Annotated in this window: 98 protein-coding genes, 1 tRNA gene and 1 pseudogene (1 of these 100 running past the window's edge); 48 read left to right on the forward strand and 52 right to left on the reverse strand. The window is 64.3% G+C overall.

Features of this window, described 5'->3' with window-relative positions:
* The 5 genes from ACP7BZ_RS07130 to ACP7BZ_RS07150 form a co-directional block, all read left to right on the forward strand.
* Window positions 1–757: the 3' portion of an OmpA family protein gene (locus tag ACP7BZ_RS07130; protein ID WP_426111470.1), read on the forward strand. It extends 161 nt beyond the left edge of the window; 757 of the gene's 918 nt are visible here — the last part of the coding sequence; the start codon falls outside the window, past its left edge; the stop codon is at window positions 755–757.
* Between the two features lie 87 nt (window positions 758–844).
* Window positions 845–1408 (forward strand): ferritin-like domain-containing protein, encoded by a 564-nt coding sequence (locus ACP7BZ_RS07135; protein WP_426111472.1) that lies wholly within the window; start codon window positions 845–847, stop codon window positions 1406–1408.
* Between the two features lie 102 nt (window positions 1409–1510).
* On the forward strand, window positions 1511–1840 hold the full coding sequence (locus tag ACP7BZ_RS07140; RefSeq protein WP_426111474.1) for a DUF883 family protein: 330 nt from the start codon (window positions 1511–1513) through the stop codon (window positions 1838–1840).
* Between the two features lie 18 nt (window positions 1841–1858).
* On the forward strand, window positions 1859–2245 hold the full coding sequence (locus tag ACP7BZ_RS07145; protein ID WP_426111476.1) for a phage holin family protein: 387 nt from the start codon (window positions 1859–1861) through the stop codon (window positions 2243–2245).
* A gap of 23 nt (window positions 2246–2268) precedes the next feature.
* Complete coding sequence (locus ACP7BZ_RS07150) at window positions 2269–2667, forward strand: hypothetical protein (protein WP_426111478.1); 399 nt, start codon at window positions 2269–2271, stop codon at window positions 2665–2667.
* Window positions 2668–2767: 100 nt separating this feature from the next.
* Here ACP7BZ_RS07150 and ACP7BZ_RS07155 read toward each other — a convergent pair whose 3' ends face one another.
* The 3 genes from ACP7BZ_RS07155 to ACP7BZ_RS07165 all read right to left on the reverse strand — a co-directional run bounded on the left by ACP7BZ_RS07155 (window position 2768) and on the right by ACP7BZ_RS07165 (window position 3958).
* Window positions 2768–3124, reverse strand: a complete 357-nt coding sequence (locus ACP7BZ_RS07155; protein ID WP_426111480.1) for a hypothetical protein — start codon at window positions 3122–3124, stop codon at window positions 2768–2770.
* Between the two features lie 103 nt (window positions 3125–3227).
* Entirely contained in the window at window positions 3228–3380 is a 153-nt protein-coding gene (locus ACP7BZ_RS07160) for a DUF3309 family protein (RefSeq protein WP_426111482.1), read from the reverse strand.
* A 107-nt stretch (window positions 3381–3487) separates the two neighbouring features.
* Window positions 3488–3958 (reverse strand): glycine zipper 2TM domain-containing protein, encoded by a 471-nt coding sequence (locus tag ACP7BZ_RS07165; RefSeq protein ID WP_426111484.1) that lies wholly within the window; start codon window positions 3956–3958, stop codon window positions 3488–3490.
* Window positions 3959–4208: 250 nt separating this feature from the next.
* Between ACP7BZ_RS07165 and ACP7BZ_RS07170 the strand changes: the two genes are divergently transcribed.
* The 3 genes from ACP7BZ_RS07170 (at window position 4209) to ACP7BZ_RS07180 (ending at window position 6484) form a co-directional block, all read left to right on the forward strand.
* The gene (locus ACP7BZ_RS07170; protein WP_426111486.1) at window positions 4209–4754 is read left to right on the forward strand and encodes a hypothetical protein; all 546 of its coding nucleotides are present in this window, start codon (window positions 4209–4211) and stop codon (window positions 4752–4754) included.
* Between the two features lie 48 nt (window positions 4755–4802).
* Window positions 4803–5117 (forward strand): BON domain-containing protein, encoded by a 315-nt coding sequence (locus ACP7BZ_RS07175; RefSeq protein WP_426111488.1) that lies wholly within the window; start codon window positions 4803–4805, stop codon window positions 5115–5117.
* A gap of 110 nt (window positions 5118–5227) precedes the next feature.
* Window positions 5228–6484, forward strand: a complete 1257-nt coding sequence (locus tag ACP7BZ_RS07180; protein WP_426111490.1) for an AI-2E family transporter — start codon at window positions 5228–5230, stop codon at window positions 6482–6484.
* 8 nt (window positions 6485–6492) lie between these two features.
* Here the strand turns inward: ACP7BZ_RS07180 and ACP7BZ_RS07185 are convergent, their stop codons facing one another.
* The 3 genes from ACP7BZ_RS07185 to ACP7BZ_RS07195 all read right to left on the reverse strand — a co-directional run bounded on the left by ACP7BZ_RS07185 (window position 6493) and on the right by ACP7BZ_RS07195 (window position 9067).
* The gene (locus ACP7BZ_RS07185; protein WP_426111492.1) at window positions 6493–7407 is read right to left on the reverse strand and encodes a YihY/virulence factor BrkB family protein; all 915 of its coding nucleotides are present in this window, start codon (window positions 7405–7407) and stop codon (window positions 6493–6495) included.
* Window positions 7408–7475: 68 nt separating this feature from the next.
* Window positions 7476–8510, reverse strand: a complete 1035-nt coding sequence (locus ACP7BZ_RS07190) for an OmpA family protein (protein ID WP_426111494.1) — start codon at window positions 8508–8510, stop codon at window positions 7476–7478.
* A gap of 311 nt (window positions 8511–8821) precedes the next feature.
* Entirely contained in the window at window positions 8822–9067 is a 246-nt protein-coding gene (locus ACP7BZ_RS07195) for a hypothetical protein (RefSeq protein ID WP_426111496.1), read from the reverse strand.
* 365 nt (window positions 9068–9432) lie between these two features.
* Here ACP7BZ_RS07195 and ACP7BZ_RS07200 point away from each other — a divergent pair, with 365 nt between their 5' ends.
* From ACP7BZ_RS07200 to ACP7BZ_RS07215, 4 genes are all read left to right on the forward strand, one after another.
* Window positions 9433–10005, forward strand: a complete 573-nt coding sequence (locus ACP7BZ_RS07200; RefSeq protein ID WP_426111498.1) for an ArsR family transcriptional regulator — start codon at window positions 9433–9435, stop codon at window positions 10003–10005.
* Window positions 10006–10251: 246 nt separating this feature from the next.
* Window positions 10252–11148: a zinc-dependent peptidase gene (locus ACP7BZ_RS07205; RefSeq protein ID WP_426111500.1), complete on the forward strand. Its 897-nt coding sequence runs from the start codon at window positions 10252–10254 to the stop codon at window positions 11146–11148.
* A gap of 158 nt (window positions 11149–11306) precedes the next feature.
* Window positions 11307–11888 carry a hypothetical protein gene (locus ACP7BZ_RS07210; RefSeq protein WP_426111502.1) on the forward strand — a complete coding sequence of 194 codons (582 nt, stop codon included), beginning with the start codon at window positions 11307–11309 and terminating at the stop codon, window positions 11886–11888.
* A gap of 134 nt (window positions 11889–12022) precedes the next feature.
* Window positions 12023–12763: a 3-oxoacyl-ACP reductase family protein gene (locus ACP7BZ_RS07215; protein ID WP_426111504.1), complete on the forward strand. Its 741-nt coding sequence runs from the start codon at window positions 12023–12025 to the stop codon at window positions 12761–12763.
* A gap of 49 nt (window positions 12764–12812) precedes the next feature.
* On the opposite strand, the gene ACP7BZ_RS07220 is transcribed toward ACP7BZ_RS07215, so the two are convergent.
* The 8 genes from ACP7BZ_RS07220 to ACP7BZ_RS07255 all read right to left on the reverse strand — a co-directional run bounded on the left by ACP7BZ_RS07220 (window position 12813) and on the right by ACP7BZ_RS07255 (window position 19043).
* On the reverse strand, window positions 12813–13169 hold the full coding sequence (locus ACP7BZ_RS07220; RefSeq protein WP_426111505.1) for a TraR/DksA family transcriptional regulator: 357 nt from the start codon (window positions 13167–13169) through the stop codon (window positions 12813–12815).
* A 112-nt stretch (window positions 13170–13281) separates the two neighbouring features.
* A complete protein-coding gene (locus ACP7BZ_RS07225; RefSeq protein ID WP_426111506.1) occupies window positions 13282–13764 on the reverse strand; it encodes a hypothetical protein in 483 nt (160 codons plus the stop codon).
* Between the two features lie 10 nt (window positions 13765–13774).
* Entirely contained in the window at window positions 13775–14644 is an 870-nt protein-coding gene (locus tag ACP7BZ_RS07230; protein ID WP_426111508.1) for a hypothetical protein, read from the reverse strand.
* 131 nt (window positions 14645–14775) lie between these two features.
* Window positions 14776–15141 (reverse strand): VOC family protein, encoded by a 366-nt coding sequence (locus tag ACP7BZ_RS07235; protein ID WP_426111509.1) that lies wholly within the window; start codon window positions 15139–15141, stop codon window positions 14776–14778.
* Window positions 15142–15163: 22 nt separating this feature from the next.
* Entirely contained in the window at window positions 15164–15937 is a 774-nt protein-coding gene (gene hyi / locus ACP7BZ_RS07240; RefSeq protein WP_426111511.1) for a hydroxypyruvate isomerase, read from the reverse strand.
* Window positions 15938–15983: 46 nt separating this feature from the next.
* Window positions 15984–16439, reverse strand: a complete 456-nt coding sequence (locus tag ACP7BZ_RS07245; RefSeq protein ID WP_426111513.1) for a MarR family winged helix-turn-helix transcriptional regulator — start codon at window positions 16437–16439, stop codon at window positions 15984–15986.
* A gap of 159 nt (window positions 16440–16598) precedes the next feature.
* The gene (locus ACP7BZ_RS07250; RefSeq protein ID WP_426111515.1) at window positions 16599–18026 is read right to left on the reverse strand and encodes a DEAD/DEAH box helicase; all 1428 of its coding nucleotides are present in this window, start codon (window positions 18024–18026) and stop codon (window positions 16599–16601) included.
* Between the two features lie 237 nt (window positions 18027–18263).
* A complete protein-coding gene (locus tag ACP7BZ_RS07255) occupies window positions 18264–19043 on the reverse strand; it encodes an inositol monophosphatase family protein (RefSeq protein WP_426111688.1) in 780 nt (259 codons plus the stop codon).
* A gap of 227 nt (window positions 19044–19270) precedes the next feature.
* On the opposite strand from ACP7BZ_RS07255, the gene ACP7BZ_RS07260 reads away from it, so the two are divergent.
* The 9 genes and pseudogenes from ACP7BZ_RS07260 to ACP7BZ_RS07300 all read left to right on the forward strand — a co-directional run.
* Window positions 19271–20029, forward strand: a complete 759-nt coding sequence (locus tag ACP7BZ_RS07260) for an RNA methyltransferase (RefSeq protein WP_426111517.1) — start codon at window positions 19271–19273, stop codon at window positions 20027–20029.
* A 56-nt stretch (window positions 20030–20085) separates the two neighbouring features.
* On the forward strand, window positions 20086–20613 hold the full coding sequence (locus tag ACP7BZ_RS07265; RefSeq protein ID WP_426111519.1) for a twin-arginine translocation signal domain-containing protein: 528 nt from the start codon (window positions 20086–20088) through the stop codon (window positions 20611–20613).
* Window positions 20610–22220 (forward strand): GMC family oxidoreductase N-terminal domain-containing protein, encoded by a 1611-nt coding sequence (locus ACP7BZ_RS07270; protein ID WP_426111521.1) that lies wholly within the window; start codon window positions 20610–20612, stop codon window positions 22218–22220. The genes ACP7BZ_RS07265 and ACP7BZ_RS07270 overlap by 4 nt, the downstream gene beginning before the upstream one ends.
* 11 nt (window positions 22221–22231) lie before the next feature.
* Window positions 22232–23338, forward strand: coding sequence for an esterase/lipase family protein (locus tag ACP7BZ_RS07275; RefSeq protein WP_426111523.1), 1107 nt, complete (start codon window positions 22232–22234; stop codon window positions 23336–23338).
* 62 nt (window positions 23339–23400) lie between these two features.
* Window positions 23401–23889: a response regulator gene (locus tag ACP7BZ_RS07280; protein ID WP_426111525.1), complete on the forward strand. Its 489-nt coding sequence runs from the start codon at window positions 23401–23403 to the stop codon at window positions 23887–23889.
* Window positions 23874–24392, forward strand: a complete 519-nt coding sequence (locus ACP7BZ_RS07285; RefSeq protein WP_426111529.1) for a phasin family protein — start codon at window positions 23874–23876, stop codon at window positions 24390–24392. Before ACP7BZ_RS07280 ends, ACP7BZ_RS07285 begins: the two co-directional genes overlap by 16 nt.
* A 64-nt stretch (window positions 24393–24456) precedes the next feature.
* Window positions 24457–25140 carry a TetR/AcrR family transcriptional regulator gene (locus ACP7BZ_RS07290; RefSeq protein ID WP_426111531.1) on the forward strand — a complete coding sequence of 228 codons (684 nt, stop codon included), beginning with the start codon at window positions 24457–24459 and terminating at the stop codon, window positions 25138–25140.
* Complete coding sequence (locus ACP7BZ_RS07295) at window positions 25137–25937, forward strand: hypothetical protein (protein WP_426111533.1); 801 nt, start codon at window positions 25137–25139, stop codon at window positions 25935–25937. Before ACP7BZ_RS07290 ends, ACP7BZ_RS07295 begins: the two co-directional genes overlap by 4 nt.
* A pseudogene (locus ACP7BZ_RS07300) lies at window positions 25934–26461 on the forward strand (TIGR00730 family Rossman fold protein); the annotation flags it as partial. The gene ACP7BZ_RS07295 and the pseudogene ACP7BZ_RS07300, both read left to right, overlap by 4 nt.
* Before the next feature lie 153 nt (window positions 26462–26614).
* On the opposite strand, the gene ACP7BZ_RS07305 reads toward ACP7BZ_RS07300, so the two are convergent.
* The 6 genes from ACP7BZ_RS07305 to ACP7BZ_RS07330 form a co-directional block, all read right to left on the reverse strand.
* Entirely contained in the window at window positions 26615–27751 is a 1137-nt protein-coding gene (locus ACP7BZ_RS07305) for a diguanylate cyclase (protein WP_426111535.1), read from the reverse strand.
* Complete coding sequence (locus tag ACP7BZ_RS07310) at window positions 27735–30563, reverse strand: bifunctional diguanylate cyclase/phosphodiesterase (protein ID WP_426111537.1); 2829 nt, start codon at window positions 30561–30563, stop codon at window positions 27735–27737. Before ACP7BZ_RS07310 ends, ACP7BZ_RS07305 begins: the two co-directional genes overlap by 17 nt.
* Window positions 30564–30788: 225 nt before the next feature.
* Complete coding sequence (locus tag ACP7BZ_RS07315; RefSeq protein ID WP_426111539.1) at window positions 30789–31304, reverse strand: YgjP-like metallopeptidase domain-containing protein; 516 nt, start codon at window positions 31302–31304, stop codon at window positions 30789–30791.
* A gap of 285 nt (window positions 31305–31589) precedes the next feature.
* Window positions 31590–32009 (reverse strand): KGG domain-containing protein, encoded by a 420-nt coding sequence (locus ACP7BZ_RS07320; RefSeq protein ID WP_426111541.1) that lies wholly within the window; start codon window positions 32007–32009, stop codon window positions 31590–31592.
* Window positions 32010–32162: 153 nt separating this feature from the next.
* Window positions 32163–32528 carry a hypothetical protein gene (locus ACP7BZ_RS07325; protein ID WP_426111543.1) on the reverse strand — a complete coding sequence of 122 codons (366 nt, stop codon included), beginning with the start codon at window positions 32526–32528 and terminating at the stop codon, window positions 32163–32165.
* A gap of 66 nt (window positions 32529–32594) precedes the next feature.
* Window positions 32595–33623, reverse strand: a complete 1029-nt coding sequence (locus ACP7BZ_RS07330) for an NADP-dependent oxidoreductase (RefSeq protein WP_426111545.1) — start codon at window positions 33621–33623, stop codon at window positions 32595–32597.
* Between the two features lie 185 nt (window positions 33624–33808).
* Between ACP7BZ_RS07330 and ACP7BZ_RS07335 the strand changes: the two genes are divergently transcribed.
* The 4 genes from ACP7BZ_RS07335 (at window position 33809) to ACP7BZ_RS07350 (ending at window position 36827) form a co-directional block, all read left to right on the forward strand.
* Complete coding sequence (locus tag ACP7BZ_RS07335) at window positions 33809–34351, forward strand: YaeQ family protein (RefSeq protein ID WP_426111546.1); 543 nt, start codon at window positions 33809–33811, stop codon at window positions 34349–34351.
* Between the two features lie 41 nt (window positions 34352–34392).
* Window positions 34393–34842, forward strand: a complete 450-nt coding sequence (locus ACP7BZ_RS07340; RefSeq protein WP_426111547.1) for a copper chaperone PCu(A)C — start codon at window positions 34393–34395, stop codon at window positions 34840–34842.
* Window positions 34843–34961: 119 nt separating this feature from the next.
* Window positions 34962–35600, forward strand: a complete 639-nt coding sequence (locus tag ACP7BZ_RS07345; RefSeq protein WP_426111548.1) for an SAM-dependent methyltransferase — start codon at window positions 34962–34964, stop codon at window positions 35598–35600.
* A 105-nt stretch (window positions 35601–35705) separates the two neighbouring features.
* Complete coding sequence (locus ACP7BZ_RS07350; RefSeq protein ID WP_426111549.1) at window positions 35706–36827, forward strand: type IV pilus twitching motility protein PilT; 1122 nt, start codon at window positions 35706–35708, stop codon at window positions 36825–36827.
* Between the two features lie 11 nt (window positions 36828–36838).
* Here ACP7BZ_RS07350 and ACP7BZ_RS07355 read toward each other — a convergent pair whose 3' ends face one another.
* On the reverse strand, window positions 36839–38137 hold the full coding sequence (locus ACP7BZ_RS07355; RefSeq protein ID WP_426111551.1) for a cytochrome c: 1299 nt from the start codon (window positions 38135–38137) through the stop codon (window positions 36839–36841).
* 4 nt (window positions 38138–38141) lie between these two features.
* Window positions 38142–38840 (reverse strand): c-type cytochrome, encoded by a 699-nt coding sequence (locus ACP7BZ_RS07360; RefSeq protein WP_426111553.1) that lies wholly within the window; start codon window positions 38838–38840, stop codon window positions 38142–38144.
* 84 nt (window positions 38841–38924) lie between these two features.
* Here ACP7BZ_RS07360 and ACP7BZ_RS07365 point away from each other — a divergent pair, with 84 nt between their 5' ends.
* A complete protein-coding gene (locus tag ACP7BZ_RS07365; RefSeq protein WP_426111555.1) occupies window positions 38925–39308 on the forward strand; it encodes a nuclear transport factor 2 family protein in 384 nt (127 codons plus the stop codon).
* A gap of 30 nt (window positions 39309–39338) precedes the next feature.
* Here ACP7BZ_RS07365 and ACP7BZ_RS07370 read toward each other — a convergent pair whose 3' ends face one another.
* Both ACP7BZ_RS07370 and ACP7BZ_RS07375 read right to left on the reverse strand, forming a co-directional pair.
* Entirely contained in the window at window positions 39339–39959 is a 621-nt protein-coding gene (locus ACP7BZ_RS07370) for a 3'-5' exonuclease (RefSeq protein WP_426111557.1), read from the reverse strand.
* Window positions 39960–39994: 35 nt separating this feature from the next.
* Window positions 39995–40495: a ProQ/FINO family protein gene (locus tag ACP7BZ_RS07375; protein WP_426111690.1), complete on the reverse strand. Its 501-nt coding sequence runs from the start codon at window positions 40493–40495 to the stop codon at window positions 39995–39997.
* 649 nt (window positions 40496–41144) lie between these two features.
* Here ACP7BZ_RS07375 and rpoD point away from each other — a divergent pair.
* Both rpoD and ACP7BZ_RS07385 read left to right on the forward strand, forming a co-directional pair.
* Window positions 41145–43745, forward strand: coding sequence for an RNA polymerase sigma factor RpoD (gene rpoD / locus ACP7BZ_RS07380; RefSeq protein ID WP_426111559.1), 2601 nt, complete (start codon window positions 41145–41147; stop codon window positions 43743–43745).
* Window positions 43746–43945: 200 nt separating this feature from the next.
* On the forward strand, window positions 43946–44854 hold the full coding sequence (locus ACP7BZ_RS07385; protein WP_426111561.1) for an alpha/beta fold hydrolase: 909 nt from the start codon (window positions 43946–43948) through the stop codon (window positions 44852–44854).
* Window positions 44855–44922: 68 nt separating this feature from the next.
* On the opposite strand, the gene ACP7BZ_RS07390 is transcribed toward ACP7BZ_RS07385, so the two are convergent.
* The 3 genes from ACP7BZ_RS07390 to ppc all read right to left on the reverse strand — a co-directional run bounded on the left by ACP7BZ_RS07390 (window position 44923) and on the right by ppc (window position 49993).
* Window positions 44923–45399, reverse strand: a complete 477-nt coding sequence (locus tag ACP7BZ_RS07390; RefSeq protein WP_426111563.1) for an RcnB family protein — start codon at window positions 45397–45399, stop codon at window positions 44923–44925.
* A gap of 208 nt (window positions 45400–45607) precedes the next feature.
* The gene (locus tag ACP7BZ_RS07395) at window positions 45608–47005 is read right to left on the reverse strand and encodes a diguanylate cyclase domain-containing protein (protein ID WP_426111565.1); all 1398 of its coding nucleotides are present in this window, start codon (window positions 47003–47005) and stop codon (window positions 45608–45610) included.
* A gap of 147 nt (window positions 47006–47152) precedes the next feature.
* Window positions 47153–49993 carry a phosphoenolpyruvate carboxylase gene (gene ppc, locus ACP7BZ_RS07400; protein WP_426111567.1) on the reverse strand — a complete coding sequence of 947 codons (2841 nt, stop codon included), beginning with the start codon at window positions 49991–49993 and terminating at the stop codon, window positions 47153–47155.
* Window positions 49994–50125: 132 nt separating this feature from the next.
* On the opposite strand from ppc, the gene hemC reads away from it, so the two are divergent.
* The 5 genes from hemC (at window position 50126) to ppa (ending at window position 54877) form a co-directional block, all read left to right on the forward strand.
* Window positions 50126–51166 carry a hydroxymethylbilane synthase gene (hemC, locus tag ACP7BZ_RS07405; RefSeq protein WP_426111569.1) on the forward strand — a complete coding sequence of 347 codons (1041 nt, stop codon included), beginning with the start codon at window positions 50126–50128 and terminating at the stop codon, window positions 51164–51166.
* Window positions 51141–51962, forward strand: coding sequence for a uroporphyrinogen-III synthase (locus tag ACP7BZ_RS07410; protein WP_426111571.1), 822 nt, complete (start codon window positions 51141–51143; stop codon window positions 51960–51962). The genes hemC and ACP7BZ_RS07410 overlap by 26 nt, the downstream gene beginning before the upstream one ends.
* On the forward strand, window positions 51959–53071 hold the full coding sequence (locus ACP7BZ_RS07415) for a uroporphyrinogen-III C-methyltransferase (RefSeq protein ID WP_426111573.1): 1113 nt from the start codon (window positions 51959–51961) through the stop codon (window positions 53069–53071). Before ACP7BZ_RS07410 ends, ACP7BZ_RS07415 begins: the two co-directional genes overlap by 4 nt.
* A 33-nt stretch (window positions 53072–53104) precedes the next feature.
* Window positions 53105–54271, forward strand: coding sequence for a heme biosynthesis protein HemY (locus ACP7BZ_RS07420; protein ID WP_426111692.1), 1167 nt, complete (start codon window positions 53105–53107; stop codon window positions 54269–54271).
* Window positions 54272–54343: 72 nt separating this feature from the next.
* Window positions 54344–54877, forward strand: a complete 534-nt coding sequence (ppa, locus tag ACP7BZ_RS07425; protein ID WP_426111575.1) for an inorganic diphosphatase — start codon at window positions 54344–54346, stop codon at window positions 54875–54877.
* A gap of 81 nt (window positions 54878–54958) precedes the next feature.
* On the opposite strand, the gene ACP7BZ_RS07430 is transcribed toward ppa, so the two are convergent.
* The 8 genes from ACP7BZ_RS07430 to ACP7BZ_RS07465 form a co-directional block, all read right to left on the reverse strand.
* Window positions 54959–56380, reverse strand: coding sequence for a PA domain-containing protein (locus tag ACP7BZ_RS07430; protein ID WP_426111577.1), 1422 nt, complete (start codon window positions 56378–56380; stop codon window positions 54959–54961).
* On the reverse strand, window positions 56367–56765 hold the full coding sequence (locus ACP7BZ_RS07435) for a post-PEP-CTERM-1 domain-containing protein (RefSeq protein ID WP_426111579.1): 399 nt from the start codon (window positions 56763–56765) through the stop codon (window positions 56367–56369). Before ACP7BZ_RS07435 ends, ACP7BZ_RS07430 begins: the two co-directional genes overlap by 14 nt.
* A gap of 95 nt (window positions 56766–56860) precedes the next feature.
* Window positions 56861–57937: a branched-chain amino acid ABC transporter permease gene (locus ACP7BZ_RS07440; RefSeq protein ID WP_426111581.1), complete on the reverse strand. Its 1077-nt coding sequence runs from the start codon at window positions 57935–57937 to the stop codon at window positions 56861–56863.
* Window positions 57938–57941: 4 nt separating this feature from the next.
* The gene (locus ACP7BZ_RS07445) at window positions 57942–58982 is read right to left on the reverse strand and encodes a branched-chain amino acid ABC transporter permease (RefSeq protein WP_426111583.1); all 1041 of its coding nucleotides are present in this window, start codon (window positions 58980–58982) and stop codon (window positions 57942–57944) included.
* A complete protein-coding gene (locus ACP7BZ_RS07450; protein WP_426111586.1) occupies window positions 58979–59707 on the reverse strand; it encodes an ABC transporter ATP-binding protein in 729 nt (242 codons plus the stop codon). The genes ACP7BZ_RS07445 and ACP7BZ_RS07450 overlap by 4 nt, the downstream gene beginning before the upstream one ends.
* On the reverse strand, window positions 59700–60542 hold the full coding sequence (locus ACP7BZ_RS07455) for an ABC transporter ATP-binding protein (protein WP_426111588.1): 843 nt from the start codon (window positions 60540–60542) through the stop codon (window positions 59700–59702). The genes ACP7BZ_RS07450 and ACP7BZ_RS07455 overlap by 8 nt, the downstream gene beginning before the upstream one ends.
* Window positions 60542–61732 (reverse strand): substrate-binding domain-containing protein, encoded by a 1191-nt coding sequence (locus tag ACP7BZ_RS07460; RefSeq protein WP_426111590.1) that lies wholly within the window; start codon window positions 61730–61732, stop codon window positions 60542–60544. The genes ACP7BZ_RS07455 and ACP7BZ_RS07460 overlap by 1 nt, the downstream gene beginning before the upstream one ends.
* A gap of 167 nt (window positions 61733–61899) precedes the next feature.
* Window positions 61900–62823 (reverse strand): alpha/beta fold hydrolase, encoded by a 924-nt coding sequence (locus ACP7BZ_RS07465; protein ID WP_426111592.1) that lies wholly within the window; start codon window positions 62821–62823, stop codon window positions 61900–61902.
* Between the two features lie 200 nt (window positions 62824–63023).
* Between ACP7BZ_RS07465 and ACP7BZ_RS07470 the strand changes: the two genes are divergently transcribed.
* On the forward strand, window positions 63024–63941 hold the full coding sequence (locus tag ACP7BZ_RS07470; RefSeq protein WP_426111594.1) for a LysR family transcriptional regulator: 918 nt from the start codon (window positions 63024–63026) through the stop codon (window positions 63939–63941).
* A 119-nt stretch (window positions 63942–64060) separates the two neighbouring features.
* Here ACP7BZ_RS07470 and ACP7BZ_RS07475 read toward each other — a convergent pair whose 3' ends face one another.
* The 7 genes from ACP7BZ_RS07475 to ACP7BZ_RS07505 all read right to left on the reverse strand — a co-directional run bounded on the left by ACP7BZ_RS07475 (window position 64061) and on the right by ACP7BZ_RS07505 (window position 78361).
* The gene (locus ACP7BZ_RS07475) at window positions 64061–66391 is read right to left on the reverse strand and encodes a TonB-dependent receptor (protein ID WP_426111596.1); all 2331 of its coding nucleotides are present in this window, start codon (window positions 66389–66391) and stop codon (window positions 64061–64063) included.
* Between the two features lie 279 nt (window positions 66392–66670).
* Window positions 66671–67720 carry an HD domain-containing phosphohydrolase gene (locus tag ACP7BZ_RS07480; protein WP_426111598.1) on the reverse strand — a complete coding sequence of 350 codons (1050 nt, stop codon included), beginning with the start codon at window positions 67718–67720 and terminating at the stop codon, window positions 66671–66673.
* A gap of 162 nt (window positions 67721–67882) precedes the next feature.
* Window positions 67883–71371 (reverse strand): PAS domain S-box protein, encoded by a 3489-nt coding sequence (locus ACP7BZ_RS07485; RefSeq protein WP_426111600.1) that lies wholly within the window; start codon window positions 71369–71371, stop codon window positions 67883–67885.
* Between the two features lies 1 nt (window position 71372).
* Complete coding sequence (locus tag ACP7BZ_RS07490; RefSeq protein ID WP_426111601.1) at window positions 71373–72509, reverse strand: FIST signal transduction protein; 1137 nt, start codon at window positions 72507–72509, stop codon at window positions 71373–71375.
* An 82-nt stretch (window positions 72510–72591) separates the two neighbouring features.
* Window positions 72592–73644, reverse strand: a complete 1053-nt coding sequence (locus ACP7BZ_RS07495; protein ID WP_426111603.1) for an HD domain-containing phosphohydrolase — start codon at window positions 73642–73644, stop codon at window positions 72592–72594.
* Window positions 73645–73859: 215 nt separating this feature from the next.
* On the reverse strand, window positions 73860–74876 hold the full coding sequence (locus ACP7BZ_RS07500) for an HD domain-containing phosphohydrolase (RefSeq protein WP_426111605.1): 1017 nt from the start codon (window positions 74874–74876) through the stop codon (window positions 73860–73862).
* The gene (locus tag ACP7BZ_RS07505) at window positions 74873–78361 is read right to left on the reverse strand and encodes a response regulator (protein ID WP_426111607.1); all 3489 of its coding nucleotides are present in this window, start codon (window positions 78359–78361) and stop codon (window positions 74873–74875) included. The genes ACP7BZ_RS07500 and ACP7BZ_RS07505 overlap by 4 nt, the downstream gene beginning before the upstream one ends.
* Before the next feature lie 423 nt (window positions 78362–78784).
* Between ACP7BZ_RS07505 and ACP7BZ_RS07510 the strand changes: the two genes are divergently transcribed.
* Genes ACP7BZ_RS07510 through ACP7BZ_RS07520 form a run of 3 tightly spaced genes read left to right on the forward strand, consistent with a single transcriptional unit; the run spans window position 78785 to window position 82300 of the window.
* Window positions 78785–81256: an ATP-binding protein gene (locus ACP7BZ_RS07510; protein ID WP_426111609.1), complete on the forward strand. Its 2472-nt coding sequence runs from the start codon at window positions 78785–78787 to the stop codon at window positions 81254–81256.
* Window position 81257: 1 nt separating this feature from the next.
* Window positions 81258–81650, forward strand: coding sequence for a response regulator (locus ACP7BZ_RS07515; protein WP_426111611.1), 393 nt, complete (start codon window positions 81258–81260; stop codon window positions 81648–81650).
* Complete coding sequence (locus ACP7BZ_RS07520; RefSeq protein ID WP_426111613.1) at window positions 81650–82300, forward strand: ANTAR domain-containing response regulator; 651 nt, start codon at window positions 81650–81652, stop codon at window positions 82298–82300. Before ACP7BZ_RS07515 ends, ACP7BZ_RS07520 begins: the two co-directional genes overlap by 1 nt.
* Here ACP7BZ_RS07520 and ACP7BZ_RS07525 read toward each other — a convergent pair.
* Window positions 82290–83423: a GNAT family N-acetyltransferase gene (locus ACP7BZ_RS07525; RefSeq protein ID WP_426111615.1), complete on the reverse strand. Its 1134-nt coding sequence runs from the start codon at window positions 83421–83423 to the stop codon at window positions 82290–82292. The genes ACP7BZ_RS07520 and ACP7BZ_RS07525 overlap by 11 nt on opposite strands.
* Window positions 83424–83650: 227 nt before the next feature.
* On the opposite strand from ACP7BZ_RS07525, the gene ACP7BZ_RS07530 reads away from it, so the two are divergent.
* Both ACP7BZ_RS07530 and ACP7BZ_RS07535 read left to right on the forward strand, forming a co-directional pair.
* Complete coding sequence (locus tag ACP7BZ_RS07530; protein WP_426111617.1) at window positions 83651–85729, forward strand: NAD(+) synthase; 2079 nt, start codon at window positions 83651–83653, stop codon at window positions 85727–85729.
* A 94-nt stretch (window positions 85730–85823) separates the two neighbouring features.
* Window positions 85824–86162: a P-II family nitrogen regulator gene (locus ACP7BZ_RS07535; protein WP_426111619.1), complete on the forward strand. Its 339-nt coding sequence runs from the start codon at window positions 85824–85826 to the stop codon at window positions 86160–86162.
* Between the two features lies 1 nt (window position 86163).
* Here ACP7BZ_RS07535 and ACP7BZ_RS07540 read toward each other — a convergent pair whose 3' ends face one another.
* The 3 genes from ACP7BZ_RS07540 to trxB all read right to left on the reverse strand — a co-directional run bounded on the left by ACP7BZ_RS07540 (window position 86164) and on the right by trxB (window position 88519).
* Complete coding sequence (locus tag ACP7BZ_RS07540; protein WP_426111621.1) at window positions 86164–86769, reverse strand: trimeric intracellular cation channel family protein; 606 nt, start codon at window positions 86767–86769, stop codon at window positions 86164–86166.
* A 114-nt stretch (window positions 86770–86883) separates the two neighbouring features.
* Window positions 86884–87555: a Smr/MutS family protein gene (locus ACP7BZ_RS07545; RefSeq protein WP_426111623.1), complete on the reverse strand. Its 672-nt coding sequence runs from the start codon at window positions 87553–87555 to the stop codon at window positions 86884–86886.
* Window positions 87556–87562: 7 nt separating this feature from the next.
* Window positions 87563–88519, reverse strand: a complete 957-nt coding sequence (gene trxB / locus ACP7BZ_RS07550; RefSeq protein ID WP_426111625.1) for a thioredoxin-disulfide reductase — start codon at window positions 88517–88519, stop codon at window positions 87563–87565.
* A gap of 231 nt (window positions 88520–88750) precedes the next feature.
* On the opposite strand from trxB, the gene ACP7BZ_RS07555 reads away from it, so the two are divergent.
* The 6 genes from ACP7BZ_RS07555 (at window position 88751) to ACP7BZ_RS07580 (ending at window position 95247) form a co-directional block, all read left to right on the forward strand.
* Window positions 88751–91126 (forward strand): DNA translocase FtsK, encoded by a 2376-nt coding sequence (locus tag ACP7BZ_RS07555; RefSeq protein WP_426111627.1) that lies wholly within the window; start codon window positions 88751–88753, stop codon window positions 91124–91126.
* A 51-nt stretch (window positions 91127–91177) separates the two neighbouring features.
* Window positions 91178–91801 carry an outer membrane lipoprotein chaperone LolA gene (gene lolA, locus ACP7BZ_RS07560; protein WP_426111629.1) on the forward strand — a complete coding sequence of 208 codons (624 nt, stop codon included), beginning with the start codon at window positions 91178–91180 and terminating at the stop codon, window positions 91799–91801.
* Window positions 91802–91926: 125 nt separating this feature from the next.
* Window positions 91927–93234 carry a replication-associated recombination protein A gene (locus tag ACP7BZ_RS07565; protein WP_426111631.1) on the forward strand — a complete coding sequence of 436 codons (1308 nt, stop codon included), beginning with the start codon at window positions 91927–91929 and terminating at the stop codon, window positions 93232–93234.
* A gap of 177 nt (window positions 93235–93411) precedes the next feature.
* Window positions 93412–93612: a hypothetical protein gene (locus tag ACP7BZ_RS07570; protein ID WP_426111633.1), complete on the forward strand. Its 201-nt coding sequence runs from the start codon at window positions 93412–93414 to the stop codon at window positions 93610–93612.
* Between the two features lie 89 nt (window positions 93613–93701).
* Entirely contained in the window at window positions 93702–94991 is a 1290-nt protein-coding gene (gene serS / locus ACP7BZ_RS07575; protein ID WP_426111635.1) for a serine--tRNA ligase, read from the forward strand.
* A 166-nt stretch (window positions 94992–95157) separates the two neighbouring features.
* Window positions 95158–95247 (forward strand) — tRNA-Ser (locus ACP7BZ_RS07580).
* Window positions 95248–95262: 15 nt separating this feature from the next.
* Here ACP7BZ_RS07580 and ACP7BZ_RS07585 read toward each other — a convergent pair.
* On the reverse strand, window positions 95263–96342 hold the full coding sequence (locus ACP7BZ_RS07585) for a tyrosine-type recombinase/integrase (protein ID WP_426111637.1): 1080 nt from the start codon (window positions 96340–96342) through the stop codon (window positions 95263–95265).
* A gap of 24 nt (window positions 96343–96366) precedes the next feature.
* Window positions 96367–96597 (reverse strand): helix-turn-helix domain-containing protein, encoded by a 231-nt coding sequence (locus ACP7BZ_RS07590; RefSeq protein WP_426111639.1) that lies wholly within the window; start codon window positions 96595–96597, stop codon window positions 96367–96369.
* A gap of 53 nt (window positions 96598–96650) precedes the next feature.
* On the opposite strand from ACP7BZ_RS07590, the gene ACP7BZ_RS07595 reads away from it, so the two are divergent.
* Window positions 96651–97394 (forward strand): LPD38 domain-containing protein, encoded by a 744-nt coding sequence (locus tag ACP7BZ_RS07595; RefSeq protein WP_426111640.1) that lies wholly within the window; start codon window positions 96651–96653, stop codon window positions 97392–97394.
* Here ACP7BZ_RS07595 and ACP7BZ_RS07600 read toward each other — a convergent pair.
* From ACP7BZ_RS07600 to ACP7BZ_RS07610, 3 genes are all read right to left on the reverse strand, one after another.
* The gene (locus ACP7BZ_RS07600; RefSeq protein WP_426111642.1) at window positions 97391–97876 is read right to left on the reverse strand and encodes a lipoprotein; all 486 of its coding nucleotides are present in this window, start codon (window positions 97874–97876) and stop codon (window positions 97391–97393) included. The genes ACP7BZ_RS07595 and ACP7BZ_RS07600 overlap by 4 nt on opposite strands.
* Window positions 97877–97989: 113 nt before the next feature.
* Complete coding sequence (locus ACP7BZ_RS07605) at window positions 97990–98169, reverse strand: hypothetical protein (RefSeq protein WP_426111644.1); 180 nt, start codon at window positions 98167–98169, stop codon at window positions 97990–97992.
* Window positions 98162–98302 (reverse strand): hypothetical protein, encoded by a 141-nt coding sequence (locus tag ACP7BZ_RS07610; RefSeq protein WP_426111646.1) that lies wholly within the window; start codon window positions 98300–98302, stop codon window positions 98162–98164. Before ACP7BZ_RS07610 ends, ACP7BZ_RS07605 begins: the two co-directional genes overlap by 8 nt.
* 121 nt (window positions 98303–98423) lie before the next feature.
* Between ACP7BZ_RS07610 and ACP7BZ_RS07615 the strand changes: the two genes are divergently transcribed.
* Together ACP7BZ_RS07615 and ACP7BZ_RS07620 are read left to right on the forward strand one after the other, a co-directional pair.
* The gene (locus ACP7BZ_RS07615) at window positions 98424–99026 is read left to right on the forward strand and encodes an RHS repeat-associated core domain-containing protein (protein ID WP_426111648.1); all 603 of its coding nucleotides are present in this window, start codon (window positions 98424–98426) and stop codon (window positions 99024–99026) included.
* Window positions 99023–99298 carry a hypothetical protein gene (locus ACP7BZ_RS07620; protein ID WP_426111650.1) on the forward strand — a complete coding sequence of 92 codons (276 nt, stop codon included), beginning with the start codon at window positions 99023–99025 and terminating at the stop codon, window positions 99296–99298. The genes ACP7BZ_RS07615 and ACP7BZ_RS07620 overlap by 4 nt, the downstream gene beginning before the upstream one ends.
* A 115-nt stretch (window positions 99299–99413) precedes the next feature.
* On the opposite strand, the gene ACP7BZ_RS07625 is transcribed toward ACP7BZ_RS07620, so the two are convergent.
* The coding region (locus ACP7BZ_RS07625) for an IS30 family transposase (RefSeq protein WP_426111652.1) at window positions 99414–99791 on the reverse strand (378 nt) is incomplete at its 5' end.

The following is a 99791-nucleotide window of genomic DNA, read 5'->3' on the forward strand; positions in this document are numbered from 1 at the left end:
ATTCAAGCAGGCCAGCGACGCCCTCGACGTCGCCAATGCCGCCGCCGTCAAGCGCGAGAGCCTGGAAACCATCGACCGCCTGGCCTATATCGCCAAGCAAAAAATTGCCACCGCACGCCAGGTGGCCAGCCAGAAGGCCGCCGAAGCCGATATAGCCAACGCCGGCCGCCAGCGTGACCAGCTGCAGCTGCAGGCGCGTACCGCCGAAGCCGATCGTGCCAAGTCGGACGCCGACCGTGCCCGCATGGATGCTAACGCCGCCCAGCTGAGCGCCGAAGATGCCCAGCGCAAGGCCATGAATGCCGAGGCGCAAACCCGCGAAGCGCAGGCCCGCGCGGCCCAGCTTGAAGCGCAGATGGCTGACCTGCAGGCGAAAAAATCGGAACGTGGCATGGTCATCACCATTGGCGACGTGCTGTTCGATACCGACCAGGCGCGCCTGAAGCCCGCCGGTATTGCCAGTGCGCAAAAGCTGGCTGACGTGCTGGCGCAAAACCCGAATCGCACCGTGCTGATCGAAGGCTTTACGGACAGCACCGGCAGCGCCGCCCATAACCAGGAATTGTCGGAGCGCCGTGCCAATGCGGTCGCCGCCGCCCTGACCGGCATGGGCGTGGCGGCCAACCGTGTCGCCATGCGCGGCTACGGCCAGGCCTTCCCGGTCGCTGGCAACGATAGCGCCGCCAGCCGCCAGCTCAATCGTCGCGTCGAAATCGTCCTCTCCAATGAGGGGCAGACGATCCCGCCGCGCCGCTAATGTGCCAGTGCCTGGTCTGATGCGACGGCGACACGCCGTGGCCTGGACCAGGCAATCAATTACCCGACCAATTCACAAGGAATCATCATGGACCAGCAAGAAAAACAGCCAAAGCAAGACGCCCAGCGCAGCATGCAACACGGCTTCGATGTCGCCGCCATCCGCAAGGCCGCCGCCAATCTCGATGACGGCGCCGTCACCGACGGTTATGCGGCCGACCGCGTTGCCGTCATCAAGATGCTCAACGATGCGCTGGCTACCGAGCTGCTGTGCGTGTTGCGTTATAAGCGACACTATTACACCGTCACTGGCCGCGCCAATGCCGGTGTCAAGGCGGAATTTCTGCAGCACGCACTGGAAGAACAGGGGCATGCCGATTCGCTCGCCGAGCGCATCGTGCAACTGAACGGCGAGCCAGACTTTAATCCGGCCACTTTGACCGAACGTAGTCATGCCCAGTATGATGACTCACTGGACGTCAATGCGATGGTGCGCGCCAACCTGATCGCCGAGCGCGTGGCAATCGAATCGTATCGCCAGATGATCGATGCGATTGGCCATACCGACCCGACCACGCGCGCGCTGCTCATTTCGATCATGGCAGTGGAAGAAGAGCACGCCGACGATATGGCTGATTTGCTTAGCAAGTAATCGCTTGCAGCAAGGGCAGCACGCGGGTAACCGGTTTTTGCAGTATCGATATCAGCGGCCAGGGTCGCTGTGACTCATCCAACCTTAATTAGGAGAACCATTATGTTAGAAAATATCCGCACGAACGGTAGCGTCAACGATGCCATCAACAGCACCTCGACCGATGTCAAAACGCTGGTCAAGGATGCCCAGGCACTGCTGACCGCCGCTGCCGCACTGACCGGCGAGAAAGCCGAAGAGCTGCGCGGGCGCGGTATGGCCATGCTCGATGTTGCCATGAGCAAAGCCAGCCAGGTGCAGGAAAAAGCCACCGTCAAAGGCAAGGAACTGGCCGCCACCGCTGATGTCTATGTCAAGGACAACCCATGGCGCACCATTGCCGCCGCCGCTGGCGTCGGACTGCTGGTCGGTGTCATCCTGGGCCGCAAATAACGAACGCCGGGAGTTGCCATGGAAAAAGTTGAAGCGATTGTTCATGGCCCCGGCCTCATGGGCGGGCTGAGCGGGTTGCTGAAAAACCTGTTTGGCCTGCTGATGTCGCGTGTCGAGCTCGCTGCTGTGGAGCTCGCCGAGGTGCGCAACCATCTGATCGAGCTGCTCACCCTGTTCGCCTGTGCTGTGCTGGCAGCGTGGTTCACGATCGCCTTCGGCACCGCGACCATCGTCGCTGCTGCCTGGGAAGCGATGGGCTGGAAAATTCTGTTAATCATGTTCCTGGTGTTCGCCGTGCTCACCGCCGCGCTGGTACTGAAGGGCCTGTCCCTGCTCAAGCAAGGCAAGCTGGCCTTCCCCGCGACGATGAACGAACTCAAGAACGATCGCGACATGCTGTTGTAACAGCGTCGCCTCCAGGAGAAAGCATGGAAAGCCAGATCATCGAAGTAAGTGGCAAGGGCAGCGCCGCCGCCGACTCGCTCAGCGTGGCCGAACGCAAGGCGCTGCTGGTCCAGCGCGGTGAAATCTACCGCATCGGCCTGGTGCGCGCCAAGGCCCAGGTCTTGTATGAGACGCAGCCGCAGGCGCTGTTGCACACGGCGGTCGATCATGCCGCATTTGCCATCCGCTCGCGCATCGACAGCTTGCTCACGCCCACCGGCTTGAGCATTGGCGCCGTGCTGCCGTACGCACTGCCGCTGCTGCGCTTGCTGCGCAAGCACCAGTTCGGTACCAAGAGCAAGATCGCGCTCGGTGCGGTCGCCGTACTCGCCGGTGTTGGGGTGTATTTCCAGCGCAAGCACCGACGCGACGGCGCCTATTAAAACGGCACACCCACCGTCAAACGAAAACGGCGCGACAGCCAAGAGCTGCGCGCCGTTTTTTATTCTGGACTACAACGGCGCCAGTGCGCCGCTGCCCCCTTTAATTGCGTTCGGCCATGACGCGCGCCTGTGCGCCCGCCATATCCTGCTGGTAGATCGCGCGCGCGTCCTTCAGGCAACCGGGGCGCTCTGCCGCGGCGACCTTGCGGCAGGCGCCCTCCGCTTCCTGCAGGGCGGCGCCGATTTCTTTTTGCAAGCGGCGCAGACTGGCAGCGGCACCGGGATCTTCGCGGAACCAGCGCGCCGGATCACCCTGGGCAATTTCACGCGCCTGCTTTTGGGCGGTAGCCGCTGGCACGTTGGCGTCGGTGGAGATGGTTTGTGCGTGGACGCTGCTCACAAACACAATGGTGAGCACGGCGAGCGCGCGTGAGGCGAAGAGGCGGGGCGGGATCATGGCAGCTCCTGTGGTGGTCGATGGGGGGATAGAGGCGTTGAATGGGTGTTGAAAATGCGTTTAAAATGCGGCCGAAAAAAAACCGGCTGACGCCGGCACGGTGTTACAGGCGTCCTGTGACAAGCAGCAAGATCAGCACCACCACCAGCAGGCCAGTCAGGCTCACAGGGGCCATACCCCAGTTGCGGCTGTGGTTCCAGGTAGGCAAAACGCCGATCAAAACGAGGATCAGTACGACTAACAGTATGGTTCCCATGGGGAGCTCCTAAGATGGTGGGGGATGGTGCGGGAACCTGCCGGAACGGCGGCGGCGGCGGCGGCGCCGGCAGGCCGGCGCGCGCCGTCATTGGCGATCAACAGCGGTTAATAACGGTAGACGCGGCCATCCACCAGGCGCACACGGTTGCCCACGCGCAAGTCATAGACGCTGTCCTGGGTGACCGAACGGATTTCGCCGTTGTCCATACGGATGTTCAGCTGGTACATGTCCTGGCCGTTGGCGTTGCGGTTGGCCTCGACATTGTTGCCGACAGCGGCGCCGCCGACAGCGCCGGCGACGGTGGCGAGCGTCCGTCCGCTGCCACTGCCTACCTGGTTACCGACCAGGGCGCCAACCAGGCCGCCGACCACAGCGCCGGTGCCATTGGTGCCGCCCTGGCCGCGCACGACCTGGATCGAGTCGATGGTGCCGTAGCCCGACGACACATTGTTGTTGTAGCCATTGTTGTTATAGCCGGCGTTGTTGTAAGGCGTCGAGGTCGAGGTCGACGCGCAGCCGGTCAGCAAGGCGGTGCTGGCAACGAGGATGGCGGCAAGTGCGTGTGTGGTTTTCATGGTGGATCTCCTGGGGAATGTGTGAGTGCAGAATAGTTCCTGCCAAAAACATGGTCTGTGCGCTGCCGCACCGTTTGATGCTGTTTTGATATTCGCGCGCCATGTGCTTTCTTAGGTAACCGGGTGCCGCCGCCGATGGGAATACAACACTTTGTGCGCACAAGTGGCTCTGTGTTCGCCAGCGTACAGAAGGCGGCGTCCAACTGCCGTACAACGTTAATGTCGTTTAAATAATTCTGGAGCCCACCGCATGCACTATCGCCTGACCACCATTGCTGCCCTGACGCTGGCGTTTTGCTGCGCTGGCGCCAGCGCCGCCGTCGATGAAGCCAAGCTCGTCTACAAGCAGGCGCAGGACAACGCCGCCGCCAATTACAAAGTGGCGCGGGCCCGCTGCGACGCCATTGCCGGCAATCCCAAGGACGTCTGCGTCGCCGAAGCAAAAGCACAGCGGGTACGCGCCGAGGAAGAGGCGGGGGCCTATTACAAGAACACCCTCAAGGCGTATACCCGGTCACGCATGAAGATCGCCGAAGCCAAGTTCGACCTCGACAAGGCGCGCTGCGGCGCCTTTGCCGGTAACGAGAAAGATGTCTGCGTCAGTCAGGCCAAGGCCACCCTGGTGGCCACCGAAGCCGATGCCAAGGCCGACAAAAAAGCCATGGAAGCGCGGGCCGATGCCCGCGAAGACAAGCGTGACGCCGAGTACAAGGTGGCACGCGAAAAATGTGACGGATTCGCCGGCGCGACCAAGGACAGTTGCATGTCGGCCGCTAAGGCACAGTACGGCAAATAAGCCGGGAAGTTGTTTTCATTTTTTTACCATCCACCAAGGAGATTTACCATGACCATCGCACGCCGTTTTGCCACCATGCTGTTTGCCGCTTCCCTCGTTGCCACCGTGGCAGGTTGCGCTTCGACCTCGACCAAGGAAGGTACCGGCGAGTACGTCGATGACGCCGTCATCACTGCCAAAGTGAAAGCATCGATTTTCAATGAACCAACGCTGAAATCGACCGAAATCAATGTCGAGACCTTCAAGGGCGCCGTTCAACTGTCGGGCTTCGTGGCGCAGCCACAAGATGCCGTCAAGGCTGGCGAACTGGCGCGCGGCGTCAAGGGTGTCATGACCGTCAAGAACGACGTTCGCGTAAAGTAAGTACGGGAGGCCGGCCCTGCACGGGGCTGGTTGCCGTATGAGAATGCCGTCTGCCGGTCGCGCTTGTCGCGGCCGGTATGCGTTTGACGCTGCCAACCGCGAAGTCTCCCATGAAGCCCGATTCCCCTGCGGCACAGCCGCCTCAAGCGCCCCCTGCTGGCGCTACCTCAGCGACGGCATCGATCCCGGCAACCCTGCCAGTGCCGGATAGCGAAGTGGCTGTGCCCGGTCACTCCTTCAAATTTCCCCTCCATGTCAATGCGCGCGGCACCGCCATTGGCATCATCGCTGTCGTCGTCTTTATCTGGGCCCTGCAATGGGCAGAGAAATTCCTCGTGCCTTTGCTGCTGGGTATTTTCACGGCCTATACCTTGAGCCCCCTGGTGGCCTGGCTGGAGCGGCGCCGCCTGCCGCGCCCGGTTGCCGCCACCCTGGTCACCGTCGCCATCCTGGGCGTGCTGGGTGGGGTCGCTTACCGGCTGCAAGATGAGATCATCAACATTGTCGACGAGTTGCCGACCATTACGCACAAGCTGACCAGGGTGCTCAGCGCGGGAAAATCAGGTCAGCCGGGTACGTTCGCACAAATGCAGGCCGCTGCCCGTGAACTCGAGCGCGCAACAGCCGCCGTCGCCGATCCGGCGCAAGGGTCGACAAAAGGGGCAGGGGGGGCACCGCGGTCCGCGCTGGCCGTCGCTCCCGGGACGGCCGCGCCGAATATCAAGATCATCGACTGGGTGCTGGTCGGATCGGTCGGGGTCGCCACCTTCATCAGCCAGGCCACCATGGTGGTGTTCCTGGTGTTCTTTCTGCTGCTGGCGGGCGACACCTTCAAGCGCAAGCTGGTGAAACTGACCGGTCCGTCGTTGACGCGCAAGAAGGTCACCATCCACATTCTCGACGACATCAACAGTTCGATCCAGGCCTATATGTTCATGCTGCTGGTGACCAATGTACTGCTGGCCCTGCTGATGTGGGCGGCGCTCTCGGCCATTGGTCTGGACAATGCAGGGGCCTGGGCCATCTTCGCCGGGCTGATGCATATCATGCCGTATTTCGGCCCGCTCCTGATCACCGCCTCGACCGGGGTGGTGGCCTTCATGCAATTTGAATCCTTGCAAATGGTCATGCTGGTGGGCGGCGCTTCGCTGGCCATTGCCACCCTGGTGGGCACCGTGGTGGCGACCTGGATGACCGGCCGCATCGCCCGCATGAATGCCGCCGCCGTCTTCGTCAGCCTGCTGTTCTGGGGCTGGTTATGGGGCGTGTGGGGATTGCTGCTGGGCGTGCCGGTGGTGGTGGTGCTCAAGGTGGTCGCCGAGCGGGTCGAGGGGATGGAAGTGGTGGCCGAGTTGCTGGGCGAGTAAGCCGAACGCTACTGTTGTTGCGGCATCGGATCGAGGGCCGCCGCCGCCACCTGCGTATGGCGCAGGCTGCCCAGTTGAAGCGCGTACTGGCGGGCAAACTCGGCGCCCAGAAAGAAGATCTGGGCCGAGTAATACACCCACAACAGGATGGCAATGGTGGAACCGGCAGCACCGAAGCTGTCGGCGACGCCGCTGTTACCAATGTAAAGACCGATCACGTATTTGCCCAGTTCAAACATGGCGGCCGTTCCCAGCGCGCCGATCACGACGTCGCGCCAGTCGAGTTTTAATCGGGGCAACAGCTTGTAGATAGCGCCGAACAGCACGGCAATGACGAGGAAACTGATCAGCCAGGCGATCCAGCCCAGCAGGACGGTGGCGTCTTTCCACAGCCCCCCCACATAGTTTTCCATCACCGTCAGCGCCGCGCTGACCACCAGCGACACCATCAGCAGGAAGGCCAGCACCAGGATAATGCCAAACGACAGCAGCCGGGTGCGAACCAGGTCCCACCAGGTCGAGCCGGTCGGTTTGGGTACATCCCAAATGTCGTCGAGGCTGTCTTTCAATTCGGCGAACACCGTGGTCGCGCCCAGCAGCAGCAGGGCACCGGCAATCAGGGTGGCCTTCAAGCCGCTGCCGTGGTTTTGTGCGCCTGCCAGCACCAGTTGCAGGGCGGCGGCGCCTTTTTCCCCCATCAAGCCTTTGAGCTGACCGAACAGCTGGCCCTGGGCAGCGTCGGCGCCATAGAAAAAGCCAGCCACCGCCAGCACCAGCACCATGATGGGCGCCATCGAAAACAGGGTGTAGAAGGCCAGCGCCGCCCCTTTGCTGCCGCAGCGATCGTCAAACCATTCGCTGATTGCACAGCGCATGATGCGGATCAGCTGGACGGCGTTTGATTGCCAATGTGTGACTTGCATGCGTGATTTCTCCAAGGCGCTAGCGGCCAATTGTTTGATCGCTAGCATAATGCCTTAAAACCAACAAATCACTGCACACGCCTTTCAACCGTAATCTGCTCCACCTCGACCCGCCGGTTCGGTTCGAGGCACTTGATGAGGGCGGCACGATTGCGTTCATTGCAGGTCACCACGGGCACGGTTTCGCCTTTGCCATAGGCTTTTAGGCGCTGCGCCGCCACGCCCCTGGCGACCAGATAGTCGCGCACGGCGTTGGCGCGCTGCTCGGACAGTTTCAGGTTGTATTTGGCCGATCCGAGCCGGTCTGCATGGCCGGTGATGTCCACGTCGGTGATGCTGGGATCAGCCGTGAGGGCCGCTGCAATGTCGTCCAGACGCGGCTGCGGCGAACTGAGGCGCGCGCTGTCGAACGCGAACAGCTCGGTGGCCGCCAGCGTTACTTTTTCAAAGCGCGGCGGCGGCGGTGGTGGTGGTGGTGCCGGTGGCTCCGCTACCACGGGTGGCGCTGGCGGCGGTGCTGGCGGCGTTGGCGGTGGCGGTGGCAGCGGTTTGCTGAAGGCGTAATTGAGGCCCAGCGAAATATACCGGTTGTTACTGCGGCGCAGACCCAGGCCATCCTGGTCGCTACCGTTGATATAGCCGCGTACCGAGCGGATATCGGCCTGTAGCGACCATTGCGGATCCCAGGCCCACTGCAGGCCGATACCGGCGCTGATGTAGGGCGAGGTGGCGCTGTCGCGCCGCAGGGGATTTTCCACCCGGTCGTGCTGGGCACCGACACCAAACAGCACGAAAGGCCGCACGCTTTTGCGCGACAGCATCCACAGCACATCGGCACCGAGCAGGGTCTGGCGATAGTGGTAGGCCCCCGCCTCGGGACGCACATAGCTGCCGCCCACCTGCAGATCCCAATAAGGGCTGAGGGCTTTGCCGAGGCGGAAGGCACCACCGTACTCGCGGTCGGTGAGGCCGAATTCGCGGTCGGGCCGCACATTGATCACGCTCGGCTGCATGTACCACGACGGATTGATGTCCTGCGCCAGTAGCGGCGCCGTACAACCCAAGGCAGTTGCCGCAAACGCGATGGTTTTTAGTTGGTTCACAAATGACTCCCCGTTCGAGATGGATCGCGATGAATGGATGGATGGCTGGCTGCTTGCTGCTGGTTCGCCGCATCGGTTGAGGATATTTGGACGAGGTGCGGGCGCCGGAGTTCCCGCGCAGGGAGAGGCCAGACGCACTTGTTGCGCGCCATTCGATGTGTCGCAAAGGTGCGTCGGTTTGGCCGCTATCGGCTGCGCTGGCGTGGTGTTCTGCCAACAGCTGCTGCTGGTACCGGCGCCACAAATAAAAAGCGCCGGGGCGGAGGGCTTCCGCGACGGCGCTTTTTGGTGCTGGCCTGGCGGCCGGGCGTTTATTTGTTTTCTGGTTTTGCTTCTGGCACCACGATCACGGTGTCACCCGTCTTGCCGGCTTCGCCTTTTTCTCCTGGCGCACCGGCCGGGCCGGCCGGACCTGGCACGGCAACTGGTACCTCAACTTGCTTTTCGACCGTGGTGGTCGGCTGCACGATGGTGGTGGCCGGCGGCGTCACGGTGGTTTTTTCGCAAGCGGTCAAACCGGCAATGGCGAGCATGGCAACGAGGACGGTGGTTTTCATATTAATTCCTTCAGTAAAGTGATCGGTGGGATAAAAAGACGTGCGGCACGCAGTCTCAAGCGAACGTCACGATGGTAGTGAAGTATTGACAGTTGCTCTGTACGTCAACGCACCAATGGACCGACTCTGTGCCCTGCGCAAGTGCAGGCCATGGTTTGATTGATCGACCTTTGTTAAATGTTCGATGGCGCACAGACCATGCCAGCTGCGACGGGCAATCTATACACAAGCCTAAGGGAACCGTCGGGCCGCAACGCTGTCAAACACGCGACGACGCCATCCTGATCCACTGACTATCTCATTTGGAGTACACGACCATGCATGCACCGACCAATCACAACGCATCGCACAGCGAAATGGGCGCAATGCACTCTTGCGGAAACGGTAATTCCACCCTGATCGAACGCATTGCGCCGCAGCCGGCCGAGCGCGCCCCCATTTCCATGGCGCCCATCGAACGCGTGCGTTCCACCTCTGCCACTCAGCGGCGTATCGAAAACATGCAAAAGCTGATCGGCGAACTGTCGACCCACGAAATGCTGGCCGACGAAATTGCCTGGTTTCTCAAGTTTTCGCCATCGGGCGCGCGCAAGTACATCCGCGACCTGCGCGAAGCGGGGGTGATCGAACTGGCCCGTTACATCGAAGGCACTGCCACTTACCTGGGCAAAGCGGTTTACCAGATCTCGCCCGATCCCGACCGCGTCAAGGCGTTCCTGGCCGCCATCGTGCAGCCCAAGCGTGAAGGTGTCGCGCCCCGCAAGGAGCGTCCTGGCCTGCGCGAGCAGGCCATGGCTGGCAGCGGTCGCCATTTCCACATTCTGGCCGACGACACCCATTATGCGATCCGCGTCAATCGCAGCCCGGTCGCCCGCGATCCGCTGGTGGCCGCCCTGTTTGGCGCCGCACCATCGGCCAACAAGGAGCAGGGCGCCTGAGGGCGCGGCGCCTGCCGCAGCACGATGGCCTGGTGCCGTTCGCGCCAGCCCGATTGAACCCCGATTGAACCCTCACACACTGGCCCCGCAGCGATGCGGGGCCAGTGTCGTATGGACTTTGTTTTATTATTTTCCTTTTAATTATTTCCATCAAGCATATGTGTTGAAATAGCGGCGAGCAGCCCCACGTTGGCGGAGGTGGTGCGCGCCGTCGGGCGACACAATGTCGACAACAAGGGAACTTTGATGGAAACATTAATCTGGATGACCGTGGCGCTGCTGTCGATCGGCGCTGCGCTGGGCTGGCCGCGCTGGCGCCGTCGGCGCGCGCTGGCCGCGCCACTGGCGCCCGCGCGCGCTGCCATCCTGGCGCGGGTGATCCCCATTTACGCCAGGCTCGATGTCCCCTTGCAGGGGCAGTTGCAGCGGCTGGTTCAGCAATTTTTATACGAGAAAAAATTCGTCGGCTGCGACGGTCTGGTGGTCGATGATGAGATGCGGGTCACCATCGCCGGCCAAGCCTGCCTGTTGCTGCTCAATCGCTACACCAAGGTATTTCCCGCTTTGCACACCATTTTGGTCTACCCGGGCGCTTTCCTGGTGCCGCGCAACGAGGTCGATGTTGCCGGGGTCGTCACTTCCACGCGCCAGGATCTGCTCGGTGAATCATGGGGCGATGGCCGCGTGGTACTGGCCTGGGATCACGTCCAGCGGGGCGCCGCTGACTGGCACGATGGCCAGAACGTGGTCCTGCACGAGTTCGCCCACCAGCTCGACAGCGAGTCCGGCAGCACCAATGGCGCGCCCTACCTGGGCAGCCAGGCCAGCTACCGCAGCTGGTCGCAGGTGTTGTCGCGCGATTTTGCCGCGCTGCGCGCCGATGCCATGCTGCGCCATCACAGCGTAATCGACCATTACGGTGCCACCAGCCCCGCCGAATTTTTTGCCGTCGCTACCGAAACGTTTTACGAAAAGCCGTGGCAAATGGCCGAGCGGCATCCGGCGCTGTTCGAAGAGTTCGCCAAATATTACCGGGTCGATCCGCGTGACTGGCAGGAGCCGCCCGTCGAGCACGACATTGCGGCTCCTGCCAGTCACGCCGACTTCAGCGATCCGGCGAGTGTGTACGGCAACTGGCGCTGACCGCCGCTGATTTTCGCTGATTTTTGCGATCTTTCGTCAATCGTTGTTGATCCTTGCTGATGTGCGCTGTTCCAAGGCGACAGCCTTACGTACGCTGGCGTACGGTGGTTCGGCGCCCGCGCGCGCATGATGGTGTTTCAATCCAGCGGGAGCATCCCATGTCCACCATCATTGCAGGCCATTTTCAACTCCAGGAGGAAGTCGAGCGTGCCCGCCAGCAGCTGCTGGGCGCCGGCTTCGCCGAAGAGCGCATCAGCGCATTTTTTGTCAATCAGCCCGGCCAGCACGACAGGACGCCGATTGGCGGCGATCACCAGCTCTCGCCGGGGGCGTCCGACACGCCGGCAGGCGTGGCCGAGGGCGCGGCAGCCGGCGGGGTGGTGGGCGCCGCCGTGGGGGCGACCAGCGCCCCGCTCACCGGACCGTTCGGCGCAATTGTCGGCGGCCTGGTCGGCGCCCACATCGGTTCACTGTTCAGCTTTTCCAAGATGAAAAACAAGGGCGAGGCTGAAACCGACGGTGACAATGCCGACCGCGTGCGCAAGAGCGGCATGCTGGTGGCGGTGGCGGTGGCGCTGGCCGACGGCACTGCGGCCGCTGCAACGGACGAGGGCGGCGCCATCGACGCCCTGCGTCGGGTTGGCGCCCACCACATCGAGCGGGCAGCCGGCACCATCGTCGGTGGCGACTGGGTCGATTTCGATCCCCTCAGCGAACCGCAGCTGGTCGCCAGTGAGTAGCGCTGGCATGCACGAAACGCCGCTTTTGCCAAGCCAGCAAGATTGATCTTTATCAATAAGCTGGTGGACTGCTGCTTCTAGACTTGATTTTTCGCAGCGCGCCGCGCTGTCGCTCAACATGGTCAGGAGGCAGCATGGAAGCAACCCGGGTAGCGCTGGTTACGTGTGGCATGAGTGAGTTGGGCACGGCGATCTGTCGCCGGCTCGATAGCGCCGGTTTCATCGTGGCGGTCAGCTTCGCGCCCGGACAGCGCGATCCCCAGGCCTGGCTGGCCATGCAGCGTGACGACGGTTACCGTTTCCATGCCTACCAGGTCGACACCGGTGACTACGCCGATACTGAATGGATGGTGCAAAAGGTCCTGGCCGAACTGGGGCGGGTCGATGTGCTGGTCAATCACGTCGAGCGCTTCTGCGAGCACAGCCTGCGCAGCATGTCGCCCGACGACTGGCACAGCGTGCTGCGCGATAATCTCGACAGTATCTTCAACCTGAGCAAACAGGTACTCGACGGCATGCTCGAGCGGCAGTGGGGCCGTATCATCAATCTCTCATCGGTTAGCGCGCAGAGCGGCGCCGGCGGCCAGTCTGCGTATGCCGCTGCGCTGGCGGGCATGCACGGCTTGAGCAAATCGCTGGCGCTGGAAGTGGCGCGCCACGGCATTACCGTCAACACCGTCTCGCCGGGCGCCCTGCGCAGCAGCGATAACGCAGCGCCGGCCCAGCCGCGCAGCGGCAATGTGGCGGCCATTCCAGTGGGCCGGCTCGGCGAGGTGGCCGAGGTGGCCGCGCTGATCGACTATCTGGCGTCGGACATTGCCGGCTTTGTTACGGGCGCGAATATCGCCATCAATGGCGGGCAGCATATGTGTTGACATGCTGGTGGGCTGGCGTGCTGCCGTGCCGACGCTGGAAGCGGTCGTCTCAGCGTCGTTCGGCCTTGGTCTGGCAGGCGATGCACAGGCGCGCTTCCGGTCGTGCCTGCAGTCGGGAAAATCCGATCGGCTGGCCGCATTCTTCGCACAAGCCATAGCTGTCGTCGTCGAACTTGGCCAGCGCGTGGCGGATGATGGCCATTTGCGCCACGGTGTGGCCGGCCGCCTCCAGCGCCAGGTCGTTGAGCAGGCGCACGGTCGCCTTGTCGGCCGGCGATGTTTCGACTTCGTCGACGGCCAGTTCGTGGCCCGGGCCCGCCTGCTCGGCCTGGATGGCAATGGCGGCACGACTGCTCTCGAGCATCGCGTGCAGCTGGTCCAGCTGGTCCTGTTTCAAGCCATTCATGGAAATTGTCCTCGCTGCTGACGGTGAAACGACAGGTTCAGTGTAGCGCGATCGGGCGGCGCTGACCACGGATGCACGTGCGGCCGGCGCGGCGCGCGCGCCAGGGCCGGTGCTACGGCTTGGGCGGCGGTGTGGGCCGGTGGGCGATGACGCCGGCGAGGTGCGTGCGGATTACTTCGACCGCATCGACGATGCCGGCCGCGTTGCCCTTGAGCGCGCTGCCAGCGAGTGCCAGCAGGCCACCGCTGAGGCCGATCAGCTCGGCCAGTTCGTCGATCCGGCGTATTTTTTCAATGGCCGCATTGGTGAGCGCCATGAGGTGTTGCTGCGGCACCCGCAACGATGGCGCCACCGCTGCGGCGGCGTCGGCGTAGAGGGCATCGGCGTGCTGGCGTAGCACTTGCTCGTCGTCGCCGAGCGCGCGCAGGACCGCTTGCTGCTGGTCGCTGAACGGTCCGCGCTGCGCCTTGATTTCTTTCATGATGCGCTTGTGCAAGGCGTTGGCGCTGGCGCTGATCTGGTCGGCCAGCGCTTCGACGTCGCTGATACTGGCCAGGCCAGCGGGAGATTGCGGCTCGCGCACGGGAGGTTCCACGGTGTTGCCCTCAATGGATGGGTTGCAGGCCAAGTCCGATGGCCTGCAAATCGTTGGCATACCCGACCAGCAAGACCTTGAGGTCGGCTGCGTGCAAATCGTCGACGTGTTCACGCAGACGCCGGTGGCCGATCGACACCTTGGTCAAGCCTTGCACGGCGAGGTCATAGCGCTTGTCGAGCAATTTGTATTCGGCCGATTTGCTGACCATGTGGACGCGCGCAAGGGTGGCCAGCATGCGGTCCTGGGGCCGGTTGGCCATTGGAATTTCGACGTCGAACAGCCCCTGCACGGTCTTTTTTTCATTTTCGTAGGTCTTGGTGTAGAGCCGTGTCAGGGTCAGCATGGCGTCCAGTAGCGTCTGCAGGTCGCCATCGCCATCACGCACCATGCTCTGCACGCTGCTGCTCTGGTAGCGGGAGGCGATGATGCGCGTGAGCAGCCGCGTCATGCCCGTGTAGGCTTGCACGTGGCGCTGCTCGAGGCCGCTCTCGACATTCGCCTTGATGCCCTTGCCCAGCGCGTCGAGGCGCCCGCCAAGGTCGTAGCGTTCGTCGCCGGCCAGCATGGCCAGGGTCTGCATGTACAGCACGACGGCCTTTTGCGCGCTGATGAAGTCGTCGTAGACGGCGCGGCGGCGGGCGTCGGCGACCTTTGCCAGTTGGTCGGCACTGGGCGCCAGGTAAATCTGTTCGCGGCTATAGGTGTCGCGGTAGCGCGTGGCCAGCTCATTGTAGGCGCCCAGTTTGGCCGACTGGTCGGCAAAATCGCGTACTTCATGGAGGCTGGCGCTGCCAGCGCAGCCGCCCAGTAGAAGGCCGACGCCAATGCCGACGCAGCGGCGGACGGCAGATCGGGCGCGGTGAGAAACGTGGCGCATGGCTCCTTTCAGGACGCGCGTAGGGGCGCGCCGGAATGGCCATCTTGCGCCTGTGCGCTGGCGCGAATTTGCTCAATATCAATGAACCGCGGCGCCGGGCATGCGCGCAGCGCCGCTTCTTGCGGCGGACGCTAGCGCACTTTGGCGGGATCGAAGTGGGGATTGTCGATCAGACCAAACTGGTTGCCGTATGGGTCGCGCAGCGCAACCACGCGGATGCCGCCGCCGACGTCGCGCAAGGGCTCATGGACGCTGGCGCCGAGCGCCAGCAGGCGCGTAATTTCGCCGTCGATCGCGCTGCTGTTCCAGTAGGCGGTGGCGCCATCGAGGCCGGGCATGCCATCGGGCACCAGGCCGAGCTCGAAACCACCCACTTCAAAGCCGACATAGTAGGCTTCATCGAAATACGGCGGCCGCTCCAGCGCCGCCTGGTACCAGGCCTTGGCGGCCGCCAGGTCGGTGACAGGGTAACTGACGGTGCGCAAGCCGGTAATCATGGCGCTCTCCTCGGATAAAGAATTACAGACCCTGTCGCCAGACCAGGCCATCGACAGTATTGGTCGCTGGAAAATATTCGCAGCCCACGTGGCCATCGTAGCCCAGCCGGTCGAGCAAATCGAACAGAAATTTGTAATGGATTTCACCGCTGCCCGGCTCGTGCCGGCCGGGATTGTCCGCAATCTGGATATGGCCGATGCGCGCTAAATGGGCGCTGATGGTGGCCGCCAGTTCGCCCTCCATGCGCTGCATGTGATAGACGTCATATTGCAGCAGCAGGTTGTCGGCACCGACCTCATCGAGGATGCCCAGGGCCTGCTTGCTGCCGCTGAGGAAATAGCCGGGAATATCAAACGTGTTGATCGGTTCGATCAGCAGGCGCACGCCGCGGGCGCGGGCGGCGGCAGCGGCAAAGCGCAGGTTGTCGACGAATACCTGGTGGGCCCGGCCAATGCTGACCTTGGGCGGCAGCTTGCCGGCCATGCAGTGCAACTGGCTGACCTGCAACTGGTCGGCGAAGTCGAGTGCCTCGCCCACGCTGTCCTGGAACTGGCCAATGCGACGCGGGTCGCAGGCAAAGCCGCGCTCGCCGGCGTTCCAGTCGCCGGCGGGCAGGTTGAACAACACCAGCTGCTGGTCCTGGCGGGCCAGGCGGTTGCTGATGTCGTCGGCATCGAAGGCATACGGGAACAGGAATTCGACGGCATCGAAGCCGGCCAGACGGGCGGCGGCGAAGCGGTCGAGGAAGGCGGTTTCGCCAAACATCGTGCTGAGGTTGGCGGCAAATTTCGGCATGGAAGATTCAGTCAGCAAGGTCAATGTCGCCATGCTAGCCGATTTTTCAGCCGGCCGGCGGCACCGCTGGCGCGCCGAAGCGGGCCATCAGCGTGCGCATGCCATCGAGCTCGGTGCCCGCCACGCCGCGCAGCAAGTCGCGGCTGACCAGGTCGGCAGTGACGGTGGCATTGACCAGCATTTCCTCGCCCACCGCCGTGACGGCGGCAAAACCGACGCGGGCGTCGAGCGGATCGGGCTGGCGGCTGATCAGGCCGATTTTTTCCAGCGGCAGCAGGGTGCGGGTGACGCCCGAGGCGGACAGGCCCAGCTTGTCCGCCAGATCGACCCGGCGCAGGCGGCCGCCGTCGGCGCGCGCCAGGTGGTTCAAGACCTGGAAGTCGCCAAAACTGATGCCGTGGTGGTTGCCGAGGGCGATGTCGAAGCGGCGCACGAAGGCCGCGTGGGCGCGCGCCAGCCGCAAACAAAAATCGGTGCTGGGGAGGGGGACGCTATCGATCATGGCAGTGCTCCTGAAATATGCTTGAGTTCTCAAGTATATCGCAGATGCTTGCGTAGTCAAGTAAACGACTGAAGTGGCGGCGGAATAGAAAAGGGCTGGCACCTGTGCCAGCCCTGTCGTCTGGATCGCCGCCTGTGACAGGCGGCGATGCAGAATGATTTAGCGACCGCGGCCGCCCGAACGATGCGGTGAAGCAGGCCGGGCGCCGCCGCCGGCGCCACCGCCGGTGGCGCTGCGTGGCTTGGCCGGGCCACGGCCGCCGCCCACCTTGATGACCTGGCCGCCGCCGCCGCCGTTACCACCGCCACCGCCACCGCCACCGCCACCGCCACCGCCGGAACGACCACCGCCGCCACCGGAGCGGCCACCACCGCCACCATTGCGGTGACCCGGATTGCCGCTACGCAGCTGAATGGCTTGTGGACGCGCGGTCGGGTCCGGTTCAAAACCGGCGATGATTTCGCGCGGCAGGGTCTGCTTGATCAGCTTTTCGATGTCTTTCAACATGTCGTGTTCATCGACGCAGACCAGCGACACCGCTTCGCCAGTGGCGCCAGCGCGGCCGGTGCGGCCGATCCGGTGCACATAATCTTCCGGAATGTTCGGCAGATCGTAGTTGACCACGTGCGGCAACTGGTCGATATCGATCCCGCGCGCAGCGATGTCGGTGGCCACCAGCACTTGCAGGGCGCCATCCTTGAATTCCGACAGCGCCTTGGTGCGCGCCGACTGGCTCTTGTTGCCGTGGATCGCCATGGCGCCGATGCTGTCGGCATTCAATTGCTCGACCAGCTTGTTGGCGCCATGCTTGGTGCGGGTAAATACCAGCACTTGGTTCCAGCCGTTTTTCTTGATCAGGTGGGCCAGCATCAATTGCTTCTTGTCGCGGTCGACCGGGTGGATCTTTTGTGAGATCACTTCAACGGTCGAATTGCGGCGCGCCACTTCGATCATGGCTGGCTTGTTGAGCAGGCCATCGGCCAGCGCCTTGATTTCTTCCGAAAAGGTGGCCGAGAACAGCAGGTTCTGGCGCTTCGGTGGCAGCACGGCCAGCACTTTCTTGATATCGCGAATAAAACCCATGTCGAGCATGCGGTCGGCTTCGTCGAGGATCAGGATTTCCACTTTCGACAGGTCGACCGTGCGCTGTTCCATGTGATCGAGCAGGCGGCCGGGGGTGGCTACCAGGATGTCGACGCCGTGTTTCAATTGCTTGATCTGCGGATTGATGCCGACACCACCGAAAATCACGGCCGAGTTCAGCTGGGTGTACTTGCCGTACACGCGCACACTCTCTTCGACCTGGGCGGCCAGTTCGCGGGTCGGCGTGAGGATCAGCGCGCGGATGGCACGGGTGGAACTTTTCGAGGTCAGGGTCAGTCCAACCTTGTCAGTCGACAGGCGGTTGAGGACGGGCAGGGTGAAGCCGGCCGTTTTGCCGGTGCCGGTCTGGGCGCCAGCGAGCAAATCGCCGCCGGCCAGCACGGCAGGAATGGCCTGGCTCTGGATCGGGGTAGGCACGGTGTAGCCGTGTTCGGTAACTGCGCGCACGATGGCGTCGGATAAACCGAGTTGGGAAAAGGACATGGTAACTTTATGGTGTCGATCGGGCCGTCGCCGCAATAGTTCAAAGAGGGCGCCAGTGGCAGGCAATCGGATTGGAAAACCAGGCGGCAGCACACTGGATCGGTGCCGCCTGGTGATGCTGTGTCAGCAAATGCTCAGGTACGTTTAAAAGTGCGTTTAAAAGTGCCCGTGAAAGCGTCGGGGCGGGAAGGCGTGTTCGGCGTTTCGCCCGCTGCTGAACCGGTATTCTACGTCAGATCAGGCAAATGCGGCCAGCAGCGGCACCATCTGGCCAAATACCTTGGGGCTGGCGGCGATGATGTCGCCCTTGTGCAGGTAAGCCGATTCGCCGCTGAACTCGCCGCAAATGCCGCCCGCTTCCGTCACCAACAGCGAGCCGGCGGCGATATCCCACGGCTTCAAGCCCTTTTCATAAAAGCCGTCGAGGCGGCCGGCGGCCACATTGGCCAGGTCCAGCGCGGCCGAGCCACCATTGCGGATTGCCTGGCATTTTTCGCCGACGACGGCGTACATGCGCATGTATTCGTCGAGCGCGCGCGGGCCGGCGCCGTGGCCGGAAGCGAGCAGGGTGTTGGTCAGGCGGTCATGCTTGGTGACGCGGATGCGCTTGTCATTCAGAAAAGCGCCGCCGCCTTTGCTGGCGGTGAACAGATCGTTGCGCACGGGATCGTAGATGACGGCCTGGGTGATGATGCCGCGCTGCTGCAGGGCGATCGACACGCAATAGTTGGGATAGCCGTGCATGAAATTGGTGGTGCCGTCGATCGGATCGATGATCCAGGCGAATTCACTCTCGTCGTTCAAATTCTTGGACGCACCCGATTCTTCCGCCAGAATGGCGTGATCGGGGTAAGCTTTCAGCAGCGTTTCGATAATGCTTTGCTCGGCGGCCTGGTCGATATCGGTGACGAAATCGTTGTGTTGTTTTTCAGTGATCACGACTTGTCCGATATCGAACGAGGCGCGGTTGATCACGGTGGCGGCGCGGCGGGCGGCCTTGATGGCCGTGTTGAGCATTGGGTGCATGAATAGCTTTCCGTAAGAAAAAACGTCAACGACCGGCGTCCACGATCGGCGTAAACGCCAGCACGACGCACGCTGCGCCTCGCGGTGCAGTGAACGTTGTACATAAAAATGAGCAAACGAGAATGATTTAAAGAGCGGTGCGGCGGCGAAATCGTTATGATCGCGGCGTGCAACGCCTTGACATCCCAACCCCGAACTGCGCGGTTGCGCTATTTTAAATGAACCTGCCTGAAAAAAATACGTCTGTTTTCAATCGCTTACGTTTCGTTCTGGTCGAAACTAGCCGCGCCGGCAATATTGGCGCCGTCGCCCGTGCCATCAAAACCATGGGTTTTAGCGACCTGGTGCTGGTGCGCCCGCGCTTTGCCGATGCCTGCCAGGACCCTGAAGCGGTGGCCTTCGCCAGCGGCGCCCAGGATGTGCTGGAAGGGGCCCGCATCGTCGACGACATCGGGCAAGCCCTCGACGGCTGCAATTTTGCCGCCGCTGTTTCGGCCCGCCTGCGCGAGTTTTCGCCGCCCGTGTGGACGCCGCGCAGTTTTGCCGGCCACATCCACGGCCATGGCGAGCTGCGCGCCGCCGTGGTGTTCGGCAACGAGCGCTTCGGCTTGCCCAACCAAATTGTCGAGCAGTGCAATGTGCTGATCAACATCCCCGCCAATCCCGATTATTCCTCGCTCAACCTGGCGCAGGCGGCCCAGGTGCTGGCCTACGAGAGCCGCATGGCGGCCGAGCCCGATGCCGCGCCGGCCGGTCCGATCGGCTTTCACGGTGACAGCGCCAGCCTGGCACAAATCGATGGCATGTATGCCCACCTCGAGCAGGCGCTGGTGGCGATCGATTTTCTCGACGCCGACAACCCGAAAAAATTGATGCCGCGTTTAAAACGGCTGTTTGCCCGCACCCAGCTGGAAACCGAAGAAGTCAATATTTTACGGGGCATTGCCCATCACATTTTGAAGGCCAGCACGAAATAGAGGGCGGCCGCGGCAGCGGTTACACTGGCGTTTATCGCCCCCGACACGGAACCTGTATGTCCATCTCGCGCAGAGCTTTTCTTACCACGGGCGGCCTGGCCGCCGTGGCGCTGGCCATCGGCGGCGCCGGCTACCGTTATCGCTATCGCTATCGTGACGGGCGGGCGGCGCCGGCGGCCGCCTTTGTGTTGAACGGCGACGCCGGCGTCATCCTCGACGCCATCATTGCCGCCATGCTCGCTGGCGCCATGCCGGCGGGCGCGGCCACCGGCAGCACCGTCGCCGCCGTCCTCAAGGCCATCGGCGGACTGCCGCTGTCGGCGCAGCAGGAAATCCAGGGCCTGTTCAGCTTGCTCGCACTGGCGCCCGTGCGCCGCCTGCTCGCTGGCGTGACCGTCGACTGGGCCGAGGCCACCCCGGCGCAGGTCAGCGCCTTCCTGCAGCGCTGGCGCCTGCACTTCTTATCCGACCTGCGGGTGGCCTACGCGGCCCTGCACGATATGATCCTGGGTGCCTGGTATGCCGAGCCGGCCCACTGGGCGGCGCTCGATTATCCGGGACCAATGGCGGCATTGAGCATATGAATAGTCCAACCCGTAGTCCCATCGCCGACCCGATTGCCGCTGGCCTGGCGCGCGGCTGGCAGGTTGTCGATGGCAGCAGCCTGCGCGCCGATGGCGCCTTCGCTGCCGATGTCGTCATCATCGGCAGCGGCGCCGGCGGCGGCGTCAGTGCCGAGATCTTGACCCGTGCCGGCTTGCGCGTGCTGATCGTCGAGGAGGGCGCCTTAAAATCGTCGAGCGACTTCAAGATGCGCGAAGCCGATGCCTATCCGCAGCTATACCAGGAATCGGCCGCCCGCAAGACGCGCGACAAGGCGATCAACATTCTGCAGGGCAGAACGGTGGGCGGCTCCACCACCGTCAACTGGACCTCGAGCTTTCGCACGCCGCCGGCCACGCTGGCCGTGTGGCAGAAAAAATTTGGCTTGAGCGACTATTCGACAGCCACGCTGGCGCCGTGGTTTGCGCTGATGGAGGCGCGCCTGGGGATCGCCCCGTGGTCGACGCCGCCGAATGAAAACAACGCCTTGCTGGCACGCGGCGCGGCCGCGCTGGGCATCCCCACCGGCCTGATCGCCCGCAACGTGCGCGCCTGCTGGAATCTCGGTTACTGCGGAATGGGGTGCCCCACCAATGCCAAGCAATCGATGCTGGTGACCACCATCCCGGCCGCCCTCGACGGCGGCGCCAGCCTGCTCACGCGGGTGCGCGCCGAGCGCCTGGTGGTCCAGGGCGGCGCCGTCGATCACCTGGTCGCCAGCGCCCTGCGCGCCGATGGCCTGGCCGCCAGCGGGCCGCAGCTGACCATCCGTGCGCGCCACTTCATCGTCGCCGGCGGCGCCATCAACAGCCCGGCGCTGCTGCTGCGCTCGAGCATGCCCGATCCGCATGGGCTGCTCGGGCGGCGTACCTTTTTGCATCCGACCGTGATCTCGGCGGCGCTGTTCGACCAGCGCGTCGATGCGTACGCGCGCGCCCCGCAAACGGTGTATTCCGACCATTTTATCGATACCACCACGGCCGACGGTCCGATCGGCTACAAGCTCGAAGCGCCGCCCCTGCACCCGGTGCTGATGGCCACCACCTTTGCCGGTTTTGGTGCCGACCATGCCGCCGCCGCCCGCCAGTTCGCCCACCAGCACGCCTTGCTGGCGCTGCTGCGCGACGGCTTTCATGACGACGCTGCCGGTGGCACCGTCAGCCTGCAGGCCGATGGCTCGCCAGTGCTCGACTATCCGCTCACCGCCCACATCTGGGACGGCGTCAAACGGGCTTACCTGACGATGGCCGAGATCCAGTTCGCCGCCGGCGCCCGCCAGGTCAAGCCGATCCACGAGCAGGCCGCCCTCTACACCAGTTGGGCGCAGGCCAAGGCGGCCATCGGCCGGCTCGACTACCAGCCGCTTCTCACGCGGGTGGTGTCGGCGCACGTGATGGGCGGCTGCGGCATGGCTGGCGACGCCGCGCTGGGGGTGGTGACACCGGCGGGGCGTTACCGTGGTGTGGCCCGTCTGTCAGTGCACGATGGCTCGCTGTTTCCGACCTCTGCCGGGGCCAACCCGCAGCTGTCGATCTATGGGATCACGGCGATGCTGGCCACTGAACTGGCGCGCGAGCTGAAGGCGTGAAGGTGGCGAAGGTGAACAAGGTGAAGAACCTGATGCACAGGATGAGCAGGATGGGCACGATGGGCAGGATGGGCACGATGAGCGCGCGCCAGCTGCTGCGTGGGCTGCTGGCGCTGCAAGCGGCTGCGGTGGCGCTGGTCGCCACCGCCTTGCGCGTGGGGCCGGGCTGGCATTGGGGGACGGCGCTGGCGGCGGCAGTGGCGACGCTGTTGCTGGTGCGACTGGCCATCTCGACGAATAACTTTGTGCTCAGCGCCAGCAGCGCCGGCGCCAGCGCCACGCCGGCGCCGGCTCGGCTCACGCTGGCCGGCTGGCTGCGCCTGTGCGGCGCCGAGTTTGTCGCCAGCATGCTGCAAACCTCGTGGTACGGCCCGCGCGGGCTGCCGTGCCAGCGCGTGTTCGACGCCGCCGCTGCGACGCGGTTGCCAGTGTCCCTGCCAGTGCTCTTGCCAGCGCCGGTACCCGTACTGCTGCTGCACGGCTACGGCGGCAACAGCGGCTTCTGGACGCCGCTGATGGCGCGACTGCGGACGGCGCGCATCAGTCACGCCAGCGTCGATCTCGAACCGCTGACGGCTTCGATCGACGATTACGCCGACCACATCGAGCACGCCGTCGACGCCCTGTGCGCCGCCACCGGCGCGGCCGGCGTCGTCATCGTCGCCCACAGCATGGGCGGGCTGGCGGCGCGCGCCTGGCTGCGGCGCTACGGCAGCAGTCGTTTGCTGCGCCTGATCACCCTCGGCACGCCCCATCACGGCACCACCCTGGCCAATCTTGGCGTCGGCCTCAACGCCGCTCAGATGCGCCGTTCGCGCGCGGGCTTGCAGAGCGCCTGGCTGGCGCAGCTCGACGCCGATGAAGCCGCATCCGGTGCCGGCACGCGCGCGCTGATCACTTCGATCTACTCGTACCAGGACAATATCGTCTCGCCGCAAAATTCGAGCTGCCTGGCCGGCGCCCGCCTGCTGCCGCTGGCTGGTGTGGGCCACGTGGCGCTGGGCAGCGACGCGCGCGCGCTCGACGGCGTGCTCGCTGAACTGGCTGCGGTGCAGGCGGCGGCCAGCGCGCATCAGCATGGACAGGGGCGAGCGCTTGCGGGTAAACTGATGTCGTGACCGGCGCGCTCTGCATGCGCCACGGCGCCCGCTTTTTATTTTATTTAGTCAGGACGGCCGCCGTGGGAACACCTATCCTCCTCACCGAAGACCCGGCCAGCGCCCCGGCCCCGCAGGCGCATGGTCTTACACTGCTGATCGTCGACGATGACCCGTTCATGCGCGCGCTGCTGTGCGACATCCTCGAACCGGAAGGCTACCCCATCGCCAGCGCCGCCAGCGCGAGCGACGCCATCGCCATCATCGCTGCCGGCGGCGTCGGCGTGATCGTCTGCGACCAGTGCATGCCGTTGACGCCGGGCACGGCGTTTTTCGAGCGCGCGCGCCAGCTGGCGCCGGCGTGCTACCGTATCATGCTCACGGCGATGGACGACGATGCCGTCCTGCGCCGCGCCGAACAGCGCGGCGATATCGAGCGGCGTCTCGGCAAGCCGTTCGACGGCGCCGTGTTGCGCGCGGCAGTGGCTGACGGTTTTCGCATCGCCACGCGCCGTATGCGAGCCCTGGCCGCACCCACATTCAAGGAGGAGCCGAGATGGCCAAAAAATTGACCGATACCGTGAACGAGCATGAGCAGCAACTGGCGCAGGCTGTGCGCACCTCCGCCCAGCAGATCTGGCAGGCGGGCCTGGGCGCTTTCGTCAAGGCGCAGCAGGAGGAGCAGGGTGCCGGCGGCGGCGAGCAAGCGTTTGCACGGCTGGTCGCCGCCGGCAGCGTGCTGCAGCAGCGGGTGCGCGCCAGCGGCGAGGCGCAGCAGGGCGCAGGCAGTACACCGGAGGCCGACGCTGAGGTCGACAATGACAGCGACAGCGGCGGCGCCCGCTCGTGGGACAGCCTCGAGCAAGTGTTCGAAGACCGCGTGGTGCGCGCGCTGGGGGCCATCGGTGTGCCCAGCAAACGTGATCTGGACCTGCTGGCCGGGCAGATCGGCCGCCTCGGCGAGCAGGTAGCGCAGTTGCAGACCCAGTTGCAGACCCAGCTGCAGACCCAGCTTCAGACCCAGCTGCAGACCCAGCGCGACGGTCAAGCTGACGATCGCAGCGGCCGCACCTGATGGCGCCCGCCGCCAGCGTAACCATGGTGTATGCTTGAGGCAGATTTCACCCACCGCGCCCGCCATGCTCCAGAAAGCCCCCCGCAGAACCCGCGAACGCATCCTCGAATTGTCGCTGCGGCTGTTCAACGAGTTTGGCGAACCGAACATTACCACCACCGTCATCGCCGACGAGATGAACATTTCGCCCGGCAATCTGTACTACCATTTTCGTAACAAGGACGACATCGTCAATTCGATTTTCGTCCAGTTTGAAGCGGAGATCGAGCGCATCCTGACGGTGCCCGATTCGCGTCGCTCCAATCTCGAAGACGTCTGGCTGTACCTGCACCTGATGTTTGAACTGATCTGGCGCTACCGCTTTTTTTACCGCGATCTCAATGATCTGCTCTCGCGCAACCGCACGCTCGAACTGCACTTCAAGGCCATCCTCGCCCACAAGATCAAGGTGGCGCGCCAGCTGTGTCTCGACCTGCGCAGCGAGCGCTCGCTGGAAGCGGGCGACGCCCAGATCGACGCCATGGCAACCAATATGGTGGTGGTGGCGACCTACTGGCTGTCCTATGAATACGTGCGCAATCCGCGCAATTACACCGAACAAAAAGCCATGTCGGATGCGCTCGCGCGCGGCTGCTACCAGGTGCTGTCGATGATTGGCCCGTATCTGCGCGGCGACACCAAGCTGCTGTTCGAAAAGCTGGCGCACGAATACCTGAAAAAAATCGAATTGAACGAGGAGGCGACATGAGCTGGCTGCCCTGTCCTGGTGCTGGTCCGACTTCCGCTCCGGCTGCCGCAGCCGCTTTCGTCTACGACGCTGCCAGCCTGCGCGTCAACTGGGAGCGGCTGCATCGCGGTGATTGCGAGGCGTTTCCCGCGCGCGCCGCGCTGGTCGAGGCCTGGATCGCTTTTCATGCGGGCGATTTTCACCGCGCCATGAAGCTGGGACTGGCGCAGGGCGTGTGCGGCTACGCGGTGGCGCACAAGGCCACCTGCGCCTATGCCGGTGAAGTTGAAACCAGTCCGGCTACCCGGCTGGCGCTGTTCGAACTGGTCGCCGAGCGCTGCGAACGGCACCAGCTCGAACAGCCCGACAATCCCGCCGCCTGGTACTGGCAGGCGTACGCGCTGGGTCGCTGCGCCCAGACCATTTCGATCGTCAAGGCGCTCGCCAAGGGGCTGGCGCCGAAGGTGCGGCATGGCTTTCGCCACGCCGTCACCCTGGCGCCGGCCCATGCCGACGCCTGGATCGGTCTCGGTGTGTACCAGTCCGAAATCGTCGGCGCCGCCGGTCCGCTGATCGCGGGTATCACTTATGGCGCCCGCAAGGAAGACAGCCATGCGGCGTTCCGCCGCGCCATCGCCCTCAACCCCGATTCGCCCAGCGCCTACATGGAATACGCCAACGCCCAGCTGCGCTTCGACGGCCGCAAATACCTCGATGCCGCCCGCCTGCTGTACCGCCAGGCCGCCGCCCTGCAAGCGATGGACGTTGCCGAGCGGCTGGCAATTGGCCGCGCCCAGCGCCAGCTGGACGCCGCATGAAAGCCATCGCCGTCTATTGTGGCGCTGCTGCCGGCGCCAATCCCGCCTATGCCGACGCCGCGCGGCTGCTGGCACGCGCGCTGGTCTCGCGCAATATCGGCCTGGTGTACGGTGGTGGCAAGGTCGGCCTGATGGGCGTGATCGCCGATGCAGTGCTGCGCGCCGGTGGCGAAGCGACCGGCGTGATTCCCCGCGCGCTGCTGGAAAAAGAAGTGGGCCACAACGGTTTGACGCGCCAGTTCGTGGTGCGCGACATGCACGAACGCAAAGCCATGATGGCCGCACTGGCCGATGGTTTCATCGCCATGCCGGGCGGGCTCGGTACGCTGGAAGAACTGTTCGAAATGCTCACCTGGGCCCAGCTGGGCATCCATGCGAAAGCGGTGGGCCTGCTCAATGTGAACGGCTTTTATGACCGCCTGATCGCCTTCGTCGCCCACCAGCAGGAAGAAGGCTTCGTGCGGCCGGCGCATGCGGCGCTGATGCTGGCCGATGCGTCGGCCGAGGTTTTGTTGGACAAGTTGATGGGCACGCCACTGGCCGATGCATTGGGCAACCCGATCGGCAACTCAGCGGGCAACCCAGTGGGCAACCCAGTGGGCAACCCGGTCGGCAACTCAGTGGGCAACTCAGTGGACAAGCTGCACCGCCGCACGCCGTAAAGCGCCGGCCGTGGCTCAGGCGGCTGCCGCGGCAGCGCCGATCGCCACCGCCACCACGCGGTTGCGGCCGCCTGTTTTCGCCAGATACATGGCGTGGTCGGCGCGCGAAATGGTGTCGGTGAACGCTTCGGTGCCGCAGCGCTCGACCACCCCGGCGGAAAAGGTAACGGTCAGGTCGGGCGAGCGCTGCGTCTGGCGGATGTGCACCGCGCTGACCTGCTCGGCCATCCGCTGCAGCAGCTGCGTGGCGTCGGTGAGACTGGTCGCCGGCAGCATCAGCAGAAATTCTTCGCCACCCCAGCGCGCCAGCACATCGTGCTCGCGCAGCGCACTGCGGGCGGCGGCGGCGAAGCTGCGCAGCACGGCGTCGCCTGCCGCATGGCCGTAGCGGTCATTGATCGTCTTGAAAAAATCCAGGTCGAGCAAGGCAATGCACACGCGCCGCTGGGCGCCGCTGCCCTTGCACTCTTCATCGTGCAGCAGGGCGTTCATGTGGCGGCGGTTGGCCAGTGCCGTCAGTTCGTCCACCGTCGCCATGGTGCGGATGGTGTCGACCGCGACCAGCAATTCGCCCTTCTGGCGCTGCAGGCGCGTACGCAGCTTGTTCATTTCGCCCGTCAGCAGCGATACCGCCAGCAGTGACGCCACCGTCATGCCGAAATGGACTGCTTCGATCGGCGCCGGGTAGCGTTGCGGGTGGGCCGCCACCATCCACAGCATGGTGGCGCCCAGTTCGACGGCGGCGACCAGGCACAGGGTCAGGGTGGCGCGCGTGCGCAGCGAAAAGGTACTAAATACGATGATCACCAGCAGCACCATCAGCGAGGCCCCGCGCACCGGACCGAGCAGCGCGTAGGCGCCCACATTGCAGGTCAGCGCCAGCAGCGATTGCAGCACCGCCAGCTGGTCGGGCCGCAGCGACAGCAGATCGGCGCCGCGGATCAGCAGGTAGCAGCCAAACATGCTGGTGACGCCGAAGCGGATCAGCGGGGTGGCGGCAGCGGCATCGACGATGCCGCTGCCGATCAGGCTGAAAATGAGCAGCATGGCCATGGCGTACAGCAGCCAGGTGGCGGCCCAGTAACCGAGCATGCGGCGCATGCGCGGCTCGCTGCCGAGCAGCAGTCTGAGAAGCTTAGAGCGTAGGGACACAGGGCACCTCCTGGCGGTCGATGCGCTCGGCCGCGTGGCCCTGAGAACGCAGCAGTTCGGCGATCGCTTCCGGTTTGACGGCAGGGCTGAACAGGTAACCCTGCATCTCGTCGCAGTCATTATCGCGCAGGAAGCGCAGCTGCTGTTCGGTTTCGACGCCTTCAGCGATCACCCGCAGGTTCAGCTTGTGGCCCAGCGAGATAACAGCCATGGCGATGGCCTGGTCGTCGGCATTCTCGGCCAGCTCGCTGACAAAGCTTTTGTCGATCTTCAGGCTGCTGATCGGGAACGATTTGAGCGCCGACAGGCTTGAGTATCCGGTGCCGAAGTCGTCGATCGACAGCGCCACCCCCATCGCCTTGAGTTGGCGCATCTTGCCGACCGACTGTTCAAGGTCGCGCATGATCAAGCCTTCCGTCACCTCCAGTTCAAGGGCACCTGCGTCGAGCCCGCTCTCGCGCAGCGCCTGGGCGACGCGTTCGACCAGCCGGGTGTCTTCGAACTGGCGCGGCGAGACGTTGACCGACACCGACAGTGGCGCCAGGCCGGCCGGGCGCCAGGCCATGTTCTGCTGGCAGGCGCTGCGCAGCACCCAGTCGCCTATGGCGACGATCAGGCCGGACTGCTCGGCCAGGCCAATAAAGCGCAGCGGCGAGACCATGCCATGGTCGGGGTGATGCCAGCGGATCAGCGCTTCGACGCCGAAGATGCGGCCGCTGCGCAGATCGACCTTCGGCTGGTACAGGATGCTGAACTGGTTCAGTTCGAGCGCCGTGCGCAGCCCTTCGAGCAGCACCAGCTTGTGCTCGACGCTGGCGTTCATCGCGCGCGTATAAAACTGCAGGCTGTTGCTGCCCAGTTCCTTGGCGCGGTACATGGCGGCGTCGGCATTGATCAGCAAGCTGTCGGCATCGGCGCCATCGCGCGGGTACATCACCACACCCATGCTGCAGCTGACCTGTACCTGCTGGCCGGCCACCAGTACCGGTTCGCGCACCGCCTGGCGCATTTTTTCCAGCACCGGCGTCACCGTGCGCGCATCCTCGGCCGGGTCGGGCAGGATGACGACGAATTCGTCGCCGCCGAAGCGGCCCAGGGTGTCACCGCGGCGCAGGCAGGCCTGCATCCGTTCGCTGACCACCTTGAGCAGGGTGTCGCCAGCGGTATGACCGAGACCGTCGTTGACCAGCTTGAAGCCATCGAGGTCAATGAAGGCGACCGCGACGCAGCCCCGTTTGCGCCGGGCGCGGCGGATCGCCTGGTCGAGGCGGTCGCCAATCAGGCTGCGGTTCGGCAGACCGGTGAGGGCGTCATGGTGGGCCATGTGGGCGATGCGCGCTTCGGCCCGTTTGCGTTCGGTGATATCGCGCACGATGGCCACCACGCCCCCTTCGACTGCCACCACCTGGCGGTGCATCCAGGTCTCGCGCGTGCGCTCGGTGTCGCCACGCCATTCGGCTTCGCGCATGCCGCCCAGTTGGGCCACCTTGACCATGTCGTCGAAGATGCCGTTGTTGCGGTAGCTGGGGATCAGATCCAGCAGGTGGCCCCCTTCGAGTATCTGGCGGCGCAGGCCGGTGAGTTTTTCGGCGCGCTCGTTGGTCGCTTCGATGACAAAATCGGCGATCGCGCCGTGCTCGTCGTAGACGTTGCGCATGACGAAAAAGGCATCCATGCTCGCTTCGGCGGCAGCGGCGAAGGTCTCCTGGGCGCGCCTGGTGCGGCGCTCTGTGCGGCTCAACTGCCACGACCACGCGCACACCAGGGCGACGATCAGCACCAGCAGCACGCTGCCGGCGGCAGCCGCCCACAGCCAGTTGCGGCGGTGCCGTTCGAACACGCGCAACTGTTCGTCCTGGTCGAGGGCGACCACGGCGCTCAAGGGGAAACCGGCCAGCGCGCGCATTGCCGTGTAGCGCAGCGTGCCATCCCACGGCGTGGCGCTGGCCGCCGCTGGCCGCGCCAGCTGCGCGTGCATGCTGCCGGCCTGCTGGCCCCAGCTGACGGTGTCGCCGATCCGCACGGCGCGAAAGACACCGTCGTCGCCCAGCATGCCCAGCAGACCATAGGCGCCGTGGCGCGAATGCTCATAGCTGCTGGTGAAGTAGGCCGGATTGACGGCGATGATGGCGACGCCATCGAAGCTGCCATCGTCGTCGTCGATGCGGCGGGTGAAGTACAGGCGCTCCGCAGGGGCGCTGGTAGCGCTCGGCACGGGCGCCTGTGGCAGTGGTTGGCTTACCGTTTGGCTCACCGCTTGACTTGCCATTTGGCTGACAAACGGCCGCCCGCTGCGGTAGCGCCGGTGATCATCGATATAGGGCCGGTCGGCCACGCTGGTGGTCGTCGCCAGCGGATTGCTGGCGACGATGCGGCCGTCGCGGTCGGCGATGCTGACCACGAACACCTTTCCCGACGGCAATAGGCCATTGCTGGCCAGACTGCCGAGGGCGCCATCGGTGCCACTGATCTGCTCGGCAAACTTGAGCACCTTTAAGGTCTGGTCGATGCCACCGAGGTTGCGCGATAGCTGTGCCTCGTAGGTATTGACCATGTCCTCGACCGCCTCGCGCGCGGCGTCCTCGGCCCGCTCGCGTTCGTGCCCGATCGCGTGCAGGGTCAGGGTCCAGATGGCCAGCAGCAGCAGCACGGCGAACAGCGGCAGCGAAATATGGGTTTCCAGCCCGCGCCGCAGGTAATGAGGTTGCAGCGCGGCGAGCAGCGGGGATAGCAGCGAAGCGAGCCGCGGGCGGCGGCTGGCGCGGCCCTCGCGGCGTTCACGGGCGGTGGCACGGGGCGAAATGAGCGGCATTGGATGGTGATAAGAGGGCCGCAGGACGCCAGCGACCGACCTGCTGCTGCGTGGGCCGCTGCTGGCGCCATGACTGGCCTCGTGTTTTTATTAATATTGCCTAAAAGCATTAACTGTAAACAAGCCAGTGACACTTGTCGATAAGTTTATTTGGGGAAATAGTTGGATGCGGGCTTTGTGTGCAGGCAGGCGCCGGGCAACTCGCTTGCCGGTGCTGACGTGCGCTCATGCCCAGAGGGGCGTGGCGGCGGTATCGAGGTGGGTGAGGACGAGGCGCAGGTCGAACTCGTACTGGTGGTATTGCGGTTCCATATAGCAGCACAGCTTGTAGAAGGCCTTGTCATGCTCTTTTTCTTTGACGTGCGCCAGTTCATGCACGGTGATCATGCGCAGCATTTCAAGGGGCACCTGCTTGAATACGGTGGCGATGCGAATCTCGCGCTTGGCCTTAAGCTTGCCGCCCTGTACCCGCGAAATGGCGGTGTGCAGTCCGAGCGCGTGCTGGATCACCTGGATTTTGCTGTCATAGGCGACCTTGTTGATGGGGTCGGCGTTGCGCAGGTACTGGCTGCGCAACTCTTGCACATAATCGAACAGGGCGCGGTCGGTGCGAATCTCGTGGGCGCGCGCATAGCGTTGCTGCAGCACGCTGGCGAGCTGGCCCTGTTCGATCAGCTTGGCCACCTGGGCGCGGGTCTGGTCGGAATAGGCAGCGAGATATTTGAGGGGAACAGGGGACATGGAGGCGGCAATGTAGCACAGCGAGCGCGCCGGTGCAGCGCGCTGTGCCGATGGGGTCACTGCGGCATGCCTGCGCGAGGACGCGCGCACTCCGGCGATGGGGCAGGGCCGGCACGAATGGAGGCAGGCAGGAGTCTCGGCAGACGGGCAGGCAGACGGGCGGACGGGCGGACGGGCGGACGGGCAGACGGGCAGACGGGCAGACGGGCAGACGGGCAGGCGGGCAGACGGGCAGGCAAGCGGGCAGGCAGGCAGAACCTGCCCGCCTGCCTGCAGCGGCGGGCGTCACTCTTCCTTGCCACCCTGGCGATTGCCCTTGCTGGCCGCCGCCGCGGCCGCGCGGCTGGCGGACTGCCGGCTTTCGCCGCCCTTGCGACCGATTTCCGCCATGTGGTTGCGGTCGCGGCTGACCGCTTCGCCCCCTTTTTGGCCGGCCCGGCGTGCTTCTTCGGAATCGAACTCGTGGGCTGTGCCTTTCTGGTGGGCGGCCTGGCCCCCCTTGCTGGCGATTTCGCGCTGCTGGTTCTGGTCCATGGCGGCAAAGCCCCGCTTGGCCGGGGTGCCGCTGCTGCTGCCACTGCTGGTGCTCCCACTGCTGCTGCCGCTGGTGCTGCTACTGCCGCTGGTGCTGCCACTGCGGCTCTTTTGGGCATTGCCAGCCGTTGTCGCGCTCTTGCGCGTGCCGCTTTCCTTGCTCGTTGCCATGTCAATCTCCTAGTCTGCTTGAGGAACCGAGACGGTGATTCGCTACCGGATACGCATGAACGCGCTCTTGAATTTAGAGAGAGGCCGACAACATAAGTTCCGTGATTGGGCCGCAGCGCCGCAATTTGTTCGCGGCGCTGACACAAATTGACGCTAATCGGCCAGGGGCGCGGCGGCGTAACGGGCCGCCGGCACGTAGGCTTCGGCGCTGGCCGCCATTGCGGCCTGGGCGCCGCCCAGCAGATCGAGCACCCGTTCCTGCCAGTCGGTCCAGCGGGCGATGGTGGGATGGAGTTCGCTGGCCAGGATCACGGCCGGCTGCAGCGGGTCGCGGCAGTCCAGCAGTGCCCGCAGCGTGCTGCTGCTGGCATCAAGGTGCTGGCGCGCCAGCCGCCACGATACCGCGCTGATTTCACGCCAGGCGTCGAGCGCCCGCACGCTGGCGTCGCCGGCGAACGCAGTGAACGCAGTGTGCGCTTGCAGATAGGCCTGGAAAGCCGGGGCGCCGTTCATTTGCATGGGACCTCCAATAGAGTGGTCCCTGTCAGACGCTGGAAATGGCCAGGAGTTCCCGGCCCGTTGCGCTCAGGCGTCGGCCACCTTGAGCACCAGCTTGCCGAAGTTTTTACCTTCAAACAGCATCAAGAGGGCGTCGGGGAAGCGCTCGAGGCCATCGACGACGTCTTCGCGGCTTTTCATGCTGCCCGCCTGCAGCCAGTTGGCCAGCGCCGCAACCGCTTCCTGGTAACGCGCGGCGTAGTCGAAGACCACCATGCCTTCCATGCGCGCGCGGTTGACCAGCAGCGAGAGGTAATTGGCGGGGCCCTTGACGGCGCTGGTGTTGTTGTATTGCGAGATGGCGCCGCAGATGACGATGCGCGCTTTCATGTTGATGCGGGTGAGGACGGTGTCGAGGATGTCGCCGCCGACGTTGTCGAAATAAACGTCGACACCGTTCGGGCAGTGCTGCTTGAGGCCGTCGCGCACGTTGCCATTCTTGTAATCGATGCAGGCGTCGAAGCCCAGTTCATTGACGACGAAATCGCATTTGTCCTTGCCGCCGGCGATGCCGACCACGCGGCAGCCCAGCAGGCGGGCGACCTGGCCAACCGTCTGCCCCACCGCGCCGGCCGCGCCCGACACCACCACCGTCTCGCCCGCTTTGGGCTGACCGACATCGAGCAGGCCAAAGTAGGCCGTCATGCCCGGCATGCCGAGGGTGTTGAGCCAGGTGGTCAGCGGCGCCATGCGGGTGTCAATCTGGACGAAGGCGGCGCTCTTGTCGTCGGCCGCGCCGACCCAGTAGCGCTGCACGCCGATGCCGCCGGCCAGCTGCGCGCCCACCGCAAAGCGGGGCGAGCGCGACGCCACCACCACGCCAACACCGCCGGCGCGCATGACTTCGCCGATAGCAACCGGGCGAATGTACGATTTGCCTTCGTTCATCCAGCCGCGCATGGCCGGATCGAGCGACAGGTAGAGCGTCTTGACGACGATCTCGCCATCGGCGATCTCGCGCAGCGGCGCGCTGGTCAGCTGCCAGTCGCCGGGCTTGGGCAAGCCGACGGGACGGGCGGCGAGGCGGAACTGCTCGTTGTGGAGGGGGGCGGTCATGGCGGTCCTTTGCAAGGGGGGGGAAGGAGCTTGACTATAACGCAATATGCACGGTCGTACTATTTTTTTGCGGGGCCGCTTGCAGGCGCGGGTGAGGCGCATGCGACAATGGCGGCAGGTGACTTTTTTTTTGCGCGCAGCGTTGCCCGCATTCGCCTCCAACTTCCCTTTTACTGATTGATTCAATGGCACTCAAAGCAACCATCTACAAGGCCGAATTGCAAATCGCCGACATGGACCGCAATTATTATCAGCAGCACCTGCTGACCCTGGCGCGCCACCCGTCGGAAACCGATGAAAGGATGATGATCCGCGTGCTCGCCTTCGCCATCCACGCTAGCGAGTCGCTGATGTTTACCAAGGGCCTGTTCGACACCGACGAGCCCGACCTGTGGCAAAAGGACTTGACCGGCGCCATCGAGCTGTGGGTCGAAGTGGGCCAGCCGGACGACAAGCGGCTGATGAAAGCGTGCGGCCGCGCCGCCGAGGTGGTGGTGTACAGTTACAGCGCTACCAGCCACATCTGGTACAAGCAGATCGCCAACAAGCTCGAGCGCGCGAAAAATCTCAGCGTGATCAATATTCCGGCCGAAGCCAGCGCCCAGCTCGAGAAAATGGTCAACCGCAACATGCAGCTGCAGTGCACCATCCAGGATGGCCAGATCTGGCTGACCAATAGCGTCGATACCGTGCTGGTCGAGCGCGAAACCTTCAAGCCGCCGCGCTGAGCGCCCGCTTTCACTTTGCCTCACCTTTGCCAGGATATGCCATGAAAACCACGCTGATCAAGTCCCTGTTTGCCCTGCTTGCCCTGACTGCCGCCGCCGTATCGGGCAGCGCCTCGGCCCAGACCGTCGTTAGCGATGCCTGGGTGCGCGCCACCGTGCCGGCCCAAAAAACCGGCGGCGCTTACCTGACGCTGCGCTCAAGCGATGCCGCCCGCGTCGTCGGCGGCAGCTCGCCGGCGGCGGCCAGTGTCGAAATGCATGTCATGCAAATGAATGGCAGCGTGATGTCGATGCGCGAAGTGGCGGCCATTGAGTTGCCGGCCGGCGTGCCCGTCAACAGTTTTCACCTGATGCTGATCGGCCTGAAGCAGCCCCTGAAAGAAGGCGCGCTGGTGCCGCTGACGCTGCAGGTCGAGCACGCGGGCGGCAAGCGCGAAGCGCTGCAGGTCGAGGTGGTGGTCAAGCCGCTGACATTCCGTTCTGGCCATTAAACGTTCCGGCCATTGAGCGTTCCAGCCAGAAGCACGCTGGCCATTGATGTTGCCATCGCCTGTATGATGGCGCCTTTGGCGTTGCGCTGTGCGCGCCGCGCCGGCCTCACGGGACAATTATGTTATTCATTACCATCAAACAGGGCAAGGAAAAAGCCATTCTCGCCGGCGATCCCCTGATCTACGCCTCCGCCATCGACAAGGTCGAAGGTAAACCCAACGAAAAGATGAAACCGGGCGCCACCGCCGTGGTGCAATCGTCATCAAAACAGTTTATTGGCCGCGCGGCCTACAATTCGCGCTCGCAAATCCGCGCCCGTATCTGGAGCTTCGATGAAGCCGAACCGGTCGATCACGCCCTGATCAAAGGACGCGTGCAGGCGGCGCTGGCGCGCACGGCGGCCGCAGCGGCGAAAGCCAAACCCGATCAACTGCTGCGCCGGGTTGATGGCGACCTCGATCGCCTGTCGGGCCTGATCGTCGAATCGTTCGGCGGCGCCGATGGTTACCTGATCTGCCAGTTCCAGTCGGGCGGCGTGGAAGCGTGGAAAGTGGCGATCGTGCAGGCGCTGATGGCCGGCACCGGCTGCCGCAATGTCTACGAGCGCTGCGACGACTTGCTGCGCAAGGGCGAAGGCTTGCCACTGGTGGCTGGCGCGCTGGCAGGCGAGGAGCCGCCCGATGACGTCATGTACACGGACGGCGGCGTGAAGTTCTCGCTGGACCTGAAAACCGGCCACCGCAACCGCTTGCGCTAACATCGGGCGCACAAATTATTTCGATATTGCAATCTTTTGCGCCGCTGTGGTTTTATAATTGGCAGGCAGATTTCCTGTCATGCCAGTTTCAAGCGAGAGCCACCGATGGACCACCACCAGACCTCCCAGATCCGCACCCTGACCTACGTAGAAAACGAGGACCACCCCGTATTCGGCACCCTGGTCGAGCAGATTTTGCACCTGCTGAACTCGCGCCTGGTCTTTTCCGACATCATCATTCACCAAAATAGCCCCTTGATGCTGCGCCAGCCAAAGGGACTGGTGGCGGTTACCGATTCGCCCATCACGCGGGAAGAGTTGGAAGAGTTTTTTGAGGTCATCGAACCGAACTGGAGCGAGCGCATCATCGAGCGCGCCTTCGACCGCTCGATCGACCTGCACACGGCGCGCATCCGCGCCAACTGTTTTACGTTTCAGGGTAAAAAGCGCCTCGGCTGCGTGATCCGCCGCTTCCCGAAAGAGCCGCTGGCGCTGGCGGCGCTGGGCCTGCACGCCGACGAGCGCGCCTTTGCCAGCCTGACCAGCGGGTTGGTGTTGATCATCGGCGACACCTGCCAGGGCAAGTCGACCACGATTGCCTCGATGATCGATGACATCAATATGCACCGCTCGGGCCACATCATCACCATCGAAGACCCGGTCGAAACCCTGATCCCGCAGCGCAAATGCATCATCACCCAGCGCGAAGTGGGCATCGATGGCGACGTCGACAGTTATTACCTGGGCGCGCTCGACGCCCTGCGTGAGCGTCCCGATGTGATCGTCATCGGCGAAATCCGCGATGCCCAGACGGCGCAGGAAGCGCTGGCGCTGGCCGAATCGGGACCGCTGGTGCTGGCCACCCTGCATGCGCGCTCGACCGAGATGGGTCTGCAAAAAATGATCCGCCTGCTGGGCAATTCGGAAGCGCAGTCGCAGGCGCTGGCCCATGCACTGCGTGGCGTGCTGTGCCAGGCGCTGCTGCCGTCGAGCGAAGGCAACCGGTATCACCTGGCCACCGAATGCCTGACCAACGGCCCGGCGCTGTTGCCGCTGCTGGAAGCGGGCGATATCGCCGCCATCCGCGCGCGCATGAACAGTGGCAAGGATGGCGGTTGCCATACGATGAATGCGTCGCTCGAAGCGCTGCTGGCCAGCCACAGCATCAGCGTCGACGATGCCCGCAATGCCACCACCGACCGCATCGGCTTTGCCGAGATGGTGTAATCGCGGTCGAATCAGTCGAGTGCTGCGCCGCGCAGCGCGTTGACGCTGCGCGCGCTCACTGGCGCGGCCTGGTTGCCCCAGCTGGCGCGCAGATAACTGAGCAGCGCCGCCACCTCGGCATCGTTCAACAGGTGGCCATACGGCGGCATGCCGTAGGGGCGCGGATTGCCGCCGGTGGCCGGCGCAAAGCCGCCGTGCAGCACCAGGCGGATGGGATTGACGGCCGACTCCATCGTCAGCGCGCGGTTGCCGGCCAGCGCCGGATAGTGGGGCGGCATGCCCTCGCCGTCGGCACCGTGGCATGCGACGCAGTGCTTGTCGTATAACTGGCGACCCTGTTGTTTCAGCTGCAACAGCTGCGGCGTCGGCGCCAGCGTTTGCGCCGGCACGCGCGGCGTCGCCGGCAGCGCCTGCAAATACACCGCCATCGCCGTGATATCGGCATCTGCCAGATGCTGCAAGCTCGCTTCGACCACCTCGGCCATCGGCCCGGCCACGCTGGCGCTGCTGGAGATGCCGCCGTGCAGCAGTGCGCCGATCTCGGCCACCGCGATCTGCTGCTGGCCCGCTTCGCCGGCCGCCGTCAGCGAGGGGGCGTACCAGGCGCCGCCCGGTAACAGGGCGCCGCCCAGCGCATCGTCGCTGGCGCCGGCGCTGTTTCTCGCCGAGTGGCAGGCGCTGCAGTGTCCCAGGCCCTCGACCAGATATGCGCCGCGGTTCCATTCGGGCGAGCGGGTGGGGGTAGGGGCGAACACGGCCGGCGTGAAGTACAGCAGCCGCCAGCCCGCCAGCGCTGCCTGGGTGTTGTAGGGAAAGCGCAGCTGGTGCGGCGCATTCGGCTGGCGCACCGCCGGCAGCGCGTGCAGATAGGCGTACAGGGCGTCGGCGTCGGCGCGCGTGACCTTGGTGTAATTTGGATAGGGAAAAGCGGGATACAGCAGGCGGCCATCGCGTGACTTGCCGTTGTGCAGCGCGCGCCAGAAATCGTCGGCACTCCAGGCGCCAATCCCGCTGGCGCGGTCGGGTGTGATATTCGGCGTGGCGATAGCGCCGAAGGGGGTCGCCAGCAGGCGTCCGCCCGCATACGGGGCGCCGCCGCGTACTGTGTGGCAGGCCATGCAGTCGCCTGCGCGCGCCAGCACGGCGCCGCGCGCCAGCACGGCGGGGCTGGCGGCAAAGTCGGCGCTTGCGGCCGACGGCATGTGTTGTTCACGGGGCCACGCAAGAAAAAGCCACACCGCCAGCGCTTTGAGCACAATAGCCAGCAGGGCGATGGCACGGCGGCCGTTGCGGCTGTGGATGGTGTCCATCGCGTCAGTCGGGGGCGCTGCCACAGGCCAGCGGCAGCGGGCGGGCAATGGTGGCAGCCGGCGCCATCGCCGCGGCGGCGGGCAGCGGGCGGCGCGCAATCCAGCCGGAAACAGCGGCGACATCGGACAGGCTGAGGCGATTGGCGATGACGGCCATGCAATCGGGCGCTTGCGCGCGGCGCGTGTGGTTGCGCCAGTTACCCAGCTGCGCATTGAGATAGTCGCGCGGCAAGCCGGCCAGGCCAGCGATGGCGGGCTGCACCCCCGTCAGGCGCGCGCCATGGCAGGCGATGCAGGCGGGCAGCTGGAGGGCGCGATCGCCCTCTAGCACCAGCTGGCGCCCGCGTGCCAGCGCGGCAGCGTCCAGGTCGACCGTCGGTACGGTGGGCGCCGCCAGCTGTTGCTTCGAAAAATGGTCGGCAATTTCCCGCAGATAGGGCAGCGACAGGTGCTCGACCATATACGTCATCTGCGGGTATTGCCGGCGTCCTTCGCGAAAATTGATGAGCTGGTTATACAGATAGCCGGCCGGCTTGCCGGCAATGCGCGGAAACACGGCGCGGCCGGCGCTGCTGCCATGGCAGGCCGTGCAGGCCAGCACGCGCTGTTCGATGGTGTCGGCCGGCGTGGCGGCGCCACTGCGCACCGCCGCTAGCAGCAAGCACAGCAACAGCAATACGGCACGGCGGCCAGAATCAGGCATGTGTTCGCTTCACGATACCAAGATGACGCAGCATAGCGCTTTTGTTAAGATTGAAGAAATTTCATACCACCGAAGGGAGCGACCATGACCGACACCGAGCGCCAGCAGCTGATCGAAACCTATATTGCCGCCTACAACGCCGTCGATATCGCTGGCATGACGGCTGTGCTCAGCCCTGCGGTGCGCTTCGATAACTATGAAGAGGGTGTCAAAACACACGAAACGGCCGGCGTCGACGCCTTTCGCACCCTGGCGCAGTCATCGGCTGCCATGTTCGCCACGCGCCAACAAACCATTGTCGCGCTTGAATTCGATCCCGACCAGGTGATTGCCACCATCGCCTTCGCCGGCACGCTGGCGGTGGACATCCCGGACGGCCCCAGGGCGGGCGCCGAGGTTGCCATGCAGGGCAGCTCGATCTTCACCTTCGACCAGCAGCGCATCGCCAGCATCGTCGACCGTTCTTGAACACCTGGTGCTGCTGACCAGCGCGGTCGCTCAGTGCTGCTTGAGCGCCTGCCAGTGGCGGTACAGTTTGAGGGCCACGTGGGCGTCGTCGGCCGCATATAAAATCTGCTTGTCCGACAGGCGCGCCATGGCCCAGTTGGTGGTGGTGATTTTTTTCGACTTTTGCAGGGTCTGACCAAAAAAGCGTGCCACTGCCGTCTTCGCACCGAGCGAGTTGCGTTCATTCTTTTGCTTCATTGCCGTGGCCAGGTCGACCACGTGCGCGGTGTTGATGCCCAGCTTGGCGCGCAGGCGCTTGATATCGTCAGCCAGACCAAAGCCGACCTTCAGAATGGCCGGCGACTCGAGCACGCTGCGCAGCACGTGCAAAATGGCCTCGGCCGGCGGCTGGGCGCCGATCTGGAACAGCCACGCGGTGCTGTCGGTGGCCAGTTGCACCAGGTGCGGTCCGGTCGACACCTCGCCTTTCAGAAAGGTCGGCTTCGATTCGGTATCAAAACCGATTACGTCCATGGCGTGCAACGCCGCCAGCGCGGCGGCGGCATCCGTCTCGGAGCGCACCAGGCGCACGTCGGCCATGGCGATGCCCTCGTACGGGGGCAGCGCAGGCGCGAGCGTGGCGGGCAGAGGTGACGCTGCGCCGCTGTCCATCAAGGGCGCTGACTCAGTACGGCAGGCACCATCGCTCAGTGGCGCGCGAATTTGGACGCCAGCAATTGCAGCTTTTCCTGGCGCGCACGGTCCGCTTCAGCGGCCTTGGCGGCATCGGCTTCGGCTTTCTTGCGGTCGGCTTCTTTTTTGAAGCGCAGTTGCAAGGTTTCCTTGGCATGCAAACGGTGGGTATCGGTGACGGCGGCCCCGGCGGTGCCATCGAGGTCGTAGCGCACGCTGGCTTTTTCCATGGTGCGCAGATAGCGCAGCGAGCCCGTGTGAATGCCGAGGGCGGCGCGCATGGTCTTGCGGTCGAGTTCAGGCATTTTTGCCAGCAACTGCTTGTCGATGCCGATCGACAGGGGCAGGCACTTGCCAAAGGTAGGGAACTGTTGCTGCAACTGCTTGAGCAGCGAGCGTGCGCTCGGTGCGCCAGCGACGCTGGCAGGAGCGGTGGCAGAGGCGGTGGCAGGAGCGGCAGCAGGTTCGGTGGATGAGTCCGTTTCAGGCTGGACCGGCGCGTTGGCGTCGGACACGGTGGCGGCCGATTCGGTTGATTCGGCGGCGGGTGCTGCGGGTACGACGACGGCGGGGGCCGGAGTGTCGCCAGGGGTCTCGACGACAGGGCTAGTTGTATTCATTGACTTCATAGTAAGAGCTGGAGACGAGAGGATACCATGTGGACTTTGCCAAGTGCGGCGACAAATTGAATCGTGTTGTTTTGCTATGCCGGGCACCGCCGCACCGGCGCCCTTGCGCGAAATCGTGTATGATCCGCCCCTTGCTCTACGCGCGGCTTGCGTTGGCGCAAACGAGTCAGGAAGGATAGTTGCTAGGAAGTATGCGTTATTGTGATATCAATCATTCGATTTTTCAATTATACGGCGCATTCTTCGCGGGGCATCATGTGCCCGTCTCCTCTATTTTCCCTGGACAATAGATTCAAGCCCGGTTTTTACGATCGGGCTTTTTTTCTTTTCTGCTTCGATATTGTATCCGCGTCATTGACCAAGCCACCGTTTTGCTGCCGAGCCATTGTGTGATGCTTGCCATCGCGCTTGACAATCGGCCCGTAGCCCCCACTTAGGGACTATCCCGGAACTACCCCCGCCATCGGGCCCGCCGCACAGGGTCTGGGTGGATTTTTGACTTCGCTGGCGCGCCCCGCCCGCGACTGGAGAGTATATGACCAAAAGCACCGCCAAGACACTGACTTTGACCGCCACGAAGGCAGCACCGCGTAAAGCCGCGCCGCTGGCGGTGCCGAAGACGGCCACCTCCTACTTCATCGAAGGCGACGACAGCGCCCCCAAGGTCAGCGTCGTCAAGACCCGCTCGCGCCTGGCCGCCATCAATGCCGCCGCCGAAGCGCGCGTCGAGGATGTGCAGGCAGTGACGGCGACGGTTGCGCTCGATGCGGCTGCAACGGCCACTGCAGCCGATGGCGACGCCGCCGCGCTGGCAGCGCCCGTGGTCACCACGGTGGTGCGCAAAAAAGTGTCGAAACTGGCGGCCATGAAGCAGACCGAGCCGGCCGCGCCGGTCACTGAAGTCGCTGCCGCTGTCGAGCCGGCGCCCGCCGCCGCCAAGGTGGTCAAGCCGCGCGTGGCGCGCAAGGTCGTCGAAGCCGAGCCGACCGTCATCCAGACCGCCGGCCAGTCGGTCAGCCAGGTCACCGATGCGGCCACGCTGGCGCAGATCGATACCTCGGGCTACCTGCTGCCATCGGTCAAGGTGCCGGGACGACGCGGTCGCAAGCCGAGCGAATTCACGCCGGAAAACGACGAAGTGGCGGCCCTCAACGCGGTCGAGCGCGCTGAACTCAAGGCAGTGTCGAAAGCAAAAGAGCGCAAGGCCAAGGGCGGTCTGTCAGGGGTGCTGGCGGGCGACTCGAAGACCTCGGAAGCCGATATGGAACGGCGCCGCAACCAGATCAAGAACCTGATCAACATGGGCAAGGAGCGCGGCTTTCTGACCCACGCCGAGATCAACGATCAGCTGCCGGAAAACATCATCGATCCGGAAGCGATCGAAGGCATCATCGCCACCTTCAACGACATGGGCATCGCCGTCTACGAGCGCGCCCCTGACGCTGACATGATGCTGTTGACCGACAACGTGCCGACCGCCACCAGCGACGACGAAGTCGAAGCGGCTGCCGCCACCGCGCTGTCGACGGTCGATTCCGATTTCGGCCGCACCACCGACCCGGTCCGTATGTATATGCGCGAAATGGGCGCGGTGGCGCTGCTCACCCGCGAAGGCGAGATCGAAATCGCCAAGCGGATCGAGGGCGGCCTGAAAGACATGGTGCAAGCCATTTCTGCCTGCCCCACCACGATCGCTGAAATCATCGCGCTGTCGCACAAGATCGAGCGCGACGAAATCAAGGTCGATGAAGTGGTCGACGGTTTTGTCGATCTGAACGAATCGTCGACGCCGGCGCCGGCCGCGCCGCACAAGCCGGCGGTGGCTGCCGCTGACGGCGACGACGACGACGAGGAAGAAGAAGAAGTCGACGAAGATGGCGATGCCAATGGCGGCGCAGCCGGCTTTTCGACCGAACAGCTGTTGCAGCTGCGCCGTGGCGCGCTCGACAAATTCCTGGTGATCGAAGCGCAGTTCGAAAAGATGGCCAAGGCGTTTGAAAAAGAGGGCTATGGCTCGAAAGCCTACGTCAAGGCGCAGGAAGTGATCTCCAACGAACTGCTCGGCATCCGCTTCACCGCGAAAGTGGTGGAAAAGCTGTGCGACACCCTGCGCGGCCAGATGGATGAAGTGCGCCACATCGAAAAAGCGGTGCTGGAAATTTGCGTCTCGCGCTGCGGCATGCCGCGCGCACACTTCATCAAGGTGTTCCCCGGCAACGAAACGAATCTGGCCTGGGTCGAGGCGGAAGTCGGTGCCGGCTACCCGTATAGCGCCGTGCTGGGCCGCAACGTGCCGGCCATCCAGGAACACCAAAAGCGCATGATCGCCCTGCAGGCACGGGTGGCGCTGCCGCTGGCGGACCTGCGCAAGATTAACAAGCAGATGGCTGCCGGCGAAAAGCGCGCCCGTCACGCCAAGCGCGAAATGACGGTCGCCAACTTGCGGCTGGTGATTTCGATCGCCAAGAAATACATCAACCGCGGCTTGCAATTCCTCGATCTGATCCAGGAAGGCAATATCGGCCTGTTGAAAGCGGTCGACAAGTTTGAGTACCGCCGTGGATATAAATTTTCCACCTACGCCACCTGGTGGATCCGCCAGGCCATCACCCGCTCGATCGCCGACATGGCGCGCACCATCCGCGTGCCGGTGCACATGATCGAAACGATCAACAAGATGAACCGGATTTCCCGTCAAATCATGCAGGAAACGGGCAGCGAGCCGGACCTGGCGACGCTGGCGCTGAAGATGGAAATGCCGGAAAACAAGGTGCGCGAGATTATGAAGATTGCCAAAGAGCCGATCTCCATGGAAACGCCGATGGGCGAAGATGGCGACTCGCAGCTGGGCGACTTCATCGAAGACAACGCCACGCTGGCGCCGCTCGACGCCGCTTTGCACGCGTCGATGCGCAACGTCATCAAGGAAGTGCTGGACTCGCTGACGCCGCGCGAAGCGAAGGTGCTGCGCATGCGTTACGGCGTCGAGATGTCGAACGACCACACGCTCGAAGAAGTGGGTAAACAGTTTGATGTGACGCGCGAGCGCATCCGCCAGATCGAAGCGAAAGCGATGAGCAAGCTGCGCCAGCCGTCGCGCTCGGACAAACTCAAGAGCTTTTTGCATAACGGCTGATCGCCGCCGGCTCCATTGAAAACCGCGCGCCTTGCATGAGGCGGGCGGTTTTTTTACGGCTGCCGGGGACTGGCAGCGCAAGGTACCTGTCCCATCGTCGCCTGCCTCTTGACTTCACCCGCCACCCAGACGACGATAGGCGGTGGATTAAATTTTAGTCAATGTTTGGCCTGTTGCCCCTACAACGTCCAGGAGACCCCATGACCACCCGCCGCACCGTTCTCGCTACCGCCTTGTCGCTTGCCATCGTCAGTCTGTTCGCTGGCCGCGCTATTTCCGCTTTTGCCGCCGAGGCCACCCCGGCCACCCGGATCAGTGTGACGGTCGAGGGCAGCGGCAGCGACGTCGTCCTGATTGCTGGCCTCAATTCCTCGCCGCGCGTGTGGCGCGAACTGATTGCGGCCACGCCCGGCCACCGCTATCACCTGGTGCAGGTAAGCGGTTTCGCCGGCGCCGCGGCCGGCGCCAATGTCGAGGGGCCGGTGGCGGCGCCCGTGGCGGAAGACATCGCCCGCTACATCGAGACGACCATCACAGGTAAAAAACTGCCGAAGCCGGCGCTGATCGGTCACTCGATGGGCGGCACCATCGGCCTGATGGTGGCCAGCCGCCATCCGCAGCTGGTCGAGCGGCTGATGGTGGTCGACATGGTGCCCTTCCTGGGCGCCCTGTTCGGCCCGCCCGGCACCACTGCCGCCAGCATCACCCCCACCGCCGACGGCATCCTGGCAGCGATGCGCGCAGCCGAGCCGGAAGCGCGCCGCACGCGCGCCATCGGCACCATCAATTCGATGATCAACAACGTGCCGATGCGCGCCGGTGCCATTGACGATTCGCTCACCAGCACCGCCGACGTCTCGGCGCGCGCCTACCACGAACTGGTGGTGACCGATCTGCGTCCCGAGCTGGCCGCCATCACGGCGCCGCTGACGGTGCTGTATATCGCGCCGAAAGGCTTGATGGACGGGCCGCAGGCCGATGCCGCCTACAAGGGCGCGTATGCGGGCGCCAAAACGCTGCGCTTAAAACGCATCGATGACAGCGCCCACTTCATCATGTGGGACCAGCCGGCGCAGTTCCAGGCCGAAGTGAAGCAGTTTCTGAAATAAGCAGACGTAAAAAGATAAAAAAAAGCCGCGCCATCCTGCGAGGGCGCGGCCTTGGGCAGCCAGCTAACTTAATTGGACAGCAGGATCTGCGTAATGATGCCGGTGGCGATGGCTGCCAGCACATAATCATCGCCAGCCTGCACCCAGTGCTGGCCGCGCGGTGGCGCTGACAGGCGGCGCGCGCGCCAGTCGTTGACGACGTAGCGGTTGTCGCGGTATTCCTGGCTCAGGCGCTGGCCACGGCGCATGTCGTGGCGCGGGCCGCCGCCACGCGAATCGTCGCGGCGGAAGTTGCGGGCGTCGTAGTTACGGCCGCGGTTGTCGTTGGCGCGGGCGTCGTTGCGGTTGTTGTCGTTGCGGTCGTTATCATTGCCACGGGCGCCGTGGTCGTTGCGGCTGTCGTCCTGCTGCTGGCCGCGGTCATTGCGGTCATTGCCGTGATCATTGCGCTGTGCCAGCGCGGTCCCGCTGGCGGCAAGGCTCAGGGCCAGCAGGGCGGAAGCGATGATGGTCGTTTTTTTGGTCGTTTTTTTGATCATATTCATGGTGGTTCTCCTTGGTAATGCGGTGCGGTTTGACCAGTCCATTACACCGCGCATCGCTGGACCCGGCTAGGGCGGTTCGGTAAGTAACGCTACCAAACGTTTCAGTGGAAGACGGCGCGCGGTCGCGGTCGATGGGTCAAGTATCGCCGATCGGGCTGCGCCTGTCGGTTCGCTGGCACGCTTAGTGGTCATCGCGGCGCCCTGCGCTTTACGCCTTGTCGTGTGCGCCCTGCGTGTCCTGCGCCAGCCGGCGCGCGGCGCCGCGCTGCTGCTTGGCGCGGTACATGGCGATATCGGCCCGTTCGATCAGCTGCGCCGCCCGCAGGCCATCGGCCGGATACATGGCCAGACCGATGCTGGCGCCGATTTTCAGCTCAAAAGCGCCGATGGTGAGCGGCGCGCCAAACACCTGTTCAATCTTGGCAGCGATCAGGAAGGCGTCAGCGGCGTTGTCGACCCCTTCGAGCAGCACAATGAATTCGTCGCCGCCGATGCGCCCGACCGTGTCGACGTCGCGCACGGCGCCCTGCAGGCGCTGACCCACTTCGCGCAGCAGGGTATCGCCGGCGGCGTGGCCGTGGCGGTCGTTGACCTGCTTGAATTCGTCGAGATCGAGATACAGCAGGGCGAAGCCGCCGGCGCTGCGCACCGCGCGCGCCAGCGCAGCGTCCAGACGGTCGAGAAACAGCTGGCGATTGGGCAGGCCGGTGAGGGCGTCGTGGCGCGCCATGTGCTGCAGCTGCTCCTGCATGCGCACCCGTTCGATGGCGATGCCGACCTGGCTGGCGACGAACTGCAGCAAGTCCTGTTCGACCTGGCCATACTGGCGCGCCGCCGCCGGACTCTTGACGATGATGGCGCCGATCGGGCCTTCCTTGCGCGACGTCAGCGGCACGCCCAGCCAGCACGGCGCACTGCGGCGCGCCGCCCCGTGCAGCGCCGGCGGCAGGCTCGCCAGCCGCTCGGCGTCCGGCCCCGGTGCGAGCAGCAGCGCGCGGCCGCCCTTGATGACGTGGCCGCACAGGGTGTCGGCCGCGGTCATCGATGACGCCCCCGGCGCGCCATGCTCGTCGAGGTGATAGGGCAGCAGGATCATGTCGTCGTTGCTGTCGTACAGGGCGATGGCGAAACCGGGCGCCGCCAGCAGCTCGTTGACGATGCGGTGCAGCAGCGGAAACAGGACTGGCAGGCTGCTGGCCGCGTTGGCCGCTTCGGAAATGGCATACATGGCCGCGCGCATGGCGTCGAGCCGGCGCCGCTCGGTGACGTCCCTCGCCACCGCCACCCGTAACTGATCGGCCTCGGACCAGCGCGCCGACCACATGATGTCGACGTAGCTGCCGTCCTTGCGCCGGTAGCGGTTTTCAAAATGGGGACTGGCCGCGCCGCCGACGATGTCGTTCACCCGTGCCAGCGTGCGCGCGCGGTCTTCCGGTACCACCAGGTCGATCATGCGCTGGCCGATCAGTTCCTGCGGCGTGTAGCCGAGAATCTGCTCGATGGCGGCGCTGGCGAACACAAAGCGGCCGTCGGCGTCGACAGCGCAGACGGCGTCGAGCAGCAGGTCGAAAAATGCGTCGGTGGCGGGCAGAGTGGGCGGCTTCATGCCCACCGAGTGTAGCCGGTTTTCAGGATGGTGCATGTCACCGTGGCCATTATGTGACAAATCTGGCGTCAGAAATTGCCTTTCCGGCCGTCAGGGCCTTCAGTGAGCGATGTCTCACTGAAGGCCCTGATGGCCGCGCACGGCAAATCAGCCGGTATTGCGCAGCCCCGCAGCGACCCCATTGATCGACAGGTGGATGCCCCGGTGCACGCGGTTATCGACCTGCAGCGGTCCGCCCGCCAGCGCGCGGTGGCGCTCGATCAGCTCGACCTGCAGGTGGTTGAGCGGATCGAGATAGGCGAAGCGGTTCTGGATCGAGCGCGCCAGCAGGGGATTGCCGGCCAGCCGTTCGCTGGCGCCGGTGATGCTCTGCAGGCAGGCCAGGGTGGCACCGTGTTCGGCGGCGATGCGCCCAAAAATGCGCTCGCGCAGTGCGACATCGGCCACCAGTTCGGCGTAGCGCGAGGCGATCGGCAGATCGGTCTTGGCCAGCACCATGTCCATGTTCGACAGCAGAGTGGCAAAGAACGGCCAGCGCTGGTGCATCGCTTGCAGGGTGGCGATGCGGTCGGCGCGTCCAGCCTCGCCGTCAGCCGCCAGCCAGGCGCCGATGGCCGAACCGAAGCCGTACCAGCCGGGCAGCAGCAGCCGGCACTGGCCCCACGAAAACCCCCAGGGAATCGCGCGCAGGTCTTCGATGCGGCGGGTCGACTTGCGCGAGGCGGGGCGCGAACCGAGATTGAGTTCGGCGATTTCGGTGATCGGCGTGGCGGCGAAAAAGTAATCGGTGAAGCCGGGCGTCTCGTAGACCAGGTTGCGGTAGGCGTGGTAGGCCAGATCGGACAGCTCGGCCATCACCGTTTCAAAGTGCGCCAGCTGGCTTGACTGGGCGCCGCTGCTCTGGCCCAGGCTCGCTTCCAGGGTGGCCGCCACCAGCAGCTCGAGGTTGCGGCGGCCAATTTCGGCGTTGGAAAATTTCGAGGCGATGATTTCGCCCTGCTCGGTCAGGCGGATCTGGCCATTGACGGTGCCCGGTGGCTGCGCCAGGATGGCGTCGAAACTGGGACCGCCGCCGCGGCCGACGGTGCCGCCGCGACCGTGGAACAGGCGCAGTTTGACGCCGGCATCGGCAAACACCTTGACCAGGTCGATCTCGGCCTTGTACAGCTCCCAGTTCGAGGTCAGAAAACCACCATCCTTGTTCGAGTCGGAGTAACCGAGCATGACTTCCTGCAGCTGGCCCTGGTGCGCGATGACCTGCGCCACCTGGGGCAGCGCCATCCATTCGCGCATGATGTCAGCGGCGCGCTGCAGGTCGGGGATGGTTTCGAACAGGGGAATGACCATCGCATCGAGTTCGCCGCTGGCGGTGCGCAGCATGCCCGCTTCCTTTTGCAGCAGCAGCACTTCGAGCAGGTCGGAGACAGTCTCGGTATGCGAAATGATGTAGTTGCGGATGGCCCGGCCGCCGTAGCGCTGGCCGATGTCGCGCGCCGCCCGCAGGATCGCCAGTTCGCTCTCGGTCTCGGCCGAATAGCTGGTCCAGGGCGACACCAGCAGGCGCGCTTGCGCCAGTTCTTTTTGCAGCAGCGCCACCTTGGCCGCTTCATCGAGGGCGGCGTAATCGCTTTCCTCGCCGGCGGCGGCGAACAGTTCGGTCAGCACGCGCTGGTGGACGTCGGAACTCTGGCGCATGTCGAGCGAAGCTAGGTGAAAGCCGAATATGGCGACGGCACGCAGCAGGTGCGCCAGGCGCGGGTGCACCAGGCTGGCGCCATGGTTGGCCACCAGCGAGTCGGCCAGCAGTTGCAGGTCGGCGGCAAAGTCGGCGGCGTCACCATACGGCTCGGCGTGAGCGACTTCGCGGCGCAGGATGTTGGCCGCGCCGAGTTTGCGGGCGGTGCTGGCCAGCCTGGCGTAAATGCCGATCAGCGCGCGCCGGTACGGCTCGTCGCTGCGGTGCGGCGACTGGTCGGGAGAGGCATCGGCCAGCGCCTGCAGGGCCGGGCTGACACTGACCATCAGGGTCGACACCGACAGTTCGGCGCCCAGCGCATGGACTTCTTCCAGATAAAAATCGAGGATGGTGGCCGCGTGCCTGGTCAGCGCCGCCTGCATGGTGGTGGCATCGACATTCGGATTGCCATCGCGGTCGCCGCCGATCCAGCTGCCCATCTGGATGTAGGAGGCGCTGGTGGCAGCGGCGTCGGCGCCGTAGTGGACCGTCAGGTCTTCGGCGATGTCGTCGTACAGGGCCGGCAGCTCGCGCAGGAAGGTGATGCGGTAGTAGGACAGGGCGTTGTCGATTTCATCGGCCACCGTCAGCTTGGAGTAGCGCAGCATGCGCGTCTGCCACAGGGTGGCGATGCGCGACTGCAGCAGCGCCAGGTTGGCGCGCGCCTGCTTGGGGGTGAGCGCGCCATCGCGCTCGGCCAGCAGGCGGGCGATGTCATGCTCGGCGTCGAGAATACTCTTGCGCTGCACTTCGGTGGGGTGGGCGGTGAGCACCGGGACGATCTGCGCCTGCTGAAAAAAGTGGTGGACGGTGGCGGCCGGCACTCCCGCCGCTTTCAGTTTGCCCAGCGCGAAGGCGACGCTGCCCGACTGCGGCGGCGAGCCGGCCAGCTGGTGCGCACGGCGGCGGCGGATGTGGTGCTGGTCTTCGGCGATATTGGCCAGGTGCGAAAAATACGAGAACGCCCGCACCACCGAGATGGTCTGCTCGCGCGAGAGTTTTTTCAGCAGGGTGCGCAGTTCGAGGTCGGCGTCGGCGTCATCGTCTTTGCGAAAGCGCACGGCGGTCTGGCGGATGGTTTCGACCACCTCGTAGACGTCGGCACCTTCCTGCTCGCGCAGGACGTCGCCGAGCAGGCGGCCGAGCAGGCGGATGTCTTCTTTCAGGGGGGCGTCCTTGTCGTCGGCGCTGACGCTGACGGCGCGGTTTGTCGGTTCAGGTGCTGTTGCAGCGGAGTTGAGCATGTCGGCCATTATTCAATAAGTCAATGCAGGGGCTTCTGGCCGCAGTCTGCAGGAAGAGCGCATGATAAAATTTGTGATTCCAACCATGGCCCGATAACTGGCGTTCGCCGGGGTCGGCCTACGACAGTGAAAGAATCCGTTTTGAACGCAACCGCAGTGACCGCCCACAGCCTGCCGCCCGCGCCGGCGACCCTGATCATCGCTTCCCGCGAGAGTCGTCTGGCCATGTGGCAGGCCGAGCACGTTCGCGCTCAATTGACTTTATTATATCCAAACTGCCAGATCACGATTCTCGGTATGACCACCCGCGGCGACCAGATCCTCGACCGCACCCTGTCCAAGGTCGGTGGCAAGGGTTTGTTCGTCAAGGAGCTCGAAGTGGCGATGGCCGAGCGGCGCGCCGACCTGGCCGTCCATTCGCTCAAGGATGTGCCGATGGACCTGCCGCAGGGCTTCGAGCTGGCCGCCGTGCTCGCACGCGAAGACCCGCGCGACGCCTTTGTCTCGAACAGCCACGCCAGCCTCGATGCGCTGCCGGCCGGCGCCATCGTCGGCACCTCGAGCCTGCGCCGGCAGTCGCTGATCGCTGCCCGCTATCCGCACCTGCAAGTCAAACCGCTGCGCGGCAATCTCGATACCCGCCTCGGCAAACTCGATCGCGGTGACTATGCCGCCATCATCCTGGCGGCGGCCGGCTTGATCCGCCTGGGGCTGCCGCAGCGGATCCGCGCGCTGCTTGACCCCGAACACAGCCTGCCGGCGGCGGGGCAGGGCGCCATGGCCATCGAAATTCTGGCCGGCCGCAGCGACATCGACTTGCGCGCCGTGCTGGCGCCCTTGAATCACCTGCCGACCTTCCACGCCGTCAGCGCCGAGCGCAAAGTCTCCAAGGTGTTTGGCGGCAGCTGCCAGATTCCGCTGGCGGCGTTTGCCACCGTCGATGGCGTCGCCGGTCAAATGCGCTTGCGCGCCATGGTCGCCACCCCCGATGGCGCCCGCGTCGCCCATGCCGAGGCGAGCGGCGCGGCTGACGCCCCCGATGCGCTGGGCCAGCGCGTGGCCGATCTGCTGGCCGCACAGGACGCCCACGGCATCCTGGCCGCCTGCAAGGCACAGGCCGATGCGGTCGATGCCGCCGATGCGCTGGAGGCCGCCAATGCCGCCAATGCCGCCAGGAGTTGAAGTGGCCGCGCTGGCGCCGGTGATCATCACGCGGCCGCGCGCGCAGGCGGGCGCGCTGGCGGCAGCGCTGAGCGCCTGCGGCCGCGAAGCGCTGCTGCTGCCGCTGCTGGAAATCGACCCCTTGCCCGACCGTGAGCGCGCCCTCCTGCAGGCAGCGCTGGCGCAGTTGCACGACTATGCGCTGGTGGCGTTTGTCTCGCCGAACGCCATCGATGCCGCCTTTGCCTGCCTGGCCGAACAGCAGCGCGCGTGGCCGCCGCAGGTGGCCATCGCCGTGCTGGGCGAGGGCAGTCGCCTGTGCCTGGCCGCGCATGGCGTCGACGCCGCCAGCGCCACCATCCACAGCCCGCTCGACCCGGCCCGCAGCGACTCCGAACACCTGCTCGCCGCGCTTGACGTCAAGGCGCTGGCCGGCCGCAAGGTGCTGATCGTGCGCGGCGAATCGGGCCGCGAGCTGATCGCCGACGGCATGCGCGCGGCCGGCGCCGAAGTGACCACGGTGGCCGCTTACCGCCGCCGCGTGCCGCGGCTCGATGCCGCCCTGGCGGCGCAGCTGTCGAGCCTGATCGCGCGCCCGTGCGACTGGATCATTACCAGTTCGGAAGCGCTGCGCGGCCTGTTCGACCTGCTCGAGCAACTCGATGGCGCCGCTGCTGTTGCAAAAATGCAACAGCAGCACCTGATTGTGCCGCACGAACGCATCGCCGAAACGGCCCGCCTGCTGGGCGTTCGCCACCTTACCCTGTCAGGTTCAGGCGACGCCAGCCTGCTTGCCGCGTTACAATCACAAGCATGAACGAATTGCCACCTTCTACCGACACCTCCCACCCGCCGCCACCGGCTGCGGCATCGCCCCGTTGGGCCGACCTGTTGCAGCTGCCGCTGTTCAAAGTCACCATCGTCCTGCTGCTATTGCTCGCTGCGCTGGCCTGGTCGACTCACAGCCGGCTGGGCCACCTGCGCGCCGAAATGGCCAGGAGCCTGCAAAAGAGCGAGGCCACCGGCAACGAGACGGTGGCACTGGCGCGCCAGGTGCAGGAACAGACCAAGGAACTGCAGGTCAAGGTGGCGGCGCTGGAAGGCCGCCAGAGCGAAGCGCAGAGCCAGCAGCTGGCGCTCGAAGCGCTCTACCAGGACCTGTCGAAAAACCGCGACGAATGGGCGCTGGCTGAAATCGAGCAGGTGCTCTCGACTGCCAGCCAGCAGCTGCAACTGGCCGGCAATGTGCAGGGTGCCCTGATCGCCCTGCAAAACGCCGACCGTTCGCTCTCGCGCAACGACAAGCCGCAATTCATCAGCATCCGCCGCGCCATCGCGCGCGACACCGACAAGCTCAAGGCGCTGCCCGGCATCGATGTGGCCGGTCTGGCGCTGCGCATCGATAACGTCATCACCCAGCTCGACACGCTGCCGATGCTGTCGGACAGCGAACCGGTGGCGCCTTCCGAACTGGCGCAGTCGGCGCCGCGCCGGCCGCCAGCCGCGGCCAGGGGATCGGCGCCGCCAGCGGCCGCCAGCAGTGCCATCGGTGCCCGCCTGGGCGCCCTCTGGACCGGCTGGACGGGCGAGATGTGGGATGACGTGCGCCAGCTGATCCGCGTGCGCCGGGTCGACACGCCGGAAGCGCTGATGCTCTCGCCGCGCGAAGCGTATTTCACCCGCGAGAACCTGAAACTGCGCCTGCTCAACGCGCGCCTGGCGCTGTTGTCGCGCAACGAGGCGGCCTTTCGCACCGACCTGGAAACGGTGCAGGAGGCGCTGACCAAATATTTTGACACGCGCGCGCGCAGCACCCAGGCCGCCCAGTCGATGCTGCGCCAGCTGCAGGGCAACAATCTGGCGATCGACATGCCGACCCTGGCCGACAGCCTCGACGCGGTGCGCACCTACAAAGCGAAGCCTTAAGCCATGCGTCTCTTACTCTGGTTGGTCGCGCTGATGGCGCTGGCAATTGGCATTGCCGTCACTGCCCGCTTCAATCCCGGCAACGTGGTGCTGTTTTATCCGCCGCACCGGATTGATTTGTCGCTCAATTTCGTCATCCTGCTCGAACTGCTGCTGTTCGCCATTGGCTACGCGGTGCTGCGCGCCATCGGCGCCACCGTCAGCATGCCGGCGCGGGTGGCTGCGTATCGCCACCGCAAGCGTGAGCGCGACAGCAACAAAGGCTTGCGCGAGGCCTTGAAGGCGCTGTTCGAAGGACGCTTCGGGCATGCCGAAAAAGCCGCCATGCGCGCTTGCGAGCTGGCGGAAAACGCTGGCCTGGCGGCGCTGATCGGCGCCCGCGCCGCCCACCGCATGCGCGAGCCGGCGCGGCGCGACGGCTGGCTCGCCAGCGTCAGCGCCGACGCCGCCCTCAAAACGGCGCGCCTGATGACGGTCACCGAATTGATGGTCGACGACCACAAGCCGGAAGCGGCGCTGGAAGCGGTCGCCGAATTGAACGCCAGCGGCGTGCGCCATATCTATGCGCTGCAATGGTCGATGCGCGCCCACCAGCAGGCCAAGAACTGGCCCGAGGTGCTGCGCCTGGTGCGCTCGCTCGACAAGCACAAGGCCTTGCACCCTGCGCTGTCGGCGCGCCTGCGCGAACTGGCCTACGACGCTTTGCTGGGCGACAGTAGCGATGACAGCGAAGCGATCCTGCGCATCTGGGCGATGGTGCCCACCAGCGAGCGCGTCAAACCGTATATTGCCGCGCGTGCGGCGGCGGCCCTCAGTGCGCGCGGCCTGCACGATGAAGCCCGTGCCACCGTCGAAGAAGCCTTGAACAACGACTGGGACGACCGCGTGGTGCGCGCCTACCGCGAAGCGGCGGCGGCGGCCGGCACGCCGGCGCTGCTGGCGCAGATCGAAAAATGCGAGCTGTGGCTGCGCACGCGGCCGAACGACGCCGAGCTGGCGCTGACCCTGGGCGCCCTGTGCCTGAAGCAGAAACTGTGGGGCAAGGCCCAGCGCTACCTCGAGCAGGCGCTGTCGGACGCCGCCGCGCCGGCGATGGTGCGCGAGTGCCACCTGAAACTGGCGCAGCTGCACGAAGCGCTGGGCCAGCAGGAGCAGGCCGCCTTTCATTACCGCCAGTGCGCGCTGGCCAGCCTGCTGTAGTCCGGCGGCCATCGTGCAGACGCCATCCTTTATAATCACGCCGTAAAATCTTTTGCAAACCAAGGACATGCCATGAGTCTCAACCTAGTATCCTCCGGCCGCGACGTGCCGAACGACTTCAACGTCATCATTGAAATCCCGATGAACGCCGATCCGATCAAGTACGAAGTGGACAAGGAATCGGGCGCGATCTTCGTCGACCGTTTCATGAGCACGGCCATGCACTACCCATGCAATTACGGTTACGTGCCGAACACCCTGTCCGACGATGGCGACCCGTGCGACGTGCTGGTGATCACGCCGTTCCCCCTGTTCCCCGGCGTGGTGGTGCGTTGCCGCGCCATCGGCGTACTCAAGATGACCGACGAAGCCGGCGGCGACGCCAAGGTGCTCGCCGTCCCGGTCGACAAGATCCTGCCGATCTACAGCCACTGGCAAAAACCGGAAGACATCAACGACCTGCGCCTGCAGCAGATCCAGCACTTTTTCGAGCACTATAAGGATCTCGAAAAAGGCAAGTGGGTCAAGATCGAGGGCTGGGAAGGGCCGGAGGCGGCCAAGGAAGAAATCATGAATGGCGTTGCGGCTTACAACAAACAAAAGTAAGACCCGCCTTTGTTGGGGCGAAACAGATAAAAATCCTCGGCACAGCCGAGGATTTTTTTTGACGCCCAAACAACGCAGTTTTTACCAGCCGATGTCCTTCAGTAGTTCATAGGTCAAGTCAACCGGCGCCGTCACCGTGTGCGTCAGGTCAGCGCTAATTGACGGTTCCATCAGCAGGTTGCGCCTGGCCTCGGTGGTGAAGTGCGACACCGTTGAACCGGGGGCGTATTGGCTGGGGGTGTACATGCGCACGCGGCCAACGCTGTCGGTGCCGGCCAGGCGCGTGGGGTCGATGCCGAGGCTGGCGAATACGCCCGAGTGCTGCGCTGTCCGCTGCTGCAGGGCCAGCTTGATGGCCTGGCCCGCCTGCTGCGAGATGCGGACGGCGGCGATCACGATGGCCGGGTCGCTGCCACCGAGTTCGCTGACCTCGCCGGGGGCATTATCGGCCACCACCATGGCGACGGCGCCCGCGGCCTGCAACTGCCTGGCCTTGTCGACGAAGGCGCAGCTGCCACGGTCGACCAGCGCCACCTTGCCGGCCACCGCCAGCCGGTTGGCGGCATCGAGCGCCGTGCACGCCATGCCAGTGCCGTCGCTGCTGTCGACCACCGGCATCAGCTCGGCCGCGATGGCCCTGGCCGACAACGGCGTCCCAAAGGCGGCGTCGCCCACCGCCAGCATGCCGGCAGCGGCGCCGGCATTCGGCCCGCTGATGGTCAGCTGCGACAGCGGCAGCAGCAAGCCCGGCACCGCCGCAGTGACGCCAGCGCCATTCCACGACAGCCCAGCGCCGCTGATGGCCGAGCTGCTGCGTTCGGCGTCGCTCATTTGCGCCCAGCTCTTGCCGCTGCGGTTGTCGACCAGGTAGTAGTCCCACACCGAGGGCAGCTCGTTGGCCCGCTTGCCGTTTTGATCGTTGGTGAAGGTCTGAAAGCCCAGGCCATGCGCCAGTTCGTGCAGCAGCACGGTGACCAGATCGATGCGCCCGCCCGCCTGGCCATCGATGCCCAGGTAAAAACCGTCGTTCGGCATGCAGTCGTCGAACAGTCCCAGGCGCGAGTTAAAGCGTGCCACGATGTGGGGGGCATCGGCCGCGCTCTGGTCGATCCCCGCCAGCTTGCTCGCCAGCGCTGCCGGGTACCAGGTGGCCGGCCGCGGCGCATGGGGGAAGTCGGCGTAAATGTCGGCGGCGCCGGCCGAGCCGAGGGTGGCGGTGGTGGCAGTGCAGGTGAGCGGCACGAACGACGCCGCTACCCGCAGCGGCACCGTGCTGGCCAGCGCCGCCCCCCATACCGAGGCGGCGTACTCGAAGGCGATCAGGCGCTGCTGGCCCAGCGTGGTGCCGCCATTACCGCCCACCGGCGTGGCCGGCGTCGGGTCGTTGAAACCGACCCCGGGATCGTTGCGGTTGATGATGGTGATGGTGGCCGCCGGCGCCGGCAGCGGCACGCTCAGGGCCGCTGCCAGTACGGCCACCGCCAGCTGTTCAGCGCTCCGCATGGCTGGCCTGCCGGTGCGCCGCTGCCAGCGCCGGTTCATGGTGTTCGGCGCTGTTGCCAGCGCGGTTCTCAACGCTGTCCTCAGCGCTGTGGTTGCCTTCGTTGCACACCATGCTGGTATGGCCATCGCCATCGCGCCGCAGCAGCAGGTGGACCAGCGCCGCTTCGCCCAGGTGCAGCTGGCGGCGGCCATCGCTGCGCACGCTGACCTGGCCGGGAGGCGGGCGCAGGGCCAGCGAGGTGGCGCCCAGCGTGCGCAGTTCGGCGGCAGTGGCGGCGCGCAACTGGCCGCTCTGGGCGTCGCGCACCGCCACCATGGCGTCCTGCGCCGCCGCCGTGGCAGCGGCGGCCGCCATGGCGGTGGCAAATAGTAGGGTCGGTTTCATGGCATCCTTTCGCATCTGAACAGATCGGCTCTTGCTTGAGCGACCTTAGACGGAACAGGATTGCCGGTGTTGATTTAATTCAATTGGGAAACATTTTACGGGGTGGGCTGGCCCCGTAGCCGTCCCACGATGCCGCTCGGGAAAAAATAAATCGACAACACGAACAGCACGCCCAGCCACAGCATCCAGCGGTCCGGGTGCAGTGCTTCGGCCAGCACGGAGATGCCGGCCAGGCTGCTGGCGCCCTCGGCCATCAGCGCCTTCAGGTAGTTTTGCGCGATGATGAACAGGGTCGCGCCGACCACGGCGCCATACATGGTGCCCATGCCGCCAATAACGACGATCAGCAGGATGTCGGTCATGACTTCGAAGCCGAGCATGGTTTTCGGTCCGACGTAGCGCAGCCACAGGGCCATCAGGGCGCCGGCCAGCACTGCCACCAGCGCTGCCAGGCAGTTCGCCCAGATGCGGTAGAGCATGGTGCGGTAGCCCAGCGCTTCGGCGCGAAATTCGTTTTCGCGGATCGCCTGCAGCACGCGGCCGAACGGTGAATTGACCAGTCGCAGCAGGAACAGAAACAGCAGCAGGCAGCCGAAAAACACCAGGTAATAGGTGAGCAGCTTGCCATCGATGGCGCGGCCGAACAGGACGCCGTCGATCAGGCGGAACCCCGCTTGCAACTGGGCCGGCACGCTGAAGGTCTTGCCATCTTCGCCGCCGGTGAAGTCGGACAGTTGCGAGGCCAGCACGGCGAACGAGGAGGCCACCGCCAGCGTGATCATCGAATAAAAAATGGCGCGCACGCGCAGGGCGAACAGGCCGATGATCAGCGCCAGCGCCAGCGCCAGCAGCAGCGCCGCCACCAGTCCCAGCAGGGCGCCGCTCCAGCCGGGATCGGCGCTCGACAGTCCCAGCCCGACCCCATACGCGCCGATGCCGAAGAACATGGTGTGGGCGAACGAGACGATGCCCGTGTAGCCCAGCAGCAGGTCGTAAGAGGCCACCAGCACGATGTAGATGCAGATGGTGGCGGCGGTATTGAGGGGCCGTGCACCGCTGGTGAGGAAGGGGGCGAAGGCCAGTCCCAGCACGATGGCCAGCAGGGCGGCGCCCAGCAGGCGGCTGTGCGGGCGGTCGCCCGAGAGCACATGGTTGCGCAGGAAGGTCAGCATGGGATCAACGCCTGGTAAGGGAAAACAGACCGGCCGGGCGCCACAGCAGCACCCCGATCATCAAGACGATGTGCGATACCAGCGCCAGCTTCGGCGCCAGAAAACCGGCATAGTTGGCCACCAGCGCCATCAACAGGGCGCCAATAAAACAGCCGCCGACGGAACCGAGCCCGCCGATGATGACGACAATGAACACCATCACCATCACTTCGCTGCCCATCGATGCCGACAGGGTTTCCTTGTACAGGCCCCACATCAGGCCACCGAGGCCGGCCAGCGCCGAGCCGGCGGCGAACACGCCGACGAACAGGCGGCGCACGCGGTAGCCCAGCGCTTCGACCATTTCGCGGTTTTCCACGCCGGCGCGGATCAGCAGGCCGATCTTGCTGCGGTTGAGGATCAGCGACATGGCGCCAAACACCACGAGCCCGACCACCACCGCCACCAGCCGGTATTTTTCGATGGCGGCGTCGCCCACCAGTACGGCCCCGCGCAGGCTGGCCGGCAGCGGCAGGGGAATCTGCTCGGCACCCCAGATCACGTTGATGAGCTGCTCGGCGACCATCATGCCGCCCATGGTGATAAGGATCTGTTTTAAGTGCTGGCCATAGACCGGCATGATGATGAGGCGCTCGAAGACCCAGCCGAGCAGCGCGGTGACCAGCACCGCCACCAGCATGGCCAGGCCCAGCACGCCCAGGTTGAGCGCCAGCGAATCGACTTCCAGCGACGCCTGCATCGGCAGCAGCACCATGGTGGCGGCGTAGGCGCCGACGGCGACAAAGGCGCCGTGGCCGAAATTGAGCACATCCATCAGGCCAAACACCAGCGTCAAACCGCTGGCCATCAGGAAGATCATCATGCCCATCGCCAGCCCGGCCACGGTGAGGGTCAGCCAGGTCGGCAGGCTGCCCACCAGCGGCAGCATCAGCAGCATCAGCGCCGGCACCAGCAGCAGCGGGGCGATATCGCGCCGGCGCGCCGGCAGCGCGCTCGCTGGCGGTAGTACAGGGATGGCGACCGCGATCGGTGCTGGGCGTGTCATTGGTGGGCCTCCAGCGACAAGCCGAGCAGGCGCTGTTGCAGGCTGGCGTCGGCCACCAGTGCGGCCATGCTGCCGGCGTGGGCGACGCGACCGTCGTCCATCACCGACACCGTGTCGCCCAGCGCGCGCACCATGCTGAAATTTTGTTCGACCAGCAGGATGGTGGTGTCCTGCGCCTTCAGTTCGGCAAATGCGGCAATCAGGCTGTCGACGATGGCCGGTGCCAGGCCCTTGGTCGGTTCGTCCACCAGCAGCAGCTTGCGCGGCTCGACCAGTGCGCGGCCGATCGCCACCATCTGCTTCTGGCCGCCCGACAGATTGCCGGCCGCGACATCCCAGAATTTTTTCAGGGCGGGGAAAAAATCGCAGATCCAGTCGACCCGGGCTTGCTCGAGCGGGCCGTTGCGCGCCGCCAGCAGCAGGTTTTCGCGCACCGTCAGTGCGGAAAACACCGCCATCGATTCGGGCACGTAAGCGATGCCGGCGCGGGCGATATCGGCGGTGGCCATGGCGCTGATATCCTGGCCATCGAACACGATGCGGCCAGCGCTGGCGCGCCACATGCCCATGATGGTGCGCAGGGTGGTGGTCTTGCCGGCGCCGTTGCGGCCGAGCAGCACCGACAGGCCGCCGCGCGGCACCCGCAGGTCGACGCCCTGCAGGATGTGGTACTGGCCAATGTGGGTATGCACCCCGGACAGGGTCAAAATACAGTCGTCATGCATGGCTCGTCGCTCCTGCGGGGGTGATACCAAGATAGGCTTGCTGGACGATGGGCGAGGCCATCACCGCGGCCGGTTCGCCGTCGGCCACCAGGGCGCCGTTGTGCAGCACCAGGATGCGGTCGGCCAGGCGCCGCACCACGTCCATCTTGTGCTCGACCAGTAAAATGGTGTGCTGGCCGGCCGCCTTGACCTGGGCGATCAGGTCAAGCACCACCGGTACTTCGTCGACGCTCATGCCGGCGGTCGGTTCATCGAACATCATCACCGTCGGTGCCAGCGCCAGCAACATTGCCACTTCCAGTTTGCGCTTGTCGCCGTGCGACAGCGACGCCACGCTGGCGCGCCGACGCTGGCTCAGCGCCACCCGTTCGAGGTAGTGATCGGCGCGTTCGATCAGCTCGCGGTGATTGAACCAGACGGAAAACAGCAGCGCCGCCGGGCCCAGGCCGGCGCGGCTTTGCACGGCGAGGCGGACGTTTTCTTCCACCGACAGCTTGGGAAACAGATTGGTCAGCTGAAAGGCGCGGCCGATGCCCAGCTGCGTGCGACGCGCGGCGCCCAAGCGGGTGATATCGACGCCCTTGAAATGCACGCTGCCAGCGCTGGCGGCCAGCTGGCCCGACAGCAGGTTGAAATAGGTGGTCTTGCCGGCGCCGTTCGGGCCGACGATGACGGACAGGGTGCCCGGATAAAAATCGGCAGTGACCCGGTCGACGGCAACGTGGCCGCCGAAACGGATCGACAGCGCGCGCGTGGATAGTGACGGCGACGGTGACGGTGACGGTGACAGCGACGGCGCCGACTCGGGTGCGGGTCGGTTGATACTGGTAGCCATCAGCGCTTGTTTCGTATCGGCAGCGGCAATTCGGCCACGGGGATTTCGCGCACCAGTTCGAGCAGGTCGTTGTCATCCTTCTGCACTTTCTTGATCCGGAAGTGGTACATCACCTGCAGCGCCTGGTGGTCTTCCTTGCGGAAACTCATCTTGCCCTTGGGCGTGTCGAAGTCCATCCCTTCCATTGCCGCGATCAGCTTTTCACTGTCGCCGGCGCCGGCACCGGCGCGCGTGAGGGCGCTGACGACGGCGCTGGCAGCGGCAAAGCCGCCGGCGGTGAACATGTCGGGCGGTGCTTTATAGCGCTTCTGGTGCTCGGCGACGAACCAGTCGTTCATCTTGTTCTTCGGGAAAGCGTAGTAATAATAAATGCTGCCTTCGGTGCCGCCGAAGGATTTCCAGGTTTTCATCACCGGCAGGATATTGCCGCCGGGCGCCAGCACGATGCCGTAACGTTCCGGCTTCATGCCGGCGATCTTGTTGATGGGGTTGGGACCGGCCCAGACGATCGATAACACGCGCGGTTGCGGCTTGTCCTTGAGGGCATCGAACAGGCGCTGGGCGGAGGCGGTAAAGTCAGTGGCGGCCTGCGGCGCATATTCTTCGTGGACCACGGTGGCGCCGCTTTTGGTGCTCACCAGCGCCTCGCGCCCGGCCTTGACGGCGTCGCGCCCGAAAGCGTAATCCTGCGCCAGGAAGGCAATGCTGCCGCCCTTGATGGTGGCGGCGCCCGCCAGCGCATCCTGGGTCGAGCTGCGCGCGGTGCGGAAGATGTAGCGGTTCCATTTGTCGCCGGTGATGGCGTCGGCCACCGCCGGTTCGACGATCAGCACCTTTTTGTATTCGGCCGCCACCGGCAGCATGGCCAGCGCCGAGCCGGACGAGCTGGTGCCGACGGCGATGTCGACCTTGTCGTCGCCATACGCCTCGGCCAGCAGGGTGCGGCCCAGATCCGGTTTGCTCTGGTCGTCCTTGACGATCACCTTGAGCTTGCGGCCGGCCACTTCCATCTTGCCGCCGGTGAGGTACTCAAGGCCCATCATGAAGCCCGTCTCGGTTTCCTTGGCGTATGGTTCGAGGGCGCCGGTGCGGCCCGTGATGAGGGCGATCTTGAGGTCGGCGGCGCTGGCGGCCGGGGGCATCAGCGCCGCTGCTGCCAGCACGGCCAGCACAGTGTATTTCGCTTGCATGGTGTCTCCTTGATTGTTATGGGGGCGCGTCGTTGCGCGCTTTTTCATCGTATGCGGTGTTCGTTGAGCGGTGACTGTAACCGTTTGTTCCTGCCTGACCCGCGCGATTGTCAAAAATGCGACAAACCTGCAGGCCATCGATCGTGCAGTGCAGCGTGACGCCCGGCTCAATCGACGGTCGCCAGAAATGCCCGCAGCGCCGCCTGTGCCTGCGGCTCCGTCAGCATCGGCGCATGGCCGACGCCGGCCACTTCGGCGCACGCCAGCGCGGGCGCCATCGCCCGCATCAGCGCCACCTGTTCGGCTTCCACCAGGTCGGAAATGGCGCCGCGAATGAGCAGCGTAGGGCGGCGCCGCGCCAGCCGCTTGAAGGCAAAATTGGCCATCATCGAACTGGTCTTGACGGCGCTCGCACCGGCGCGGAAGGCCAGGCCGATGTTGGCGTCGTAGCGCATGGTCAGCACGCCAGCGCCGCTGTCGACGAAGGCGCGGCGCGCCCAGGTGTCCCAGTCGGCCTGGCCGTAGTGGGGGAACGCCACTTCGTTGATCGCGCGCAGGTAGGCGGCGGCATCAGCCCAGCTGCGCAGCTGCTCGCCCTTGCCGGCATAGGCAGCGATGCGCGCCAGGCCGCGTTTCGACAGCACCGGGCCGACGTCGTTGAGCACCGCCGCGGCGATCAGTTCGAGGTGGCGCACTGCCAGCGTCATGGTGATCAGGCCGCCCATCGAGGTGCCAATGAAGACCGCGCGGGCGATGCCGAGGTCGTGCATGAGCTTGACCACATCGTTGCTGTAGACCAGCACGTTGTAATGCTCGGGGTGGTCGTCCCAGGCCGAGTTGCCGCGCCCGCGCACGTCGATCGCCAGCACGCGCCGTCCCTGCTGGGCGATCCACGGCGCCACCTCGTCGAAGTCGGCACTGTTGCGGGTCAGACCGTGGATGCAAATGACCGGCAGGCGCGCCAGCCCGCCCGCGCCCGCATAGTCGCGGGCATACAGGCGCAGGCCGTCGGTGCTGGTGAAGGCGACGTCGCGGTAGGCGCGCTGCTGCTGCTGCTGCTGCGCTTGTTCAATATCAATCGTGTTCGACACTGCCGCCCCGCGCTTCTGGTTGTTCGATTGCCTGCAGTGTGCCGCAAAAGCGCGCCGTCCGAAAGGCAGCGACGCGAACACCCTTTGTGCATTAATGCACACCGTCGCCGCCTGCTTGTGCTGCGCTGCAACCATGAAATCCGCGTGCAGCGGCAGCGGGCGCATTGCGTCACGGCTGTGCACTGATGCACAATCAACTGATGAAAACATTGCCTGAATGGACTGACCTGCGTTTCTTCCTCGAACTGGCGCGTGCCGGCACGCTGTCGGGCGCCTCGCGCGGCTTGCAGGTCGAGCACACCACTGTTGCCCGCCGTATCGACCGCCTCGAATCGCAGCTCGGTTCGACCCTGTTCGACCGCTCTCGCGAAGGCTACGAGCTGACCGAAATGGGACTGGCGCTGCTGCCGCACGCCGAGGTGATGGAAAGTGCGGCGCTGGCCGCGCAAGACCAGTTAAGTGGCAACCAGGTGGCCGTGCGCGGGGTGGTGCGCCTCGGCGTGCCGGAGGTGCTGGGGGTGCGCGTGATCACGCCGCTGCTGGCGCGCTTTCTGGGCGAGCATCCCGACCTGTCGATCGACCTGCTGGTGCAGCCGCGCTTTGCCAACCTGGCCAACCGCGAGGCCGATCTGGGCGTCACCCTCGACGCCCCCAGCACGGGACGTTATATGGTGACGCGGCTGGCGTCGTTCCGGCTGTACCTGTATGGCTCGCCCGATTACCTGGCGCGCCATCCGCCGATCCGCAGCCAGGTCGATCTGGCCACCCACGATTTTGTCGACTACGTGCAGGACCGGCTGGCCAGCAGCGAACTCAATTTTCTCGACGCCCTCGGATTTACGCCGCGACGGCGCCTGTGCTGTACCGGCATGATGGCGCAGGCCGAAGCGGCGGCGGCCGGCCTGGGCTTGATGTTCGCGCCGCCTTACGTGATTGCCAACGATGGCCGGCTGGTGCCGATCCTGCAGGATATCGTGTTCGCCGAGCGCGCCTACTGGATGGTGGCGCCGGTCGATTTATACCGTCTACCACGGGTGCGGGCGGTGTGGAATTTGCTGCGCGAGTATGCCGATGCGCAGCCGGGGCTGTTTGTGCATGGCGGGGCTGGCGCTGCGTAAGTTTCGTAAAGAAAGCGGGGAGCAACAAGGCAGAACTGGGACCGGCACCCGCGGTGCCAGTCCCGTTTTGAAGCTGTTCGCGCCTGAGGTTTTTACCCGCCGCAGGTCGAACCAAGTAATTAAAACTTCATGCTGGCAGTGAGCTTGACGGTACGCGGATCGCCATAAAAACCGGTGATCGAGTTGTAGAAAGCGCCGAAGGCATAGCCAGCCACCTTGTAACGCTTGTCGCTGAGGTTGCGGCCATGCAGGCCAAGCTGCAGCTTGCGATCGGTTGACGTCCACACCACGCCAGCATCGAGCAGGGTGTAACCGCTTTGCGCCAGCAGCAGGTTTTGCGGTACCGTCACGTCAGTGGCGGCAATCCCCGTGGGGCGCACGATTTCCGACTGGTAGACCCGGCTCTTGTACGAGGCGCCGCCCATCAGCGAGACGGTACCAGTGCGGCCGTTCAGCTGCAGTGGCCAGTCGTAGCTGGCCGACAGATTGGCCGAGTTCTTCGGCGTGTTCTGGAATTCGGCCTGGTCGGCGATATTGACCAGCCCGGCGCCATTGGCCACCAGCCATTCCTTGTACTTGGCATCGAGGTGGCTGTACATGGCGCTCACCGTCAGCTGATCGGTCAGGTGGCTCACGGCCTCGAGTTCGATACCGGCGATCTTGGCCTTGCCAGCGTTGGTGAGCGAACCGGCAAAGCCGTTGATGCTGCCGTTGGCGGCAAACGTCGGCACCGAGCCGGGGATCTGGATGTTCTTGTAGTCGGAATAGAACACCGCCGCATTCGTTTGCAGACGCCCACCCATGGTCGAGGATTTGATCCCCAGTTCGAACGACGTCACCTCTTCCGGCTTGACGCCTTCGCGCTTGGTCAGCGAGGTGGCGCTGGTGGGGCCACCGGTGGCCAGCAAGTCCATGCGTGGATCGAACATACCGCCTTTAAAACCTTGCGAGACGGTACCGTACAGATTGTGTTCCGGTGCGAACTTCCAGCCGAAGCCCAGTTTTGGCGTGAACTTCTTGTCGGTGCGGTGCAGGTCGTCCTTGCCGAGGTCGGTATTCGGGGCGCCACCAACGGCGGCCGGGTTGCCCAGTGTCGGCGAACCGGCCAGGCCGATATAGGTTTTCTTGAAGATGCGCGCGCGGCGGTCGTCGTCGGTGTAGCGGCCACCGACGGTGACGCTAAACCCCGGGCTGACGGTGTAGCTGAGGTCGGCAAACGCAGCGTAGGTCTTGGTGTCGATGTCGTCGAGGGTGTACAGGGCGAGGCCACCGGCGGCGTTGTAGAGCACGTCGAATTCATTGAAGGCGTTGGCCTTCATGAAAAATACCCCGGCCACGCCCTGCAAGCGCTCACCGGTGTAGGTGAACTGGAATTCCTGGCTGTCCTGCTTGTCGCGGTAAATGGTCGGCGCTTCCCAGACGGCGAAGCTGGTCGAATCGAAGTCGATCGGCGCGTAGGTGTCGGAGGCGCGGTGGGCGGTGATCGATTTGAACGACAGGGTGGCATCGATGTTGTAGTCGACCAGCAGCGAAGCGCCGCGGGTGATCACTTGCTGGTCGTGGCCATTGACCTTGTACAGGTTGGCGCGGGTGTCAAACAGATTGGCCAGTGGCGCGGCGTTTTCCGGCGCCGGCGTGGGCGTGAAGCGGTAGCCCTGGCGCGGATTCGAATCGTCGACCGTGCGGTCGGCCGCCAGCCGGATGAACAGGTCGCTGGTGGGCGTGACTTCGACGCTGATGCGCCCGGCCGCCACATTCTTGTTGTAGTTCTGCTTGCCGTTGATGACGTTCTGGCCAAAGCCGTCGCGGTTGAAGGTGGCCAGGGTGCCGCCGACGCGCACGGTGTCGGCCAGCGGCACGCTGCCCTTGAGCACCAGGTCGCGTTCGCGGTAATCGCCCAGCGTACCCTTGACTTCGAAGGCCATCTTGTTGGGCAGCTTGCGGGTGACGTACTTGACGGCGCCGCCGATGGTGTTGCGGCCGTACAGGGTGCCTTGCGGACCACGCAGGATTTCAATCCGTTCGAGGTCGTAGATGTCAGTCAGCGCGCCCTGCGGACGGGCCAGATAGATGTCGTCGAGGTAGATGCCGACGCCCTGCTCGTAGCCGGCCACCGGGTCTTGCTGGCCGACGCCGCGGATGAAGGCGGTCAGGGTGGTATTGGTGCCGCGCGATGTTTTGAGGGTGGTGTTGGGCACCGTTTCGGCCAGCGCGGTGATATCGGGGATGGCCTGCTTTTCCATTTCGGCGCCCGAGATGGCGCTGACCGAGCCGGGGACGTCCTGGATCAGTTCGGCGCGGCGGCGCGCCGTCACCACCACGCGGTCGAGCTCGCGCGTGGTGCTTTCGGCTGCCGGTGCGGCCGGGGTGGAAGGGGTGGTCTGGGCATAGGCGCTATCGATGCCCACTGCCGGCAAGGTCATCATGACGGCGACGGAACGCCGCAGCATTGACTTATGCTTCTTTGAAATACGCATGCTTGTCTCCTGGTTGTTGTTTTGTTTTTGCTGTTGCCGCTTCTGCGAGCGCTGGCGCTGTCGGCGCGCCTGTTGGTGCGCGTTGTTATACGCAATGCATCGCAGTGTGCCCCGTTTCATCATGGAGTGAAAGACAAGGTGATGCACGGCCTGTGTGCAAAATTGCACAGCCGGGAGCGCATGCTGGTGGTGACGCCAAAGCGCGCCACCGGCGTGGCACGGATGCAACGCCGGTGCGGGCTTAGCGCGTCCTCAATGCCGCACGAGGGGCGGATCGGGGAAGTTCTGGTACACGGCGACTACCTCGTGCCAGCAGTGCAGGAAGGCTTGCACAGTGTCCGGACAAAAATGCCTGCCGCTTTCGGCGACGATGTAGGCGCGGGCGTCGTCGAGCGACCAGGCCAGCTTGTAGGGACGGTGCGAACTGAGGGCGTCAAAGACGTCGGCGACGGCGACGATACGCGCTGCCAGCGGGATGTCCAGGCCCTGCAGGCCGACCGGATAGCCGCTGCCATCGAAGCGCTCGTGATGGCAGCGGGCGATCTGCTCGGCCAGTTGCATCAGCGGCAGCGTGCTGCCCGACAGGATGTGGGCGCCGTGCATGGCGTGTTGGCGCATGATCGCCATTTCGCCGTCCGACAGGCGGCCGTGCTTGAGCAAGATGGCATCGGGGGTGGCCAGCTTGCCGATGTCGTGCATGGGCGCCGCTTCTGTCAACTGCTGTTCAAACGCACTCGGGCAGCCCAGCTGGCGGGCGATCAGGCCTGCATACTGGGCCATGCGCTGCAGGTGGGCGCCGGTTTCCGGATCGCGCGATTCGGCCGCCCGCGCCAGCCGCATGACCAGTTCGAGTTCGCGCTCGGCCACCCCGTGGGTGGCCTGGGCTACCGCGAACTGCAGTTGCAGGGTGCGTTCGGCCAGTGCGATGCGCGCCTGGTTGAGCGCCAGCAGATTACGCACGCGCAGGCGAAATTCAATGATTTCCACCGGTTTGGCGACAAAGTCGGTGGCGCCGGCCGCGCGGGCCTGCTCGCGTATGCCGACCTCGTCGACGTGCGTGACCATGATGATGGGCACATCGGCCATCCGTGGCAGGCGCCGGAAACGGCGAATGAATTCGACGCCCGACAGCTGCGGCATGCGGTAGTCGAGCAGCACCAGTTCGGGGGTGTGGCTGTGACACCAGTGCAGGGCGGCGAGCGGATCGGCGAAGCAGCGGGTCGGCGCCCGGGCGGCACCGGCGACCAGGGTTTCAAACAGCCGCAAGGTGGGTTGGTCGTCGTCGACAATCAGAATAGCCATGCAATCTCCAGCGATGGCGCCATCATTGCAAGATTGCTTGACCATCGGCATTAAGGAAGATAGTGCCACAGGACAACTGTCAAACAGTCTGATTGTTACATACAGTCGCAAAATTAAAGTGACTAGTACTAATAATGGGCGGCCGCGGTGGCGCCGCCGCCGTCACTGTGCGCCGACCGTCAGCAGGGGGCGCAGGGCACTGCTAAAGCGCGCCGATTCTGTTTCCAGTTCGGCAATCATGGCCGGCATCGCCTGCGTACGGCCGTTGCTGACAGCGCGGTCGATGGCGGCCGCCGCCTGCATGGCCGGCAGCGCCAGAAAGGTGCCGAACAGACCGGTCAGGGTGTGTGCTTCGCGCTGCAGGCGGTCGAGGTCGACGTCGGCAGCGGCTTGCTTGAGCAGCAGCAGCTGGCCCGGCAAGGCTTCGATAAAATGGCGGCCGATGGCAGCGACCGATTCGGCGTCGGCGGCGGCGATGCCCTTGGCGTAGTCGTAGGCGCCGGGCGTGGTGGCCGGGGCGGCGTAGCGGTCGATGACGGCGCGCAGGGTTTGCATGCGAAATGGTTTCGATACATAGTCATCCATGCCGCCGGCCAGGCATTTTTCGCGGTCGCCCTCGAGGGCGTTGGCGGTCATGGCGATGATGACGGTGCGGGCGACGCCGGCCTGCTCGCGCCGGCGGATTTCAGCGGTGGCCTGGAAGCCGCCCACCAGTGGCATCTGCAAGTCCATCAAGATCAGGTCGAACTTGGTTTGCGCATGCAGACGCAGGGCGATCTCGCCGTCGGCGGCGATGGTCACCCGGTGGCCCCACTTGGTGAGCAGGATGCGGGCGAGCTGCTGGTTCGATTCATTGTCTTCGGCCAGCAGCACTGACAGCGACACGCTCGCTTCGCGCAGCGAGTGACGGGTGATAATCGGCTCGCTGGAATCGGCCGCGCGCGGCGTGCCGATCAGGCCACAGATGGCGCCGAACAGTTCTTCGGGGCGGGTCGGCTTGAGCAAAAAGCCCTGGATGCCCAGTTCGCGGCAGCGCACGGCGTCGCCCGGCATGCCGCTCGAGGACAGCAGCAGGATCGGCACGCCGGCATAGGCGGGCAGACCGGACAGGGCGCGCGCGGTATCAAAACCGTTCATGCCGGGCATGGCGAAATCGAGCACGATGCAGTCGAGCGCGCGCGCATCGGTCGAGGCACACCAGTCCAGCGCGGCCTGACCGCTGGCATGCTGGACCACCTGGCAATCCCAGCGTTCAAACAGGTTGCGCAGGATCGCCTGGCTGGTGGCGCTGTCGTCGATGCACATGACGGTGCGGCCAGCGAGCGGCATCGAACGCAGCGCGCCGGACGCGGGCGCGCTTGCCTGTTCGACGTACACCGGCAGCGACAGCCTCACGGTAAAGGTACTGCCGTGGCCGACCGCGCTGTCGACGCTGACGGTGCCGTTCATCAGATCGACCAGGCGGCGGGTGATCGACAATCCCAGGCCGGTGCCGCCGAAGCGCCGCGTGGTCGAACCGTCCTCCTGGCGGAAGGCGGCAAAGATGGCGCCCTGCTGATCGGCGGCGATGCCGATGCCGGTGTCGCGCACGGCGATGGCGACGTCGACCATGCCGTGTTCGATGCGCTCGGCGCGCACGCTGACCACCACTTCGCCGGACGGCGTGAACTTGACCGCATTGGCGGCCAGGTTAATGAGAATCTGGCGCAGCCGGCCCGGGTCGCCCATCACCATGCGCGGCAGGGCGGCGTCGATGTCGAGCGCCAATTCGATCTGCTTTTCGCGGGCGCGGCTGGCCTGCACGCGCAGGCCGTCCTGGACCACGCGCGCCAGATCGAAGGAAGTCGAATCGAGCGTCATCATGCCCGCTTCGATCTTGGAAAAATCGAGAATGTCGTTGATGATCTCGAGCAGCGCATCGGCCGACGACTTGACGATGTCGAGGTGGCTGCGCTGGCTGTCGTCGAGCGGCGACTCGAGCACCAGGTCGGTCATGCCGATGATGCCGTTCATGGGGGTGCGGATTTCGTGGCTCATATTGGCCAGAAATTCGCTCTTGGCGCGGCTGGCCGATTCGGCCGCTTCCATCGCCGTGTGCATGGCCCGTTCGGCCGACTTGTGCACCGAGATGTCGACGATGGTGCCGACCAGGCCAATGAGACTGTTATCGGCGCGCGACAGCGCCACCTTGCTGTAGAGGACATCGAGCACGCGGCCACCGATGGTCAGCGTCGTTGCCAGCGTCTGGATGCCAGACTGGCCCAGCACGGCGAGATCGTGCTGGCGCACCGCCGCCGCCTCGTTCGGCAGCAGCAGGTCGGGCGCCTGCATGCCGACAACGGCGGCGTGATCGAGCCCGAACAGGCGCGCAAAGGCGCGGTTGGCGCGCAGGTAGACGCCGGCCGGGTCTTTCAGGTAGAGCGGCAGGGGAATCGATTCGATCAGGGTATCGACGAACTTGAGGTTGTCCTCCAGTTCGCGGATCGCCTGGTGGCGCTCGGTGACATCGCTCAAGCTGCCGGTGATGCCGGTGCAGGCGCCGCGCTCGTTAAATTCGAGGCGGCCGTTGACGTCGAGCCAGCGCACCTGACCTGCGTTGGTCAGATAGCGCGCCTCGTGACGGGTGCTGTGCTTGCCGCCGGCGACCATGCGCATAAAGCCGCTGCGCACGGCCTGGCGGTCGCGCGGATCGACGAAGTCGAACAGTTCGCGGCCCAGGCTGGACTCGACGCTGTGGCCGGTGATGGTGGTCCAGGCCGGGTTGAGAAAGGTCCAGCGGCCGCTGGTGTCGCCGCGGAACACCACTTCCGACAGGCTGTCGACGACGCTGCGGTACTGCCGCTCGCTGGCGCTGAGCGCCTGCGCCAGCTTCTTGTTTTCGGTGATGTCGGTGCGGATGGCGACGTACTGCACCGGCACGCCGCTTTTGTCGAGAAACGGCACGATGGTGGCGTCGACCCAGTAGTGGCGGCCCTGCTTGGTGACGTTGCGGATTTCGCCGTGCCACACCTCGCTGTTGGCAATCGTGCGCCACATATTGGCAAAAAACTCGGGCGCGTGTTCGCCCGAATTGATCATCTGGTGGCTGTGGCCGATCAGCTCTTCGCGGGTATAGCCGCTGATGGCGCAAAAGCGGTCATTGACGCTGACGATGCGGCCGGCGGTATCGGTGATGCTGATGATGGCATGCTGGTCCATCGCAAAGCGCTGGTTGGCCAGTTCCAGGCGCCGCAGTTCCTGCTGGCGCACCAGTTCGGCAAGCAGGCCCGACAGCGCTTCGATGTCGTCGTCGTCGGGCAGGGTGCGCTCGGCCTGTTCGGCCGTGAGCAGATTGTCGGCGGCGTCGCGCAGGCTCTCGAGCACGCGGTTGCGGCTGGCCAGGTCGTCGCGCATGCGCTGGTTGGCGCTGGTGAGTTCATCGGAACTCAGTTGCAGGCTCAGTGCCCGCAGTTCGAGGTCGCGGGCGCTCTGGTGGTAGGTGCTGTCGACCCGCTCGATCAATAACGGCAGGCCGTCGACGAAGTGCGCCGCCTGCGTCGACAGCAGGCCGCGCGCGGCCAGGCCGGCCAGCTCGGCCTGCACGGCGGCGAACTGCGCGCCGCTGTCGATCTGACAGTTGCGGCGTAACTGGCGCAGCAGGGTCGGATGCATCTCAGGACTCGCCGAGGACGGTGATCGTCATGGTCTGGTTGTGCAGCAGGCAGGGCGCGCCGGCGCGCGGCGGCGCCATTTCGCCATTTGAATAAAAGCCGGTCAGCACGGTGCCGGCGCCGAGGATGGCGCCGACCGCTTCGACTTCTTCATCGATGCGGTCGCCCATCACCAGCCGGCGGCCGATGCAGCTGACCAGGATGGCGAGCGCATCGCCGGCCGGCGCCGTCGCCGGCCGCGCGCCGCGGGCGGCCGATTCTGCGCCATCGATCAGTTTTTCGGTGTCGGCATGCATCAGGCGGACATCGCCATTGACCGGCACGTTGCCGGCCAGGATCAGCGAGCCGGCCGCTTCGTCGATGCCCAGAATGGTGCGGATGACGTTGCCGCCATCTGCGCTCTGGCCCTGCAGCTCGAACGGGAACAGCAGGCCCGAGGCGGGCAGGTCGGCGGCGTAGCTGCCCAGGTACAGTTTATAAATATCGAGCGCCCGTTCGCCATCGAGTTCGTAGAGCACATTGTCGACCGCGCGCGTGATCTTGCGCGACGGCCCGAACGGTTGCCAGCCGCCGAAACTGCCGTGGCTGATCACCAGCCGTTTGCCGTACAGGCCAATGGCCACCACCTGGTCGTCGGCGCGGCCGGCCGGACCCAGCGTCCAGGTGCGCTTGAAGGCGCCACCGTCGGCGGCCAGGCCTCCCGACACCGGCACGCCAGCGGGCAGGGCCTGTTCGAGGGCGGCCACCAGGGCGCTGCCGTTGATTGCCACGCCGACGCCGAACAGCAGCACGGCGGCCAGCCCGGCGCTGGGCAGCTGTGCGGCCAGGGCGGCGCCGGCGGCGGCCGAACCGGCCATCGACAGCAAGGTGGTGCTGGCTGCGCGCACTGCGGTGTGTTCGAAGTGCAGGGCGGTGAGCACGCAGCGCTCGTCATGCACCAGGTTGGCGGCGATTTCGCCGGCCGTCGAGCAGCCTGCCAGCACCGCGTCAGGATAGAGCGCGCGCAGGCGCGCCACCAGGCGGTCATCGGCAAAGAAGGCGGGCGCGGCAAACGCCAGCAGCAACTGCGGCGGCGCGCCGGCGGCGGCGGCAAAGGTGGCGACGTCGGCGCTGGCTAGGATGTTCTGGCGAATCTGCATGGGACCTCGGGGCGGCTCGGTGGTGAATCAGTGGTCAATCAATGGTGAATCGGTGGCGAATTGGTGGTGAATTGGTGGTGATTCAATACGCCGGGCTGCTGTCGGCGTCCGGATGGCTGTCGTGGATTGCCACCACTTCGTCCCAGGCGCGCAGGAAGGCTTGCACGCAATCGGGGCAAAAATGGCTGCCGCTGTTTTGTTCGATAAATTCGCGCGCCTCGCTCATCGACCAGGCGCGCTTGTAGGGCCGCGGTGAACTCAAGGCATCGAAGACGTCGGCGACGGCGACGATGCGCGCCGACAGCGGAATGGCGGTGCCGGCCAGTCCCTGCGGATAGCCGGCGCCGTCAAAGCGTTCGTGGTGGCTGCGGGCGATTTCTTCGCCCAGCTGCATCAGCGGCGAGTCGCTGCCGGCGAGGATGTGGGCGCCGTGGGCGGCGTGCTGGCGCATGATGGTCATTTCCGGCTCGGTCAGGCGGCCCGGCTTGAGCAGGATGTGGTCGGGGGTGCCCAGCTTGCCGATATCGTGCATCGGCGCCGCTTCCAGCAGGCGCTGGCAATACTGCTGCGGGCAGTCGAGCTGGCGCGCGATCAGCACCGAGTACTGCGCCATGCGCTGCAGGTGGGCGCCGGTTTCGGGATCGCGAAATTCGGCGGCGCGCGCCAGTCGCGTCACCAGTTCGCGCTCGCGGTCGGCGATATGGGCGGTGGCCGCCGCCACTTCGCGCTGCAGCAGCAGGGCGCGGTCGGCCAGCAACGTGCGTGCTTCGTTCAGTTGCAGCAGGTTGCGCACGCGCAGGCGAAATTCATTCGCTTCGACGGGCTTGGCGACAAAGTCGGTGGCGCCGGCGGTACGCGCCCTGGCGCGCACCTGGGCGTCGTTTTCGGTGGTGATCATGATGATCGGCACATCACCGAGTGCCGGCATGGTGCGAAACAGGCTGATGAACTCGACCCCGTCCAGCGTCGGCATGCGGTAATCGACCAGTACCAGCTCGGGAACGTGATCTTCGCACCACTCGAGGGCGTCGACCGGATCGTCAAAGGTCATGACGTCCAGATCGCTGGCGCCACGCACCAGCTGCGCAATGAGCAGCAGATTGGTAGCGTTGTCGTCGACGATCAGAATGGCCATGCGGGTCTCCGCGCCACGAAGGAAGTCGCGTGGAGTCGCGGCGTGTCTTCAGGCTTGACCCACATATTGCCACAAGAGAACTTATTCGGACTAAAAAATTGCGTTTCAACAAGCGGGGGGTGTGGCGAAAAGGGCGCAAAATTGGCCATCTAGTGCTTAAGTACTAGGTATATTTGAGCGAAAGTTAAAACTGACTGATAAGCAGTTACATAACTTCACAATTGCGGCAGCCCGCGCGGCGCGGCGCTGGCGTCCAGGTTGTCCCAGCGCGCCTTGATCTCTAACAGCGCTGGCAACACCGTCATGAAGCAGCGCACCAGGGCCGGGTCGAATTGCACGCCGCTGTTGTCGTTGATGTAGGCGGTGATCTGGGCCATCGACCATGGCGCCTTGTAGGGGCGCCGCATGCTCAGGGCGTCGAAGACGTCGGCCAGGGTGACGATGCGGGCAGCGAGCGGGATCGCTTCGCCGCGCAGGCCGTCCGGATAACCGCCGCCGTCCCAGCGTTCGTGATGGCGCAGCGCCACCTGGGCGGCCAGCTGGAACAGCGGCGCCTGGCTCTGGCTCAAGATGGCGTGGCCGATGGCGGGGTGGGTGCGCATGACGGCCCATTCGGCGGCGTCGAGCGGGCCCGGTTTGCGCAGGATGGCGTGGGGGATGCCCAGCTTGCCGGTGTCGTGCATGGGCGCGGCCAGTTCGAGCTGGTCGGCGTCGTCGACGTCCCAGCCGCAGGCCAGCGCCAGCACGCGGGCGTAGGCGGCCATGCGCCAGATGTGGGCACCGGTGTCGCTGTCGTTGTAGTGGCCGGCGTGCGCCAGCATCAGGATGGCGTCGCGGTGGCTGCGTTCGAGCGCGCTGGCGCGCACCTGTGCCAGTTGGGCAGCCACGCGCGCGCGCACCAGCGGTGGCGAGACCGGCTTGAAGATGTAATCGACGCAGCCAGCTTCAAAACCGGCCGCTTCGCTGTCGGCGTCGCGGTAGCTGGTGATGAAGATGATGCGCACCGCCTTGCCGGTGTCGAGGCTTTTCAGGCGCCGGCATAGCGCCACCCCATCGGTATCGGGCAGACCGATATCGAGCAGCACCATGTCGGGGTGGTGGCGCAGCAGCGCATCTTCCGCTTCGGCGCCCGAACGCGCGTACACCATACGGTACTGCTGGTGCAGCGCGGCGTGCAGGATTGCCAGGTTGGCTGGCTCGTCGTCGACGGCGAGGATGGTCAGTGCATTCATCGCGCCGCCTGCAACGCCAGCCCGAGCGTGGCAGCCAGCGCGCAGGTCTGGCTGGCCGCGCCGGGCCAGTCGAACTGCTCGACGCGCAGACGGATCGGCGCCAGCAGTGCGGGCGCCAAGTGCGGGGCCAGCGCCGCCAGCGCCAGTGCCGGTGGCGCCGGTGTGCTCGCTTCGAGCGCGTTCAAGACCCCTTGCAGCAGTGTTTCAATGGCTGCCGTCGGCGCGCTGGCCAGCGCCGTCGCCGGCAATGGCAGCGCGCACGGTGATGGCGCCAGCCGGGCAATCGCCGCCAGCGCCGGCCGCATCGCCGACGCCAGCAGCTCGAGGGTGGCGGCGCCGGCGTCGCCAGCGGCCAGTTCGCGCTCGAGGCGCAGCGCCAGCGCCGTCACCGCTGGCAGCGCCACACTGGCGGCGGCGCCGGCCAGCTTGTGGGCGGCGGCGGCGGCGGCGCTGAGATCACCGGCGGCGATGGTGGCGCGCATGGCCGGCACGGCATCGGCGAAGGCGGCAACGAATTGCGGCAGGTAGCTCTGGAAAATGCTCTGGCTGCCCCAGGTGTGTGCGCCCAGCGCTTCGTCGATGGCGCCCGTCGCTGTTACCTGGCGGCCGTCGTGGACCGCGGTCAGGCGGCCGATTAGGGCGATGGTGGCGGCGACATCGAAGGGCTTGGCGATGAAGTGGCTCATACCGGCATTGCGGGCGGCATCCTGGTGCGCGCTGAAGGCGCCGGCGGTGAGGGCGACAATCGGCAGCTCGGCAAATTGCGGCATGGCGCGCAGCCTGGTGGTCGCCTCGATGCCGTCCATGACCGGCATCTGCACATCCATCAGCACCAGGTCGATGCTGCTGCCATGGGCCAGCAGGTAATCGATGGCGGCGCGCCCATGCTCGGCCAGGACAACGCAGGCCCCTTCGCCTTCGAGAATGCGCTGGGCGACGTCGCGGTTGATCTCGCTGTCATCGACTACCAGCAGGCGCAGGCCGTGCAGGGCATTGCCGGCGCGCGCAGGCTTGACCGGCGCCACGGCGCGGCTGCTGCGCTTGTGCCGGGCCTCGAGCACGGCGTTGTACAGGGTCGAGCTGGTAACTGGCGTGGTGAGCACGGCGTCGGCCAGCGCACGTTCGCTGTCGGCCTCGAACGCGGCCGCCTGGTGGGTGCTGACCACCACCACGACCGGGCAGGCTGCGAAACCGGCGGCAGCGCGGATGGCGCGCGCGGTGGCGCGCCAGCCGCTGCCGGGCAGCTGGCAGTCGAGCACGATGGCAGCGGGCAGCGCGCCCGCGCTCCTGTGCAGGATGTCCAGCACGGCGCTGCCCGAACCGGCCTGGCGCACGCGCCAGCCGAGCGCCAGCGCGGTTGCCGGCAGGCTGGCGCTGGCGGTGTCGGCTTCGGCGATCAGCACCTCGAGTGCCAGCATGTCCGCCAGTGCGCCCACCGCGCTGGCGCGTACCGGCACCGTCAGCGCAATGGTAAAGGTGCTGCCGCTGCCGGCCACGCTGTCGACGCCGATGCGCCCGCCCATCAGGTCGACGATGCGCTTGCAGATGGTCAGGCCGAGGCCGGAGCCGCCGTAGCGCCGCGTGGTCGAGGTGTCGGCCTGGGTGAACGAGGAAAAAATATTCTGCTGCTCGGTGCTGGCAATGCCAATGCCGGTATCGCTGACGCGAAACACCAGTTCGGCCTGGCCGTCGGCCAGCACGGTGGCCGTAACCTCCAGGCTGACGCTGCCACGCTCGGTAAACTTGATGGCGTTGCTGGTCAGGTTGACCAGCAACTGCTCGAAGCGCAGGGCGTCGCCCAGCACATGGGCGGCGAGTGCCGGCAGTGGAACGATGCGCAGCGCGATCGGCTTGTCGGCCACCGCCACCCCCATGGTGGCAGCGACGACATCGATGACGTCCTGCAGGGCAAACCAGCTGCGCTCGATGGGCATGGCGCCCGCTTCGATCTTCGAAACATCGAGAATGTCGTTGATGATGCCCAGCAGCGAGCGGCCGGCGACACGGATTTTTTGCAGCATGGCGCCGCTGGCGCGGTCACGGTTGCCCTGTTCGAGCAGGTAGGCCATGCCGAGGATGGCATTGAGGGGCGTGCGGATTTCGTGGCTCATATTGGCCAGGAATTCGGCCTTGCTGCGGTTGGCCGCTTCGGCGGCATCGCGCGCTTCGAGCAGGTGACCCTCGGCGCTTTTTTGCGCCGAGATGTCCTGGACGAAGATCAGCGAGGCGGGGCCGTCGCTGAGCATGACGCGGGCGGTGGCCTTGAACACGGGGATGCTGGCGCCGCCGTTGCCGACACCGAGCGCTTCGAAGCGCTGTTCGATGGCGGCGTCGGCGTCGAGGCAGGCCAGCTGCTCGGCCAGCTGCTGTTGCGAGGCCGGCGCGATCATGGCGCGCCAGGTCATGCCGGTCAAGTCTTCGTCGGCGGCGTAGCCGTGCAGCAGGTTGTAGCGCCGGTTGGTGTAGATGAAACGGCCGTGGCGCGCCATCGCCACGGCCACCGGCGCCTCTTCGATCAGGGTGCGAAAGCGCGCCTCGCTGATGCTCAGGGCATCGGCCAGGCGCCGTTCGCGGCGCCGCTCGACCACGCTTTGCATCAGCAGGCGGCGCCGCGCCTGGTACCACAGCAAACCGCCGCACCACAGCAGCGCCAGCGCCGCGCAGGCGGCACCAAACACCTGCGCCTGGCGCCGCAGCGGCGCCAGCACCACCTGCGCCTGGCGCCGCAGGTGCAGCGTCAACACGCTGTCGCTGCGCAGGCCGGGCGGCGCGATGATGGCGTCGGCGCCCAGCAGGGCCGCCCGGTCCGCTGCAGTGTCGGCGCCGCTACTGGCGCCGGCACTGACGAAGGCGGCGCCGCTGCCGTGCGCGATGGTGGCGCGCATGTCGGGCGCATACAGCGCCACTTGCAGGATGGCGGAAAAATAGCCGGGGTCGAGTACCGCCGAAATCACCCCGTCGAAATCGCTGCCGCGGGCGATCACGCGGGTGGCGTTCATGACGGTGTCGCCGCGCAGCGAGCGAAACGGTGGCGACAGGTAGAGCAGGATGGCATCGCCGCCCTGGCGCGGGCCGACAAAATAGGGCCGCTGCGAAAAATCGCGTCCCGCCAGTGCTGGCGGCATCGCCGCTGTCACCACGCCGTTGGCATTGGTGACGACGATGGCGGCCAGGCCAGGCATGGCGTCGACCAGTGCGTGCAGGCGCAGCTTCAGTTGACCCTGGTCGGCGCTGCCACCCCTGACCAGGCGGTCGCGCACGACCCCGCCGAGGGCGCGGTCGACCGCGACCAGGTTGACGGTGATGTCCTTGACCAGGATGTTCGACAGCGCCGCCAGGCGCTCGGTTTCGGCCGCCTGCAGGCGTTTCGATTCGACCGCATACCATGTGGTCAGGCTGGCGCCGACGATGGCGAAGACGATGAGTGATAGCACCCAGCCGGCCAGATCAGCCCGCTTTTCTGTGAAATACTCGGGTTTAAGCATTTCACAACCTTAGTCGCATAAACAGCAACTGTCGACCAGTTTGTTCATGCAAGGAAAGATAGCTGGTCCGTTCTGCACGAACAGGCAGCGCCGGCGTGATTGCCGGCGATGAGGTCATCAGATGGGGTTAGGCGGGGGTAATTGTCACTTTCTGTCACCTTTTTGCGCGCTTGCGCAGGCGCTGCGAGAGCAGGCGGGACAGCAGGGGGTGTGCAAAAAGCGGGCGTGCGCTTTGCTGCACCGCGATGCTAGCAGGGGCCGCCGCAGCTGTCCATTGGCCTTTGTGACTACGCACAACGGCGTTCCTATGGCAGCGCAGAAAAGCGGGTCATTGGCTGATGTTTGGTTGCAACTTGGCAATTTATTGCTTCGCGGTACTCATTTGTACGTGTAACATTGTGTCGGCATCCATCGAAAGGTTTCATGTCTTCTACATTCCGATCCAGCCGGATTGCCTTCCTGGTCGCCGGTTTCCTTGTCGCGGCCGTCTTGTGCACGCTTGGCGCGGCCATTTTGATCGCGCGCGAACAAGCCGTGCAAGAGTGGCAGGGCCAGCTCGATAACCTGTCGCTGGTGATGGCCGAGCAGACAGCGCAGGAAGTCAAATCGGCGTTTCTGGTCCTCGAGAGCATTGCCGAGAGCGTCAAGGCGAACGATGTCGTCACGCCGGCCGACCTGCGCGCGAAGATGGGCTCCAATGCGCACTTTGCCAGCATGCGCGACAAGACCCAGGGCTTGCCGCAGGTTGACGTTGCCACCATCGTCGCCTCGAACGGCGACGTCATCAATTTCACCCGCTCCCATCCGGCGCCCCCGATCAATCTGGCGGACCGCGATTATTTCCAGGCGCACATCAAAAATCCGAAGCTGGGCGTGTATATTTCGCAACCCGTGCGCAACAAGGGCAATGGCCAGTGGACCTTTTATCTGAGCCGCCGCCTGAACGGGCCGCGCGGCGAGTTCATCGGCCTGGCACTGGTGGGGTTTTCCAGCACTTTTCTCAGCGATTTCTACGGCAAGATCAACCTGGGACGCGGCGCCACCGTCACCCTGTACCGGCGCGATTACACGGTGCTGGCGCGCTGGCCGCACCAGGACGAACTGATGGGCAAGCGCAACCCCAGCGGCACCAGCTTCCACATCATCGACGTTCTTAAGCTCAACCATGGGGTGGTGCGGGCCGAGACGCCCCGTTTTGCCGAGGCCGGTGCGCGCGTGTCGCGGCTGGGTGCGGCGCGCCTGATCGACCAGTTGCCGCTGATTCTGAACGTCACCGTGACGGACGAGCTGTACCTGGCCCAGTGGCGCAATTTTTCCGGCACCCTGTCGCTGGTGGGCGGGATCAGCGTACTGGCCATGCTGGTCGCCTTCGTGGTGCTGATCCGCGCCCTGCGGCGGCGCGAGAACGACATGGAAAAAACCGTGCAGCTGCAGGTGGTGGCGGAAGCGGCCAGCACCGCCAAGTCGGAATTTTTGGCCATGATGAGCCATGAAATCCGCACGCCGCTCACCGCCATCATCGGCTTTGCCGAGATCATCAAGAAAACCGCCGGTCCGGGGCCGGCGGGCGATGCCGGCGCCATCATCTTGCGCAATGGTCAGCATCTGCTGACCATCATCAATGACATCCTGGATATTTCGAAAATCGAAGCGGGCCGCCTGCACCTGGAGCGCATGCCGTTTTCGCCGGCCGATGTGGCCACCGGGGTCGAGACCATGATGGCGGCGCAGGCGGCCAGCAAGGGAGTCGGCTTTCACCTGACGGTGGTGCGGCCATTCCCGCAGCAGGTGATGGGCGACCCCACCCGCTGGAAGCAGATCCTGTTCAACCTGACCAGCAACGCCGTCAAATTCACCGAACTCGGTGCGGTCGAGCTGCAGCTGCATTACGACGCCGGCCGCAGCCGCCTGCTGGTGCGGGTGATCGACAGCGGCATCGGCATGTCGGCGCCGCAGCTGCAAAAGCTGTTCCAGCCGTTCACCCAGGCCGACAGCAGCGTGGCGCGGCGCTACGGCGGCACCGGTCTCGGCCTGCACCTGGTGCAGCAACTGGCGGTCAAGATGGGCGGTGAGGTCAGTGCCACCAGCACGCCGGCGGTCGGCTCGATCTTCGAGGCGGCCATTCGCGCCGATATGGTCGCAGCGTCCGGCTTTATGAATGCGGCGCCGACGCCGCGGCCGCACGTCGAGGCGGTGCTCGAGGTGGCGGACACCAGGCTGGCCGGCCATGTGCTGCTGGCCGAAGATGGTCCCGACAACCGCATCCTGATCGTCGCCCTGCTCACGCGCCTGGGACTGACCGTCGAGGTGGTCGAAGACGGCGCCCAGGCGGTGCAGGCGGCGCTGGCGGGCAGTTTCGACCTGGTGCTGATGGATATCCAGATGCCGGTGATGGACGGCCTGCGCGCCGCCACCATCCTCAAGGCGTCCGGCTACGCCCGCCCGCTGGTGGCACTGACGGCCAACGTCATGCAGGACGATATCGAGCGCTATGCCAAGGCCGGCTTTGCCTGCAGCGTCAGCAAACCGATCGACGTCGCCGAGTTGACGCGGGTGCTGGCCAATCTGCTCGAAGTCGAAGGCGCCAGCGCTGCCGGCGGCGGCGCCGGTTTCGAAGACTTGCCCGGTTACGCGGAGCTGCGCAGCGCCTATCAGGACAGCCTCGGTGGCAAGCTGCGCCAGTTGGGCGAGCTGCTCGCCAGCGGCGCGCTGGCGGCGGCGGCTGAATTGAGTCACACCCTGCGCGGCACTGGCGCGTCATTCGGTTACCCCGGCATGACTGCCGCCGCCCAGGACATCGAAGTGGCGGCCCGCCGCGGTGACGGCACCGGCGCCGGCGCCGCCTTCGTGCGCCTGATGGCGATGGAAGAACTGGCCAACCTGAAGGATGTTTGAGATGAGTAGCTTAAAAAAGACCACCCCCGTCATCATCGCCGATGACGATGCGCCCATGCGCGAGCTGCTCGCTTCACTGATGCGCAGCCATGACTACACCTTCATCGCCTTTGCCAGCGACGGTGCCCAGGCGGCCCAGCTGATGCAGGCGCCCGAGTATCAGCAGGCGCTGGTGTTTTTGGATATCCACATGCCGGGCAGCGATGGCCTGGCGGTGCTGGCGGAAGCGCGCACGCGCGGCAGCCGTGCCTTCGTCGTCATGGTCAGCGCCGACAGTGCGCTCGACAAGGTGATGGCAGCGCTCGGTGCCGGTGCCGGTGGCTTTGTCATCAAACCGTATTCGGCGCAGCGCATTGCCGACATGGTCGATAAATTCGAACGGGAGAATGGCTGATGGCGACCGCTGATGGTGCCGCGCGCCCGCTGATCCTGCTGGTCGACGACGATCCGCACCTGCTGGCACTGCTCGCCGGTTCCCTGCACGGCGCCGGCTTTGATGTGCGCCTGGCCGACTCGGTGCAAATGGCGGTCGACGTGCTCGACGAGGGCGTGCGCGCGCCCGACCTGGCGCTGATCGATATGCACATGCCTGAACTCAATGGCATGCAACTGGTGCACAGCCTGAAGTCGCGCGCGCCGCTGCCGTTTTTGATGATGTCGGCCAACTGCAACGAAATGCTGGTGCGGCGCGCTGCCGAACATGGCGCCGTCGGCTACCTGGTCAAGCCCATCGACCCGGCCCAGCTGTTACCAACGGTGATCACGGCGCTGGCGCGCGCGCGCGAAATTCGCGCCCTGCACGAGAGTGAAACCAAGCTGACTGCAGCGCTGCTGAGCGGCCGCGAAACCGCCATGGCGGTGGGTATGGCGATGGAGCGCTTCGATATCGATAGCGAATCGGCGTTCGGCGCGCTGCGCCAGCACGCGCGCTCGAACCAGCGGCCGCTGGCCGATGTGGCCGCTGAATTTCTCAAGTCGGGCAAGGGCGATGGCCTCGACGGTGGCGCTGGCGACGCTGCCGGCCACAACGACCTTAACGTTTGAACGGATTGCGGTCGTTCAGTTCATCGATGTAGTCGTCGATACCGCCTTTTTCGCGCTCGAGAAAGCGCTCGATGGCGTCAGCGAATGCCGGCTGCGCCAGCCAGTGCGCCGACCAGGTGCGGGTCGGCAGAAAGCCGCGCGCCATCTTGTGCTCGCCCTGGGCCCCCCCTTCAAAGACGGCAATACCCTGCTCGATGCAAAATTCCAGCGGTTGGTAGTAGGCCGCCTCAAAGTGCAGGCACGGCACATGTTCGAGCTCGCCCCAGTAGCGGCCATACAGCACCTGCGCTGAATGGATCACCAGGGAGGCGGCGATGGCTTGACCGTCGCGCTCGGCGATGACCAGTAAAATATTGTCCGGCATGTCGCGGCCGATGCGCTGGAAAAAATCGAGGTTCAGGTAGGGCGTCGAGCGGTGCGCGGCGTAGGTATGGCGGTAGCAGCGGTTAAACAGCTGCCAGTCGGCGTCGACGGCGTCGGCACCGCGCACGCGGCGCATGGTGACGCCGGCGTCGCGCACCTTGCGGCGCTCGGCGCGGATGTTCTTGCGCTTTTTGTGCTCCAGCGTGGCGAGAAATTCATCAAAATTCTTGTAGCCCTGGTTCAGCCAGTGAAACTGCACGCCGCTGCGCAGCAGGTAACCGGCGGCGGCCAGCAACTGCGCCTGTTCTTCGGGCGGATAGAGGATGTGGGTGGACGATACCGGGGTGGCCTGCTGGGTCGCCACCAGCACCTCGATCAGCGCGGCGCGGGCAGCGTCGTCGACCGCCAGCAGGCGCGGTCCAGTCACCGGGGTGAAGGGAATCGCCGACAGCAGCTTGGGATAGTAGTCGAGGCCATTGCGCTCGTAGGCGTCGGCCCAGGCCCAGTCGAACACGTATTCGCCATACGAATGCATCTTGACGTACATGGGCAGCGCAGCGGCGAGCTGCGCGCCATCGTAGAGGGCGATAAATTGCGGCTGCCAGCCCGCCTCGATGGCCGCGCTGCCCGATTCGTGCAGGGCGTCCAGAAACGCGTAGGAGAGGAAGGGATTCGGGCGCGGCTGCGCCAGCGCGAGGCCGTCCCAGGCGGCGCGGCCAATTTCGGACAAAGACGAGACGATATGCGTGCGATAATTCATTGTCCAAATTTTCCTAGATGATCACGGCCCGGCGGGGAGCGCAGATGCTCATGCGTTGCGCCTCATTTTACGCAAAACGGCGCGCACCGTTGGCCGGCCGCGGTTTTTGGCCGGCTGCTCTGTGCTGCTCTGTGCGTACTGTGCGCATTGTGCATATCGTGCGCATCGTGCGTGCGTACCGTGCACGTAGCCTGTGCGCCCCGCCGGCCGTGATCGACCGATCGCCGATGAACAAGCACTTTGCCAACCTGTACACGCACGATTTCGCCCGCGTCGCCGTCGCCACGCCGCGCTGCCGCGTGGCCGATCCCGCCTACAACGCCAGCGAGACCATCGCGCTGGCCCGGCAGGCTGCCAGCGAAGGCGCCGTGCTGGTGGCGTTTCCCGAGCTAGGCCTGTCGGCGTATACCTGCGACGACCTGTTTCACCAGCGCGCCCTGCTCGACGCTTGCGAGTCCGCCCTGCAAACGGTGATGGCGGCGACCGCCACGCTCGACATCGTGCTCATCGTCGGCATGCCGGTGCGCGTCGAGCAGCTGCTCTACAACTGCGCGCTGGTGGTCGCCGGCGGCCGCCTGCACGGCGTGGTGCCCAAGAGTTATCTGCCCAACTACGGCGAATTTTACGAGGCGCGCCAGTTCAGCGCCGCCGATTGCGCCAGCGCCACCAGCATCACCCTGTGCGGCCAGACGGCGCGCTTTGGCGCCGGCCTGCTGTTCGAACTGGCGGCGCTGCCGCTGCTGCGCTTTCACGTGGAGATCTGCGAAGACGTCTGGGTGCCGATTCCACCGTCGTCGTTTGCGGCGCTCGCCGGCGCCACCGTGCTGGTGAACCTGTCGGCCTCGAACGCGCTGGTCGGCAAGGCCGGCTACCGCCAGCAGCTGGTGACGCAGCAGTCGGCGCGCTGCATCGCCGCCTATCTGTACACCTCGGCCGGGGTGGGCGAATCGACCACCGACATGGCCTGGGACGGCCAGTCGCTGATCTGCGAAAACGGCGAGCTGCTCACGGCGACCCGCCGCTTCGTGCAAGATTCTCAACTTGGCTTTGCCGATATCGATCTCGAACGGCTCGCGCGCGAGCGCATGCGCCAGGGCACCTTTGGCGCTTCAAAACGGCGCCATGCGGGCGAGGTGGCGGCGTTTACCGTGGTGCCCATCGCGCTGCACATCCCCAGCGAGGGCGCGCTGCCGCTGGCACGCCACGTCGAGCGCTTCCCTTACGTGCCGTCCGACCCGGCGCGGCGCGACGAGCGCTGCACCGAGGTGGTCAACATCCAGGTGCAGGCGCTGGTGCAGCGGCTGGCCTCGAGCGGCATCAGCAAGGTGGTCATCGGCGTCTCCGGTGGCCTCGATTCGACCCATGCACTACTCATTTGTGCGCGGGCGTTCGACCAGCTGCAGCTGCCGCGCACCGACATTCTCGCTTACACCATGCCCGGCTTCGCCACCAGCGAACGGACCATCGCCCAGGCCCGTACCCTGATGGCGGTGGTCGGCTGCAGCGCCGCTGAAATCGATATCCGCCCCAGCTGCCGCCAGATGCTGGCCGACATCGGCCACCCGTACGCCGAGGGCAGCGCCGTCTATGACATCACGTTCGAAAACGTGCAGGCGGGCGAACGCACCAGCCACCTGTTCCGGCTGGCCAACCTGCACAATGCCATCGTCATCGGCACGGGTGATTTGTCCGAGCTGGCGCTGGGCTGGTGCACGTACGGCGTGGGCGACCATATGTCGCACTACAACGTCAACGGCAGCGTGCCGAAAACGCTGATTTCGCACCTGGTGCGCTGGATGGCCGAGACCGCCGTGGTCAAGGATGGCGCCGCCGTGCTGCTGGCCATTCTCGACACCGAGATCAGTCCGGAACTGGTGCCGGCGGGGGGCGGGGGCGCGGGTGAACAACACCGCAGCGCGGCGCCGGCGCAAAAAACCGAAGACGTCATCGGCCCCTACGAGCTGCAGGATTTTAATCTGTACTACATCGTGCGCTACGGTTTCGCGCCGGCCAAGGTGGCCTTCCTGGCGCTGTCGGCCTGGGGCGAGCGCGCACGCGGTGGCTGGCCGTACGAGGCGGCGGTTGGCCGCAACCAGTACAGCCTGGCCGACATCAAGCGCGTCCTGGGCATTTTCGTCTGGCGCTTCTTTAAAACCAGCCAGTTCAAGCGTTCCTGCGTGCCGAACGGGCCGAAGGTCGGCACCGGCGGTTCGCTGTCGCCACGGGGCGACTGGCGCGCGCCCAGCGATGGCGAAGCGCAGGTGTGGCTCGATGGCGTCAAGGCGATTCCCGATTCAATTGACTAAATGAAAATACTCGACAGCGCAAGCGGGCGGGTGGCTTTGCCCGCTTCGGTTAGAATTGTTGCGAAATATGACCGTATAGCCACCTGAGGATGACATGAAACAAATTACCTGCGTGATCAAGCCATTCAAGCTTGACGAAGTGCGCGAAGCGCTCGCTGAAGTGAACGTTACCGGCCTGACCGTGACGGAAGTAAAAGGATTCGGTCGCCAGAAGGGCCACACCGAGCTGTACCGTGGCGCCGAGTACGTGGTCGACTTTCTGCCAAAAATCAAGGTCGAAGTGGTGGTCGACGATGCCATGACGGACCAGGTGGTCGACGCCATCATCAAGGCTGCGCGCACCGGCAAGATTGGCGATGGCAAGATTTTTGTCCAGCACGTGGAGCAGGTGGTGCGCATCCGCACCGGCGAGACGGGACCCGAGGCAGTCTAGGTCAGCGGCCCAGCCGCATATCGAATTTCCAGCTGAGCAGGCGCAGCCCTGTGATCATGGTGGCGCTCGACCACAGGGCGAAATCATGGGGCAGCTCGAGTTTGCGCATGATGAGAAACATCCAGCTGCCGAAGAAGGCGCAAATGGCGTAGGGTTTGCCATCGCGAAATACCATCGGTACTTCGTTGCAGACGATGTCGCGCAGCACGCCGCCAAAAATTCCCGTGATCACGCCCATCATCGAGGCGATGAACAGCGGCATATGGGCGTCCAGTGCCGAAGCGACGCCGGCGATGGTAAACAGCCCCAGGCCAATCGCATCGGCGATGACGATCAGGCGTTCCGAGACGATCTGGCGCAGGGTGCGGATCAGCGGCGAGGCGCCCAGCGCCATCACGAAAATGAGAATGGCGTATTCCTGGTGGGTGACCCAGAACAGCGGCCGGTGATCGAGCAGGATGTCGCGCAGGGTGCCGCCGCCGAAGGCGGTGATGAAGGCAACCGTGAACACGCCCACCAGGTCCATGCGCTTGCGCCGCGCTTCGATAAAGCCGGAAAACGCACCGACCAGGATCGCCAGGATTTCAATCAGGGTGATAAGCGACATGCGGGGCGATTTGGCTGATGAGAAGCGCAACAGCCTATCATGGCTCGGGCGTGGTGTGCGTATTTATGCAAGCAGCGCGCCCACCCGCAGCTACTTGCAGCCACTTGCAGTGGCTTAGTCGAGCAGTACCGCCTTGAGCAGCACGATCAGGGCGCCATGGCCGCCATCTTTTTTGCCGGCCACGCAAAACGCGACCACTTCATCTTTTTCCATTTGCACCAGCCAGCTGTGCAGCATGGCGCGCAGCACCGGCTCGCCGTTCGGCGAACCGTAGCCACGGCCGTGCACGACGCGTACGCAGCGCACGCCGCGGCGGCTGGCGCGGTGCAGAAACTGCGCGACCTGTTCGCGGGCAATGTCGCGCGTCATGCCATGCAGGTCGAGTTCATCCTGCACCGGCCACACGCGTTTTTTCAGTTTGCGCACGACGTCGGGGCCGACCCCGGGACGCGCATAAGCGACGCTGGGATCATCCTCGACCAGGCCTTCGACGTCGAACTGGTCCGACAGCGATTCGCGCAGCACGGCGGCGTTGTCTTCGTCGCGCGAACGGGGCCGCGCTGGCGCGCCGCCACGCACGGCGATGGCGCGCATCGGTGCCACGTAGCGGTCCGATTCGGCGATCTTGGTGACGCCCTTGATGGCGCCGGTAAACACGCCGGCGTCTTCGCGCGCCTTTTGCTCGCGCGCGGCGCGTGCGGCCGCCTCGATGGCGCGTAGCCGTTCCTGCTCCTTGAGCGTCTCGCGCAGCAGCGCCAGGTCAGCGAACTGTTTCAGACCGGCCATGATGGGCTTAGTCTTCCAGCGCTTCCAGGTAGCGCTGGGCGTCGAGCGCGGCCATGCAACCGGTGCCCGAGCTGGTAATCGCCTGGCGGTAGATATGGTCCTGGACATCGCCGGCAGCAAATACGCCCGGCACATTGGTGGCGGTGGCCATGCCCTCGAGGCCGGTGCGGGTCTTGATGTAGCCGTTGTGCATGTCGAGCTGACCTTCGAAGATGCTGGTATTCGGTTTGTGGCCAATGGCCACGAACAGGCCGTGCACGGCCATCGGCGTGACCGTGTCGGACTCGGTCGAACGGATGTTGATGCCGGTGACGCCGCCATCGTCGCCGGTGACTTCGTCGAGCGTGTGGTTGTACTTGATGACGATCTTGCCTTCGGCTGCCTTGGCATTGAGGCGGTCAATCAGGATCGGCTCGGCGCGGAACTTGTCGCGGCGGTGGATGATCGTCACCTTGGTGGCGATGTTCGACAGGTACAGCGCTTCTTCGACGGCGGTGTTGCCGCCGCCGACCACGGCGACTTCCTGGCCGCGGTAGAAAAAGCCGTCGCAGGTGGCGCAAGCCGACACGCCGCGGCCCATGAAGGCCTGTTCTGACGGCAGACCGAGGTACTGCGCCGAGGCGCCGGTGGCAATGATCAGGGCGTCGCAGGTAAATTCATGGCTGTCGCCCACCAGGCGGATCGGCTTTTCATTCAGATAGGTCGTGTGAATGTGATCGAACACGATATCGGTGTTGAATCTTTCGGCGTGCTGCAGCAGGCGCTGCATCAGGTCGGGGCCTTGCACGCCGAGCGGATCGCCGGGCCAGTTTTCAACGTCGGTGGTGGTCATCAGCTGGCCGCCCTGTTCCACGCCCGTCACCAGCATGGGATTGAGGTTGGCGCGGGCCGCATAAATGGCCGCGCTGTAGCCGGCGGGGCCGGAACCGAGGATGAGAACTTTGGCGTGTTTTTTGGTGGTCATGAGCGGCTTACGTGATGGTCTGGGGGGAAATATGGGGCAGCCGGCAGCCAGATCAATAGCCTGGTGATTCCGCCTGTAGCGTCGCCGCTGCAATGCGCTGATTATAGACGATGATGCGTCACTGCATGAATGAAGGGCCTGTTGCTGGCAAGATGCCTTAGAATGGCCCCATCGCGTTATTTGCCGCTGCCACGCTGCTGCATGCAGAACCCAAGTATGGCCAAATCGAGTATGCCCAAACCCGCCCCGACCGAATCGAACAGTTATACCCGCAATCCCGCCTTGCGCGCGTCCGGCGCCCGGGCGCCATTGCCGAACCGGCTGGTGCGGCTGCTGTCGGAGGCGCGCTGGATCGCCCTGGCGGTGCTGTTTTTGTATTTTGTGCTGATCCTGCTCACCTATAACAAGGCCGATCCCGGTTGGTCGCACGATGTGGTGGTGCCGAAGGCGATCAATGTGGGCGGCCGCGCCGGCGCCTGGCTGGCCGATTTGATGTTGTTTATTTTTGGTTTTTCTGCCTGGTGGTGGTGCGTCTGCTTCGCCCGCCTGTTGTGGAAAGATTATCGCCAGCTGACCCACGCCAGCGACCAGCCGCAGCCCGAACCGGAAAACCAGCATGAAGTGCTGGCGCGCTGGATCGGCTTCGTGCTGCTGTTTGCCGGCAGCGTCGGCCTCGAATTTTTGCGCATGTACACCCTGCACGCGCAGCTGCCGCGCGCCCCTGGCGGCGTGCTGGGGCAACTGATCGGCCATGCTGCGCACGTCGCCTTTGGGTTTACCGGCGCCACGCTGTTGCTGCTGTTGTTGTTTGGCATCGGTTCCAGTCTGTTTTTCCATATTTCCTGGCTCTCCGTGGCCGAGCGCATCGGTGAAGTCATCGAAACCTCGATCGACTGGTTCCGCCTGCGCTACCAGGACCGCGAAGACCGCAAGCAGGGCGAAGTGGCGGCCGTGCGGCGCGACGAAGTGGTGGTGCAGGAACGCGCCAGGCACGTCGAAAAACATATCGCGGCGCCGCCGATGCGCATCGAACCGCAGGTGACGGCGCCGCTGATCGTCAAGTCCGAGCGCGTCGAAAAGGAAAAGCAGGCGCCGCTGTTCCGCGATTTGCCGGGCGACTCCGCCTTGCCACCGATCGGTCTGCTCGACGAAGCGGCCGAGTACCAGGAAACGGTATCGGTGGAAACGCTGGAATTTACCAGCCGCCTGATCGAAAAGAAACTGTCCGATTTCGGCGTCGATGCCAAGGTGGTGGCCGCCTATCCGGGCCCGGTGGTGACGCGCTACGAGATCGAGCCGGCCACCGGCGTGAAGGGCAGCCAGATCGTCGGCCTGGCGCGCGACCTGGCCCGTTCGCTGTCGCTGACCTCGATCCGGGTGGTCGAAACCATTCCCGGCAAAAATTATATGGCGCTGGAATTGCCGAACCAAAAGCGGCAAATCGTCCGCCTGACGGAAATCGTCGGCTCCAAGCTGTACCACGACAGCACGTCGCCGCTGACCATTGCACTGGGCAAGGATATCGCCGGCAAACCGGTCATCGCCGACCTCGCCAAGATGCCGCACCTGCTGGTGGCCGGTACCACCGGCTCCGGTAAATCGGTGGGCATCAATGCCACCATTTTGTCGCTGCTGTATAAAAGTGACCCGGCCGACGTGCGGCTGATCTTGATCGACCCGAAAATGCTGGAAATGTCGGTCTACGAGGGGATCCCCCATTTGCTCGCGCCGGTGGTGACGGACATGCGCCAGGCCGGTCATGCGCTCAACTGGGCGGTCAACGAAATGGAGCGCCGCTACAAGCTGATGAGCAAACTGGGCGTGCGCAACCTGGCCGGTTACAACACCAAGATTGCCGAAGCAGCCAAGCGCGAAGAACACATCCCCAATCCGTTTTCGCTCACACCCGACGCCCCCGAGCCGCTGGAAAAGCTGCCGACCATCGTCATCATCATCGACGAGCTGGCTGACCTCATGATGGTCGTTGGCAAGAAGGTGGAAGAATTGATCGCCCGGATCGCCCAGAAAGCGCGCGCCGCCGGCCTGCACCTGATCCTGGCGACGCAGCGGCCATCGGTCGATGTGATTACCGGCCTGATCAAGGCGAACATTCCCACCCGTATTGCTTTCCAGGTGTCGTCGAAAATTGACTCGCGCACCATCCTCGACCAGATGGGCGCCGAAGCGCTGCTGGGCATGGGTGACATGTTGTACATGCCGCCCGGTACCGGCCTGCCGGTGCGCGTGCACGGGGCGTTTGTGTCCGACGAAGAAGTGCATCGAGTTGTAAAACATTTACTGTCGACCGGCCAGCCGAATTACATTGACGGCATCCTCGAAGGCGGCACGCTCGAAGGCGAGGGCGGCAGCGCTGAAGGCGCGCCGGTGGGCGAAGCGGGCGGCGAGAGCGATGCCATGTACGATCAGGCGGTGCAGGTGGTGCTGAAAAACCGCCGCGCCTCCATTTCGCTGGTGCAGCGCCACCTGCGCATCGGCTATAACCGCGCCGCCCGCCTGCTCGAGCAGATGGAAAACAGTGGCGTCGTCTCGCCCATGCAGTCGAACGGCAACCGCGACATTTTGGTGCCGGCGACCAGTGCCGAGTAAGCGCCGTTGGCAGCATTTAGCGCAAAAATAAAATCAACAACAAGGAACCCGATGACCCGATTTTCAAGTTACATCGTTGCCGCCGCACTGAGCCTGGCCGGCGCCGCCCACGCCGGCGCCCTCGACCAGTTCAAGACCTTTGTCGCCAGCACCAAGGCCGCCAAGGGCGAGTTCACCCAGCAGCAGATCAAGACGTCGGACAGTGCCAAGGCGGTGCCGGTCTCGACGGGGACCTTCGTGTTCGCCCGTCCCGGCAAGTTCATCTGGACATACGTAAAACCGTACGAGCAACTGCTGCAAGCCGATGGCGAGCAGCTCTACATCTACGACAAGGACCTCAACCAGGTCACCATCAAAAAACTGGGCAATGCGCTCGGCTCATCGCCGGCCGCCATCCTGTTTGGCAGCAATGATCTGGAAAAGAATTTCACGCTGACGGAAGCGGCCAGCCGCAACGGCCTCGAATGGCTTGAAGCGAAGCCGAAGGCGGCCGATTCGACTTTCCAGATGATCAGCATTGGATTGCGCAATGGCACCCCGGAAGCGATGGAACTGCACGATGCCTTTGGCCAGACCTCGGTGCTGGCGTTTAAGAAATTCGAAAAGAATCCGCCTTTGTCGGCCAGCCAGTTTAAATTCGTCATGCCCAAGGGGGCGGACGTCTTCAACAATTAAGCGCGCGTGCGCGCCGCCGCGGGCCGCAGGGATGGCGTAAACTGGCGCCCAGCGTACATTGCGTACATCGCGTACAAGGCATCGGTTGATGGATTTCATTAAATACGCTTTCCCCAGGTCATCGCATGGATGACCTCTTTAAAAACGCCCCGGCAGCGCCGCTGGCCGAGGCGCTGCGCCCGCGCACCATCGATGAGGTGATCGGCCAGAGCCATTTGCTGGGGCCCGGCAAACCGCTCAATCTGGTGTTCAAATCGGGCCGGCCGCACTCGATGATCCTGTGGGGGCCGCCTGGCGTGGGCAAGACCACGCTGGCGCGGCTGACCGCGTTTGCCTTCGATTGCGAGTTCATTGCGCTGTCGGCCGTGTTGTCGGGCGTAAAAGATATCCGCGCCGCCATCGAGCAGGCCGAGCATTTCCTGGCCGGCGGCAAGCACACGATTTTATTCATCGACGAAATTCACCGCTTCAACAAGTCGCAGCAAGATGCCTTGCTGCCTTTCGTTGAATCGGGACTGGTGACCTTGATCGGTGCGACCACGGAAAACCCGTCCTTCGAAGTGAACTCGGCGTTGCTCTCGCGCGCCCAGGTGTATGTGCTCAAGGCGCTCACCGATGCCGAGTTGCTGCAATTGCTGGCGCGCGCACGCGCGCAGGTGCTGCAGCATTTGACGTTCGACGATGTCGCCATCGCCACCCTGATCGGTTATGCCGACGGCGATGCGCGCCGCTTTTTGAACCTGCTCGAGCAGACCAGCAGCTCGGCCGGGACGTCCGGCATCACCCGCATCACCGGCGAATTCGTCGACAACGCGCTGACCCTCAATTCGCGCCGCTTCGACAAGGGCGGCGACAATTTTTATGACCAGATTTCGGCCCTGCACAAGTCAGTGCGCGGCTCCCACCCGGACGCCGCCCTGTACTGGCTGTGCCGCATGCTCGATGGTGGCGCCGATCCCCAGTACCTGCTGCGTCGCATCGTGCGGATGGCGTGGGAAGACATCGGCATTGCCGACCCGCGCGCCATCCAGATTGCCAACGACGCCGCCGCCACTTTCGAGCGGCTCGGTTCGCCCGAGGGCGAGCTGGCACTGGGACAGGCGGTGATCTACCTGGCGATTGCCGCCAAGAGCAATGCCGGCTACAACGCCTACAACCGCGCAGTGGCCTTCATCAAGAAGGACAAGTCGCGCGAGGTGCCGGTGCATCTGCGCAACGCGCCGACCAAGCTCATGAAGGAACTGGGCTACGGCCACGCCTACCGCTACGCCCATGACGAACCGCATGCGTATGCGGCCGGCGAGACCTATCTGCCCGAGGGAATGGACGAGCCAGGCTGGTATGAGCCGGTAGCGCGCGGTATCGAGACGAAGATTGCTGAGAAGCTCGCATGGTTGCGTGGTCTCGACAGGGATGCCCACGGCGCTTCGTAAAGTACGTCGTCTTGTACGTTCGCTTGCACGTCCCCGACAATGGCTCCAGTGGCCATTTTTTGCTTCTCACTCCGCGTTTTCTGCACTCCATCGCAAGTCGATGGAGATGGTCGCTGCTGCTCGTTACAGTAGCACCATACCAAGCCGGATCGCCGGTTCACCCCAAGGAGAATCACCATGAAAACCATCAAAAATTTCGAAGCCCTGTTCCTCGTCGTCGCTGCCACGGCCACCTTTGCCACCTACGCCACGGCGGCCCTGCCCACCCGCGTGAACCAGGCAGCGGCGATCACCAAGGCCGTGCCTGTTGCAGCGCAGATGCAGGTGGTCGTCATCCAGGGGCATCGCTTGAGCGCCGCTGAAAAAGCAGCACTGTAGGGCGTCGGCGCGGGGCGGTCGCGCCAAAGTTCGCCAACAATGGCCTGTCGGTTGGTACAATTACCATTCACTCAAACCGGCATTCCAAAATGATAGATATTCAACTGCTGCGCAAAGACATCGACCTTGTCGCAACCCGGCTGGCAAGCCGCAAATTCCAGCTCGACGTGGCGGCCTTCAACGCCCTCGAAGCCGAACGCAAGGCCACCCAGACCCGTACCGAAGAACTGCAGGGCAAGCGCAACTCGCTGTCCAAGCAGATCGGCATGCTCAAGGGCAAAGGCGAAGACAGCAGCGCCCTGATGGCGGAAGTGGCCGCTATTGCCGACGAGCTCAAGGCCAACGAGCTGGCGCTGGCGGCCAACCGGGCGCAGGTGGCCCACTTCATGGAAGCGGTGCCGAACTTGCCGCACGCATCGGTGCCGGAGGGCCTGGATGAAACGGCCAACGTCGAAGTGCGCAAGGTCGGCACGCCGCCGCAATTTGATTTCGAAGTGAAAGACCACGTCGACCTGGGCGGGCCGCTGGGGCTGGACTTTGAAGTGGCGACCAAGCTGACCGGTTCGCGCTTTTCCGTCATGAAGGGTGGCATCGCCCGCCTGCACCGAGCGCTGGCGCAGTACATGCTCAACACCCACACCGACCAGCACGGCTACACCGAGTGCTACACGCCGTACATGGTCAATGCCGATTCGCTGCGCGGCACCGGCCAGTTGCCGAAATTTGAAGCGGACCTGTTTTCCGTGAAAAAAGGTGGCGTCGAAGGGGAGGGCGAAACGTTTTATCTGATTCCCACCTCGGAAGTACCGTTGACCAACCTGGTACGCGACGACATCGTCGCCCTCGACAGCCTGCCCATTAAGATGACGGCGCACACGCCGTGTTTTCGTTCAGAAGCGGGCAGCTATGGCCGCGACACCCGTGGCATGATCCGACAGCACCAGTTCGACAAGGTGGAAATGGTGCAGGTGGTCCATCCCGACACTTCCTACGAGGTGCTCGAACAGATGGTCGGCCATGCCGAAGCGATTTTGCAGGGCCTGGGATTGCCGTACCGGGTGATGTCGCTGTGCACGGGCGACATGGGCTTTGCCGCCACCAAGACCTATGATCTGGAAGTCTGGCTGCCGGCCCAAAACACCTATCGCGAAATTTCTTCGCTGTCGAACTGCGAAGCCTTCCAGGCCCGCCGCATGCAGGCGCGCTTTCGCAATGCCGCCGGCAAGCCGGAATTGCTGCACACCCTGAACGGCTCTGGCCTGGCGGTGGGGCGCACGCTGGTGGCGGTACTGGAAAATTATCAGCAGGCCGATGGCAGTGTGGTGATTCCGGCAGTGCTGCGTCCTTACATGGGCGGGCTCGAGCGTCTGAGCGCTTGAGGCATCCCAGGGCAGGGCGGTGAGAGAATTATTTCGTTAATTTCTCAAATTCACTCTTCCATTTATCTCAGGCTTTGCTATAATTTTGTCCTCGCAGCAGCATGCGAAAAGAATTTGAATACCACCCTTGCGCTACTTAACTGGCCAAGAGTTCAAATGAAACACCGGAGAGGTGGCAGAGTGGCCGAATGTACCTGACTCGAAATCAGGCGTAGGGTCAAACCTACCGTGGGTTCGAATCCCACCCTCTCCGCCAGGTAATACCAGCTAATTATGCGGCTTTCCCTAGCGCGAATTTGTTGGGCTGAAAAGTGGGGTGTGACGGAGATTGTGTCGTGATTTTTGACAACACTCCGTCCACCACCCCAGTGTACCCACGCAGGCTCTCCGCGCAGTGATGCGCGTACCGCTGAACCATGCTTGGCGTTTCCCACGCACCCAATGCCTGTAACGCATTGAGAGGTGTTCCACCCTGCAACATCATGGTCGCCCAGCAATGGCGCAAATCGTGCCACTTGAAGTCGACCAGGCCGGCCGCCTCACATGCGTTCTTCCATGTGTGATACCCAATGCGCGTCATCGGCTTTCCAGAATATGTAAATACAAACTGGTCATGCTTGCCGATCTGTTGACGCAAAATCACCATTGCTTCCTCGGGCAGCGGTAGCCCTAAGTCACAACCATTCTTCATGCTCGCGCCCTCAATGATGACGACGCGGTTCGCCATGTCGATCTGCTCCCACCGCAAGCCCGTGACGTTGCTACGCCGCAGTCCTGTGGCCAAGGCAAACACCGCCAGCGCGCGCGCATGCTCCGGCAAGGCCGCCAGCAGTCGTGCAATCTCCGCCGGCTTCAACCACCGCACACGCCCCTTCGGTTCATCGAAGAAGAAAAAGTGCGGGATAATCGCCAGCTCAATCCACTTGTGCTTCGTCGCCACCAGCCGCAACATCGCCTTCAACGCAGCCAGGTATCGGTTGCACGTCGCCGGCGCCGACTTCTCCACGTCACGTTTTTTTGTGATCGCTTTGATGATGTTCTCCTGGGTGATGTCCCGTAAAAGCGTCTTGCTGCCAAGCTCCCGGCGCCACCATTCCAACTGTTCCTCGTAGCACTTAACAGATTTGCGGTCTGCCTTCTCCTTGAGGAACAGCTTGATCGCTTCGTCGAGCGACTTGTCGCGCTTGATGCCCAACTGGATTTCCCGCCACAGCGCCACCTTGGTGCTGTCGTGGAACGCCGTCGCCAGTTGCTTGTTGCTTGTCTTGCTCGACTCCCTGTGACGGGAACCGTCTGGAAGGGTCAAATCGACCCACCAGATTTTCGATGGGCTTCGTTGATATAGTGCCATTTTGAGTTCTCCTTCTCTTATGGCTTACACTTGCGCCTGCCCGGACGCGGCTTTGAGTCTATGCGCATCCAGGAATTTCTGCACATCTTCTTCAAAAGCGTGCCATCGGCCGCAGTCGTTATAGCGGAATGCCGGGATACGTCCTGCTACTGCCCAGCGCCGTGCAGTCTCTACGTTGAGGTTCAGCCGCTCAGCTACTTGGCTCAGTGTCAAAATGTTATTCACCGGCTTCCGCTCTCGTTGTTCTTGATTCATGCCCTACTCCAGTATGGATAAGTGCGTGTAATTTCTAAAACTTACCCATCAGAATGGAATATCGTCATCGTCGTAACTTCGCCCTTGCGGCTGGCGGGACGGCGGTGGCTGGCGCGATGGTGCTTGGCTTCACCGGCCGGGCCATCGAATCTGTTGGCGCCGAACGGCTCTCTCCTGAAAACCGCATCAACCCTGGCACGTCGACGATCGGCAAGGCCGCGGGCGCAGTCAATGGCATGCTGGCCAATGCGATCTCCACGGCGACGGGCGTTGACCCCAACTCGCTGAAATTCTCTCCGATCCAGTACGATTATCTGTTGAAAGGCTATCTCGGCTGGGTCGGTTCGATGATCCTCGGTACATCGAACGTGCTGGCCGAGCCATTCAAGGAGGGAGAATCTGCCAGCCGGCGCGTCGACGACATGTTCGTGGTGGGGAATTTTGTTAAGTCACTGCCGGCGGCGCAGTCGGGATATGTGACCAGCTATTACGAGAATGCCAAAGCCGTCGCCCAGGCCCAGGCTGATTACAAATCCTACATCGCCACTGGCGACCTGGACAAAGCACGCGAGGTGATCGACGACAACCGGGACAAGCTGGCAATGGCGAAGGTCTATGCCTCAGTGTCGAAGAAGATGGCGGCGATTGGCCAGCAGGAGAAGCGCATCACGGCAGACAAGACGATGAACGGCGACGCAAAGCAGATGGAAATGGAGCGGCTGACGGCCATTCGGAATACCTATGCCAAGCGGGTCGAAGAAATCCGGATAGCGCGCCAGCAGGGCAGGGATGGTTAATCGCAATGGGTGCTGGTCATCCCAGCAGCGGTACTCGACGTGCAATTTATCGGCCCGCTCTCTCTGGCGCGGGCCGCTGCCTTCTCCGCATATTCGTCGGCTGCGCTCTTGCCGCGCGGCCGCGATGCGTCGAGGCGGGCTTGCGTGGCCAGATCTCTCTCGGCGACGCTCATGTAGGATTCATCGGCAGATCGCTGCCGGCCAAAAAACTGTTCGCGCGTGATCTGTCCATCCTCATAGGCCAGCGCATTTGTCCGCATCATGCCGAATATTTTCATGCGATCTGTTGACCCCGCCTCCGGCCGGCCATCAGCGATGGTCCGGTACATGGCGCCGTAATAGTCCGACCACTTCATCTGGCCAGCCTCGGCCTGCGGGCGCGCGCTCTGCGCAAATTCCTGTGCCTGGAGGCGTGGCGGCAGCATGGCAGTGCAGGCAGACAGCAGCACAGCGGCGGTGGTGGCAAGGATGATTCGGCGCATGGGGAACTCCAGTGATGTGTGATTTGTTTACGTTTGTGGAATTAACAAGCATACACCCCATCTAGTCAGTTTCAAGTGCGCGATAAAAAGCCGGGTTTCCCCGGCTGTTGTCACTATCCAAAATCCTTGACCAGCCTGCCGTCAGATTGGCGCCGGCCAGCCTCATACGCAGCCCTCCGCCGCCGGGCCTTTTGGTTAATGCGGAACAGGTTGTGAATAAATGCTGCCAGGACGGCAATATAAACCAGGGCAATAATGGCGATGTCTGAATTTTCCAATAGCGCTTCACACATGGCGGTCACCCTCGGCTGCGGCATGAGCTTCGCACTGCCGGCGCACCTCCCGCACAAAGATCGCTGCAAATAACTGCGGTGGGCCGACGATCATTTCCAGAATGGCCTGGTCGAGCGCTTCGTATTTACTCATGCTGCCCCCTTGCATTCCAGGTAGATGTGCCGGTACAGCGTCTTGCCGCTCATGAAGCCCAAGTCGCCGCCGGCTTTAACGCGCTGCACAGCGGCATCACGCTCGGCCGCTGTGAAAGGGTATGCGCAATCCGATACGGTTTCAAGGGCAGTACCTGGATGAAGAGACGGGGCTGCATTACAACCGGTATCGATACTATGATCCCGACACAGCAAGGTATCTGGCGCAGGATCCGATTGGAGTGGCGGGCGGCAACAATCTCTATGAGTACGCGCCTAATCCCACTGGATGGATGGACCCATTGGGGCTCACCACGTGCTCAGGATTTCCGATAAACAACAACTCCGCAAAAAAGTTACTGAGAGCACGAGGACTTTCAAAAATACAGCAGCAGGAAGTAGTAAAAAGCTTTGATGGTCAAATTTATGCTTCTCCAGGACTCGCCGGAGAGCAATTTACAATTACTGAATCCGCTGCAGGAGCTGCATCAGGAGTATTTGTGACACGATGCTCGGCTGGAGCAACATCTTCGGAAAGACGCCAGAGACTTGCGCTTCGACCAAATAATTCAGCAGAAGTTGAAAGTCCTGTTGTCTTAGCTCGAAACCAAATGCTTCTAGAAGGAAAAGTGGCGCCTCAGCCGCAATGGGGGCCTGACAAAATTGGCGGGGGCTGGCAAGTCGTAACTGCCGGAGGCAAATACACAGGAGCAATTAAAAGATGACGACATTATCAGAATTAATTACCACCATCATTTCTGAACTTAATCAAGCAGGCTTTATTGACGATGCTGGTGATTTGCAGCGCCTTGCAAACTTAGCGTCAGATCAAACTTTGTTGGCGGCGACTCGCAACGATGCTTTGAAGCAGATAGAGATGCGTTGTCATGTGAAGTGGCTTGGAGATTTATACTTGCCTCAGCTGTCGCAAAAAGATTGGTGGGGAATGCTTGAAAAACTTAGGCGATCGACCAAGAAGAATTTTCAATCAATTTGATATTACCAAGTACAGCGTTTCGATGTAGCGACAAAGCGTTATAAAATCCGATATCGGTATTAAAGTGCGGACGACGCGAGTCGTGGCGGTCTCAAGTATCAAGTGCAACACCGGGTTAATGAATCGAATCGGCCTGCAATTGTAGCCGAGCCATGTGTTCGGTATAAACCACCAGCGGGGACTTCCAGCCGAGCGTTTCACGTGGTCGCGTATTGAGCGATAGTGCGATGGCATCGAGGTCGTCCTGCGAGTAAATCGACAGGTCTGAGCCCTTTGGCATGTACTGGCGCAGCAAGCCGTTGGTGTTCTCATTGGAGCCGCGCTGCCATGGGCTGTGCGGGTCGGCAAAGTAGATCTGCACGCCGGTGCGCTCAGTGAGAATTTTGTGGCCATGCATCTCGCGGCCCTGGTCGTAGGTCATCGACTTGCGCAGTTCGGCGGGCTGACGGTTGAGCACGGCCGAAAAGCTGTCGACGACGGAGCGGGTGCCGGC

It is taken from the genome of Massilia sp. PWRC2, assembly GCF_049896725.1.
GTDB lineage: Bacteria > Pseudomonadota > Gammaproteobacteria > Burkholderiales > Burkholderiaceae_D > JAFCUW01.

What these genes read in the sequence shown, in the direction of transcription:
- ACP7BZ_RS07135 (WP_426111472.1), top strand. Translation starts at nt 845, where the DNA reads ATGGACCAGCAAGAAAAACAGCCAAAGCAAGACGCCCAGCGCAGCATG.
- ACP7BZ_RS07140 (WP_426111474.1), top strand. Translation starts at nt 1,511, where the DNA reads ATGTTAGAAAATATCCGCACGAACGGTAGCGTCAACGATGCCATCAAC.
- ACP7BZ_RS07145 (WP_426111476.1), top strand. Translation starts at nt 1,859, where the DNA reads ATGGAAAAAGTTGAAGCGATTGTTCATGGCCCCGGCCTCATGGGCGGG.
- ACP7BZ_RS07150 (WP_426111478.1), top strand. Translation starts at nt 2,269, where the DNA reads ATGGAAAGCCAGATCATCGAAGTAAGTGGCAAGGGCAGCGCCGCCGCC.
- ACP7BZ_RS07155 (WP_426111480.1), bottom strand. Translation starts at nt 3,124, where the DNA reads ATGATCCCGCCCCGCCTCTTCGCCTCACGCGCGCTCGCCGTGCTCACC.
- ACP7BZ_RS07160 (WP_426111482.1), bottom strand. Translation starts at nt 3,380, where the DNA reads ATGGGAACCATACTGTTAGTCGTACTGATCCTCGTTTTGATCGGCGTT.
- ACP7BZ_RS07165 (WP_426111484.1), bottom strand. Translation starts at nt 3,958, where the DNA reads ATGAAAACCACACACGCACTTGCCGCCATCCTCGTTGCCAGCACCGCC.
- ACP7BZ_RS07170 (WP_426111486.1), top strand. Translation starts at nt 4,209, where the DNA reads ATGCACTATCGCCTGACCACCATTGCTGCCCTGACGCTGGCGTTTTGC.
- ACP7BZ_RS07175 (WP_426111488.1), top strand. Translation starts at nt 4,803, where the DNA reads ATGACCATCGCACGCCGTTTTGCCACCATGCTGTTTGCCGCTTCCCTC.
- ACP7BZ_RS07180 (WP_426111490.1), top strand. Translation starts at nt 5,228, where the DNA reads ATGAAGCCCGATTCCCCTGCGGCACAGCCGCCTCAAGCGCCCCCTGCT.
- ACP7BZ_RS07185 (WP_426111492.1), bottom strand. Translation starts at nt 7,407, where the DNA reads ATGCAAGTCACACATTGGCAATCAAACGCCGTCCAGCTGATCCGCATC.
- ACP7BZ_RS07195 (WP_426111496.1), bottom strand. Translation starts at nt 9,067, where the DNA reads ATGAAAACCACCGTCCTCGTTGCCATGCTCGCCATTGCCGGTTTGACC.
- ACP7BZ_RS07200 (WP_426111498.1), top strand. Translation starts at nt 9,433, where the DNA reads ATGCACTCTTGCGGAAACGGTAATTCCACCCTGATCGAACGCATTGCG.
- ACP7BZ_RS07205 (WP_426111500.1), top strand. Translation starts at nt 10,252, where the DNA reads ATGGAAACATTAATCTGGATGACCGTGGCGCTGCTGTCGATCGGCGCT.
- ACP7BZ_RS07210 (WP_426111502.1), top strand. Translation starts at nt 11,307, where the DNA reads ATGTCCACCATCATTGCAGGCCATTTTCAACTCCAGGAGGAAGTCGAG.
- ACP7BZ_RS07215 (WP_426111504.1), top strand. Translation starts at nt 12,023, where the DNA reads ATGGAAGCAACCCGGGTAGCGCTGGTTACGTGTGGCATGAGTGAGTTG.
- ACP7BZ_RS07220 (WP_426111505.1), bottom strand. Translation starts at nt 13,169, where the DNA reads ATGAATGGCTTGAAACAGGACCAGCTGGACCAGCTGCACGCGATGCTC.
- ACP7BZ_RS07230 (WP_426111508.1), bottom strand. Translation starts at nt 14,644, where the DNA reads ATGCGCCACGTTTCTCACCGCGCCCGATCTGCCGTCCGCCGCTGCGTC.
- ACP7BZ_RS07235 (WP_426111509.1), bottom strand. Translation starts at nt 15,141, where the DNA reads ATGATTACCGGCTTGCGCACCGTCAGTTACCCTGTCACCGACCTGGCG.
- hyi (WP_426111511.1), bottom strand. Translation starts at nt 15,937, where the DNA reads ATGCCGAAATTTGCCGCCAACCTCAGCACGATGTTTGGCGAAACCGCC.
- ACP7BZ_RS07245 (WP_426111513.1), bottom strand. Translation starts at nt 16,439, where the DNA reads ATGATCGATAGCGTCCCCCTCCCCAGCACCGATTTTTGTTTGCGGCTG.
- ACP7BZ_RS07250 (WP_426111515.1), bottom strand. Translation starts at nt 18,026, where the DNA reads ATGTCCTTTTCCCAACTCGGTTTATCCGACGCCATCGTGCGCGCAGTT.
- ACP7BZ_RS07255 (WP_426111688.1), bottom strand. Translation starts at nt 19,043, where the DNA reads ATGCTCAACACGGCCATCAAGGCCGCCCGCCGCGCCGCCACCGTGATC.
- ACP7BZ_RS07260 (WP_426111517.1), top strand. Translation starts at nt 19,271, where the DNA reads ATGAACCTGCCTGAAAAAAATACGTCTGTTTTCAATCGCTTACGTTTC.
- ACP7BZ_RS07265 (WP_426111519.1), top strand. Translation starts at nt 20,086, where the DNA reads ATGTCCATCTCGCGCAGAGCTTTTCTTACCACGGGCGGCCTGGCCGCC.
- ACP7BZ_RS07270 (WP_426111521.1), top strand. Translation starts at nt 20,610, where the DNA reads ATGAATAGTCCAACCCGTAGTCCCATCGCCGACCCGATTGCCGCTGGC.
- ACP7BZ_RS07285 (WP_426111529.1), top strand. Translation starts at nt 23,874, where the DNA reads ATGGCCAAAAAATTGACCGATACCGTGAACGAGCATGAGCAGCAACTG.
- ACP7BZ_RS07290 (WP_426111531.1), top strand. Translation starts at nt 24,457, where the DNA reads ATGCTCCAGAAAGCCCCCCGCAGAACCCGCGAACGCATCCTCGAATTG.
- ACP7BZ_RS07295 (WP_426111533.1), top strand. Translation starts at nt 25,137, where the DNA reads ATGAGCTGGCTGCCCTGTCCTGGTGCTGGTCCGACTTCCGCTCCGGCT.
- ACP7BZ_RS07310 (WP_426111537.1), bottom strand. Translation starts at nt 30,563, where the DNA reads ATGCCGCTCATTTCGCCCCGTGCCACCGCCCGTGAACGCCGCGAGGGC.
- ACP7BZ_RS07315 (WP_426111539.1), bottom strand. Translation starts at nt 31,304, where the DNA reads ATGTCCCCTGTTCCCCTCAAATATCTCGCTGCCTATTCCGACCAGACC.
- ACP7BZ_RS07320 (WP_426111541.1), bottom strand. Translation starts at nt 32,009, where the DNA reads ATGGCAACGAGCAAGGAAAGCGGCACGCGCAAGAGCGCGACAACGGCT.
- ACP7BZ_RS07325 (WP_426111543.1), bottom strand. Translation starts at nt 32,528, where the DNA reads ATGCAAATGAACGGCGCCCCGGCTTTCCAGGCCTATCTGCAAGCGCAC.
- ACP7BZ_RS07330 (WP_426111545.1), bottom strand. Translation starts at nt 33,623, where the DNA reads ATGACCGCCCCCCTCCACAACGAGCAGTTCCGCCTCGCCGCCCGTCCC.
- ACP7BZ_RS07335 (WP_426111546.1), top strand. Translation starts at nt 33,809, where the DNA reads ATGGCACTCAAAGCAACCATCTACAAGGCCGAATTGCAAATCGCCGAC.
- ACP7BZ_RS07340 (WP_426111547.1), top strand. Translation starts at nt 34,393, where the DNA reads ATGAAAACCACGCTGATCAAGTCCCTGTTTGCCCTGCTTGCCCTGACT.
- ACP7BZ_RS07345 (WP_426111548.1), top strand. Translation starts at nt 34,962, where the DNA reads ATGTTATTCATTACCATCAAACAGGGCAAGGAAAAAGCCATTCTCGCC.
- ACP7BZ_RS07350 (WP_426111549.1), top strand. Translation starts at nt 35,706, where the DNA reads ATGGACCACCACCAGACCTCCCAGATCCGCACCCTGACCTACGTAGAA.
- ACP7BZ_RS07355 (WP_426111551.1), bottom strand. Translation starts at nt 38,137, where the DNA reads ATGGACACCATCCACAGCCGCAACGGCCGCCGTGCCATCGCCCTGCTG.
- ACP7BZ_RS07360 (WP_426111553.1), bottom strand. Translation starts at nt 38,840, where the DNA reads ATGCCTGATTCTGGCCGCCGTGCCGTATTGCTGTTGCTGTGCTTGCTG.
- ACP7BZ_RS07365 (WP_426111555.1), top strand. Translation starts at nt 38,925, where the DNA reads ATGACCGACACCGAGCGCCAGCAGCTGATCGAAACCTATATTGCCGCC.
- ACP7BZ_RS07370 (WP_426111557.1), bottom strand. Translation starts at nt 39,959, where the DNA reads ATGGACAGCGGCGCAGCGTCACCTCTGCCCGCCACGCTCGCGCCTGCG.
- rpoD (WP_426111559.1), top strand. Translation starts at nt 41,145, where the DNA reads ATGACCAAAAGCACCGCCAAGACACTGACTTTGACCGCCACGAAGGCA.
- ACP7BZ_RS07385 (WP_426111561.1), top strand. Translation starts at nt 43,946, where the DNA reads ATGACCACCCGCCGCACCGTTCTCGCTACCGCCTTGTCGCTTGCCATC.
- ACP7BZ_RS07390 (WP_426111563.1), bottom strand. Translation starts at nt 45,399, where the DNA reads ATGAATATGATCAAAAAAACGACCAAAAAAACGACCATCATCGCTTCC.
- ACP7BZ_RS07395 (WP_426111565.1), bottom strand. Translation starts at nt 47,005, where the DNA reads ATGAAGCCGCCCACTCTGCCCGCCACCGACGCATTTTTCGACCTGCTG.
- ppc (WP_426111567.1), bottom strand. Translation starts at nt 49,993, where the DNA reads ATGGCCGACATGCTCAACTCCGCTGCAACAGCACCTGAACCGACAAAC.
- ACP7BZ_RS07410 (WP_426111571.1), top strand. Translation starts at nt 51,141, where the DNA reads ATGCCGCCAATGCCGCCAGGAGTTGAAGTGGCCGCGCTGGCGCCGGTG.
- ACP7BZ_RS07415 (WP_426111573.1), top strand. Translation starts at nt 51,959, where the DNA reads ATGAACGAATTGCCACCTTCTACCGACACCTCCCACCCGCCGCCACCG.
- ACP7BZ_RS07420 (WP_426111692.1), top strand. Translation starts at nt 53,105, where the DNA reads ATGGCGCTGGCAATTGGCATTGCCGTCACTGCCCGCTTCAATCCCGGC.
- ppa (WP_426111575.1), top strand. Translation starts at nt 54,344, where the DNA reads ATGAGTCTCAACCTAGTATCCTCCGGCCGCGACGTGCCGAACGACTTC.
- ACP7BZ_RS07430 (WP_426111577.1), bottom strand. Translation starts at nt 56,380, where the DNA reads ATGCGGAGCGCTGAACAGCTGGCGGTGGCCGTACTGGCAGCGGCCCTG.
- ACP7BZ_RS07435 (WP_426111579.1), bottom strand. Translation starts at nt 56,765, where the DNA reads ATGAAACCGACCCTACTATTTGCCACCGCCATGGCGGCCGCCGCTGCC.
- ACP7BZ_RS07440 (WP_426111581.1), bottom strand. Translation starts at nt 57,937, where the DNA reads ATGCTGACCTTCCTGCGCAACCATGTGCTCTCGGGCGACCGCCCGCAC.
- ACP7BZ_RS07445 (WP_426111583.1), bottom strand. Translation starts at nt 58,982, where the DNA reads ATGACACGCCCAGCACCGATCGCGGTCGCCATCCCTGTACTACCGCCA.
- ACP7BZ_RS07450 (WP_426111586.1), bottom strand. Translation starts at nt 59,707, where the DNA reads ATGCATGACGACTGTATTTTGACCCTGTCCGGGGTGCATACCCACATT.
- ACP7BZ_RS07455 (WP_426111588.1), bottom strand. Translation starts at nt 60,542, where the DNA reads ATGGCTACCAGTATCAACCGACCCGCACCCGAGTCGGCGCCGTCGCTG.
- ACP7BZ_RS07460 (WP_426111590.1), bottom strand. Translation starts at nt 61,732, where the DNA reads ATGCAAGCGAAATACACTGTGCTGGCCGTGCTGGCAGCAGCGGCGCTG.
- ACP7BZ_RS07470 (WP_426111594.1), top strand. Translation starts at nt 63,024, where the DNA reads ATGAAAACATTGCCTGAATGGACTGACCTGCGTTTCTTCCTCGAACTG.
- ACP7BZ_RS07475 (WP_426111596.1), bottom strand. Translation starts at nt 66,391, where the DNA reads ATGCTGCGGCGTTCCGTCGCCGTCATGATGACCTTGCCGGCAGTGGGC.
- ACP7BZ_RS07480 (WP_426111598.1), bottom strand. Translation starts at nt 67,720, where the DNA reads ATGGCTATTCTGATTGTCGACGACGACCAACCCACCTTGCGGCTGTTT.
- ACP7BZ_RS07485 (WP_426111600.1), bottom strand. Translation starts at nt 71,371, where the DNA reads ATGCATCCGACCCTGCTGCGCCAGTTACGCCGCAACTGTCAGATCGAC.
- ACP7BZ_RS07490 (WP_426111601.1), bottom strand. Translation starts at nt 72,509, where the DNA reads ATGCAGATTCGCCAGAACATCCTAGCCAGCGCCGACGTCGCCACCTTT.
- ACP7BZ_RS07495 (WP_426111603.1), bottom strand. Translation starts at nt 73,644, where the DNA reads ATGGCCATTCTGATCGTCGACGACAACGCTACCAATCTGCTGCTCATT.
- ACP7BZ_RS07500 (WP_426111605.1), bottom strand. Translation starts at nt 74,876, where the DNA reads ATGAATGCACTGACCATCCTCGCCGTCGACGACGAGCCAGCCAACCTG.
- ACP7BZ_RS07505 (WP_426111607.1), bottom strand. Translation starts at nt 78,361, where the DNA reads ATGCTTAAACCCGAGTATTTCACAGAAAAGCGGGCTGATCTGGCCGGC.
- ACP7BZ_RS07510 (WP_426111609.1), top strand. Translation starts at nt 78,785, where the DNA reads ATGTCTTCTACATTCCGATCCAGCCGGATTGCCTTCCTGGTCGCCGGT.
- ACP7BZ_RS07515 (WP_426111611.1), top strand. Translation starts at nt 81,258, where the DNA reads ATGAGTAGCTTAAAAAAGACCACCCCCGTCATCATCGCCGATGACGAT.
- ACP7BZ_RS07520 (WP_426111613.1), top strand. Translation starts at nt 81,650, where the DNA reads ATGGCGACCGCTGATGGTGCCGCGCGCCCGCTGATCCTGCTGGTCGAC.
- ACP7BZ_RS07525 (WP_426111615.1), bottom strand. Translation starts at nt 83,423, where the DNA reads ATGAATTATCGCACGCATATCGTCTCGTCTTTGTCCGAAATTGGCCGC.
- ACP7BZ_RS07530 (WP_426111617.1), top strand. Translation starts at nt 83,651, where the DNA reads ATGAACAAGCACTTTGCCAACCTGTACACGCACGATTTCGCCCGCGTC.
- ACP7BZ_RS07535 (WP_426111619.1), top strand. Translation starts at nt 85,824, where the DNA reads ATGAAACAAATTACCTGCGTGATCAAGCCATTCAAGCTTGACGAAGTG.
- ACP7BZ_RS07540 (WP_426111621.1), bottom strand. Translation starts at nt 86,769, where the DNA reads ATGTCGCTTATCACCCTGATTGAAATCCTGGCGATCCTGGTCGGTGCG.
- ACP7BZ_RS07545 (WP_426111623.1), bottom strand. Translation starts at nt 87,555, where the DNA reads ATGGCCGGTCTGAAACAGTTCGCTGACCTGGCGCTGCTGCGCGAGACG.
- trxB (WP_426111625.1), bottom strand. Translation starts at nt 88,519, where the DNA reads ATGACCACCAAAAAACACGCCAAAGTTCTCATCCTCGGTTCCGGCCCC.
- ACP7BZ_RS07555 (WP_426111627.1), top strand. Translation starts at nt 88,751, where the DNA reads ATGCCCAAACCCGCCCCGACCGAATCGAACAGTTATACCCGCAATCCC.
- lolA (WP_426111629.1), top strand. Translation starts at nt 91,178, where the DNA reads ATGACCCGATTTTCAAGTTACATCGTTGCCGCCGCACTGAGCCTGGCC.
- ACP7BZ_RS07565 (WP_426111631.1), top strand. Translation starts at nt 91,927, where the DNA reads ATGGATGACCTCTTTAAAAACGCCCCGGCAGCGCCGCTGGCCGAGGCG.
- ACP7BZ_RS07570 (WP_426111633.1), top strand. Translation starts at nt 93,412, where the DNA reads ATGAAAACCATCAAAAATTTCGAAGCCCTGTTCCTCGTCGTCGCTGCC.
- serS (WP_426111635.1), top strand. Translation starts at nt 93,702, where the DNA reads ATGATAGATATTCAACTGCTGCGCAAAGACATCGACCTTGTCGCAACC.
- ACP7BZ_RS07585 (WP_426111637.1), bottom strand. Translation starts at nt 96,342, where the DNA reads ATGGCACTATATCAACGAAGCCCATCGAAAATCTGGTGGGTCGATTTG.
- ACP7BZ_RS07590 (WP_426111639.1), bottom strand. Translation starts at nt 96,597, where the DNA reads ATGAATCAAGAACAACGAGAGCGGAAGCCGGTGAATAACATTTTGACA.
- ACP7BZ_RS07595 (WP_426111640.1), top strand. Translation starts at nt 96,651, where the DNA reads ATGGAATATCGTCATCGTCGTAACTTCGCCCTTGCGGCTGGCGGGACG.
- ACP7BZ_RS07600 (WP_426111642.1), bottom strand. Translation starts at nt 97,876, where the DNA reads ATGCGCCGAATCATCCTTGCCACCACCGCCGCTGTGCTGCTGTCTGCC.
- ACP7BZ_RS07605 (WP_426111644.1), bottom strand. Translation starts at nt 98,169, where the DNA reads ATGTGTGAAGCGCTATTGGAAAATTCAGACATCGCCATTATTGCCCTG.
- ACP7BZ_RS07610 (WP_426111646.1), bottom strand. Translation starts at nt 98,302, where the DNA reads ATGAGTAAATACGAAGCGCTCGACCAGGCCATTCTGGAAATGATCGTC.
- ACP7BZ_RS07615 (WP_426111648.1), top strand. Translation starts at nt 98,424, where the DNA reads ATGCGCAATCCGATACGGTTTCAAGGGCAGTACCTGGATGAAGAGACG.
- ACP7BZ_RS07620 (WP_426111650.1), top strand. Translation starts at nt 99,023, where the DNA reads ATGACGACATTATCAGAATTAATTACCACCATCATTTCTGAACTTAAT.